The sequence below is a fragment of the Wenzhouxiangella sp. XN79A genome, from assembly GCF_012272825.1.
Taxonomy (GTDB): domain Bacteria; phylum Pseudomonadota; class Gammaproteobacteria; order Xanthomonadales; family Wenzhouxiangellaceae.
Genome location: NZ_JAAWWS010000145.1, coordinates 111260 through 224954 on the forward strand (window position 1 = coordinate 111260; position 113695 = coordinate 224954).

Annotated in this window: 98 protein-coding genes, 1 tRNA gene and 1 pseudogene (2 of these 100 cut by a window edge); 47 read left to right on the forward strand and 53 right to left on the reverse strand. The window is 69.0% G+C overall.

Features of this window, described 5'->3' with window-relative positions:
- Positions 1-1380: the 5' portion of a sodium:proton antiporter gene (locus HFP89_RS07265; protein ID WP_168716978.1), read on the reverse strand. It extends 462 nt beyond the left edge of the window; only the first 1380 of its 1842 coding nucleotides appear in the window; its start codon is at positions 1378-1380; its stop codon lies beyond the left edge, outside the window.
- An 80-nt stretch (positions 1381-1460) separates the two neighbouring features.
- Between HFP89_RS07265 and HFP89_RS07270 the strand changes: the two genes are divergently transcribed.
- Both HFP89_RS07270 and HFP89_RS16300 read left to right on the forward strand, forming a co-directional pair.
- A complete protein-coding gene (locus tag HFP89_RS07270) occupies positions 1461-3176 on the forward strand; it encodes a Zn-dependent hydrolase (RefSeq protein WP_168716979.1) in 1716 nt (571 codons plus the stop codon).
- Positions 3177-3206: 30 nt separating this feature from the next.
- Positions 3207-6083, forward strand: a complete 2877-nt coding sequence (locus HFP89_RS16300) for a diguanylate cyclase (RefSeq protein WP_168716980.1) — start codon at positions 3207-3209, stop codon at positions 6081-6083.
- A 16-nt stretch (positions 6084-6099) separates the two neighbouring features.
- Here the strand turns inward: HFP89_RS16300 and HFP89_RS07280 are convergent, their stop codons facing one another.
- Positions 6100-6957 (reverse strand): alpha/beta hydrolase, encoded by an 858-nt coding sequence (locus tag HFP89_RS07280; RefSeq protein WP_168716981.1) that lies wholly within the window; start codon positions 6955-6957, stop codon positions 6100-6102.
- A 17-nt stretch (positions 6958-6974) separates the two neighbouring features.
- Positions 6975-8063 carry a phospholipase A gene (locus tag HFP89_RS07285; RefSeq protein WP_168716982.1) on the reverse strand — a complete coding sequence of 363 codons (1089 nt, stop codon included), beginning with the start codon at positions 8061-8063 and terminating at the stop codon, positions 6975-6977.
- A gap of 96 nt (positions 8064-8159) precedes the next feature.
- Here HFP89_RS07285 and HFP89_RS07290 point away from each other — a divergent pair, with 96 nt between their 5' ends.
- Positions 8160-9032, forward strand: a complete 873-nt coding sequence (locus tag HFP89_RS07290) for a hypothetical protein (RefSeq protein ID WP_168716983.1) — start codon at positions 8160-8162, stop codon at positions 9030-9032.
- A gap of 80 nt (positions 9033-9112) precedes the next feature.
- Here the strand turns inward: HFP89_RS07290 and HFP89_RS07295 are convergent.
- Positions 9113-9187, reverse strand: a tRNA-Val gene (locus tag HFP89_RS07295).
- A gap of 1124 nt (positions 9188-10311) precedes the next feature.
- Between HFP89_RS07295 and HFP89_RS07300 the strand changes: the two genes are divergently transcribed.
- Positions 10312-10590 carry a hypothetical protein gene (locus tag HFP89_RS07300; protein ID WP_168716984.1) on the forward strand — a complete coding sequence of 93 codons (279 nt, stop codon included), beginning with the start codon at positions 10312-10314 and terminating at the stop codon, positions 10588-10590.
- 172 nt (positions 10591-10762) lie between these two features.
- On the opposite strand, the gene HFP89_RS07305 is transcribed toward HFP89_RS07300, so the two are convergent.
- The 3 genes from HFP89_RS07305 to HFP89_RS07315 form a co-directional block, all read right to left on the reverse strand.
- The gene (locus HFP89_RS07305) at positions 10763-13786 is read right to left on the reverse strand and encodes an efflux RND transporter permease subunit (RefSeq protein WP_168716985.1); all 3024 of its coding nucleotides are present in this window, start codon (positions 13784-13786) and stop codon (positions 10763-10765) included.
- Positions 13783-14850: an efflux RND transporter periplasmic adaptor subunit gene (locus HFP89_RS07310; protein ID WP_168716986.1), complete on the reverse strand. Its 1068-nt coding sequence runs from the start codon at positions 14848-14850 to the stop codon at positions 13783-13785. The genes HFP89_RS07305 and HFP89_RS07310 overlap by 4 nt, the downstream gene beginning before the upstream one ends.
- 116 nt (positions 14851-14966) lie before the next feature.
- A complete protein-coding gene (locus tag HFP89_RS07315) occupies positions 14967-15578 on the reverse strand; it encodes a TetR/AcrR family transcriptional regulator (protein WP_168716987.1) in 612 nt (203 codons plus the stop codon).
- Between the two features lie 115 nt (positions 15579-15693).
- On the opposite strand from HFP89_RS07315, the gene HFP89_RS07320 reads away from it, so the two are divergent.
- Positions 15694-16584 (forward strand): vitamin K epoxide reductase family protein, encoded by an 891-nt coding sequence (locus HFP89_RS07320; RefSeq protein WP_168716988.1) that lies wholly within the window; start codon positions 15694-15696, stop codon positions 16582-16584.
- Positions 16581-18362, forward strand: coding sequence for a DUF885 domain-containing protein (locus HFP89_RS07325; RefSeq protein ID WP_168716989.1), 1782 nt, complete (start codon positions 16581-16583; stop codon positions 18360-18362). The genes HFP89_RS07320 and HFP89_RS07325 overlap by 4 nt, the downstream gene beginning before the upstream one ends.
- A gap of 21 nt (positions 18363-18383) precedes the next feature.
- On the opposite strand, the gene HFP89_RS07330 is transcribed toward HFP89_RS07325, so the two are convergent.
- Positions 18384-19697: a GntP family permease gene (locus HFP89_RS07330; RefSeq protein WP_168716990.1), complete on the reverse strand. Its 1314-nt coding sequence runs from the start codon at positions 19695-19697 to the stop codon at positions 18384-18386.
- Between the two features lie 247 nt (positions 19698-19944).
- Here HFP89_RS07330 and HFP89_RS07335 point away from each other — a divergent pair, with 247 nt between their 5' ends.
- From HFP89_RS07335 to HFP89_RS07345, 3 genes are all read left to right on the forward strand, one after another.
- Positions 19945-22362 (forward strand): TonB-dependent receptor, encoded by a 2418-nt coding sequence (locus tag HFP89_RS07335; protein ID WP_168716991.1) that lies wholly within the window; start codon positions 19945-19947, stop codon positions 22360-22362.
- 185 nt (positions 22363-22547) lie between these two features.
- Complete coding sequence (locus HFP89_RS07340; protein WP_168716992.1) at positions 22548-25979, forward strand: PAS-domain containing protein; 3432 nt, start codon at positions 22548-22550, stop codon at positions 25977-25979.
- A 30-nt stretch (positions 25980-26009) separates the two neighbouring features.
- Positions 26010-27155, forward strand: coding sequence for a M14-type cytosolic carboxypeptidase (locus tag HFP89_RS07345; protein ID WP_206212256.1), 1146 nt, complete (start codon positions 26010-26012; stop codon positions 27153-27155).
- A 696-nt stretch (positions 27156-27851) separates the two neighbouring features.
- Here the strand turns inward: HFP89_RS07345 and tatC are convergent.
- From tatC to HFP89_RS07365, 4 genes are read right to left on the reverse strand one after another with little or no spacing between them, the layout of a single operon-like run.
- Positions 27852-28622 (reverse strand): twin-arginine translocase subunit TatC, encoded by a 771-nt coding sequence (tatC, locus tag HFP89_RS07350; protein ID WP_168716993.1) that lies wholly within the window; start codon positions 28620-28622, stop codon positions 27852-27854.
- Entirely contained in the window at positions 28606-29067 is a 462-nt protein-coding gene (gene tatB / locus HFP89_RS07355) for a Sec-independent protein translocase protein TatB (protein ID WP_168716994.1), read from the reverse strand. The genes tatC and tatB overlap by 17 nt, the downstream gene beginning before the upstream one ends.
- A gap of 2 nt (positions 29068-29069) precedes the next feature.
- Positions 29070-29291 carry a twin-arginine translocase TatA/TatE family subunit gene (tatA, locus tag HFP89_RS07360; RefSeq protein ID WP_168716995.1) on the reverse strand — a complete coding sequence of 74 codons (222 nt, stop codon included), beginning with the start codon at positions 29289-29291 and terminating at the stop codon, positions 29070-29072.
- Positions 29292-29332: 41 nt separating this feature from the next.
- Complete coding sequence (locus HFP89_RS07365) at positions 29333-30274, reverse strand: hypothetical protein (RefSeq protein ID WP_168716996.1); 942 nt, start codon at positions 30272-30274, stop codon at positions 29333-29335.
- A 167-nt stretch (positions 30275-30441) separates the two neighbouring features.
- On the opposite strand from HFP89_RS07365, the gene hemH reads away from it, so the two are divergent.
- The gene (gene hemH / locus HFP89_RS07370; RefSeq protein WP_168716997.1) at positions 30442-31575 is read left to right on the forward strand and encodes a ferrochelatase; all 1134 of its coding nucleotides are present in this window, start codon (positions 30442-30444) and stop codon (positions 31573-31575) included.
- Between the two features lie 2 nt (positions 31576-31577).
- Positions 31578-33425, forward strand: coding sequence for a DNA helicase RecQ (gene recQ, locus HFP89_RS07375; protein ID WP_168716998.1), 1848 nt, complete (start codon positions 31578-31580; stop codon positions 33423-33425).
- Here the strand turns inward: recQ and HFP89_RS07380 are convergent.
- Positions 33406-33735: a DUF6164 family protein gene (locus tag HFP89_RS07380; protein ID WP_168716999.1), complete on the reverse strand. Its 330-nt coding sequence runs from the start codon at positions 33733-33735 to the stop codon at positions 33406-33408. The two genes, recQ and HFP89_RS07380, sit on opposite strands and share 20 nt — an antisense overlap.
- A gap of 189 nt (positions 33736-33924) precedes the next feature.
- Between HFP89_RS07380 and HFP89_RS07385 the strand changes: the two genes are divergently transcribed.
- From HFP89_RS07385 to HFP89_RS07405, 5 genes are all read left to right on the forward strand, one after another.
- Positions 33925-34686 carry a bacteriorhodopsin-like gene (locus HFP89_RS07385; RefSeq protein WP_168717000.1) on the forward strand — a complete coding sequence of 254 codons (762 nt, stop codon included), beginning with the start codon at positions 33925-33927 and terminating at the stop codon, positions 34684-34686.
- A 61-nt stretch (positions 34687-34747) separates the two neighbouring features.
- Positions 34748-35746, forward strand: a complete 999-nt coding sequence (locus HFP89_RS07390) for a Brp/Blh family beta-carotene 15,15'-dioxygenase (protein WP_168717001.1) — start codon at positions 34748-34750, stop codon at positions 35744-35746.
- A 368-nt stretch (positions 35747-36114) separates the two neighbouring features.
- On the forward strand, positions 36115-36327 hold the full coding sequence (locus HFP89_RS07395) for a hypothetical protein (protein WP_168717002.1): 213 nt from the start codon (positions 36115-36117) through the stop codon (positions 36325-36327).
- Positions 36328-36347: 20 nt separating this feature from the next.
- The gene (locus HFP89_RS16305) at positions 36348-38117 is read left to right on the forward strand and encodes a diguanylate cyclase (protein WP_168717003.1); all 1770 of its coding nucleotides are present in this window, start codon (positions 36348-36350) and stop codon (positions 38115-38117) included.
- Positions 38114-38932, forward strand: a complete 819-nt coding sequence (locus tag HFP89_RS07405; protein ID WP_168717004.1) for an SAM-dependent methyltransferase — start codon at positions 38114-38116, stop codon at positions 38930-38932. Before HFP89_RS16305 ends, HFP89_RS07405 begins: the two co-directional genes overlap by 4 nt.
- Positions 38933-39198: 266 nt before the next feature.
- On the opposite strand, the gene HFP89_RS07410 is transcribed toward HFP89_RS07405, so the two are convergent.
- Both HFP89_RS07410 and HFP89_RS07415 read right to left on the reverse strand, forming a co-directional pair.
- Positions 39199-39627 carry a DUF3617 domain-containing protein gene (locus HFP89_RS07410; RefSeq protein ID WP_168717005.1) on the reverse strand — a complete coding sequence of 143 codons (429 nt, stop codon included), beginning with the start codon at positions 39625-39627 and terminating at the stop codon, positions 39199-39201.
- Between the two features lie 167 nt (positions 39628-39794).
- Positions 39795-40007, reverse strand: coding sequence for a hypothetical protein (locus HFP89_RS07415; protein ID WP_168717006.1), 213 nt, complete (start codon positions 40005-40007; stop codon positions 39795-39797).
- Positions 40008-40093: 86 nt separating this feature from the next.
- Between HFP89_RS07415 and HFP89_RS07420 the strand changes: the two genes are divergently transcribed.
- Entirely contained in the window at positions 40094-41566 is a 1473-nt protein-coding gene (locus HFP89_RS07420) for a phospholipase D-like domain-containing protein (RefSeq protein ID WP_168717007.1), read from the forward strand.
- 7 nt (positions 41567-41573) lie between these two features.
- Here HFP89_RS07420 and HFP89_RS07425 read toward each other — a convergent pair whose 3' ends face one another.
- The 4 genes from HFP89_RS07425 to arsC are packed head-to-tail and all read right to left on the reverse strand — an operon-like array spanning position 41574 to position 44557.
- A complete protein-coding gene (locus HFP89_RS07425; protein WP_168717008.1) occupies positions 41574-43223 on the reverse strand; it encodes an acyl-CoA dehydrogenase family protein in 1650 nt (549 codons plus the stop codon).
- Positions 43224-43254: 31 nt separating this feature from the next.
- Complete coding sequence (locus HFP89_RS07430) at positions 43255-43614, reverse strand: DUF2069 domain-containing protein (protein ID WP_168717009.1); 360 nt, start codon at positions 43612-43614, stop codon at positions 43255-43257.
- Positions 43611-44198 carry an NAD(P)H:quinone oxidoreductase gene (gene wrbA, locus HFP89_RS07435; RefSeq protein WP_168717010.1) on the reverse strand — a complete coding sequence of 196 codons (588 nt, stop codon included), beginning with the start codon at positions 44196-44198 and terminating at the stop codon, positions 43611-43613. Before wrbA ends, HFP89_RS07430 begins: the two co-directional genes overlap by 4 nt.
- A complete protein-coding gene (arsC, locus tag HFP89_RS07440) occupies positions 44195-44557 on the reverse strand; it encodes an arsenate reductase (glutaredoxin) (protein WP_168717011.1) in 363 nt (120 codons plus the stop codon). Before arsC ends, wrbA begins: the two co-directional genes overlap by 4 nt.
- Here arsC and HFP89_RS07445 point away from each other — a divergent pair.
- Genes HFP89_RS07445 through yccX form a run of 3 tightly spaced genes read left to right on the forward strand, consistent with a single transcriptional unit; the run spans position 44556 to position 46672 of the window.
- Positions 44556-45893 carry a virulence factor BrkB family protein gene (locus HFP89_RS07445; protein ID WP_240956168.1) on the forward strand — a complete coding sequence of 446 codons (1338 nt, stop codon included), beginning with the start codon at positions 44556-44558 and terminating at the stop codon, positions 45891-45893. The genes arsC and HFP89_RS07445 overlap by 2 nt on opposite strands.
- Positions 45894-45896: 3 nt before the next feature.
- Positions 45897-46400: a TlpA disulfide reductase family protein gene (locus HFP89_RS07450; protein WP_168717013.1), complete on the forward strand. Its 504-nt coding sequence runs from the start codon at positions 45897-45899 to the stop codon at positions 46398-46400.
- The gene (gene yccX, locus HFP89_RS07455) at positions 46397-46672 is read left to right on the forward strand and encodes an acylphosphatase (RefSeq protein WP_168717014.1); all 276 of its coding nucleotides are present in this window, start codon (positions 46397-46399) and stop codon (positions 46670-46672) included. Before HFP89_RS07450 ends, yccX begins: the two co-directional genes overlap by 4 nt.
- A gap of 424 nt (positions 46673-47096) precedes the next feature.
- On the opposite strand, the gene HFP89_RS07460 is transcribed toward yccX, so the two are convergent.
- The 16 genes and pseudogenes from HFP89_RS07460 to rpsB form a co-directional block, all read right to left on the reverse strand.
- Positions 47097-48386, reverse strand: a complete 1290-nt coding sequence (locus HFP89_RS07460; RefSeq protein ID WP_168717015.1) for a DUF4785 domain-containing protein — start codon at positions 48384-48386, stop codon at positions 47097-47099.
- Positions 48387-48397: 11 nt separating this feature from the next.
- On the reverse strand, positions 48398-49249 hold the full coding sequence (locus HFP89_RS07465) for a hypothetical protein (RefSeq protein WP_168717016.1): 852 nt from the start codon (positions 49247-49249) through the stop codon (positions 48398-48400).
- Between the two features lie 454 nt (positions 49250-49703).
- Positions 49704-50291: a ribonuclease HII gene (locus HFP89_RS07470; RefSeq protein WP_168717123.1), complete on the reverse strand. Its 588-nt coding sequence runs from the start codon at positions 50289-50291 to the stop codon at positions 49704-49706.
- A 2-nt stretch (positions 50292-50293) separates the two neighbouring features.
- Complete coding sequence (lpxB, locus tag HFP89_RS07475) at positions 50294-51436, reverse strand: lipid-A-disaccharide synthase (RefSeq protein WP_168717017.1); 1143 nt, start codon at positions 51434-51436, stop codon at positions 50294-50296.
- Positions 51436-52224, reverse strand: a complete 789-nt coding sequence (gene lpxA / locus HFP89_RS07480; protein WP_168717018.1) for an acyl-ACP--UDP-N-acetylglucosamine O-acyltransferase — start codon at positions 52222-52224, stop codon at positions 51436-51438. The genes lpxB and lpxA overlap by 1 nt, the downstream gene beginning before the upstream one ends.
- Positions 52221-52685: a 3-hydroxyacyl-ACP dehydratase FabZ gene (gene fabZ, locus HFP89_RS07485; RefSeq protein WP_168717019.1), complete on the reverse strand. Its 465-nt coding sequence runs from the start codon at positions 52683-52685 to the stop codon at positions 52221-52223. Before fabZ ends, lpxA begins: the two co-directional genes overlap by 4 nt.
- Positions 52686-52725: 40 nt before the next feature.
- Positions 52726-53739, reverse strand: coding sequence for a UDP-3-O-(3-hydroxymyristoyl)glucosamine N-acyltransferase (gene lpxD / locus HFP89_RS07490; protein WP_168717020.1), 1014 nt, complete (start codon positions 53737-53739; stop codon positions 52726-52728).
- Between the two features lie 47 nt (positions 53740-53786).
- On the reverse strand, positions 53787-54311 hold the full coding sequence (locus tag HFP89_RS07495) for an OmpH family outer membrane protein (protein ID WP_168717021.1): 525 nt from the start codon (positions 54309-54311) through the stop codon (positions 53787-53789).
- 92 nt (positions 54312-54403) lie between these two features.
- Positions 54404-56836: an outer membrane protein assembly factor BamA gene (gene bamA, locus HFP89_RS07500; protein ID WP_168717022.1), complete on the reverse strand. Its 2433-nt coding sequence runs from the start codon at positions 56834-56836 to the stop codon at positions 54404-54406.
- Between the two features lie 51 nt (positions 56837-56887).
- Positions 56888-58249, reverse strand: a complete 1362-nt coding sequence (gene rseP / locus HFP89_RS07505; RefSeq protein ID WP_168717023.1) for an RIP metalloprotease RseP — start codon at positions 58247-58249, stop codon at positions 56888-56890.
- A 61-nt stretch (positions 58250-58310) separates the two neighbouring features.
- The gene (locus HFP89_RS07510) at positions 58311-59132 is read right to left on the reverse strand and encodes a phosphatidate cytidylyltransferase (protein ID WP_168717024.1); all 822 of its coding nucleotides are present in this window, start codon (positions 59130-59132) and stop codon (positions 58311-58313) included.
- Entirely contained in the window at positions 59125-59856 is a 732-nt protein-coding gene (gene uppS / locus HFP89_RS07515) for a polyprenyl diphosphate synthase (RefSeq protein ID WP_346775205.1), read from the reverse strand. The genes HFP89_RS07510 and uppS overlap by 8 nt, the downstream gene beginning before the upstream one ends.
- 3 nt (positions 59857-59859) lie before the next feature.
- Complete coding sequence (gene frr / locus HFP89_RS07520; protein WP_168717025.1) at positions 59860-60417, reverse strand: ribosome recycling factor; 558 nt, start codon at positions 60415-60417, stop codon at positions 59860-59862.
- Positions 60418-60542: 125 nt separating this feature from the next.
- Entirely contained in the window at positions 60543-61259 is a 717-nt protein-coding gene (pyrH, locus tag HFP89_RS07525) for a UMP kinase (RefSeq protein ID WP_168717026.1), read from the reverse strand.
- A gap of 7 nt (positions 61260-61266) precedes the next feature.
- Positions 61267-62142 carry a translation elongation factor Ts gene (tsf, locus tag HFP89_RS07530; RefSeq protein WP_168717027.1) on the reverse strand — a complete coding sequence of 292 codons (876 nt, stop codon included), beginning with the start codon at positions 62140-62142 and terminating at the stop codon, positions 61267-61269.
- A 218-nt stretch (positions 62143-62360) separates the two neighbouring features.
- Positions 62361-63074, reverse strand: a pseudogene (gene rpsB, locus HFP89_RS07535) (30S ribosomal protein S2); the annotation flags it as partial.
- 568 nt (positions 63075-63642) lie between these two features.
- Here rpsB and tkt point away from each other — a divergent pair.
- The 3 genes from tkt to HFP89_RS07550 all read left to right on the forward strand — a co-directional run bounded on the left by tkt (position 63643) and on the right by HFP89_RS07550 (position 70163).
- Positions 63643-65658: a transketolase gene (gene tkt, locus HFP89_RS07540; protein ID WP_168717029.1), complete on the forward strand. Its 2016-nt coding sequence runs from the start codon at positions 63643-63645 to the stop codon at positions 65656-65658.
- A 260-nt stretch (positions 65659-65918) separates the two neighbouring features.
- On the forward strand, positions 65919-68576 hold the full coding sequence (locus HFP89_RS07545) for a TonB-dependent receptor (RefSeq protein ID WP_168717030.1): 2658 nt from the start codon (positions 65919-65921) through the stop codon (positions 68574-68576).
- A 618-nt stretch (positions 68577-69194) separates the two neighbouring features.
- The gene (locus HFP89_RS07550; RefSeq protein ID WP_168717031.1) at positions 69195-70163 is read left to right on the forward strand and encodes a class I SAM-dependent methyltransferase; all 969 of its coding nucleotides are present in this window, start codon (positions 69195-69197) and stop codon (positions 70161-70163) included.
- 110 nt (positions 70164-70273) lie between these two features.
- On the opposite strand, the gene HFP89_RS07555 is transcribed toward HFP89_RS07550, so the two are convergent.
- Positions 70274-70972 carry a putative 2OG-Fe(II) oxygenase gene (locus HFP89_RS07555; RefSeq protein WP_168717032.1) on the reverse strand — a complete coding sequence of 233 codons (699 nt, stop codon included), beginning with the start codon at positions 70970-70972 and terminating at the stop codon, positions 70274-70276.
- A 77-nt stretch (positions 70973-71049) separates the two neighbouring features.
- Between HFP89_RS07555 and HFP89_RS07560 the strand changes: the two genes are divergently transcribed.
- Complete coding sequence (locus HFP89_RS07560; RefSeq protein WP_168717033.1) at positions 71050-74994, forward strand: ATP-binding protein; 3945 nt, start codon at positions 71050-71052, stop codon at positions 74992-74994.
- Here the strand turns inward: HFP89_RS07560 and hemE are convergent.
- The 3 genes from hemE to HFP89_RS07575 are packed head-to-tail and all read right to left on the reverse strand — an operon-like array spanning position 74915 to position 77575.
- On the reverse strand, positions 74915-75988 hold the full coding sequence (hemE, locus tag HFP89_RS07565; RefSeq protein WP_168717034.1) for a uroporphyrinogen decarboxylase: 1074 nt from the start codon (positions 75986-75988) through the stop codon (positions 74915-74917). The two genes, HFP89_RS07560 and hemE, sit on opposite strands and share 80 nt — an antisense overlap.
- Positions 75985-77052, reverse strand: a complete 1068-nt coding sequence (gene aroB, locus HFP89_RS07570; RefSeq protein ID WP_168717035.1) for a 3-dehydroquinate synthase — start codon at positions 77050-77052, stop codon at positions 75985-75987. The genes hemE and aroB overlap by 4 nt, the downstream gene beginning before the upstream one ends.
- Positions 77039-77575, reverse strand: a complete 537-nt coding sequence (locus HFP89_RS07575) for a shikimate kinase (protein ID WP_168717036.1) — start codon at positions 77573-77575, stop codon at positions 77039-77041. Before HFP89_RS07575 ends, aroB begins: the two co-directional genes overlap by 14 nt.
- Positions 77576-77629: 54 nt before the next feature.
- On the opposite strand from HFP89_RS07575, the gene HFP89_RS07580 reads away from it, so the two are divergent.
- The 4 genes from HFP89_RS07580 to pdxH all read left to right on the forward strand — a co-directional run bounded on the left by HFP89_RS07580 (position 77630) and on the right by pdxH (position 80230).
- The gene (locus HFP89_RS07580) at positions 77630-78175 is read left to right on the forward strand and encodes a DNA-deoxyinosine glycosylase (RefSeq protein WP_168717037.1); all 546 of its coding nucleotides are present in this window, start codon (positions 77630-77632) and stop codon (positions 78173-78175) included.
- A gap of 66 nt (positions 78176-78241) precedes the next feature.
- On the forward strand, positions 78242-78778 hold the full coding sequence (gene xrtH / locus HFP89_RS07585) for an exosortase H (RefSeq protein WP_168717038.1): 537 nt from the start codon (positions 78242-78244) through the stop codon (positions 78776-78778).
- 1 nt (position 78779) lies between these two features.
- Positions 78780-79655, forward strand: a complete 876-nt coding sequence (locus HFP89_RS07590; protein WP_168717039.1) for an SDR family oxidoreductase — start codon at positions 78780-78782, stop codon at positions 79653-79655.
- Entirely contained in the window at positions 79646-80230 is a 585-nt protein-coding gene (gene pdxH / locus HFP89_RS07595) for a pyridoxamine 5'-phosphate oxidase (RefSeq protein WP_168717040.1), read from the forward strand. The genes HFP89_RS07590 and pdxH overlap by 10 nt, the downstream gene beginning before the upstream one ends.
- A 69-nt stretch (positions 80231-80299) precedes the next feature.
- Here pdxH and trmH read toward each other — a convergent pair whose 3' ends face one another.
- A complete protein-coding gene (gene trmH / locus HFP89_RS07600) occupies positions 80300-80929 on the reverse strand; it encodes a tRNA (guanosine(18)-2'-O)-methyltransferase TrmH (RefSeq protein ID WP_168717041.1) in 630 nt (209 codons plus the stop codon).
- Between the two features lie 84 nt (positions 80930-81013).
- Between trmH and HFP89_RS07605 the strand changes: the two genes are divergently transcribed.
- A complete protein-coding gene (locus HFP89_RS07605) occupies positions 81014-81457 on the forward strand; it encodes a TerB family tellurite resistance protein (RefSeq protein ID WP_168717042.1) in 444 nt (147 codons plus the stop codon).
- 16 nt (positions 81458-81473) lie between these two features.
- Here the strand turns inward: HFP89_RS07605 and HFP89_RS07610 are convergent, their stop codons facing one another.
- The 4 genes from HFP89_RS07610 to HFP89_RS07625 all read right to left on the reverse strand — a co-directional run bounded on the left by HFP89_RS07610 (position 81474) and on the right by HFP89_RS07625 (position 84175).
- Entirely contained in the window at positions 81474-81938 is a 465-nt protein-coding gene (locus tag HFP89_RS07610; protein ID WP_168717043.1) for a DUF4426 domain-containing protein, read from the reverse strand.
- Positions 81939-82059: 121 nt separating this feature from the next.
- A complete protein-coding gene (locus tag HFP89_RS07615; protein WP_168717044.1) occupies positions 82060-82605 on the reverse strand; it encodes a YggT family protein in 546 nt (181 codons plus the stop codon).
- Positions 82605-83441: a pyrroline-5-carboxylate reductase gene (gene proC / locus HFP89_RS07620; protein WP_168717045.1), complete on the reverse strand. Its 837-nt coding sequence runs from the start codon at positions 83439-83441 to the stop codon at positions 82605-82607. Before proC ends, HFP89_RS07615 begins: the two co-directional genes overlap by 1 nt.
- Positions 83438-84175 carry a YggS family pyridoxal phosphate-dependent enzyme gene (locus HFP89_RS07625; RefSeq protein ID WP_168717046.1) on the reverse strand — a complete coding sequence of 246 codons (738 nt, stop codon included), beginning with the start codon at positions 84173-84175 and terminating at the stop codon, positions 83438-83440. Before HFP89_RS07625 ends, proC begins: the two co-directional genes overlap by 4 nt.
- Positions 84176-84275: 100 nt before the next feature.
- Here HFP89_RS07625 and HFP89_RS07630 point away from each other — a divergent pair, with 100 nt between their 5' ends.
- The 5 genes from HFP89_RS07630 to HFP89_RS07650 all read left to right on the forward strand — a co-directional run bounded on the left by HFP89_RS07630 (position 84276) and on the right by HFP89_RS07650 (position 89051).
- Complete coding sequence (locus HFP89_RS07630) at positions 84276-85313, forward strand: type IV pilus twitching motility protein PilT (protein WP_168717125.1); 1038 nt, start codon at positions 84276-84278, stop codon at positions 85311-85313.
- A gap of 33 nt (positions 85314-85346) precedes the next feature.
- Positions 85347-86471: a PilT/PilU family type 4a pilus ATPase gene (locus tag HFP89_RS07635; protein ID WP_168717047.1), complete on the forward strand. Its 1125-nt coding sequence runs from the start codon at positions 85347-85349 to the stop codon at positions 86469-86471.
- A gap of 203 nt (positions 86472-86674) precedes the next feature.
- Positions 86675-87361 (forward strand): response regulator transcription factor, encoded by a 687-nt coding sequence (locus HFP89_RS07640; RefSeq protein WP_168717048.1) that lies wholly within the window; start codon positions 86675-86677, stop codon positions 87359-87361.
- Positions 87345-88667: a HAMP domain-containing sensor histidine kinase gene (locus HFP89_RS07645; RefSeq protein ID WP_168717049.1), complete on the forward strand. Its 1323-nt coding sequence runs from the start codon at positions 87345-87347 to the stop codon at positions 88665-88667. Before HFP89_RS07640 ends, HFP89_RS07645 begins: the two co-directional genes overlap by 17 nt.
- A 30-nt stretch (positions 88668-88697) precedes the next feature.
- Entirely contained in the window at positions 88698-89051 is a 354-nt protein-coding gene (locus tag HFP89_RS07650) for a hypothetical protein (RefSeq protein WP_168717050.1), read from the forward strand.
- A 45-nt stretch (positions 89052-89096) separates the two neighbouring features.
- On the opposite strand, the gene HFP89_RS07655 is transcribed toward HFP89_RS07650, so the two are convergent.
- Positions 89097-89597: a hypothetical protein gene (locus HFP89_RS07655; protein ID WP_168717051.1), complete on the reverse strand. Its 501-nt coding sequence runs from the start codon at positions 89595-89597 to the stop codon at positions 89097-89099.
- A 42-nt stretch (positions 89598-89639) separates the two neighbouring features.
- A complete protein-coding gene (locus HFP89_RS07660; RefSeq protein WP_168717052.1) occupies positions 89640-90686 on the reverse strand; it encodes a TonB-dependent receptor in 1047 nt (348 codons plus the stop codon).
- A gap of 217 nt (positions 90687-90903) precedes the next feature.
- Here HFP89_RS07660 and HFP89_RS07665 point away from each other — a divergent pair, with 217 nt between their 5' ends.
- The 4 genes from HFP89_RS07665 (at position 90904) to HFP89_RS07680 (ending at position 95066) form a co-directional block, all read left to right on the forward strand.
- Complete coding sequence (locus HFP89_RS07665) at positions 90904-91335, forward strand: universal stress protein (RefSeq protein WP_168717053.1); 432 nt, start codon at positions 90904-90906, stop codon at positions 91333-91335.
- Between the two features lie 55 nt (positions 91336-91390).
- Positions 91391-92914 carry an alanine/glycine:cation symporter family protein gene (locus HFP89_RS07670; RefSeq protein ID WP_168717054.1) on the forward strand — a complete coding sequence of 508 codons (1524 nt, stop codon included), beginning with the start codon at positions 91391-91393 and terminating at the stop codon, positions 92912-92914.
- An 89-nt stretch (positions 92915-93003) separates the two neighbouring features.
- Positions 93004-93957: a rhodanese-like domain-containing protein gene (locus HFP89_RS07675; RefSeq protein ID WP_168717055.1), complete on the forward strand. Its 954-nt coding sequence runs from the start codon at positions 93004-93006 to the stop codon at positions 93955-93957.
- A complete protein-coding gene (locus HFP89_RS07680) occupies positions 93954-95066 on the forward strand; it encodes a mechanosensitive ion channel domain-containing protein (protein ID WP_168717056.1) in 1113 nt (370 codons plus the stop codon). Before HFP89_RS07675 ends, HFP89_RS07680 begins: the two co-directional genes overlap by 4 nt.
- A gap of 273 nt (positions 95067-95339) precedes the next feature.
- Here the strand turns inward: HFP89_RS07680 and HFP89_RS07685 are convergent, their stop codons facing one another.
- Both HFP89_RS07685 and HFP89_RS07690 read right to left on the reverse strand, forming a co-directional pair.
- A complete protein-coding gene (locus HFP89_RS07685) occupies positions 95340-97055 on the reverse strand; it encodes a proline--tRNA ligase (protein WP_168717057.1) in 1716 nt (571 codons plus the stop codon).
- A 76-nt stretch (positions 97056-97131) separates the two neighbouring features.
- On the reverse strand, positions 97132-97596 hold the full coding sequence (locus HFP89_RS07690) for a DUF4124 domain-containing protein (protein WP_168717058.1): 465 nt from the start codon (positions 97594-97596) through the stop codon (positions 97132-97134).
- Between the two features lie 150 nt (positions 97597-97746).
- Between HFP89_RS07690 and pssA the strand changes: the two genes are divergently transcribed.
- The 4 genes from pssA to HFP89_RS07710 are packed head-to-tail and all read left to right on the forward strand — an operon-like array spanning position 97747 to position 100455.
- The gene (pssA, locus tag HFP89_RS07695; protein ID WP_346775208.1) at positions 97747-98535 is read left to right on the forward strand and encodes a CDP-diacylglycerol--serine O-phosphatidyltransferase; all 789 of its coding nucleotides are present in this window, start codon (positions 97747-97749) and stop codon (positions 98533-98535) included.
- Positions 98532-99002 (forward strand): hypothetical protein, encoded by a 471-nt coding sequence (locus HFP89_RS07700; protein ID WP_168717059.1) that lies wholly within the window; start codon positions 98532-98534, stop codon positions 99000-99002. The genes pssA and HFP89_RS07700 overlap by 4 nt, the downstream gene beginning before the upstream one ends.
- The gene (gene rimI / locus HFP89_RS07705) at positions 99002-99493 is read left to right on the forward strand and encodes a ribosomal protein S18-alanine N-acetyltransferase (protein ID WP_168717060.1); all 492 of its coding nucleotides are present in this window, start codon (positions 99002-99004) and stop codon (positions 99491-99493) included. The genes HFP89_RS07700 and rimI overlap by 1 nt, the downstream gene beginning before the upstream one ends.
- Positions 99490-100455, forward strand: a complete 966-nt coding sequence (locus tag HFP89_RS07710; protein ID WP_168717061.1) for a carbon-nitrogen hydrolase family protein — start codon at positions 99490-99492, stop codon at positions 100453-100455. Before rimI ends, HFP89_RS07710 begins: the two co-directional genes overlap by 4 nt.
- 217 nt (positions 100456-100672) lie before the next feature.
- Here HFP89_RS07710 and HFP89_RS07715 read toward each other — a convergent pair whose 3' ends face one another.
- From HFP89_RS07715 to HFP89_RS07730, 4 genes are all read right to left on the reverse strand, one after another.
- On the reverse strand, positions 100673-103540 hold the full coding sequence (locus tag HFP89_RS07715; protein ID WP_168717062.1) for a protein kinase: 2868 nt from the start codon (positions 103538-103540) through the stop codon (positions 100673-100675).
- 46 nt (positions 103541-103586) lie between these two features.
- Positions 103587-106349: a valine--tRNA ligase gene (locus HFP89_RS07720; protein WP_168717063.1), complete on the reverse strand. Its 2763-nt coding sequence runs from the start codon at positions 106347-106349 to the stop codon at positions 103587-103589.
- 107 nt (positions 106350-106456) lie between these two features.
- A complete protein-coding gene (locus HFP89_RS07725) occupies positions 106457-106858 on the reverse strand; it encodes a DNA polymerase III subunit chi (RefSeq protein WP_168717064.1) in 402 nt (133 codons plus the stop codon).
- A gap of 16 nt (positions 106859-106874) precedes the next feature.
- Positions 106875-108362: a leucyl aminopeptidase gene (locus tag HFP89_RS07730; protein ID WP_168717065.1), complete on the reverse strand. Its 1488-nt coding sequence runs from the start codon at positions 108360-108362 to the stop codon at positions 106875-106877.
- 210 nt (positions 108363-108572) lie between these two features.
- Between HFP89_RS07730 and lptF the strand changes: the two genes are divergently transcribed.
- Both lptF and lptG read left to right on the forward strand, forming a co-directional pair.
- Positions 108573-109637: an LPS export ABC transporter permease LptF gene (lptF, locus tag HFP89_RS07735; protein WP_168717066.1), complete on the forward strand. Its 1065-nt coding sequence runs from the start codon at positions 108573-108575 to the stop codon at positions 109635-109637.
- The gene (gene lptG, locus HFP89_RS07740) at positions 109637-110704 is read left to right on the forward strand and encodes an LPS export ABC transporter permease LptG (RefSeq protein WP_168717067.1); all 1068 of its coding nucleotides are present in this window, start codon (positions 109637-109639) and stop codon (positions 110702-110704) included. The genes lptF and lptG overlap by 1 nt, the downstream gene beginning before the upstream one ends.
- Here lptG and HFP89_RS07745 read toward each other — a convergent pair.
- On the reverse strand, positions 110680-111120 hold the full coding sequence (locus tag HFP89_RS07745; RefSeq protein WP_168717068.1) for an RDD family protein: 441 nt from the start codon (positions 111118-111120) through the stop codon (positions 110680-110682). The two genes, lptG and HFP89_RS07745, sit on opposite strands and share 25 nt — an antisense overlap.
- Before the next feature lie 313 nt (positions 111121-111433).
- Here HFP89_RS07745 and HFP89_RS07750 point away from each other — a divergent pair, with 313 nt between their 5' ends.
- The 3 genes in view from HFP89_RS07750 to HFP89_RS07760 are tightly spaced (each overlapping or abutting the next) and all read left to right on the forward strand, a layout consistent with a single transcriptional unit that may run on beyond the window.
- Positions 111434-112207, forward strand: a complete 774-nt coding sequence (locus HFP89_RS07750; protein WP_168717069.1) for a DUF3450 domain-containing protein — start codon at positions 111434-111436, stop codon at positions 112205-112207.
- A complete protein-coding gene (locus HFP89_RS15990; RefSeq protein WP_168717070.1) occupies positions 112207-113562 on the forward strand; it encodes a MotA/TolQ/ExbB proton channel family protein in 1356 nt (451 codons plus the stop codon). The genes HFP89_RS07750 and HFP89_RS15990 overlap by 1 nt, the downstream gene beginning before the upstream one ends.
- Positions 113546-113695, forward strand: partial view of a MotA/TolQ/ExbB proton channel family protein gene (locus tag HFP89_RS07760; RefSeq protein WP_168717071.1) — the 5' end (the start) only. 375 nt of this gene lie beyond the right edge of the window; the window shows 150 of its 525 coding nt (coding positions 1-150); its start codon is at positions 113546-113548; its stop codon lies beyond the right edge, outside the window. The genes HFP89_RS15990 and HFP89_RS07760 overlap by 17 nt, the downstream gene beginning before the upstream one ends.

The following is a 113695-nucleotide window of genomic DNA, read 5'->3' on the forward strand; positions in this document are numbered from 1 at the left end:
GCCGAGGTGCTGGTCCTCGAGCTCCAGTTCGGCGTGTTCGGACAGGATCTCGCCGTAGTAGGTCTCGATGCCTTCCATCCGCGCTTCGCGCAGTCGACGGAACGACCCGTCGACGATCATTGCCTCGTACTCGTGCTGTTTCAGCGTCGATGCCAGCGCCACCGACCAGCGCGATGCGCCGACGATCAGCAGGCCGTTGGCGTGCTTCGCGGCCAGGTCGAGCTTCTGCCCCAGCCAGCCGAGGGTCAGCCCATGGGCCAGCACGGTGATGAGGATCACCGCGAACACCACCGGCAGCAGCAGTTCGGCGTCGGCGTGGCCGGCGGCGACCAGGTCGGGCCCGAAGATGCCCGCGGTGGCCGCCGCGACGATCCCGCGCGGCGCAATCCATGCCAGCAGCCAGCGATCGTTGCGCTGGATCGGCGCCCCGATCGTGCTCAGCAGGATGGTCACGGGTCGCAGCACGAACAGCACCACCAGCAGCAACAGCACGATGCGGAGATCGATCATCGCCAGCGAGTCCAGGGTCAGCTGGCTGGGAATGACGATGAACAGCACCGACAGCAGGATGATCGTGAGGTTTTCCTTGAACCGCTGAAGCTCGGCCCGCTCGCCCAGCGGCAGGTTGCCGAGCACCACCCCCATCACCGTGACCGACAGCAGGCCGGCCTCGTACTGGTAGGCGTTGCCGGCCTCGAACACCACCAGCACCAGGACCATCAGCAGCGGCGGCTTGAGGTGCTCGGGGACCCAGCCGCGCTGGAACGCCAGGCCGGTGATCCAGCCGGCGGCTGCGCCGAGACCGCCGGCGACAACCAGCGCCGAGCCCAGCGCGAAGGCGGTTTCGGCCAGCGTTTCGCCTTCGACCGTGAAGTACTGGAACGCCAGCACCGCCAGCAGCACGCCGACCGGGTCGTTGACGATGCCTTCCCACTTGAGCAGCGATGCGCTGCGGTTGTTCAGCCGAGCCTGGCGCAGCAGCGGCGCGATCACGGTCGGGCCGGTCACGACCAGGATCGCGCCCAGCACCCAGGCCACCGGCCAGCTGATGCCGCCGACGTAGTGCGCGGCGAGCGCCCCGAGAATCATCGCGATCGGCGGTGCGATCAGGGTCAGCCGGCCGATGCCGTGGCCGACCCGGCGGAACTCGCCGAGCTTCAGGTCCATGCCGCCTTCGAACAGGATGATCGCCACGCCCAGGCCGATCATGCTGGTCAATTCGTCGCCCGTCATCGAGAACTCGACGATCCCCAGCGCCGGGCCGAGTACCAGGCCGGCGGCGATCAGGACCACGATCGCCGGCAGCCGCAGCCGCCAGGCCAGCCATTGGCTGGCCAGTCCGGCCGCCAGGATCACGAGCGTCAGCGTGGCAGTCTCCATCGTGCGGCTCGGGGCGCTCGATTGGCGCGTGCGGGGGGATGACTTAGAATCGCACGATCGCCGCGATGGATGCAAAACCGATGACGTTCCTGCGCACGCTGCCTGTTTCGCTGCTCGCCCTGGGCCTGGTCGCCTGTTCCGAGCCTGCCGAGCCGCCGGTTCCGCCGGCCGCCGAGCCGACCACCGAGTCGACCACCGATGCATCGACCCGCCCGCCGGATGCACTGGCCGGCAACGGTCCCGAGCTGCTCGTCGACCGCGACCGCCTGGGCATCTATCACCCGGTCGAACTGACCGCCGACCTGTCCGGTCTGAGCGACGATCAGCGCGAGATGCTCCGACGTCTGATCGAGGCCGGTTTGCTGATGGAGCGCCTGTTCTGGCGCCAGGCCTTCGGTGACCCGACGCCGCTGCGCGAGGCCATCGACGATCCGGAGCTGCTTCGCTTCGTCGATCTGAACTTCGGCCCCTGGGATCGGCTGAACGGCAACGCGCCGTTCCTGGCCGGGTACGGCCCGAAACCACCGGGCGCGCGGTTCTATCCCGACGACATGACGCGCGAGGAATACGCGGCGTGGAACGAGCCGAACAAGGACGATCCGTACAGCCTGGTTCGCCGCGACGAAGCCGGCGAGCTGGTGCTCGTGCCCTACCATCAGGCGTTTCCGGTCGAACTCGGCCGGGCCGCGGTATTGCTGCGGCAGGCCGCCGCGCTGGCCGAGTCCGAGGCCTTCGCGACCTACCTGGCGCTGCGCGCCGATGCGCTGCTGACCGGGGACTACCGGCCGAGCGACATGGCCTGGATGGACGTGCGCGACAACGACATCGAGCTGGTCTTCGGTCCGATCGAGAACTACGAGGACCAGTTGTTCGGCATTCGCACGGCCTTCGAGGCCTTCGTGCTGATCAAGGACCGCGCCTGGTCGGAGCGCCTGTCGCGCTATGCCGAACTGCTGCCTGCGCTGCAGCGCGGCCTGCCGGTCGACGAGGCCTACAAGGCCGAGCAGCCGGGCACCGATGCCGACCTGAACGCCTACGACGCGATCTTCTACGCCGGCGACGCCAACGCCGGTGCCAAGACCATCGCGATCAACCTGCCGAACGACGAAGCCGTCCAGCTGGAGAAGGGCACCCGTCGGCTGCAGCTGAAGAACACCATGCGGGCCAAGTTCGATCACATCCTGGTGCCGATCGCCGAGCTGCTGATCGACGAGCGGCAACTGCCCAACATCACCTTCGACGCGTTCTTCGCCAACGTGATGTTCCACGAGGTCGCGCACGGGCTCGGCATCAAGTTCACCATCGACGACGGTCGCCCCGTGCGCGCGGCGCTGGCCGAGCATCAGTCGGCGATCGAGGAAGGCAAGGCCGACATCCTCGGCCTCGACATGATCGAGCAGCTGGTCGCGATGGAGGAATGGGACGGCGAGCTGATGGACCACTACGTGACCTTCCTGGCCGGGATCTTCCGTTCGGTCCGGTTCGGGGCCTCGTCGGCGCACGGCCGGGCGAACATGGTGGCGTTCAACTGGTTCCGCGAAGCCGGCGCGTTCCGCCGCGATGCCGACACCGGCCGCTACACGGTCGACCGCGCGGCCTTCGAACAGGCGGTCAACGGCCTGTCGAACCGCATCCTGACCCTGCAGGGCGACGGCGATTACGAGGCGACCGGTGCATTTCTCGAACGCTACGCGGTGATGCCGGAGCAGCTTGCCGCCGACCTGGCCCGGGCCGAAGCCTCGGGCATCCCGGTCGATATCCGGTTGATCCAGGGACCGGACCTTGTCGGTCTCTGAGTCGATGTCGCAGGTCGCCCGTCGTTCGCCGTGGTCGTCGCGCCGTTGATCCGCGGCCTGCTTCTCGCCGCGGCGCTCTGGACCGGCGCCGCGCCGGCCTCGACGCTGACCGGACAGCCGGTCATCCAGCGCTTCACGCCGGATCTCGACGTCTATCCGTCGTCGTTCGCGGTCGCCCAGGACGAAGCCGGCATCGTCTACGTCGGGGGCGTGGACGGCCTGCTGTCGTTCGACGGCAGTCACTGGTATGCGCACACCCGGCAGTACGACGATTTCGTCCGCTCGCTGGCCCTGGACCCGGCGGCACGGCGTCTCTACGTGGGCGGCTACGATGCCTTCGGCTATTTCGAAACGCCAGTGGCGCCGAACGCCGAGTTCGTCGACCTGACCGAACGGGTGGCCCCGGAGGATGCCGAGTTCGCCGATGTCTGGGCCGTGCTGGTCGCGCCGGAAGGCATCTTCTTCCAGGCGCTCAACCACCTGTTCCGCTACGATCCGGTCGCCGACACGCTGGAGACGTTTCGCCATCCCGGACGATTCGGCGCGATCGCCCGCTTCGACGGCGAGGTGGTCGTGCAATACCGCGGCGAAGGCCTGCGGCGCTGGACCGGGGCCGGCTTCGAGCCGATCCCGGGAACCGGATCGCTGAGCGAGCAGATCTTTCAGCTGGTACCGCTGGACGACGGCGGGGCCCTGACCTTTTCGCGCGACGGGCGTTGGCTGCGGGTCGGTGCCGACGGTGTGACGCCGTTTCCGGTGCCGCCCGGCCTGCCGGCATCGAGCGAGTTCAGCACCGCGATGCCGACGCCCGAGGGGCGGATCGCGATGGGCAACCGCTTCGGCGAGGTCTGGTTCCTCGATCCGGGCACCGGCGCAAGCGAGGCGGTGCGGGTGTCGACCGACTGGATCTCGGGCCTGGCGGCGTCGCCGGAAGGCGGCCTGGTCATCCAGACCGATCACGAGACGCTGCACCTTCGCTGGCCGTCGCGCTGGACCCGGCTGGGACCGGCCGATGGGCTGAGCGGCATGATCCACGAGGTGCTGGAATGGAACGGTCGCTGGATCGCGATCACCAACGCCGGCGCGCTTGCCCGTTCCGCCGACGGCGCGGGCTTCGAACCGCTGGGCTGGACCGATTTCGAGGCCTGGGACCTGCTTCCGCTGGGCGACGGCACGGCGCTGTTCGCCGAATCCTACGTGCTCAAGCACGTCGACGCCGACGGCGTGCTGCGTGCTTTCGACACGATCCAGTATCCGCGCATCGTGCTGGCCAGCCGGGCCGAACCGGGCCTGTACTACGTCGGCACCGAGTTCGGGCTGGCGGTGCTGCGTCGCGACGGCGAAGCGTGGTCGGTGCTGAAGGGCAACGACGACGAGGCCGAACTGGTGGTCTCGTTGTACGAGCTCGGGCCGGGCGAGGTGCTGGCCGGTACCGATACCGACGGCCTGCAGCGGCTCCGGCTCGATGCCACCCGAACGGCCTATGCCGAACGGGCGGTGTACGCTGAGGACCGCATCGACTACGGCCCGTATTCGAGCGCCGAACTGGTCACGATCGACGACGAGCCGCACGTCGTCACGATGGGGGGAGTCTGGCGCTACCGGGATGGCGACCTGGTTGCGCGCGATCTCCCGGGCTTCAATGAACTGCGGCGCGACTCGTTCCTGTCGCTGAACCAGTCGCCGGACGGCACCCTGTACGCGTGGGACGAGCGTCGACTGTTCCGGTTGCGGCCGCCGAACGTCTGGCAGGAGTTCGATATCGCCCCGGTGATGCGGGGCGCGCTGGGCTCGCTGACGCACGATTCGGAGGGTCGGTTGCTGATCGGGATGCTGGGCAGCCTGGTGCTGCACGACCCCAGCGCTCCGGTTTCGCCCCACCCCGGGCTGGCCTCGATGCTGCGCAGCGTGACCTATCGCGACGGCGAGACGCCGGAGCGTTTCCTGGATCTGGAGCAACATCACGCACTGGAGCCGGCGGGTCGGTTCGCGCTTCGGTTCGAGTTCACGCTGCCGGGCCTGGACGGTCGCGACGATATTGCCTACCAGGCGCGATTGACCGGCTTCGAAACCGGCTATTCCGGCTGGTCCAGCACCGACCACTGGACGTATTACGACCTCGAGCCCGGGGTCTACGCGTTCGAAGCCCGCGCCCGCGACGCACTCGGACGGATCACCGTGATCGACCCGTTCGAGTTCGAGATCGTCCCGCCCTGGACCCGCAGTGCCTGGGCCGAGGGTCTGAAGGTGGCCGGCCTGGGCGTGGTGCTGGCGCTGCTGGTCTGGCTGCTGATGCGGGCCCGGCTGTGGCGACTGGAGGCCGAGCGCCAGCGCCTGAGCGCGATGGTCGATGAGCGCACCCGGGCGCTGGAGGCGGCGAATCGGCAGCTGAAGGTGCTGGCCGAAGTGGACGACCTGACCGGCGTGGCCAACCGCCGCCGGCTCGACGCCTTCCTGCGACAGGCGCTGGATCGCTGCCGCCGCCGGCACCGGCCGCTGGCCGTCGCGCTGGTCGACCTCGACCGCTTCAAGCCGTTCAACGATCGGCACGGCCACCTGGCCGGCGATCGCGCGCTGCGCAGCGTCGCCGAATCCCTGGATCGCGTGTTCGGCGACGACGAGCGACTGGTCGCGCGCTTCGGCGGCGACGAGTTCGTGATCGTGATGCCCGGGGTCGATCGCGACGAGGCCGTGGCGCTGGCCGAGCAGGCGCGTTCGGCGCTGAAATCGCTCGGGGTGGACCTGAAGTTCTCGATCGGCATCGCGGTGGCCGGCATCGGCAGCCGGCCGGAGCCGGCCGAACTGGTCGAGGCGGCCGACCGGCAGATGTACGTGGCCAAGAAGGCCGGGCGCGACGGGGTGTCGGTGACCACGCTCGAGCGAGCGCCGGGCGATTCGGCCGACTGACCGGGTCGGGTCGGCCTCACCGATCGAGCGGAGCGACCACCCGGCGGGCGATGGCCCGCGCCGTGGCGTCGGGGTGCTGCATCCAGGTGAAGTGGTCGATCCGCTGGTGCTTGTCGCCGGCGGTGATCGTCTGGCGAGTGACGGTGCAGCGCGGCAGCTTGGCCAGCAGCCAGTCGGTCGATGCGGCCGGGACGAAGCCGTCGTGTTCCATGGCGATGACATGCACCGGCTTTTCGAGCGCGGCCAGCGTCGGGTCCTCGTTGCGTTCGGGGCGGCCCCAGGCGTAGCGCCCGCTGCGGCCGGTCCGGGCCCAGTCGATCATCAGCTGCCGGGCTTCGGTGCCGGCGAAGCCGAGCCGGCGCCCCGGGTAGTAACCGAACACCCGCGCGATGGCCGGCAGCAGGTGCAGCATGCCGAGCAGGCCAAGACCGGTGAACCGCGGGAAGCAGCGCCAGTACGGTGATCCGCCGGCAATGACCAGCAACCCGGCGATGCCCTCGGGGTGCCGGGCAGCCGCCAGGCAGGCCAGTTGCGAGCCGAGGCTGTGGCCGGCCAGCCACAGCGGTGCGCCGGCCGCCGCGCTGCGCGCGGTGGCCAGCGCGGCGGCCAGGTCGAGGTCGAGCAGTTCGTCGTAGCCCCAGTCCACGCCGCGTCGGGCACGCCACGACGAGGCCCCGTTGCCGCGCCACTCGTGGATCAGCAGCCTGAGGCCGCGGCGCTCGAGCGCGTGACCGAGCGGGATCAGGTTGCGTGCACTGATGCCCATGCCGGGCAACAGCAGCACGGTCGGCCGGCCGGCCGGGCCGATCTCGATGACTTCGAACCGGTGACCGTCCGCGGCTTCGACGGGTAGGGCGCGCTGATCGTGGGCCATGCGACTCCCCGTGCGAGCTACTGGACCAGCGAGATGCCGAGGCCCACCGTGGTCTGTCGGTGGTTGTAGTCGATCAGGGTTTCGCCGTAGCCGCTGAACACCTGCAGGTAGGCCTTGAGATCGCCGTACAGCGGGTAGTGCCAGTCGAACTGCATCGCGCCGCGGCGCTCGCCGGGCGCCCAGCGGCCCATGATGCCGAAGTCGTGCCGGCCGCGCGACCAGTCCAGCCGGATGTCGCCCCAGCCCATGTAGTCCTCGATGTCGGGATTGTCTTCGCTGCTCTTTCGGATCTCCCACCACGGCCGGACCACCAGTCGCAGGTCATCGCGCTCGAAGCCGAACGCGGCATAGACCCGGTTCCAGCTGCGCGACAGCGGGTCGGCGCGGCCGTTGGACTGGTGGACGAAGCCGAGGTTGACCATCTGCCAGCGCCAGCCCAGCAGGTCCAGTCCGGTCCGGACGCTGGCAAACAGTTCCGGTGCGTAGTTGGTCTCGCGGAACGGTTCGGACTCGATCGAGTTGTAGGCCTGCCAGTTGGATTGCTGGGTGTAGGCGGCCCACAGGTCGACGTTGTCGCCGATCAGGTTGTCGGCAAGCTTGGTCTTCAGGCTGAGCTGGAACTTGATCTCGACCGGGTCGAGGTTGCGTCGCTCCGGCGGGAGCGCGCCGGGCAGATCGACGAACGGTCGCTCGTTCGGGCGGGACGACCAGCGGCCCGGCAGCAGATAGACCGGCTCGTGCCGCCGGACGTGGAGCAGGCCGCCGTGCGTTGCATCGTCGAGTTCGTGTTGGCGGACCATCCGGCTGCGCGATAGCGGCGTGTCCTCGATCGCCGCGAACGACCGGGCGTTCGCGGAGACAATTTCACGGCGGTCCGACTCGGAGGGCTCGGACTGCGACGTGGCCCGCTGCGGCGTCCGGGTCACGCTGGCGCCGGGCAGGGCGTCGTAGCATGCCAGGCGTCGCTCGGGGTCGTCCAGCGCGCGGCAGGCGTCGACGGCTTCGTGCAACGAGGGCCGGGTCGAGGCCTCCCCGGTGACGGTGCACAGCGCGAGGAAAACGACCAGCGCCGGGATGACAGGCCTGTTGCAAAACGGGCGGTGCATGGAATACCCTCGAAGAGCAAGCCCCATATTCTGCATGATCACTGGGAACCATTCGCCAAAAACCATTCGAGTGCGAACCACCCGAGGGAGAACACCATGATTCGCAAGGGACTTATCGTTGCCGCAGTGGCCGCTGCCGCTACCGTGGCCTGGGCACAGGAAGCCAAGGAACCGCCGCCGTCCGGCAACAGCGTCGGCCCTGACCGTGGCGTGATTTCGGACAACTTCGGCTACACGTTCACCGATTCCGCGTCGGGCGACTGCGCATTCGATTTCATCGACATCGCCTCGACCGGGGCCAGCGTCGTTGCACCGGGGGTCGACGACGGTGCGTCCGCGCCGGTCCCGATCCCGACCGATTTCGATTTCTATGGCACCCAGGTCACCGACCTGGTGATGGCGTCGAACGGCTACCTGTCGACCGACCCGACCGATACCGGACCGGACCTGTCCAATGACTGCCCGCTGCCGGCAGCGCCCAGTTCGGGAGGCGGCGCCCGCATCTACCCCCTGAACGACGACCTGGTCGCTACGGGCGGGGGCTTCTACGAGTATTTCGCCTCCTGCCCGCGCGCTTCGGACCAGTTTCCGCTCAACGGCCTGGGCTGCCACGTGTTCCAGTGGGAAGGCGCGACGCACTTCGGCGGCGGCGGTCCGTTCACCTTCCAGGTCGTGCTGTACGACGAAAGCTACGAGATCGTCTTCCAGCACCTGGGGGGCAACTCCGAGGAAGGCAGCGGATCGACGACCGGCATCCAGAACGCCGCAGCCGACGATGGCCTGACCTACGCCTGCGACACGGCGGCGACGATCGTGGCCGATTCGGCCCAGTGCTTCATCCACCCGGCCCCGTCCGCCGTCGGCATCGGCGAGCAGGCCATTCCGACGATGAGCCGGACCGGCCTGATCGCCATGGTCCTGGTGCTGATGGCGCTGGGCGGGATCGTGCTGGTGCGCCGCGCCGGCTGATCCGCCGGGCCGCATCGCCGCTCGATCCGATCGAGCACGAAAAAAGCCCCGACCGCCGCGGTCGGGGCTTTTTCGTTGTCTGGTGGGCGATGCTGGGTTCGAACCAGCGACCCCTGCCGTGTGAAGACAGTGCTCTCCCGCTGAGCTAATCGCCCGAGCCGCGTAGTGTACCCGAACCCGCCGCGCCGGGAAACACCCTCGATCGCCGGGCGCGCCGGTCAGCCGGCCCGCATCACGGCCCGGTAGGCGGCCGGAATCACCAGCAGGGTCAGCGCCGTCGAGGCGATCAGGCCGGAGATGATCGCCCAGGCCATCGGTGGCCAGAGGGTGGGACCGTACCTGGTCCAAGAAAGCCAGCTATTCGCCTCGCTGGGGGCTATTGAAGGAGCCGCGTGGACTTTATTGATCGACTCCCATATGAAAGTGTAGCGTCCATTTGGGGTGTTGATTAGTGTTGCCATTTGGAGTAGGAGGATCAAAACTGACGGTTAGTGCCTATAACGATTTGGACTCAGTCAGTGTTTTCGCGGGTGCTGAATGGTTCGCCATGCAGTGCTCGGTCGCGATGTGCTTGATTGTCGCGCTTCCAACAATTTCGCTTGGTCAGTGCATTCCAGCTACCCACCCGACGGAACCGACTGGGAACTCTACAGCCAGTACTGCAGTTTGGACGGAAACGAACTGGGAGTCCTGGTATCAGTCGATGGCCACCCTCGTGAATTCAGGTGTCGATCCGGAAGGGGTCTATTGGCTTCTGCGGCACGACGTCGATCTGCTCTCTACCGCGGAGCCGCTGCTTGCCACCATTGACTTTCCGCCCCCGCCCGGTGGCGTAAACCCCGGGCCCGGCGGGGGCGGTCTTATCGTCAACGGGGAATTGGACGCTCCAGGAGCGAATCAGCTTCGCTTCACCTCGGGGGGACCAGACGATCGAAAGCTGTTACATGCCCGCTCAACGAGAAAGCTTGATCCGTCTACACGGAATCGATCCAGCCACCTTTCCTCAGGGCATATCAGTTGGTGTCCCACCTGGATGGCTTGGCCCCGGCTTGGTCGCATTGGGTAGAAGCCTTCGACGTGTTCCTCATCCGTATGCTCGAGCAGCTGCCGGCGCACTTGAAGATGCTGGAGCAGTGCTGTCTCTCTGGTGGGCGATCTTTCACGGAGAGGATGACGAGGAACAAGACGATGAGTAAACCCGCGTGCTGCTTGATGCGAAGCCTGGGGCGTGAGGGCAGCATTTGACCACTGGCGGCTTACGAGGCGGAGGTCGACTTCGATGAACCTGAGAAAACTCGCGAAGCAGTGGGCTCTTTTACAAGTGAAAGGAGGCGCACGGAGTCCGGGTCGGGCCGTCAGCTCGATCGTCAAGGGTCTGATTTTCGTGGGGCTTCAGTTCGTGATCGACGCGCCAGGGTTTTTGCTGGGCTTCATCGGATTGCTTTTCCTGGTTGATGGCGTGTGCGAATTCGAACGAGCGGGCTTTCTTCTTCTTCTGGACGAAGTCGACGACGATTCAAACGGTCGATCGGCGTCGGACGAGGTTCGAGAACAATGATGAACGCCGCCGAATGGATCGGAGCGGCCTCTGCAGGCCGCAGAATCGACTGCGGCCAGCCCCATCTCCCGCATCGCGGCCAGTCGCGCAATGCGGGCGGATTCTTCGGTTGGGCGGCGTGATGTGCTTGTTCGCGGGCCGGTAGAGACTGCGGATCGGAAGCCGGTCGAGATCATTCCTGCCCAGGGATTCGGTACACCAGCCGATACAGCGCCGGAATCACCAGCAGGGTCAGCGCCGTCGAGGCGATCAGTCCCGAGATGATCGCCCAGGCCATCGGCGGCCACAGCGTCGATTCGGTCAGGGTCAGCGGCAAGAGGCCGAGCACGGTGGTGGTCGTGGTCATGACGATCGGCCGGGTCCGGCGCTCGATGGCCGCGCGGATCGCTTCGTCGATCGTCCGTCGATGCTCGGTCCGTTCCTGCTGGGCGCGGTCGAGCAGAACGATCGCATTGTTGACCACGATGCCGACCAGCGCGACCACGCCGAGCATCGCGGTAAATCCGAACGGCTGGCCGGCCAGCAGCAGCCCCGGCACCACGCCGACGGCGGCCAGCGGCACCGAGACCAGCACCAGTGCGGTCAGGCGGAAGGAATTGAACTGCCAGAGCAGGAAGGCCAGCAGCAGCACGATACCGACCGGCAGGGCCGAGAACAGCGCGGTGTTCGCGTCGCCGGCTTCGGCCGCTGCGCCGCCGATCACCAGTTCGACCGTGTCCGGCAGCGACGCCTCGCGCATCCGCGCCTCGAAGGCCTCGAGCACGGTGTAGACGGTTGCGCCCTCGGCGGTCTCGGCCAGCACCGCGGTCAGCCGGCGCAGGTTGCGGTGTTCGATGACGGCCGGCTGGAAGGCCAGCGTCGGGCGTACGAACTGGGCCAGCGGAATGCGCCGGCCGTCGGCGGCCTGAACTTCCAGGCCGGCCAACGCCTCGGCCGCGAAGCGCTCGCCCTCCGGGGCGCGGATGCGCATGTCGATCGGTTCGCGGCCGTCGCGCCAGACCGAGAACGAGCGGCCCAGCGTGGCGTCGGCCAGCAGTCGCGAAATCTCGGCGCGCGAGACGCCGAAACGGGCCGTCTCGGCGGTGTCGATCGCGAAATCCAGCGTCGGCATGCCGGTGCCGAGCCGATGGCGGACGTCCTCGGCGCCGGGCACCGAGCGCAGCACCCGCATGACGGTCAGGGCGGCCTCGTAGAGTGCATCGGGGTCGTTGCCGAACAGCCGGATCTCGATCGGCGCCTCGATCGGTGGGCCCTGGCCCAGTCGATGGGCGATGACCTGCGCTTCGGGGATCGCCAGCGGCGCATCGCGGCGCAGCTCGTCCATCAGCGCGGGCAGGTCGCGCTGGTCGCGCGAGATCACCACGAGCCGGGCCCGGTGGGGCACCGCCGGGACCTCCATCAGGTTGTAGAAGAAGCGCGGGCCGCTGGCGCCGGCGAACACGTGGACCGCCTCGACGTCGTCGCGCGCGCGCAGCGTCGCGGCCAGGCCGGCGGCCTGCAGCGCCGAGTGTTCGGTCCGCGTGCCCTCCGGGAAGTGCAGGTCGACGATCAGCTGGTTGCGGTCGGTCGACGGAAAGAAATCACGCGGCAGCAACTGGGTCAGCAGCCCCGAGCCGATGACCAGTGCCAGCGCCACGGCCAGGATCGTGCCCGGCCGCCGGGTGGCCAGGTCGCCGAGCCGCCGGCCCAGCGCGGCGAACGCGTGCGAGCGCCGATCGGCGTCGGTCCTGGCCTTCAGGACCATCGAGCCGGACAGCGGCGTGACGATCAACGCGTAGACCAGGCTGACCGTGAGCACCAGCATGACCATGATCGGAATGCCGCGGGTGAAATCGGCGGTGTCGCCGCGCGACAGCAGCAGCGGGGTGAAGGCCGCCAGCGTAGTGCCGGTCGCGGCGGTCAGTGGCCCGGCCAGCTCGCGCACCGCGGCGGCCGAGGCCGCGGCCCGGCGCAGCCCGCGGTCGAGGTGGTACTGCAGGTTCTCGGCCATCACGATGGCGTTGTCGACCAGCATGCCCAGCGCGATGACCATGCCGGCGATCGCCATCTGGTGCAGTACCCCGCCGCCCATGGCGAACAGCGCCAGTGCGCTGAACGTGACCAGCGGCAGCAGGCTGGCGACCAGCAGGCCCAGCCGAAATCCCATGAACAGCAGCAGCACCAGGGCGACGGTGGCCACACCGATGCCCAGCGAACGGCCCAGTTCGGACAGCCGCTGCTCGACCCAGCGCGGTTGGTAGAACATTTCCTCGATCGCCAGCGGCGCATAGCTCGGCCGGAGTTCGTCGACGAGCGCGCGGACCTGGCGACCGAAGTGGACCGCGTTGACCGTGTCGTCCGGGATCACGATGCCGAGGCCGACCGCGGCGCGGCCGTCCATCCACATCCGCTCGGTGGCCGGTTCGCTCGGCACGACCCGGACCGAGGCCAGCTCCGACAGCGGCACCAGGCTGCCGTCGGCAAGCCGGATCGGCGTGCCGGTCAGCTCGCTCAGCGATTCGAAGTCGCTGGCCGGATTGATCAGCAGCGAGCGGCCATCGACATCGAGACTGCCGCCGGCGACGGTCTCGTTGCGCTCGGCCAGTTGCTCGATCAGTGCGCCGGGCGACAGCTCGGCGGCGCTGGCCCGGGCCGGGTCGATGCGGACCAGCAGCTGTTCGCCGGGGTCGGCCAGCAGCTCGATGCGAGCGATGTCGGTGATCCGGAACAGGTCGCGCCGGAGCTGGCGCGCGGCCTCGAGCAGCTCGAGCAGGTCATCGGAACCGGTGATCGCCAGCACGATGCCGTGGGCGTCCATCGAGCGGTCGTCGAGCCGGGTCTCGCCGGCGTCGGGCGGAAAGCGCGCCTCGGCGCGGTCCAGCGCCACCCGGACCCGGTCCCATGCTGTATCGGTGTCGTAGACCGACTGGTCGAGCCCGACGGTGAGGACCGCCACGCCGAGCCGCGCGGCACCGATGATCTCGACCACGTGCTCGACCTGGGCCAGCTCTTCCTCGAGCGGATCGAGGATCAGGCGCTCGACCTCGGCCGGCTCGGCGCCCGGCCACTGGACGACGACCTGGGCATAGCGGTACGGGAAGAACGGGTCCTCCTGGCGGTCCATCGTGAACCAGGCCAGCGCGCCGAGCAGGGACAGCAACAGCACGGTGGCCAGGACCAGCCGGCGCCGATCCAGCGCAGCGCGGATCCAGCTCACTCGGTGCGCCCGGCGTCGAGCAGCCGCACCGGCTCGCCGTCGAGCAGCTGGGCGTGGCCGCTGACGATGACCGGATCGTCGACGGCCAGGTCGCCGAACACCGTCGCGTACCGGCCCTGCAGACGGCCGACGTCGACGGCGACGTGCTCGGCCCGGCCGTCCCGCACACGGACCACCCGACTGACCCGGGTGCCGGGGTTGAGGACGGCCGCCAGCGGCACGCCAACGCCGGCCGGCGCAGCGAAGGCCAGCTCGACGTCGACCGCATCACCGGGAACGAGCTCGGCATCGGCGTCCAGCGCCAGCACCGCCGGCGCGGTCCGGCCCGGCGCGGCCTGGCCCAGGCCGGTCAGCCGCGCGCCGAAACGGCGGCCATCGTCGATCCGACGCACCGGGCGGTCGAGTGGATCGCGCAGGGTCGCTGCGCGGTGCGCGGGTAGCCGGATCTCGACTTCCAGGGCATCGGCATCGGCCAGGTCCAGCACCGGCTGGCCGGCCGCGGCGAAGTCGCCGGGCTCGAGGTGCAGCTCGCTGACCCGGCCGGCGAACGGCGCGCGCAGGCCGGCCTCCTCCAGCTGGGCCACCGCTTCGTCGAGCCGCGCGCGGGCCTGGTCCAGCGCCGCGGCGGCGGCGTCACGCTGGGCCCGGACCTGCTCCAGTTCGTCCGGTGCGATCAGCTCGCGTTCGACCAGTCGCCCGAGTCGTTCGGTATCGCGCTCCAGCTGATCACGTCGCGTCTCGGCTTCGGCCACCGCGGCGCTCGCAGCGGCCACGCCCGGCTGCAGCGCGGGATTGTGCAGCACCGCCAGCAGCTGGCCGGCGGCAACCCGTTCGCCGCGCTCGACGCGGCGTTCGGCCAGGTAGCCGGACTGCAGGAAGGCCAGCGAGGCACGCTCGGTGGCCCGGACCACGCCGGGAAAGCGAACGATGTCCACGGCCGGCAGTTCGATCGCCGGTTCGACCCGAACCGGGCGGGGCGGAGGCGGGTCCGCCTCATCGTTCGGCGGTCCACTGTCGCAGCCGGTCGCCAGCAGCGCGATCGAAAGGGCGACGAGACCGTTCACTAGCAGTCCGCGGAGCGGGCCTGGCAACAAACTGGCCGGCCGGTCAGTAGCCGGTCGTCGGGAAACGGGGTGGAGGCGTCTGCTCATCGGGGTCGGGTCTCGCTGCGAGCGGCGGGTCAGTCGGCGGGGGGCGGCGCCAGACCATCCATGTAGATCGCGAGGAAATCGCTGAGGAATTCCTCGTCGCTGCCCATGCCCGGCCACTGGGCATGGTGGCTGCGGGCCTGGAACCACTGGGTGCAGACCAGCACGAACATCGTCACCACGTGCATCGGGTTGACGTCGCTTCGGAACACGCCGCCCTGCTGGGCCTGGCGGACGCGCTCGGCGCCGAGCCGGGCCAGCGCGGCGTCCATTTCGCCGCAGGTCGCGTCGCCTTCCATATGCGTCCAGGCCAGCAGCCGGACGACCTGCGGGTTGTCCTGCAGGAACCGGAAGTACTTGATCACGCCGTCGCGCAACAGCGAGCCGTCGACGGTGGTGGCCTGCTCGAGTTCCTGCATCTGGTCGGCCACGTAGCGCGACAGCGCCGCTTCCTTGGTCGCTTCCCACAGCGCGTCCTTGGAGCCGAAGTGATGGTGGATCAGGCTCTTGGTCACGCCGCTTTTTTCGGCGATCTGGCGCATCGAGACGTCGGCGAAGCCCTGGTCGACGAACAGCTCCAGCGCGGCGGCCAGGATCTGGCGCCGGGTCAGTTCCGGATCGCGCGTAGTCGCAGCGGTATTCATGCGCGGAGTTTCGCATGAACTGGCCGGCCGGTCAATTGCCGCACATCGCATCGCGACAGCCGCGCGCGGCTTGAGTAGACTGGCCAGCCTTTCCGGATCACGAGAGACTGCATCCATGAGCCGCAAGCGCAAGACGGCCGCATCGGCCCGCTCGTCCCGTCCCGCCTCGAAACCGGCGTCGAGCCCGTCGCCGAAACTGCAGCCCGACCGCGTGGTCGCAGTGCTGGCCGGCCTGGGCGTGCTGATCACCGCCTTCCTGACGTTCACCGGCCTGACCGCGCAGGCGCCGCTGTTCTGCGGCCCCGATTCCGGCTGCGACCTGGTCCAGAACAGTCGCTATGCCACGCTGCTCGGCCTGCCGGTCGCGCTGTGGGGCCTGCTGATGTACCTGGCGATCCTGTGGTCGGCGGTGCTGCTGCCGCCGCGTCTGAAGCGCTGGCGCCGACTGGCCTGGCTGACGACCATCGGCCTGGCCATCAGCGTCTATTTCACCCTGACCGGTTGGTTGGCCCTCGACGCCTGGTGCGGCTGGTGCCTGGCATCGCAGGTAGTGATGCTGGCGCTGCTGATCGTGGTCTTCGCCCGCCGGCCCGAGTCGGCCCCGGGTGAGCCGTGGCCGCGTTTTGCCGGGGCACTGGTGCTGGTGGCCGTATTCGCCGCCGGCGGCCTGCACGCCTGGCAGAACGGCTGGCTGCTGCCGCCGGAGGATCCGCAGCTGCGGGGCCTGGCCGAGCACCTGGAGGCGCGTGGAGCGAAGTACTACGGTGCGTTCTGGTGCCCGAACTGCCAGGACCAGCGCCAGATGTTCGGCCGTTCGGCCGACCGTCTGCCCTACGTCGAGTGTTCGCCGAACGGTCGCCGCGGTTCGGTTGCGGTCGAGTGCGTGATCAACGACATCGACAGCTACCCGACCTGGGTCATCGATGGTCGCCAGCATCAGCGCGTGCTGTCGCTGGACGAGCTGGCCCGCCTGTCGGGCTACCGGGAATGGAACCGGGAACCATGACCTCCGTGCTGCGCGGCCTGGTCCTGGCGCTGCTGTTGTCGTCCGGGAGTGCGGCCGCCGATCGCCAGGTCTCGGCCGAGGCCGTGCGGGCCTTCGACCGGCTGGTCGCCGACTACGAGTCCTGGCGGCTGGCCGAGAACCCGATCGAGGCCGGTCGGCGCGGTGACCTCGAGGCGCTGGCGCGCTGGCCCGAGGCCGGTCCGACGGCGGTCGATCGGCGCCGCGCGCGATCCCGCCAGTTCCTGGCCCGGCTCGATGCGATCGATCCGGCCGAGTTGCCGGCCGGCGACCGGACCAGCCATGCGGTGCTGGCCTACCTGCTGGGCTCGGCGGTGGCGCGTGCTTCGTTCGACGAGGAGCGGATGCCGTTCGTCAACGACTCCGGCTTTTTCACCATGCCGCTCTATGTCGCCGCCTCGACCCGGCCGAAGAGCCGGGCCGAAGCCGAGGCCTGGATCGCCCGGCTCGACGCGCTGCCGGCCTGGCTGGACACGCACGTAGCGTGGATGCAGCGCGGCGTGGCGGCCGGCTTCGTGCAGCCGGCGCTGGTCGTCGAAGCGGTGCTGGCCCAGCTCGATACGGTAATCGCCACGGCGCCGGAAGACAGTCCGCTGCTGGCCCCGATCGAGGCGCTGCCGCCGCGCGTGGCCGCGGTCCATGGCGAGACGCTGCGGGCCGAGACACTGGCGCGGATCGAGTCCGGCGTGCTGCCGGCCTACCGGCGTATCGCGGCGTTCTTCCGCACCGACTATCTGGCCGAGCCGCGCCGCTCGATCGGCATTTCCGAGGTGCCGGACGGCCGCGCCTACTACCGTGCGCTGGTCCGCCACCACACCACCCGCGACACCACGCCGCAGGCGGTCCACGAGCAGGGCCTGGCCGAAGTTGCGCGCATCCGCGCCGAAATGGAAGCGATCGTCGCCGAACTGGAATTCGACGGCAGCTTCGCCGACTTCCTGCACTTCCTGCGCACCGATCCGCGGTTCTACGCCGAAACGCCCGATGAGCTGATCATGCACGCGTCATGGATCGCCAAGCGCGCCGACGACGCGATGCCGAGATTCTTCGGTCGCCTGCCGCGCCTGCCCTACGGCGTGCGGCCGGTGCCGGACCACCTGGCGCCGACCTACACCACCGGACGCTACTGGCCCGGCGATCTGGAAAACGGCGTGGCCGGGGGCTACATGGTCAACACGCACGCCCTGAACCAGCGTCCGCTCTACGCGTTGCCGGCGCTGACCCTGCACGAGGCGGTGCCCGGTCACCACCACCAGGGCGCGCTGGCCCAGGAACTCGAGGACGTGCCGGACTTCCGCCGCACGACCTACATCACGGCCTTCGGCGAAGGGTGGGCGTTGTACACCGAGCATCTCGGCATCGAGATGGGCATCTACCGCACGCCCTACGAGCACTTCGGCCGCCTGACCTACGAGATGTGGCGGGCCTGTCGGCTGGTCGTCGACACCGGCATCCACTACTTCGGCTGGAGCCGCGAGCAGGCCGAGGCCTGCCTGCTCGAGAACTCGGCGCTTGCGCCGCACAATGTCCGGACCGAGGTCACCCGCTACATCGCCTGGCCCGGCCAGGCGCTGGCCTACAAGACCGGCGAGCTCCTGATCCGGCAGCTGCGCGCCGATGCCGAGGCCCGACTCGGCGACGGCTTCGACCTGCGCGCCTTTCACGATCACCTGCTGGGCCAGGGCGCGATGCCGCTGGACGCGCTGGAATCGAGAATGCGCGACTGGATCGAGTTGCAGCACATCGCCGCCGGGCCCTGAGACGGCCCGGTCCGCGCGCGATCAGAGCCCGATCGCGAACAGTCCGAGGCACAGGATCAGGCCGGCCAGCGGCACCAGCACGGTCAGCGCGGCCATCGCCGGATAGGCCGCGGCGTGGGTCTCGCCGCAGATCGCCCGGATCGTGGTGACCACGTAGCCGTTGTGCGGCAGCGAGTCCAGCGCGCCGGACGAAATCGCGACCACGCGATGCAGCTGGTCGGGGTCGACGCCCTGGTCGATGTAGTGCGGCCCGAGGATCGGCAGCGCGATGGCCTGGCCGCCCGACGCCGAACCGGTCATGGCCGCGATCGCCGAGACGGCCACGGCGGCACTGACCAGTCCGCTGCCCGGCAGGTGGGTCACCCAGTCGACCGCGACTTCGAAGGCCGGCGCGGCCTTGGCCACGGTGCCGAAGCCGACCACCGCGGCGGTATTGCCGATCGCGATCAACGCGCCGGTGCCGCCCTCGGCCAGCGCTTCGCCGGGCGCATGGAGATGACGCAGGTTGATCGCCGCGGCCGCCAGGCAGCCGGCCAGCAGCGCGACGATCAGCGCCGAGGTTCCGAGCGCATCGTGCGTCGTGAACGAGATGCCCAGCACGACCAGGAGCGGGATCGTGGCCAGCGCCGGATGCGGAAGGTCGCCGCGCCCGGTCTCCGGATCGAACGGCCGTCCCTCGAAGGATTCGCCGCGCGCCACGGCGCGGTCGAGCATCCATTTCAGCCAGACGTAGCCGACCACGGCCATGAACACCGCGACGACCAGGCTGGCCTGCCACGCCGCCAGCGGGCTGGTGCCGAGAAACTCGACCGGAATCCAGTTCTGGATCTCCGGTGAGCCGGCCGAGGTCATCGTGAAGGTCACCGAGCCGAACGCCATCGTGGCCGGGATGAACCGGCGCGGCAGGTCGGCGTCGCGGAACAGCGCCAGCGCCATCGGGTAGACCGAGAAGGCGACCACGAACAGGCTGACCCCGCCGTAGGTCAGCACCGCGCAGGCCAGCACCACGGCCAGCGCGGCACGCGCGCTGCCGAGCCGGCCGATGATCCAGTGCGCCACGCTCTCGGCGCCGCCGGACGATTCCATCAGCTTGCCGAACAGCGAGCCGAGCAGGAAGATGAAGAACCACGAGGCGATGAAGCCGGTGAAGCCGCTCATGTACTGGCCGACCAGGTCGACCCCGCCGTCCTCGGCCAGCGGCGGCAGCAGCGCGATGTCGCTGGTCAGCGCGACCAGCAGCGCGCACAACGGGGTGGCGACGAACAGGCTCATCCCGCGCATGGTCAGCACGATCAGCAGGGCAAGGCCGCCGAGCAGCCCGATCAGACTCAACATGTGGCGCGTCCGCTCCGAGGATGGGTCGAGGCCGGCGCGCGGATCGGCGGCCGGCGACCTCATGGTGCGCAGGTCCGGCATCGCCAGCCACTGTACCAAGGTCCAAGCCGCTCGCCCTGCGGCCCTGTACCTTGGTCCAATTCCCCTGCGGCGGTCGGTTCGTAGACTGCGATGAAGCCCGTCGCACCGCGACCCCTCTGCGCTTGCGGTGCGCACCCACCACAAGAACATCGATCCCGAGGTCGCCATGAAGCCTTCCGTTACCGAATCGCCGTACCGCCGCCGCGCGTTGGACCGGGCCATCCGGCTGGCGCTGATCACCGGCCTGAGCCTGGGCTTGGGCCTGGCCCAGGCGCAGGACACCGACAACGAAGACGAGACCGCGAATGCCGAAGAGGCTGCCGATCTCGGTGCCGTCGAAGTCACCGCCCGGCGACGGGCCGAAACGCTGCGCGACGTGCCGATCTCGGTGACCGCGATCAGCGGCGAGGATCTCGAAGACCGCGGCGCGCAGGACATCACCTACCTGAACCAGGTCGTGCCGAACGCGACCATCGAGATCTCGCGCGGGACGACCAACACGCTGACCACGTTCATCCGCGGCGTCGGCCAGCAGGACCCGGTCGCCGGCTTCGAGAACGGCGTCGGCATCTACCTCGACGATGTCTACCTGAACCGTCCGCAGGGGGTGGTGCTCGACATCTACGATGTCCAGCGGGTCGAAGTGCTCCGAGGCCCGCAGGGCACGCTGTACGGACGCAACACCATCGGCGGGGCGATCAAGTACGTGACCAGGCGGCTGGGCCGCGAGGCCACCGCGTCGCTGGAAGGATCGATCGGCAGCTTCTCGCAGACCGACTTCATCGCCTCCGGCGAGCTTCCGATCGGCGATACCTTCGCGGTCGGCGCCAGCGTCGCCTCGTTCGAGCGCGACGGTTTCGGCGACAACCTGACCACCGGCAAGGACAACTACGACAAGGACCTGCTGGCCTTCCGCGCCAGCGCCGAGTGGACGCCGACCTACAATCTCTTCGTCCGCCTGGCCGCGGACTACACCGACGACCAGTCCAGCCCGACCGGCGGACATCGCCTGATTCCGGGCCTGTTTTCCGGGGCGCCGGTGCTCGACGACGTCTACGATTCGCGCGGTGGCCTGATCGGCCGCCAGGAGGCCGAGCAGATGGGGGTCGCGCTGACCGTCGAATACGACATCAACCCGAACTGGCTGTTCAAGAGCATCACCGCCTACCGCGAGGACGAGAACTGGAACCAGATCGACTTCGACGCGCTGCCGGCCGCCGACGTCGACGTGCCGGCCAACTACGAAAACGAGCAGTTCAGTCAGGAGTTCCAGCTGAACTTCACCAGCGAGCGCGTCGCCGGCGTGGCCGGCTTCTACTACCTCGACGCCAACGCCTTCAACCAGTTCGACGTGCTGCTGGCCACGACCGGGGAGCTGATCGGCATCCCCGGTCTGGCCGCCAACACGGTGGGCGATGTCGATACCTCGTCGTGGTCGCTGTTCGCCGACGTCAGTTTCGACCTCGACGAGTACTTCGGCCTCGACACGGGCCTCGAACTGTCCATCGGCGGCCGGTACACCAGCGACGAACGCTCCTCGCGCGTGCTGCGCCAGAACTTCGCCGGCGGGATTTCCCCGGGACTCGGCGGTGAGGGGGTTCCGTTCGCGGTGACCTCCGATTTCCGCGGCGAAGAAGAATTCACCGAGTTCACGCCGCGGCTCAGCCTGGCCTGGCAGCCGAACGAGTTCCACAACCTCTATGTCAGCTACAGCCAGGGTTTCAAGGGCGGCGGCTTCGACCCGCGCGGTCTGACCACCGCGGCACCGGACTTCAACGGTGACGGCACGGTCAGCGACGACGAAGTCTTCGAGTTCATGAAGTTCGATCCCGAGATCGTCGACACCTACGAGGCCGGGATCAAGTCCAGCCTGTTCGACCGCCGCGTCTCGACCAGCCTGGCGGTGTTCTACAGCGACTACACCGACATCCAGGTGCCCGGTTCGATCGGTGTGGACACCGATGGCGACGGCGTGTCCGATACCTTCGCCGGGGTCACGACCAACGCCGGTGAGGCCGTGGTCAAGGGCATCGAGTTCGAGGGCTCGGCGCTGCTGGGCCGCAACATGATGACCGCCGGCGACTCGTTCACCGCGCGCACCGCGATCGGCTACATCGATGCCGACTACAAGGAGTTCATCGCCCTGGTCACCGACCCGGCCACCGGCGGCCAGGCGCTGCAGGACGTGTCGGACCAGCGGGTGTTCCAGAATACCCCGGACTGGACCGCTCACCTGGGCCTGCAGTACGACGTACCGGTGAACTGGTTCAACACGCCGGGTTCGTTCTCCGTGCTCGGTGCCTGGTCCTACCGCGGCGACACCAACCAGTTCGAGACGCCTTCGCAGTTCCTCGACCAGGACGCCTATTCGCTCTACGACCTGAGCCTGGTCTGGAAGCGACTGGACGGGAAATACGAGATCGGCCTGTACGGTCGCAACCTGGCCGACGAAGAGTACAAGGTCTCGGGCTACCTGTTCGCCACGCCCGACGGCAGTGCCTCGACGCTGGGCCTGGAAGGTATCGCCAACGCGTTCTACGGCCCGCCGCGGACGATCACGCTGACCGGTCGGGTCAACTTCTGACCCGGCGCTCCGCGCCGTTCGCTTCATCGGGATTCTCCCAACGACCCCCGATTCCGGGCCGGTTCTGCCGGCCCGTCTTTTTTCGCCGGGGCGGCGTCGGGTGCGCCTGCATCGATTCGGTCGCGCCCGAGTACACTCCTCCAGTGCTTTCCTGAACGAGTGGCCACTGGCGCGATGACGCTGCGATGCCCACCGAACTGTCGGTGACCAAGGACCTGTCGCTCGGGCTGCTCGTCCTGGCCGGACTGGCCTGGCTGGGCCTGCTGTTCGCCGTGGCGCTGTGGGGCGAGAAAGCCAAAGCGCGTCCGCGACGCGCCTGGCCGGTGGTCTATGCGCTGTCGCTGGCCGTCTACTGCACCGCCTGGACGTTCTACGGCGTGACCACCCAGGCGGTGCGCTCGGGCTGGGCAGTGCCGCCGACCTTCATCGGCACCATCGTGCTGTTCGTGCTGTTCACGCCGTTCCTGGTCCGGCTGGTCCGCTTGGCCAAGCAGCACAACACCACCAGCATCGCCGATTTCATCGCCAGCCGGTTCGGCAAGTCCTCGGCGCTGGCGGCCGTGGTGACGGCCGTGGCGGTGCTCGGGATGGTGCCGTACATCGCGCTGCAGCTCAAAGCCGTGGCGATGAGCTTCGGCGCGGTGGCCGGGCTGCCCGATCGGGCCGACGGCCCGGCCACCTGGCAGGACCTGGCCTTCTACGTGGCGATCTTCATGGCGCTGTTCGCGGTGCTGTTCGGGACGCGGCGCGCGGCGGCCACCGAGCACAACCGCGGGCTGGTGCTGGCGATGGGCTTCGAGAGCCTGTTCAAGCTGGTCGCGATGCTGGCGCTCGGCGCCTTCGTGGTGTTCGGACTCTACGCCGGCCCCGCCGATCTCCAGGCGCGGACCCCGTCGCTGGAGTTCCGCGAACCCGCCTCGTTCGTCACCCTGGCGCTGCTCGGCGCGCTGGCCATGTTCACCCTGCCGCACCAGTTCCACATCGGCGTGGTCGAGTGCCGCGACGAACGCCACCTGGCCACCGCGCGCTGGCTGTTCCCGCTGTTCCTGCTGCTGATCGCGCTGCCGGTGCTGCCGCTGGCCCGGGCCGGCGTGGCGCTGCTCGGCGAGGCCGGGGTCGCGCCCGACCTCTACGTGCTGATGCTGCCGCTGGCCCACGAGCAGTCCGGCCTGGCGCTGTTCGCGTTCCTCGGCGGCCTGAGCGCGGCGACCGGCATGGTGATCCTGGCCAGCCTGACCTTGTCGATCATGCTCGGCAATCACTGGATCACGCCGCTGCTGCTCCAGCGTCGCTGGTCGCCGGGCCGCGAGCTGGCTGTGCCGGTGCGGGTCCAGCGGCGCGTCGGCATCGTGCTGGTGCTGCTGCTGGCCTATGCCTACGGCCGCCTGGCCGGCACCGCCGAGGCGCTGGCCGACATCGGCGCACTGTCGTTCTCGGGACTGGCCCAGCTGGCCCCGGCAGTCGTGCTGGCGGTCTACCGGCCGAACCTTCCGGCGCGCGCGATCCTGGCCGGGCTGCTGGCGGGGGTCGCGGTCTGGGCCTACGTGCTGCTGCTGCCGCTGGTCGTCGCGTTCGATGGGCGGGTCGCGCTGCCGGTCTGGCTCAGTCCCGACGGACTGTTCGGCCTCGGCGGCATCGACGCGCTGCCGCGTGCGGTGGCCGCCAGCCTGCTGGCCAACGGCCTGGCGATCGTGCTGACCGCGCTGGGCAGCGCGCGCCGTGGCGGCGTGCCGAGCGGCGATCCGGAAGGCAGTCCGCTGCCCGATGCGGTGCTGCACCGACTGGCCGAGCGCTTCCTGCCGCCGGACCGTCGCTCGGCGGTGCTCGGTTCGTCCGATGCCCTCGAGCGTGAACGTGCCCTGGAGCACGAGCTGGCCGCCGTGGTCGGAGCCGCGTCGGCGCGGCTGCTGCTCGATGCCGCGCGCCGGCGCGCACCGGCCCCGCTGGACACCGTGGCCGAGCTGGTCGGCCAGGCGGCCGAGCAGGCGCAGTTCAGCCAGGCGGTGCTGTCCGGCGCGCTGGAGAACATGAGCCAGGGCGTCTGCGTGGTCGATGCCGAACTCAGGCTGGTGGCCTGGAATCGGCCCTATCTCGACCTGTTCGATTACCCGCCGTCGCTGATCCGGGTCGGCCGACCGGTCGCCGACCTGCTTCGCCACAACGCCGTCCGGGGGCTGGTCGAGGCCGCCGATGTCGAGGCCGCCGTCCAGCGCCGGCTCGACCACAAGCGGGCCGGTTCACCGCATCGCATCGAGCGAAGCTGGCCGGACGGCCGGATCATCGAGATCCGCGGCAACCCGATGCCGGGCGGCGGTTTCGTTGCCACGTTCAGCGACGTCACCGCGTTTCGCCGCGCCGAACAGGAACTCAAGCGCAGCAACGAGACGCTGGAACAGCGCGTGGCGGCGCGCACCGTCGAGCTCGAGCAGGCCAAGATCGAGGCCGAGCGGGCCAGCGCGGCCAAGAGCCGGTTCCTGGCCGCGGTCAGCCACGATCTGGTCCAGCCGCTGAACGCGGCCCAGCTGATGACCCACTCGCTGGCCGCGCGGATCGAAACGCCTGCCGCGCAGCGCTCGCTGAAGCAGATCAGCGGCGCGCTCGGCGCGACCGAGGACCTGCTCGAGGCGCTGCTCGACATCTCGCGTCTCGACGCCGGCGGGCTGGAGCCGCGGGTGACCCGGTTCGCGCTCGACGAGTTGTTCGAGCAGCTGTCCGGCGAGTTCGCGATGCTGGCCGAGGCGCGCGGGCTTCAACTGCGCTGGCGACGCAGCGGCGCGTGGGTCGAGACCGATCCGCAGCTGCTGCGCCGGATCCTGCAGAACTTCCTGTCCAACGCCGTGCGCTATACCCGGAAGGGCGGCATCCTGCTGGCCGCCCGGCGGCGTGGCCACCGCGTGCTGGCCGGCGTCTGGGATACCGGGCCCGGCATCCCGGACGCCGCTCGCTCGGTGGTGTTCGAGGAGTTCCGCCGGCTCGATCCGGAAGACGCTGCGCCCGGCCTGGGCCTGGGGCTGGCGATCGCCGAGCGGATGGCCCGGCTGCTGGACCACCGTCTGCTGCTCGACTCCCGCGAACGGCATGGAACGCTGTTCGGCGTCGAGCTGCCGGTGGTCGAGGTGGACGCGAGCCGGTCGGCCGACGGCATCCAGGGCGTTGCGCGGACCGCAACGACGGACGACGAACCGGCGCGGGTCCTGGTGGTCGATAACGAACCGGCCATGCTCGATTCACTGGCCGCGCTGCTCGGCGACTGGGGGCTGGCGGTGGTCGCACGGTCCGACGAGGCCGCGGCCCTGGCCGCGCTCGAGGTCGATGGCTCCTTCGACCTGCTGCTGCTCGACTATCATCTCGACGGCGGTCGGACCGGGCTGGAACTGCTGCGATCATTGCGCGCGGCCGGTTGCCACGCACCGGCGGTGCTGGTCAGCGCCGATCACGCCGCCGAGCTGCGCGGCGCGGCCCGTGCGGCCGGTTGCGCGCTGCTGCACAAGCCGATCCGCCCGCTGGCGCTCAAGAGCGTGCTGCGCCACCTCCGCGCTGCCGCGACGGCCGCCGGGCCGACGCCGGCACCGGGCGGTGATTCGCCCCGCGCATCGAGCGCCGATCCGCTACCCTGAGGCGCATTCACGAGGCCTCGCGAGGACACCATGATCACGATTTCCAGCCGCTTCGACGGCGGTAACATCGAGGTGGTCGATGCCACCGATCCCGCTGACCTGCGCCTGAAGATCCGCCGCGATGTCGGCGGTCGACACGCCCAGTGGTTCTACTTCCAGCTCGGCAACGCCCGCGGCCGTGCCTGCCGGATGGTCATCGAGAACGCCGGCGAGATGTCCTATCCCGACGGGTTCGAGGGCTACCAGGCGGTCGCCTCCTCCGACGGCACGACCTGGTTTCGCGTGCCGACGAGTTTCGACGGCGAGCAGCTGGTCATCGAACACACCCCGGAATCCAACCAGCTGTTCTTCGCCTATTTCGCGCCCTACAGCTACGAGCGTCACCAGTGGCTGATCGCCACCGCCGCAGAGTCGCCGCAGGTCGCCGACGAGGTGCTGTGCCTGACGCCTGACGGACACGCGCTGACGCTGCTGACCATCGGCGATCCCGGGTCGCCGGCCGCGGATGGTTCGGCCAGGGTGCCGGTGTGGATCACCGCCCGCCAGCACCCCGGCGAGACGATGGCCGAGTGGTGGGTCGAGGGCTTTCTCGACCGCCTGCTCGACGTCGAGGACGGCGCGGCGCGCGAGTTGCTCGATCGGGCGGTGATCTACCTGGTGCCGAACATGAACCCGGACGGCAGCGTGCGCGGTCATTTGCGGGTCAATGCGCGGGGCGTGAACCTGAACCGGGCCTGGCGCGATCCGGACGAGACCGATTCGCCCGAGGTGTATCACGTCCGCGCAAGGATGCACGAGACCGGTGTCGGTTTCGCGCTCGACGTGCACGGCGACGAGGGGCTGCCGTACAACTTCATCGCCGGCGGCGAGGGTGTGCCGCGCTGGAACGACGCGATGCAGGCCGAGCTGGACGCCTTCAAACGGCTGCTGGCCGACCTGACGCCGGACTTCCAGACCGAGTTCGGCTACGCCGTCGACCCACCGGGTTCGGCCGACCTGCGCAAGTGCACCGACTACATCGCCGAGACCTTCGGCTGCCTGGCGATGACCCTGGAAATGCCGTTCAAGGATGCCGCCAACCATCCGCTGCCGGAGCTCGGCTGGTCGCCCGGGCGGGCGGTCAAGCTCGGGGCGGTGTGTGTGGATGCGATCCGGATGGCGATTCGGCAGGGGTGATGGTCGTACCGGCGTTCCGGGGGTCGAGCGTTCGGCCCTCGGGGGGTGTTGTTTTCTGTTGCGGTTGGTGCTGCAGTTTCCGCTTCGACTTCGAATTCGACTTCAAAGGCGTTTCGCCGCCTGCTTCGCAGGCTGATGCGACCTGCTTTTGTCGCAAATAGAAGTAGGCAAACGTGCTTCCTGATTACGCACGTTGCTCAGCCGGTAGTACAGCCCTCCGGAGGCGTGCAGGAAACTCGAGAACAGCAAGCAAGGACCCTTCGAAAGCGCTTTTTTGCCCGGCTTTGCCTGTTGGAGGGCGCTTGCGCGCGAAGGGTGGCCGCTTCCGAAGTCGTTCGCGCGCAAGCGCCCTCCACCAGGCGGTCTTTCTGCCAGTCCGGCGTCGGGCTGGAATCTCGCTTGGGATGGAAACCCGTCCTTCGAATCCGATCGGACGATCCAACGGCTCGCCTGTATCGCCTGCCGCGACGCTCCGATGGCGGGACGCTACCCGACCGTGGCCGAGATTCATGCGTAATCAGGAACGCCTTTGAAGTTGAACCCGAATCCTCGAGACCGTCGGCTGCATCAGTCCGCGAGGCAAGCGGAGAAACGCTTTCGATCCCGGATGTGGATCCGGAATCCGCCCGTAAGGCCGGCCGGACGACCACGCTCGGGCAAGGGCCACCTCGAAGCCCACGCCGACCGCGCTGCGGCTCAGTCGTCCGACGCCTCCGCGTCTTCGCGAGCGTCCCGGTCGCGAACCACCATCCGCGAGAACACGATCCCCAGCTCGTAGAGCATCCAGACCGGGATCGCCAGCAGGGTCTGCGAGATCACGTCCGGCGGCGTGATCAGCATGGCCACGAAGAACACGCCGACCACCACGTAGCCGCGGGCCTTCGCGAGCTGCTCCGGCGTCACCAGGCCGATCGCGACCAGGACCACGGTGACCACCGGCACTTCGAAGGCGAAGCCGAAGGCCAGGAACAGCACCATGACGAAGTCGAGGTAGCGGGTGATGTCGGTCATCACCGCCACGCCCTCGGGTGCGATCTTGGTGATGAAGGCGAAGATCAGCGGCAGGACCAGGAAATAGGCGAACAGGCAGCCGATGTAGAACAGTGCGGTGGCCGCGAACAGCAGCGGCCGGGCGATGCGCTTTTCGTGCTGGTACAGCCCCGGCGCGACGAAGGCCCAGAGCTGGTAGATGATGTAGGGCATGGCCAGCAGCAGGGCCAGCACCATGACCAGCTTGAACGGCGCGAAGACCGGCGAGGCGACGTCGATCGCGATCATGCTGGCGCCTTCCGGCAGGCGCGAGACCAGCGGCTCGGAGACCGCCGAGTACAGCGTGCGCGCGAACGGCACCAGCGCCAGCATGCAGACCACGACCGCCAGCACCGCGCGAATCAGTCGAGTGCGCAGTTCCAGCAGGTGGTCGATCAGGCTCAGTTCCTGGTCGGTGTCGTCAGCCGGCGTCGTCATCGCGTTTCGGTCCGCGTTCGCGGTCGGTCACTGGGTCGTCGGACGCGGCATCGTCCGATCCGGCCGCTGATGGAAGCTCGTCCGATCGCATATCCGATCGCGTAGCCGGTGCGGAGCCGGGTTGCTTGCCGGGTTGCTTGCCGGGCGGGGCGGTTTCGGAGTCGCCCGATGCGTCGGACCGATCGGAGGCCGCGTCGGACTCGCGCGCGCCAGTCTCCTCCGGCCCGGGCTCGACGTCGCGGCCGGCCGTCGCTTCCATGATCCTGCGGTTGTGGTCGGCGTCGAGTTCGGACTGAAGCTCCGACTGCAGGCTCTGCCACGCGCGGCGGGCCTGGCGGGTCAGTCGGCCGGCGGTGCGGGCCATGGGCGGCAGCCGCTCCGGCCCGAGCACGATCAGCGCGACGACCGCCAGCAGCAGCAGCTCGGTGAAGCCGACGCCGCCCACGGTCAGTGCCGGGTCGAGCCGGAATCGCTGTCGTCGGAGGAGGTCTTCTTCGAGGACGTGTCCTTGTCGCTCTCGCCGTCGGCATCGCCGTCGCTGAGTCCCTTGCGGAAATCCTTCATCGCACCACCGAGGTCGCCACCGATGTTGCGCAGCTTCTTGGTGCCGAAGATCAGCAGGACGATCAGCAGGATGATCAGCAACTGCCAGGGGCTGATGTTGGCCATGGGCGGTTCGCTCCGGGGGCAGGGCGGAAAGGACCGCTAGTCTACCGCCGCTGCGTCAGCAGCGTCCAGCCGATCGCCAGCAGCAGCAGGGCCAGTACCCCCAGCCCCGTCCGGTCGAGGGTGGGCACGACCACGGCCGGGGGGGCGCCGCGATCGCAGCCGCCGGGCGGCGCGATGGCCAGCGATTCGAAGCCGACCACGTCGGCGTCGGCAACCTTGGTGGCCGCGCCGGTGTCGAGGTCGATCCGGAGGATTTCCGACGGCAGGTCGGGGCTGCCGTTGTCGCGCCGGTCGGTCAGCGCCCAGAGCACGCCATCGGCGTCGAAGGCCAGTCCGGCGTTGGCGTACGGTGCGACCGCGCTGCCCAGGGGGCCGATCACCTCGGCGGTGCCTGCCTCGGCGTCGATCGCGTACAGGAACGGACTGTCGCTGTTGCCGCTGCCGTCCAGGCCCTGGCCGATGCCGTAGACGGCCTCGCCCCAGGCCGCGATATCGGTGATCGGCGCACCCAGACCGCCCTCGTCGCCGATCCGGGTCAGCATGCCGTCGGTCGGGTCGGCGGTGAACAGGGTTTCCCGCTGGTCGGAGCTGACCAGCAATTCACCGTCGCAGGTAAACGTCATGCCCAGGTCGAGCACCTCGGCGATCGGCACACCGAAGTTGGCGCGCTGGTTGGCGATCGCCACCGCCAGCCCGGATTCGGTGCTGACGGTGACCAGCGTCTTGCTTTCGTCGTCGGCGCCGTAGAGCGTTCCCTCCGCGTCCAGCGCGAGGCCTTCCATATCGAGGAACGAGGTCCAGCCCACGTAGTCGGACTCGCCCGTGGCCAGGTCGATGCGCCAGAGCGCGTGGACCTGCTGGTCGTCGGGCAGGTTGCCGCGCGAATTCACGCCCCAGGCGAACGGTTCCGCATGCAGCACGCCGTGGCCGGCCAGAAGGGCCAGCAGCAGGCCGTGCACAGCGCTGCGGAATGCGGAGTTCATGGCGTCGGCGGACTCTCTTCAAGATGCGAACACAGGTCGGCAAGAGCATAGCAGAAAGTGGATGTTGGACAAACTCCTACAGGAATCCGGGTTGTTTGCCGACGCGACGCGCCTGCCGCGGACGGTACACTCCGGCCCTGCATCGAAGAAAACAACGGAGACCCAGCATGGCCAGGGATCGCATCGACGGACGGGCCCGCGTCCGCAAGATCAACGCACACGCCGAGCCGCCGCGGGCCGGCGTGCTGCTGGCCAATCTGGGCACGCCGGATCGGCCCGACGCCAAGGCGTTGCGCCGCTACCTGCGCGAGTTCCTGTGGGACCCGCGCGTGGTCGAAGTGCCGCGGCCGATCTGGTGGATGATCCTGAATTTCGTCATCGTGCCGTTCCGGGCGCCGAAATCGGCCGAGGCGTATCGCCGGGTCTGGACCGAGCGCGGCTCGCCGCTGCTGTATCACACCCGCGACCTGGCCGAGGCGATGGAACGGGAGTTCGAGCGCAACCATCCCGCGGTCAGGGTCTACCCGGCGATGCGCTACGGCAGGCCCTCGATCGCCGAGGCGCTGGAGAAGATGCGCGAGGACAACGTCCAGCGGCTGATCGTGCTACCGATGTACCCCCAGTACTCGGCGACGACCACGGCCAGCGTGTTCGACGGCCTGGCCAGGGCCCTCGAGCGCGTGCGCTGGATCCCCGAGCTGCGCCTGATCACCCACTATCACTACGACGAGGCGTGGGTCGAGGCGGTCGCCGACCGGATCCGCGCCCACCAGGATGCCTTCGGCCGGCCGGAGAAGCTGGTGTTCTCGTTCCACGGCATTCCGAAGACCTACCTGCTCGACGGCGATCCGTACTATTGCGAGTGCCAGTCCTCGGCGCGACGGATCGCGGCCCGGCTCAAGCTCGAGCCCGACGACTGGCTGGTGACCTTCCAGTCGCGGCTCGGCAAGGCCGAATGGCTGAAGCCCTACACCGACCAGACCCTGCAGGGCCTGGCGCGCGACGGCATCAAGCATGTCCAGGTGGTCTGCCCCGGCTTCGCGGTGGACTGCCTGGAGACGATCGACGAGATCGGTCTGGAGAACCGCGAAGAATTCGAGGAAGCCGGTGGCGAGACGCTGGAGTACATCCCGGCCCTGAATGCCGAGCCCGACCACGCCCGGGTGCTGGCCGAGCTGTGCTGGCGCCACGGCCAGGGCTGGCCGGAGTTCGGCGGCGGCGACGGTCCCGACGAGGCCCAGCTGGCCGAGCGGGTCAAGCGCGCCGACGCCGCGGCGGCCCGACTCGGCCTGCCGGACTGACGATGTCGTCCGAGCCGATCCGGTCTGCCGGTCGGAGCGATGCGGCCCGCCGCGTCCTGCGCGAGGTCTTCGGCTTCGAACAGTTCCGTGGCGAACAGGCCGGGGTCATCGATACCGTCATCGACGGCGGCAACGCGCTGGTGCTGATGCCGACCGGCGGCGGCAAGTCGCTGTGCTACCAGGTCCCGGCGCTGGTGCGGGACGGCACGGCGCTGATCGTCTCGCCGCTGATCGCACTGATGCACGACCAGGTCGAGGCGCTCAAGAACCTCGGCGTGCGCGCCGAGGTGCTGAACTCCAGCCTGGCGCCGGACGAGCGCATGCGGGTCCTGCGCGATCTGCACGACGGTGCGCTGGACCTGCTCTACGTCGCCCCCGAGGGCCTGATGCAGCCACACATGCTCGATCGGCTTGCGTCCGTCCCGATCGCGTTGCTGGCGATCGACGAGGCGCACTGCGTGTCGCAGTGGGGCCACGACTTCCGGCCCGAATACCTGGCCCTGGGCGCGCTGGCCGAGCGCTTTCCCGGCGTGCCCCGCATCGCCCTGACGGCCACCGCCGACCTGCGCACACGAGACGAGATCGAGCGCGCGCTGTTCGCCGATGGCTGCCGCCGCTTCACCGCCAGCTTCGACCGCCCGAACATCCACTACCAGGTCGCGCCCCGGACCAACGCCCGCCGCCAGCTGGTCGATTTCATCGGTCGCGAGCACGCCGGCGACGCCGGCATCGTCTACTGTCTCAGCCGCAGGCGTTGCGAGCAGGTGGCCGGCTGGCTGGTCGAAGAAGGCCTGGACGCGCTGCCGTACCATGCCGGGCTCGAACCGGAGGCCCGCCGGCGCGCACAGGATCGATTCATTCGCGAGGAGGGCGTGATCGTGGTCGCCACGATCGCCTTCGGCATGGGCATCGACAAGCCCGACGTGCGCTTCGTCGCTCACCTCGACCTGCCGCGCTCGATCGAGGCCTACTACCAGGAAACCGGCCGCGCCGGTCGCGATGGCCTGCCGTCGAATGCCTGGATGGTCTACGGCCTCGACGACGTCTACCGGCTGCGCCAGATGCTGGCCGAGTCCGAACTGTCCGACGACCGCCAGCGGATCGAGCGTCAGCGGCTGGAGGCGCTGCTCGGCTACTGCGAGCAGGTCGGCTGTCGGCGTCCGCCGCTGCTCGGCTACTTCGGCGAGGCGCACCCGGGCGACTGCGGCCACTGCGACAACTGCCAGTCGCCGCCGAAGCTCGGCGATGCGACCGAACCGGCCCGGATGGCCCTGTCCTGCGTCTATCGCACCGGCCAGCGCTTCGGCGCCGGCCACGTCATCGATGTGCTGGTCGGACGGCGCACCGAGCGGGTCGAGCGGCTCGGCCACGACCGCCTGAGCACCTTCGGCATCGGCGAAGAACACGCACGCGGCTATTGGCAGGCGCTGCTGCGCCAGCTGCTGGCCGGTGGCCTGCTGGCCACCGATCCGGACGGTCACGGCGGACTCCGGCTCGACCCATCGGCGCGTGCGCTGCTGCGCGGCGAGCTGCGCTGGAAGATGCGCGAGCCGGCGCGAGTGCCGAAGACCGGCCGCGCGCGAACCTCGTCGCGGTCCGGTGCACCGGTGGCGCCGGAGCACGCGCCGGTGTTCGATCAGCTGCGCGCGCTGCGGCTCGAGCTGGCCCGGGCCGAAGGCGTGCCGCCCTACGTGGTCTTCCACGACGCCACGCTTGCCGCGATGGCCGAAGCCCGGCCGCAGACGCTGGCCGCGCTCGGCGACCTGCACGGCGTGGGCCGGCACAAGCTGGACAAGTACGGCGAGAAGTTCCTCGAGCGTCTGCAGGCGCTCAACGCATCAGCTGGATGATCGGCCAGGCCATCACGGCCAGGATCGCACCGGCCGCCAGCAGCGCACCGAGCAGCTGAAGCGTGGCCAGCGGCGGGCGCGGTTCGGTCGACCGCCGGGCCCGTTCGGTCCACTCGGCCTGGAACCGATCGTAGGCCTCGCGCACCCGTGCGTAGTCGGCGTCGTTGCGGATCCAGATCCCGCCGGCGCTGAGGCCGAACGCGGTCGGCGGCGTCTCGTACCAGGCAACGTCGAGCTCTGCGAGCAATGCACGAACGGCATCGGCCTCGTCAGCCGGTACGTTGCGCAGGTTCATGATGCGTCGGGCCATGACCGGATTCTACCGGCCCGCCCGGTGCGCCATGGCTTCACGCGGTTCCTACCTGGGTGAATTCACGTCGGTCAAGACGCTGTTGATCTTGTTCAACAGCCCGTTCATTGGGGGAGCGTAGCCTGCCGTCTCTGCCCCGTGACCGACTCACGGCGGAATCCCACACTGACTCGAAACGAGGGTTCGAATATGGATCTGCCAACGCTCACCATGGGCCAGTACAGCCTGGTCTTCAATGTCTTTTCGCTGACGCTGGCCACGTTCCTGGCCGCAACGATCTTCTTCTGGATGCAGCGCGGGCGGGTTGCGCCCGAGTACCGTACCGCGCTGACGATCACAGGGCTGGTCACCTTCATCGCCGCATACCACTATCTGCAGATCCTGTTCGACTGGAAAGCTGCATTCACGCTGGTCGACGGCGCCTACGTCTCCTCGGGCACCCCGTTCAACGACGCCTATCGCTACGTCGACTGGCTGCTTACCGTGCCGTTGCTGTTGATCGAGCTGCTGCTGGTCATGCGCCTGTCGCGCGGTGAAACCGTCAGCAAGGGCTGGCTGCTCGGCGGCCTCGCGGCGCTGATGGTGCTGCTCGGCTACCCGGGCGAGATCTCCGACGACCCCGGTACGCGCTGGCTGTGGTGGAGCCTGTCGATGATCCCGTTCCTGATCATCCTGTACCAGCTGTTCATCGGTCTCGGCGACGCCATCGCGCGGCAGCCGGAGAGCGCGCGCGGCCTGGTCAGCATGGCCCGGTACCTGACCATCGCCGCCTGGCTGTTCTACCCGGTGGTGTTCATCTTCCCGATGATCGGGCTGGACGGTGCCGGGGCCGAAACGGCCGTGCAGGTCGGCTATTCGATCGCCGACATCGTGGCCAAGGCCGTGTTCGGTCTGCTGATCTACACGATCGCGGTCCGCAAGTCGGACGCCGAGGCCGGGCAGGCGGCCTGATCCGGCCGGCCCCGATCGACCATCGACCCGGGCCGGCCCGGGTCGAGCGCCCGATGGAACCATGAGTCGCACGACCGCTTCGCTCGCCGTCGATCCGTCGCTGTCGTCCGGTCGGCGCAGCTGGCAACGGCTGCACGGTCGGATCGCACTGATCCTGATGGCCGCCATGCTGCCGCTTGCCGAGCCGCTTGCCGCGGCGTCGATCGTCGACCAGCTCTACCTGGTGCTGGTTCCGATCGCGCTGCTCGGCATTCTGCACGGCGGTGCCGATCCCTGGGTCGGGCGGGCGCTGACCCGGGCACTGGGTGTGCCGCGCCCGCGCGCTTCGTTCTACGCGACCTACATCGCCCTGATGGCCACGGTGCTGCTGGCCTGGTGGTGGTTTCCGCTGACCACACTGACGGTGTTCCTGCTGATCTCGATCGTTCATTTCGGCGACCAGGACGCCACCACCTTCGGCCTGCCGACGCGGCCGTTGGACGTCATGGTGCTGGGCAGCCTGCCGGTTCTGGGGCCCGCGGTCGGGCATTCCGGCGATGTGGCGACGCTGTTCGGATGGCTCACGGGGACATCGGCCGATTCGCTCGAGTCCTGGCTGCAGGCGGTGCTGGCGCCGTTGGTCTGCCTCTGGCTGATCGGCATCGGGATGGTCGTCGGTCGAGTGGCGCTGGAGCGCGGTCGGCGACGGGCCCGTCGACTGGCGCTGGCAGTGGCGGTGATCGCACTGGTGGTCACTCGGCTCCCGCCACTGGTGGCCTTTGCGGTCTACTTCTGTCTGCTGCACAGCGTCGGCCACCTGCTCGACATGGCCACCGCACGCGATGGACCCTGGACGCGCTGGACGCTCGGCCAGTGGGCTCGTCGGCTGTGGCCGGCGACGCTGGGCGCGATCCTGTTCGGTGTGCTCGGCGCCGGGGTGCTCGGGCTGCTGCAGCCCGACGCCGCGCCGCCCGGTGCCGACGCCGTGCGCGTTCTGTTCTGGGGCCTGGCTGCGCTGACCGTGCCGCATGTCCTGCTGCACGCTGCCTGGCACCGCGCGCGCCGCCGCGGCGCCGCTTGAGCGCGGCGTGCCGTGATCCGGACAGCGCCCGAAAGGGCAGTGCGTCGTGCCCGCCCCCGGCTCGGTCGCTCTCTCGACCCTTCCTGCGAGGGGGTGGCGCGAAGCCGGTGCAGCCGGGCCTGCAGCACGCGCCGACAACACCGTCGACGGCGGCCGAGAGGCAGGTCCTGCAGGGGCTCCGGACGGATCCGCCTGCGGTGCGCGAGCGGCTTGACGTAAAATGTCGATGCCTTCGCCTGTCTGCCGTGGGGGGCAAATCCGTCCGGAGTCCTGAATGCATCGAGATCGAGGGTGTTCGAAGCCAGGGATGCGGACCCGAACCGGGTCCGGCGTCGCCGGACGTTCACCGTCAATCCGGGAGTCAATCGATGGGCAAGCTCAAGAACCTCCTGTTCGACCTGGGCGCCGATGCCGAACTGGCCAGGAACTTCGAAACGGATCCCGATGCGGTCCTGGCGAAGTACTCGATCGACGAAAAGGCCGCCGAGGCGATCAAGGCCGGAGATCTCGATGCCCTGCGTCGGTTCAGCGGGCTCGACGAGCTGCACCTGACCAAGAGCACGATCAAGGCCTATCGCTGATCCGGGCGGACCGCGCCCTCGTGCTTCGGCTCCGGGCAGGGTGGCTGGGCCTGGTCCTCGCGGTCCTGCCGGCCGCGGGCATGGCCGACGAGACGGCCGAGCCCACCCTCGACGATCGCATCGACGCGATCGTACGACTGAACGCCGAGCAGCCGTGGCCGGTGTCGCAGGGCGCTCTGGAGGCCCTGCGACAGGCACCTGAATTCCGGGCGGCCACGCTCGATCAGCGCAGCCGGCTGGACCTGGTCGAGGCGCGTAACCGGATCATCGACGGTCGCCACGAGGCGGCGCTCGACCAGCTCGAACAGGTGCTGGCTCGCCCGATCTCGATCGACCGGCGGTTGCGTGCGCTGGAGCTGGCGGCCAACCTGTCGGGCATCGAGCAGGACTACGCGCCGGCCTTCAGCTACCTCTACGAAGGCCTGAAGCTGCTGCCGCAGTCGCGCAACGTCGCTCGTCGTGCCGATCTGCTGGTGCTGGCGTCGCGGTTCCACGCCATGGCCGGCGAGCAGGCGCTGGCGATGAAATACATCTCCGAGGCGCTCGACGCGGCGCGCGATGGCGATGACGTGCGCACGCGCTGCAACGCCGAGCAGGACCTGGTCTTCCTGCAGTTCCGGGCCGGGCTGGACGGACTGGCGCTGCAGACCGCCGATGCAATGTGGACCACCTGCCAGCAGCGCGCCGATCCGGTGCTGAACGGGACCGGGATGATGACGATGGGCGCGGCGCTGCTCAACGCCGGTCGCTATTCCGAAGCCGCGGGGTGGCTGGAACGGGCAATTGCCCAGCACGGCGAAAACGGCTTCGCGATCGGCGTGGCCGAATCGCGCTACTACCTGGGCCAGGCGCTGCTGCGCGGTGGCGACGCGCAACGCGGAATTCCACTGCTGCTCGACTCGGTCGAGCATTTCGAGCAACGCGAAGGCTGGCAGACGCTGATCGACCTCCATGCAGAGCTGGCCGAGGCCTTCGAGGACCGCGGCGATCACGAGCGTGCGCTGGCCCAGCTGCGCGCGCTGCTCAGCGCCGATGCGCGCTTCAACGATGTCCAGCGCAGCCTGCGGGTGGCCTACCAGCAGGCCGAGTTCGAGAATCAGCGCCAGCAGCAGGAACTGGCGCTGCTGCGTCAGCGCAACCAGCTCTACGAGCTCGAGCGTGAAGCCCAATCGTCGCGGCAGTTCGCGCGGACCGTGGCCACGGCCATGGCCGGGCTGATCGCGCTGCTGCTGATCGGCCTGCTGATCCGCTTCCGGGCCGATCGTCGTCGCTTCCGGCGGCTTTCCGAACGCGACGGGCTGACCGGACTGCTCAATCACAGTCGCTTCCATCGGCGCGCCGATCTCGCGCTCCAGGACGCGCGGCGGGCGGGCCGGCCGTGCACCCTGGTCGCGGCCGATGTCGATTTGTTCAAGCAGGTCAACGACCGACACGGCCACCAGGCCGGCGACGCGGTCCTGCGCTACCTCGGCGAGTTGCTGACCGACGTGTTCTCGCCGCCGTGCATCGTCGGTCGGGTCGGCGGCGAGGAGTTCGCGGTGTTCCTGCCCGGCGAGAATCGCCTGCAGGCCCGCCAGCGGGTCGAAACCCTGCGCGGACGGCTCGAGCCGGTCGTCGTCGGCGCCGAGCGTATCCGGATCACGCTGAGTTTCGGCATCGCCGAGGCTCGCCGCGAGGGCCGCCTGGAGCGCTTGCGATTGCGTGCCGACGATGCGTTGTATCGGGCCAAGCGATCCGGGCGCGACCAGTTGATCGACGCCTCGGAACTGTTCGGGGAGGCGCCGGAGTGAATGCCTCGGGCGGGTCGCTGGTCGTGGTCGGCAGCGGCATCCAGCTCGGCCGCGACCTGACCCGGCGCGCGGAGTCCGAACTGCGCGCTGCCGATCGCGTCTTCGTGCTGGCCGATGCCTTCGCCGTCGACTGGGTGGAATCGGTCCGGCCCGACAGCACTCGGCTGTCCCGGCATTACCGCGCAGGGCGGGATCGGCGCGAGACCTATCGGGCAATGGAGGCCGAGCTGGTCGACGCGGTGCGCGCAGGACAGGCCGTCTGCGCGGTGTTCTACGGTCACCCCGGCGTGTTCGCCGACGTGCCGCACGGCGCGATTGCCGCGGTCCGGGCGCTGGGCCTTCCGGCGCGGATGGAACCGGGCATTTCCGCCGAGGCCTGCCTGTATGCCGATCTCGGACTGGACCCGGGCCGCAGCGGGGTCCAGTCCTGGGAAGCGACCCAGTTCCTGATCGAACGTCGCTGCCCCGATCCGACGGCACTGCTGATCCTGTGGCAGGTCGCGCTGACCGGCGACCTGGCGCTGGACCGGTTCCATGCCGAGCCCGAGCCGCTGGCGCTGCTGGTCGAGAAACTCCGGCGCTGGTATCCGGCCGACACCGAGGTGGTGCTCTACGAAGCCGCGCAGCTACCGATCGAGCGCGCTCGGGTCGAGCGCTTGCGGCTGGACGCATTGCCGCGGGCGACCTACCGCGAGCACAGCACGCTGGTGGTCCCGCCGATCCGGCCGGCGAGCGAGGACGGTGAATGGCTGGAGCGGCTTCGGCGGCTCGACGCGAGCGGCCGGGTCCAGGGGGGCAGGCGGACGACCGGGTAACCCCGGGCGATTGCGTTGTCGATCGATCGCCGCTGGGGCCGTCGGACGAGTCCGGGCCCTGCCCGGGCACGGATCGTCACCCGCTTGCCGGCCCACGGGCGTTCGGGGCCCGCGACCCGAACGCGAGGGTGATGACGACGGCCAGGGCGTGCCGGAACGAACGCCGGAGAATCCGCATCGCGCGCGAGTGGCACCGCGCGATCCGCGGATCCTCCGACGGGAACGTGCTCCGGGCCGCGCCGTTCAGCGCGTGGCCCGGCGCAGGATCAGCAGTCGCCGGTGCGCTTGCCGGAGATTTCGACCTTCATGGTCATCTCGCCCATGGCCGATTGCATCTGGCCATCGACGGTGCCCGACATGGACTCGCCGTCGAACGACATTTCGGCGTCCATGGTCATGGTGCTGCCGTCCGGGTTGCTGCAGCGCATCGAGTAGTTCATGCCGTCGTTGCGGATGTCCTTGTTGGTGATTTCGCATTCCTCGTTGTCATCGAGAAAGGCATCGCCCTGGGCGACGTCTTCGGCCGTGACGCAGTCCGAGCTGGACTGGGTCTGCGGCGGCAGCGAGAACTGGGGCGAATCCAGCGTGACCGTGCTGGTGGTCTCCCACATCCCCGGCTCGATGTTCGGGTCGTCGGCGAGTGCGGTGGTCGACAGGCCGGCGATGGCCAGGGCGGTCAGGCAGTGCTTGATCATTGGAGGTCTCCTTGGGCGATCGAGTCGCCTGGGCGATCGAGTCGCGCCGGACTCGGCCCGGCGCAGCGAGTACGGTGGTCTACCGTGTCCGACCAGAATACGCGAAACGGCGCTGGACCTGGACAGCGATCCGATCGCCGCGCCCCGATCGGGACCCCGCGGGCGGCTCAGCCCTCGTCGTCCTCGATCCGCTCGCGCTGGCGTTCGACGGCCTCGGCGAGGTCGTCCTCGACCCCGCGTGCGCGCTCGATGGCCTGGCGCTGCGGCTCGAGTACCCCGGCGCCCTCGGGCGGCGCGTCGCCGCTGTCGTCGTCGGCGCAGCCGGTCAGCACGGCGGCCAGCAGGAAAATCGGCAGGAAACGGACAGGACGGAGTGTCATCGGCAAGGCTCCCGGAGGGTTCGTGAACCACTCTACGCCGGCGCCGATCGCATGACCAGCCCCGCGGCGCGCACTACACTCGGGCGATGAACGAAATCGCCACAGCACATCCGAATCGTCGTGCACGCGGGCGCCGGGCGCTTCGCCTGGCCCTGCTTGCGCTGCTGGTCGCCTGGATCGGCACGGCGACCGTGCATCGCTACAAGCCGCTGCCGCCCGGGATCAGCGTCGCGATGCCCGCCCGGTCGGCCGAAGCGGTGGTCTTCCTGGCCGACCTGACCTGGATCGACGAGCGTGGGGCGCGCCGGCTCGATCACCGCATCTTCGAGCGCGCACTGGCCCGGATCGGGCAGGCACGTCGCCTGGTCGTGCTGGACATGTTCCTGTTCAATGACTTCGCCGGCAGCGCCGACGGCGACGGCATGCGGCCGTTGTCGGACCAGCTCGAGCAGGCGCTGGTCGCCCGCAAGCGCGCGGTGCCGGGCCTGCGCGCCGTGCTGATCACCGATCCGATCAACGGTCTCTACGGCGGTGTCGAATCCGACCGGCTCGACCGGCTGCGCGCGGCCGGGATCGACGTGGTGGTCACCGCGCTGCCGCGCCTGCGCGATTCCAATCCGGCCTGGTCGGGCCTGTGGCGATTGTGCTGCCGGTGGGCCGGCAACGACGACGACGGTGGCTGGTTGCCCAATCCGGTCGGTCCGGGCGAGGTGACCCTGCGCACCTGGCTGCGGCTGGTCAATTTCAAGGCCAACCACCGCAAGACGCTGGTGGTCGATTCGCCCGAGGGCTGGATCGGCCTGGTCACCTCGGCCAATCCACACGATGCCTCCAGCGCGCACGGCAACGTGGCGCTGGAGTTCCGCGGGCCGGCGGCGCTGGACCTGCTGGCCACCGAGGCGGCCGTGGCGGCCTTCTCGGGCGCGCCGCTGGACGGGCTGCCGGCGCCGCCGCCGGCCCGGCCGGTGAACGGTGCTGTGCTGCAGGTCCTGACCGAATCGGCGATCCGCGACGCGGCAATCGACGCGATCGATGCGGCCGGCCTCGGCGACCGGGTCGACCTGGCGATCTTCTACCTGTCGCACCGCGGCGTGATCGTCGCGCTGAAGCGGGCGGCGGCGCGTGGGGCGACGGTGCGCGTGCTGATGGATCCCAACCGCGATGCCTTCGGGGCCGAGAAGGACGGCATCCCCAATCGGCCGGTCGGTCGCGAACTGGTCGATGCCGGCGTTACGGTGCGCTGGTGCGCGACCTCCGGCGAGCAGTGTCACAGCAAGTCGCTGCAGGTCATCCGGGCCGATGGCTCGTCGGAATGGATCGGCGGCTCGGCCAATTTCACCCGGCGCAATCTCGATGATCTGAACCTGGAAACCAACGCGCGCCTGGCCGGGCCGGCCGGGCATCCGGCCCTGAGCGAGGCCGCGGCCTGGTTCGAGCAGCGCTGGAGCAACCGGGCAGGGCGCCTTCATTCGCTGCCCTATGACGAGTTCGCCGAGGACAGCCGATTGCGCTACTGGCGCTACCGGGTGATGGAGTTCACCGGCCTGTCGACGTTCTGAGCGGCGTTCAGCCGCCGCGCAGCGGCTCGAGCCGGAAGCGGAGGTCCTGGTAGTGGCGGGCCACGGCCAGCGGTCGATCGTCGCCCCTGCCCAGCCAGTGATCGGCCAGTGCCAGCAGCTCGACCAGGCCGGTCAGTCGGTACAGGTTCAGGGCCAGTCGTCGGGCCTGCGGCTCCAGCGCCTGCGGGTCGCCGGCCAGCCAGTGCGGGACGGCACCGAGCTGCTCGCGCGCCTGCTTTACGCGGGCGTTCAGCGCCGGCTGACGGCAGCCGTCCAGGCGGCCGTTCATGCGTGCCAGCCACGGCTCGATGCCGACCGCGGCCAGCGCGCGCAGCGTGTCGAGCGACAGCACGTTGGTCGTGCCTTCCCAGATCGACAGCACCTGCACGTCGCGCAGCAGCTGGGGAATGCCGGTGTCCTCGATGTAGCCGGCGCCGCCGAAGGCCTCCAGCGCCTCCGACACGCCGGCCACCGCGTCGCGTGCCGTGCCGAGCTTGATCAGCGGTGTCAGCAGCCGCAGCGCGGCGGTATCGGCATCGTCGGGTTCGCCCTGTTCGACCGTGCCGAGCAGGTCGACGGTGGCCAGCAGCGCCGACGAGGCCGCGGCATGGTCGGCTTCGAGGTCGGCCAGCGTTTCACGGTGCAGCGGCAGCTCGGCCAGCGGGCGGCCGAAGGCGATGCGCTTGCGCGCGTAGTCGCCGGCCAGGGCCAGCGCGCGCTGCATCAGGGCGCAGGCGGTGACCGCATTCCAGGTCCGGGTGATGTTGAGCATCGGGGCGATCGCCGCCACGCCGCGCTCCAGGCCGTTTACCGGGGTGGCCGGTGCGCCGTCCAGCCACAGCTCGGCGGTGGGCAGTTTGCGGGTGCCCAGTTTGTCCTTCAGGCGGAGGACCTCGATGTTCTGCAATCGGCCGGCCTCGTCGCGCGGCTCGAGGTAGAACAGGGCCAGGCCGCGTGATCCGTCCGGATTGCCGTCCGGTCGGGCCAGGGTCAGCGCGATCTCCGAGGTCGCCGCCGAGGTGAACCACTTGCGGCCGGTCAGCCGCCAGCGACCGTGCTCATCCCGTCGGGCGATGGTTTCGGTGCGACCGACGTCGGAGCCGCCGACCGTTTCGGTCATCCACTGGCCCGAGGTCCAGAACGCGCCGGGGTCGGTGCTCAGCAGATGCGGCAGGGCGCGCCCGGCCAGTTCGTCGTTGCCGGCATCGGACAGGATCCGGGCCGCGCCGTCGGTCATCGCCAGCGGGCAGCCGTAGAAGTCGGTCGAGGGGATGTACATCCAGGCCCGTGCGAACTGCAGCAGTCGGGCATGCCGGCCCAGCGAGGCGTCGTAGCCGGTCGCGACCAGGCCGTATTCGGCGGCCCAGCGGTGGGCCCGTCGCCACAGCGGGGTCAGCTCGATCTCGTCGATCCGCTCGCCCCAGGCGCTCCAGGAGGTCAGCCGCGGTTCGTTCAGGCGGTCCTCCAGCTGCATGCGATACCAATCCCCGCCGGACAGCCTGCCGAGTTCGGCCAGCACCGGGCGATGCTGCGCCAGCAGGTCCTCGGGTACGCTGCGGGCCAGCCAGGCCCGGAGCAGCCAGTTGCCCGGATGGTCCCAGCCGTCACCGGGCTCGGGCGGCGTCTGCAGCGTGGAAAGCGGTTCGTGTGCACTCATCGTCGACCGGATCGAGGGAGAGCGTCCCAGTCTACTGTGCCCCGTCCGACGTCTTGCGACGACGCCCGGGACGCGGCAGGGCGAGAAAATACAGCACCACCAGTACGATCTGCACCCAGGCGATCACGCGCACCGTCGGGTTGGCCCAGGCCTCGCCGACGGCAAAGCTGAAGTGCAGCAACAGCACCGTGCCGCCGATCACCAGGCCGTTCGGTTTCAGCGCCAGCACCCAGGGCGCGGGAAGCAGCAGCGGAACGGTGGCGATGACCAGGGCCGGCCAGTAGCCGAGGATGGCGGCGGGATACAGCCAGCCGAACCAGACCAGCTGCAGGACGATCAGCGCCAGCCAGGTCCAGCGCGCGACCGCGACCGGCAGCAGCAGCCCGGTCACAATTTCACCGCCAGCGACGCCACCCGCCGTCCCAGCGCCCGGGCCAGGGCGATCTCGTGCGAATCGGCGGTGCGGTCGCTGTCGGGGCCCGACCAGTGGCTGGCCCCGTACGGGGTGCCGCCGGCGGCCGTCTGGCCGAGCGCCTTCTCGGTGTAGGGCAGGCCGACGATCAGCATGCCGTGATGGAGCAGCGGGATCATCATCGACAGCAGCGTGCTCTCCTGCCCGCCGTGCAGGCTCGAGGTCGAAGTGAACACGCCGGCCGGTTTGCCGGCCAGCGTGCCGGAGAACCATTCACTGCCGGTGCCGTCGAGGAAGAACTTGAGCGCCGAGGCCATGTTGCCGAAACGGGTCGGACTGCCGAGGATCAATCCGTCGCACTCGGCGAGGTCGCGATTCTCGGCCAGCGCGGGCCCGTCGTCGGGCCATTCGACCGGCTTCGGGTCCAGGGCCGAGGTGATCGGCGCGACACCGCGCAGCCGCGCCGCGGCGCCGTCGACCGATTCCACGCCGCGCGCGATCTCGCGGGCCAGTTTCAGGGTGTTGCCGTGGACCGAGTGGACCAGGATCAGGATCTCGCTCACGGCAGGATGGCCTCGACGTCTTCGGGCGGGCGGCCGATCCGGGCGCGGGTGAGCGCGCCGTCGTCGACCACCACGATCGGCCGCTGGAGCAGGATGGGTTCGGCGGCGATGGCGTCGAACAGCTCGGCATCATCGGCCGCGTCGATGTCCAGCCCGGTTCGTGCCCACTCCGCCTGACCGGTCCGCACCAGATCGCGCGCCGGCCGGTCCAGCGCTTCGGCGAGTTTCTCCAGCGTGGCGCTGTTCGGCGGCGTCCTGAGGTAGTCGACGATCGTCGGCTCGAGGCCTCGCTCGGCGAGCAGCTTCAGAGTGGCCCTGCTTTTTGAGCAACGGGGATTGTGGTACACAGTGACCTGCATGGCAGATTCAGACTCCAATTCGAAACCGTCGATCGTCGATTCTGACCGATCCGCGTCAAAACGGCCAATCCCGACCGCGCTGCAGGCGCTGACCGATCCTCGCTGGCTGAAGGCCTTCGGTCGTCACCTCGTGTCGCATTTCCGTCACGACCGCAGCTTCGAAACCGCCGGTGCGCTCAGCTACACCACGCTGCTGGCGCTGGTGCCGCTGCTCGCAGTGGTGATCGGCGTGATCTCGGCCTTTCCGGTGTTCGATGCCCGGGTCGAGCAGCTGCAGGACTTCATCTTCAAGAATTTCGTGCCGGCCGCCGGCGATGTCGTGCAGCAGTACATCGACCAGTTCATCGAACGCTCGGCCGGCCTGACCGGCGCCGGCAGCCTGTTCCTGGTCGTGGCCGCGCTGCTGCTGATGGGCACGATCGAGAAGAGTCTGAACCGGATCTGGCGGGTCGATCGACCGCGCAGCCCGGCCAGCCGCCTGATGGTCTACTGGGCCGTGCTCACGCTGGGTCCGTTGCTGATCGGGGCCTCGGTCGGCATCACCTCGTACCTGGCCACGCTGCAGGCGTTTGCGCCGGAGTTCGTCCGCGGCTGGGTGCAATCGGCGCTGCTGGCGCTGACCCCGTTCGTGGTCGCGCTGCTGGCGTTCACGCTGCTGTTCAGCGTCGTGCCGAACCGACGGGTCAGGCTGCGGCACGCCCTGGCCGGCGCGACCTTCTCTGCGGTCGCCTTCGAAGTCTCGAAGCACGCTTTCGTGGTGTACCTGTCGAACGTTCCGACCTACGAGAAACTCTACGGTGCGCTGGCGACCATCCCGATCTTCCTGGTCTGGATCTTCGTGACCTGGGTGGTGATCCTGCTCGGCGCCAGCGTGTCGGCATCGCTGACCACGTTCAACTATCGCCGTGCCGACTGGCGCTGGAACCCGCGCCACCACCTGCTGCTGGTCATGCGCTTGATCGACCACCTCGCCGCGGCCCAGCGCGAGGGGCGCGGACGGTCGTCGGCCGAACTGCTGGCTCTGGAAGAGGCCATGACCGACGACGAACTGCAGGCCCTGTTCGATCGCCTCGACCGGGCCGGCTGGATCCAGCGCGACGAAAGCGGCGACTGGTTCCTGACCGCCGACCTGGCCGACGTGACGCTGGGCGATCTCTATCGCGACGTGCCGCTGGTGCTGCCCGTGGCAGAATCGGAGGACCTGCCGGAGCGAACGGCCGGCGATCGTCGGCTGCGCGATGCGCTGAATGAAATCGCCGCCGCCTCCGGTCCCGTTCTCGACCGCTCGCTGAAGTCCCTGCTCGGCGACCGTTCATCGACCCACAACGGATCCTGACCCATGTATCGATTCCTGTTGTCCCTTGCCCTGCCGGCCCTGCTGCTCGCCGCACCGGCGCCGATCCGCGCCGATAGCGCTGCCTCGTCGGCCAGCTACCCGGAGTTCGAACTGCCCGACCTCGACGGCGTTCGGCACCGGCTCAGCGACTGGCGGGGCGACTGGGTGGTCGTCAACTACTGGGCGACCTGGTGCGCTCCGTGCCGCAAGGAGATCCCCGATCTGTCGGAGCTTCACGACGAGCGCGACGACATCACGGTGCTGGGCCTGGCCTTCGAGGATACCGACGTGGCCACGTTCCGGACCTTTCTGCAGGACTACCCGGCCAGCTACCCGATCCTGCGGGTCGACGTCTACGCGCCGCCGGAGGCCTTCGGTGCCCCGCGCGCGCTGCCGACCACCTACCTGATCGCGCCCGACGGCCGGCTGGCCGAGACCTGGATCGGGCCGATCACCGGCGATACCGTGCGCGAGCGCGTCGACCGCGAGACCGAGCCGACCTCGTGAGCTGCGCGCGCTTTCGCGTCACCGGCCGCGTCCAGGGCGTGTTCTTCCGCGCCTCGACCCAGCGCGTGGCCAAGCGTCTCGGCCTGACCGGCCATGCGATCAACCTCGATGACGGCAGTGTCGAGGTGCTGGCCTGCGGCGCGGCCGACGCACTGGACGATCTCCACGACTGGCTGCAGCGCGGCTCGCCGACCGCGCGCGTCGACCGCGTCGATCGCGAAGCGGTTTCTGCTGCGGATCAGAATCCTCCCGCCGACTTCACTACCGGCTGACCGTGCAGAACGCGGGGAAGGTTCGCGTTGGATGTGGAAAGGCGTTCTCGTCCGCAGATGAACGCCGATGAACGCGGACAAAAGGCAGAGGCGGATGCTGACCGCAGATGAACAGGAAGACGGAAGAACGAGCGGTGCGTCGCGATCGGGCCCTGGCGGCGGAAATACGCCCCGGCGCGATTGCAGTTTGCGGGTCAGGCGAGCGCCATGATCGCGGAAACCACGGGACATGGAACCCCCGGATCCCCGCCACTCATTGTGTAACGTATAGCGAGCCGGAGAGCGTTTGGCTGCGGACAAGAAAATCGCCTTGCGCTTTTCGCCTTCCTCCTGCGCCCGCCAAGAAAAACGGCCCGCCGGGGGCGAGCCGTTTTCGGAGTCGAGCGTGGGGTGCTCGGGCCGAGGTGCTTCGGATTCGCCGAACTCAGCGGACGAGTCGCAGGGCCTGCTGCTGGCGCTGCTGCTGGAACATCCGACCCTGGTCGAACAGCTCCAGCCCGCGCACCTCGAACGGCGCGCCGAGGCCGCTTCCGGCCACAAGGTCGGCACCCACCGTCAGCTGCAGCATGCCGCCGCCGACCGGAAGGGTGGCCGCGCCCTGGGTCATGGCCAGCGGGCGGAGTTCACCGTCCGGAGCGGTGCCGAAGACCTGGGCGTTGACCTGGAATCGTCCGGCCACCGCGGTGTCGACGCCGATGTCGATGGCCAGGCCCTTGTCCAGGCGGGCCCGCGCGGTGCCGTCGAAGCGCGCCAGCGGCGGCGTGACCGCGAACGGAATCTTCAGGTCGCGGCGAACGGTCAGGCCTTCGGGCGTGCTGGTCTCGACCCAGGCATGGGCTTCGAACAGGCCGTCCTGACCGGTGACGCGCACCGCCTTCGGCAGCGTGCCGCGCAGCACGCCGGTGGCCGGATCGAGGCTCAGGTCGAACTGCTCGCCGGCGCTCGGATCGGTGATCAGCGCGCGCACCGTGCCGAGTGGCAGCTGCGACTTGCCGTTGCCGACGCCGACGCCCAGCGAGATGGCCTCACCGGTGAACAGCGTGTGCTGCGGCAGCGTCAGCTGCCCGACCCAGGCGCTTTCGGGTTCGAACACGTGGACGACCATGTGCCGCTCGGGCGGCAGCTCGGTCACGCCGAGCTTCAGCTGGCCGGCCCGGACATCGGGGCCGAGCTCGAACGCCAGCGAAGACTCGGGTACGTCCAGCCCGGCCGCCTTCAGCGACACTCCGTCGGCGAGGCGGGCGATGGCCGAGGCGCCCAGCGCGGCGCCGTCCAGCGCCAGCGCGATGTTCGCAGGGTCGATGCGGACCTTGGCGTCCGGTTCCAGCGGCGAGACGCGGATCACCGCGCCCGGCGCGGTCAGCGGCAGCTCGATGCCCTTGGCCAGCTCGGCGCCGGTGGCGTCGACCCAGTACTGGCGGCTGTCGACGCGCGGAATGTCCAGCGAAGCCGCCGGTGCCTCGGTCAGCGGCCAGGCGAACTGCACCGGGGCCGACTCCTGGTGGCGGCTGGCCGGCACCGCGGCCGGGTCGGCCGTGAGCTTGGCCGCGCCGAAATCGCCCGGGCCGGCGTCGAGCCAGGTCGCGTCGAGCACGTAGGCGGTGCCGAAGTCTGCGATGCCGAGACCGGGCTCGACGTCCTGGGCGTTCAGGGTCTGGACCGCGAGGGGCCCGGCCGCCAGTACGGCGGCGATGGTCAGAATACGAGTCTTCATTCCGGGGCTCCTCACAGGTCGTTGCGCAGGATGACGTCCAGGCCGTGGCAATCACGGCGGCTCTGGGCGTGCGAGAGACGGTCGCTGGAGACCTGATGGTCATAGAACCACAGGCTGCCGGCGCCGTTCTGGCTCGAGCAGTCGAGGAAGCCGTCGGAACAGCTGTCCAGCCAGTTCTGGGTGATCTCCAGGCCGACCTGGTTGAAGTACCCGCCGCAGTAGGCCGCACCGTCCCAGAACGCCGAGCGCACGTCGGTGCCGACCACGTTCCAGAAGCCCTTCGGCAGGCTCGGGCGGCCCGGGGTGCCGAGCAGCCAGGCCGAGTTGTAGAAGGCCATCCAGCTCGGCTGCTGCATGCGCACCGCGTTGTTCTGGTAGCCCAGCAGCCAGCCCAGCGCGGCCTCGAACACGTTGCCCTGCATCACTGCCTCGGCCAGCGGCGTGCCGGTCGAGGACGCGGCCAGCGCGTTGACCCAGCGCGTACGCTGGATGATCGTCGGATAGCGGCTGTCCCAGGTCGGGTTCGACAGGATCCAGCGCATCACGTTGCCGCCGTTGGAATGGGTCAGCACGACCAGGTCGGTGATGCCGCGGGCGTTGATGAACGTGGTCAGCTGGTCGGCCAGGCAACCGGCCGCGCGGCTGTCCCACATGTATTGCTCGAAGTCGCAGTTGATGACCGTGTAGTTGGCGCTGTTGGCGAGGCCCTGGCGGACCGAGTCGACCATGTCGGTGGTCCAGTAGTCGTTCAGCGCGTCGGTCTGCTTGCCGGTGCCGTGGACGAAGGCCACGCCGGTGGCCGCGAGCGCGGCGCTGCTCCAGAACAACAGCGCGGCGCCCAGAAGGGCGATCCTGAATCTCATGGTGTCTCCTCTCTTTTCTTGTGGAACGGGATGGGCTCCCATGGATCGATGTGCCGATCGCCCCATCCCGGCCGTCTACCCGTGACAGCGTTTGCAGTATAGGCGGCCGGGCGCCGGGATTCAAACGGGTGTTTGAGGGTCAGGGGAAAAGGGGCGAGGGGCGAGTCGGGTGACTGGGGTCGGCGGGGGTCGGCGGGGGAGGGGGGCGGTTTCAGGGTTGAGGTTTTCAGTTGTCAGTTGTCAGTTGTCAGTTCTCAGTTCTCAGTTCTCAGTTGTCAGTTGTCAGTTGTCAGTTCTCAGTTCTCGGTTTCCAGTTCTCGGTTGTTCATTGCGGTCTTTGCCGCTTTGCGTTTTTTTCGTCCATCCTCTGCGGATCGAAGCCGCGGAGCAGCGGCGCCCGGGGAGCCGTCAGGACGCGCACGATGCTTGTCCCTGTCCCCTCTTGCCTGGCCCCTCAGCAACCGAACAGCTCGTGCTGCCGGATCGGGCGGAAGCTCCTGCGGTGGATCGGGCAGGGGCCGAGGCGGTCGAGGGCGGCGAGGTGGGCGGGGGTGGGGTAGCCCTTGTGGCGGTCGAAGCCGTAGTCGGGCCAGCGTTCGTGGCAGGCGAGCATCAGGCGGTCGCGGTGGACCTTGGCCAGGATGCTGGCCGCGCCGATCGCCGTGCACAGGCCGTCGCCGCCGATCAGCGCCTCGCAGGACAGGCCGCCGAGGTCGGGTAGCCGATTGCCGTCGATGCGCACGTGGTCCGGCGCCGGGTCCAGTTGGCCGACCGCGCGGGCCATGGCGGTCATCGTGGCCTGCAGGATGTTGAGCCGGTCGATGTCCTCCGGACCGACCTCGACGATGGCGAAGCCGGCGGCGCGTTCGCGGATCAGGTCGAACAGGACGTCGCGGCGCTCGGCGGTCAGCTTCTTCGAATCGTCCAGGCCGTCGATCGCGCGGTCGGGGTGGAGGATGACGGCGGCGGCGACGACCGGCCCGGCCAGCGGGCCGCGGCCGGCTTCGTCGACCCCGGCGATCCGGCGGACGGTGACGGACAGACTCACCGCTGCGCTCCGAACCGCTCGATCAGCGCTTCGGCGGCCCGGTCGGCCGCGCCGCGCGCCAGCGTGGCATGGAGTTCGTCGGCGGTGGCGTGGAAGGCGTCGCGCCGCTGGTCGTCGTCGAGCCAGTCGGCGATGTCGCGGGCCAGCCGCCCGGGCGTGGCCTCGGCCTGGATCCGCTCCGGCACCAGCGCGCGTCCGGCCAGGACGTTCGGCAGGCCGACGTGCGCGGTGCGGACCAGGCGCAGGGCGCGGGCGGTGGCATAGGTCATCGCCGGCAGCCGGTAGTAGACGACCATCGGCGTGCGGGTCAGCAGGGCTTCCAGCGTGACCGTGCCCGAGGCGGCCAGCGCCACGTCGGCGGCGGTCAGGCCGGTCCGGGTGTGGTCGGCGACGATCCGAAGACCGTCGAGGTCGCCCTCGCCGGCGGCGGCGAGGAAGGCCGCGCGCTGGTCGTCGCGGGCCAGCAGCACGACCCGTTCGACGTCGGGCCGGTCGCGGCCGATGCGGGCCGCGGTCGCCGCCAGCAGCGCGGCGTGGCGGGCGATCTCGCCGCCGCGGCTGCCCGGCAGCAGGGCGACGATCGGCCGATCGGCGGGCAGGTCGAGCGCCCGCCGCGCCGCCGCGCGGTCGGGCGAGCGAGGCAGCGCATCGGCCAGCGGGTGGCCGACGAAGCGGCAGTCCAGGCCGGTCCCGGCGAAGCAGTCCGGTTCGAACGGGAACAGCGTCAGCATCAGGTCCAGCGAGCGCGCGATCTTCGGAATCCGGTAGCCGCGCCAGGCCCAGACCGAGGGGCAGACGAACTGGGCCGTCGGCAGGCCGGCGCGCCGCAGCTGTCGGGCCAGCCCGAGGTTGAAGTCGGGCGCATCGATGCCGACGAAGGCGCTCGGCGCGCGATCGAGGATGGTCCGTTTCAGCATGCGCCGGAATCGAATCAGCCGGGGCAGGTGGCCGAGCACTTCGAACAGGCCCATGACGTCGAGGCGGTCGATGCCGGCCAGGGCGTCGACGCCGGCCGAGCGCATCGCCGGTCCGGTCACCCCGGCCAGTCCGATCGTCGGATCGAGGCCGCGCAGGGACCGCGCCAGCGCCGCCCCGAGCTGGTCGCCGGAGGTTTCGCCGGCGCCGAGCACCAGCTGCATCAGCGCAGCAGGCCCCGCTGGCCGGCCTCGATGCTGGCGACGAACTCGGCCAGTTCCGGCACCTTCGCGCTCTGCTGGCGCAGTTCGGCGAGCGCGTCCTCGAGCGGCCGGCCCAGCCGGTACACGGTCCGGTAGGCCTCGCGGATGGCGCGGATGGTGTCGGCATCGAAGCCGCGTCGCTTCAGGCCCTCGGCGTTGATGCCCCGCGGGCGCGGCGGACGGCCGGAGACCATGACGTAGGCGGGCACGTCCTGGCCGACGCCGCCGTACATGCCGAGGAAGGCGTGGCTTCCGATGGTCACGAACTGGTGAGCGCCGGAGAAGCCGGCGAAGGTCACGAAGTCGCCGACCGTGACGTGGCCGGCCAGCGTGGCGCCGTTGGCGAACACGCAGTCGGAGCCGACCCGGCAGTCGTGGGCGATGTGGCTGTAGGCCATCAGCCAGTTGCGGTCGCCGAGCTCGGTCACGCCGCCGCCGTCGGCGGTGCCGCGATTGATGGTCACGTACTCGCGAATCGTGTTGTCGCGGCCGATGACCAGCGCAGAGTCCTCGCCGCCGAACTTCTTGTCCTGCGGCTCCTCGCCGATCGAGGCGAACTGGAAGATCCGGGTGCCGTCGCCGATCCGGGTCCGGCCGGTGATCACCGCGTGCGGACCGACCCGGCAGCCGAGGCCGAGTTCGACCCGGGCGCCGACGATTGCATACGGGCCGATCTCGCAGCCGGCCCCGATCCTCGCGCCGTCCTCGACGATGGCAGTCGGGTGGATGGTGGCGTCGGGTGAGCTCACTTGCCTTCGGGGCGCGCAGCGCAGAGCATTTCGCAGCCGGCAACCCGCTTGCCGTCGACGTGGGTTTCGGCCTCGTACAGGCCCATGCCTCGGACCATCCGCTTCTGGGTGACGTGGAAGTGCAGCTGGTCGCCGGGGACCACGGTCTTGCTGAATCGGGCCTTGTCGATCTTGACCAGATAGAACAGCTGGTCCTCGGCCCCCTGCTCCTCGCGTGCCAGGTGGGCCAGGCAGCCGGCGGCCTGCGCCATGGCCTCGAGGATCAGCACGCCGGGCATGACCGGGTGGCCCGGGAAGTGGCCCTGGAAGAACGGTTCGTTGATGGTCACGTTCTTCAGCGCATGGATGCGCGGCGCGTCGCCGAGCTCCCACTCCAGCACCCGATCGACGAGCAGGAACGGGTAGCGGTGGGGCAGCAGCGACAGGATGCGTTCGATGTCGACGGGTCGGGAGTCGGTCATGCCGGGGTCTCGTGTCGTGGTTTTGGAAAGCAGGGGGCGGTCAGTTCGTGCCGCGACGGCGCAACAGCCGGTCGAGCTGACCCAGGCGCACCAGGATGCGCTGCCAGGCGCGCATCGGTCGCGCCGGAATGCCCGAGCCGTAGGCGCCGGGCCGGTCGATCGAGTCCAGCACCGTGCTCATCGCGGTGATCACGACATGATCGCAGATTTCGAGGTGGCCGCCGATGCCGGAGGCGCCGGCGATCATGCAGTAGCGGCCGATCCGGGTCGAGCCGGCGATACCGACGCAGCCGGCGATCGCGCTGTGGTCGCCGATCACCACGTTGTGGGCCACCTGCACCTGGTTGTCCAGCCGCACGTCGTCGCCGAGCACGGTGTCGTCGATCGCGCCGCGGTCGATGGTGGTGTTCGCGCCGATTTCGCAGTCGGCCCCGATTCGCACCGAGCCGAGCTGGGCGACCTTGCGCCAGTGGCCTCGTCGCTTGTCCATCGCCAGCCCGAAGCCGTCGGCCCCGATCACCACGCCCGGGTGGACCAGCGTGCGCCGGCCCAGCACGACCGCCGGTCCGAGCGTCACGTTGGCAACCAGCCGGACGTCCTCGGCCAGCTGCGCACCGGCACCGACCACGCAGCCGGGCCCGACCACGGCGCCGGCCGCGATCACGGCCTCGGCCTCGACGACCGCCATCGGCCCGATCTCGGCCCCGGGATCGACGTCGGCGGCCGGATCGACGAACGCGCGCGGATGAATGCCGGGCCGCGCCCGTGGGCTCGGCGCGAAACGATCCAGCGCGAGGCTCCAGGCCAGGTAAGGGTCGTCGACGACCAGCGCGGTGCACGGGCAGTCGGCAACGGCGTCGTCGGAAACGATTACCGCCGATGCGCCGGTCGTGCGCAGCTGGGAGCGGTACGCGGAATTGGCCAGAAAACCGAGCGCGCCGGGGCCGGCCGCGGCCAGCGTGGCCGGATGATTCAGTTCGACACCGCCGTCGCCGACCAGCCGGGCATCGAGGTGGCGCGCGAGCGCTTCAGCGCAGAGCGGTGTACGGGGCATTCCGGAATCCGGAGTCTGCCGGGCCGGCCCGGGGGGCGAGGTCGCGGTCATTGCCGCTCGCGCCGGCTCCGCAGTTCGAAGTCGACTTCGAGGAACTCGAGCACCTGGTCGGTGATGTCGATCCGGTCGGAGGCGAAGGCGACCGGACTGGACAGCACCAGGTCGTAGCCCTCGCGCCGGGCCACGGTCTGGACGGCCAGTTCGATTTCTTCGCCCAGCGACTTGATTTCGGCGTTGCGGCGGAAGTTCAGTTCGTCGGCCAGGTCTTCGCGGCGGCGGTCGATCGAGCGGCGCAGGTTGCGGATCTCGCGCTCGCGGGCCAGCAGCTGTTCGTTGCTGAGTCCGCTGGAATCGGCCAGCGCCTGCTCCATGTCGACCAGCCGTTGCTCGTCGGCCAGCAGGGCCTCGTTGCGGGGTCGGAACTCGATGTCCAGTTCGGCGCGGCCGGCAAGCACCTGGGGCGCATTGTCCAGCAGGCGCTTCATGTCGACGTACCCGATGCGCACGTCGGCCTGTCCCCAGGCGGGGCCGGCCAGCATCAACGCAAGCAGCAATGTCAGGGCACGGGCCATGGGCGGCGTCTTCTCCGAACGCTCAGGTACCCGAGTATAGGCCTTCACGCGCGAAATTTCCTCCCCCGCCGGCGGTCGGATCGCCGCCCGCGTCAGAACTGGGCGCCGAACGAGAACTGGATCTCCTGCACATCGTCGCCGGGACGATCCTTCAGCGGCGTGGAGAGGTTGATGATGATCGGACCGACCGGGGCTTCCCAGGTCAGCGACAGTCCGGTCGAGGCGCGCAGCAGGTTCTGGTCGAAGGTGTCGACGCCCTCGAACACGTTGCCGACGTCGACGAACCAGGCCATCCGGGTGCCGCTGATCTCGGCGAACGGCAGCGGAAACGCGATCTCGACCCCACCGGTCACCTTGAAGTCGCCGCCGACCGAGCGGCAGAACTGGTCCTTCGGACCCAGCGAGTTGTCGTCGAAACCGCGCACGTCGGATACACCGCCGGCGAAGAAATGTTCCCAGAACGGCAGACCGAAATCGGCGGTCACGATCTCGTCGAGCTGGCAGTTTCCGGCCAGGCGTTCCGGCTCGATCTGCTCGATGTCGAGTTCCTCGTCGTCGTAGACGTCGCCGTAGGACACGTCGGCGCGCACGGCGAAGGCCAGGTTCTCGCCCAGAGGCCAGTACTTCCGACCGCGATAGGCGACGGTGTAGTACTCGCGCGTGCTGCCCGGCGTGGCCAGGCTCAGCGACAGCCGGTTCAGCGAGCCGCGGGTCGGGGTCAGGAAGTGGTTGCGCGTGTCGCGGCCCCAGCTGCCGTTGAGCACGAAGGTCTCCACGTCGCGCTCGTCGCCGGACAGGAACCCGTCGCCGTTGCGATCCAGCGTGATGGCCAGCGGACGCGTGGCGGACAGTTCGATGGTCGATGGGCCGTCCGGGTCGTCGGGGTCGACCGGTACCGTCACGAAGCTGCCGATGTTGATGTCCAGGGCCTGGTAGCTGGCGCCGAGCCGGACGAAGTCGACCTCGGTCAGCGGGAAGCCGAAGTTGACGCCGGCCGCCGCCTGGCTGGTCGAGAACGCCGAAATGTTCGCGCGCGCCTGGTTGAATTCCGAGTAGTTCAGGAAGAACCCGCGCGATATGCCGTCGTCGGTCCAGTACGGATTGGTGTAGGACAGGTTGACCTGCCGGTTGATCCGGCTGCGGCTGACCGCGAAGCCGACCGTGCGACCGGAGCCGAGGAAGTTCTCCTGCTGCACCGAGATCGACGCGATCAGGCCCTGGAGCTGCGAAAAGCCGAGGCCGACCTGGAAGCTGCCGGTCGAGCGTTCCTCGACGCTGACGATGATGTCGACCTGGTCGTCCGATCCCTCGACGGCCGGGGTCTCGACGTTGACGTCCTCGAAGTAGCCGATCCGCCGCAGGCGCTGGCGCGAGCGGTCCACGGCGGCCTGCGAGAACCAGGCCCCCTCGAACTGGCGCATCTCGCGGCGCAGCACTTCGTCCTTGCTGACGGTGTTGCCCCGGAACTCGACGCGGCGCACGTAGACCCGCTTGCCCGGATCGACGAAGAAGGTCAGATCGACGCTCTTGGATTCCCGGTCGATCCGCGGCACGGGGTTGACGTTGGCGAAGGCATAGCCGAAGTTGGCCAGCAGCGCGGTGATGTTGTCGACCGTCTGCTCGACCTTTTCGCGCGAGAAGGTCGCGCCGGGCTCCAGCGCGACGAAATTCTCCAGCGTTTCCTGTTCGAACACCAGGTCACCGGTCAGCTGCACGTCGGAGACGCTGTAGACCTCGCCCTCGCGGACATTGGCGGTGATGTAGATGCCGGTGCGGTCGGGGCTGACCGAGACCTGGGTCGACTCGATCGCGAAATCCACATAGCCCCGGTCGAGATAGAAGGCGCGCAGGCGTTCGAGATCGCCGGACAGCTTCTCGCGGGTGTAGTTCGGTCGGCCCTGCCAGAAGAACAGGCCGCCCCAGGCGTTCTTCGTGTCCGATTCGAAGTCCTCGCGCAGTTCGTCCTCGTCGAAGCTTTCGTTGCCGACCAGGTTGATGTGGCGAATCCGGGCGACCTTGCCTTCCTCGATCACGATGCCGATGTCGACGCGGTTGCGGTCGAGTCGGGTCAGCCGGGTATCGACTTCGACGTTGTAGTGGCCCTGTGCGTAGTACTGGCGGATGAGCTCCTGGGAGACCTGGTCCAGCGCCAGCCGGTCGAACACCTCGCCTTCGACGATGCCGATGTCCTCCAGCGCGGGCATCAAGGCCTCGTCGGGGATCTTCTTGTTGCCGGTGATGATGACCGTCGAGATGGCCGGGCGCTCGCTGACCTCGATGATCAGGATGTTGCCTTCGCGGGCCAGTTCGACATTCTCGAAGAAGCCGCTGCGGTACAGGTCGCGGATGCTCGCGCGGGCCGCGGCCGGTGTCAGCCGGTCGCCGACTTCCAGCGGCAGGAAACTGAACACCGTGCCCTCGGAAATCCGCTGCAGGCCGTCGACCCGGATCTCCTCGACAACGAAGTTCTGGGCGTACACCGGGGCGCACGCGAACAGCGCCAGCAGAAGAATGAGTTTTCTCATGAAACGAAGAGGTCCACGGTGGATGTCAGCGCCGCTGGCGCCGAGCCGAGTTTACTGGAAGAACCGTACTATATCGTTAAATACGGCCAGGCTCATGAGTCCGACCACGGCGACCAGGCCGAGGGTCTGGCCGATCACCTGGCCGCGCTCCGAGACCGGGCTGCCCTTGATCGCCTCGATCAGGTTGTAGAGCAGGTGGCCGCCGTCGAGCACCGGGATCGGAAGCAGGTTGATGATTGCCAGCGACAGACTGATCAGGCCGAGGAAGAACAGGAATCGGGAAATTCCGAGCCGGGCCGAGTCCTGGGCCATCTGTGCGATCGTGATCGGACCGGAAAGGTTGGCCAGCGAGGCCTGGCCGGTGATCATCCGACCGAGGATGCCGAGCGTCCCGGCGGTCAGCCGCCAGGTCTCGTTGAAGGCCCGGCCCAGGCCTTCCAGCGGACCGAAGCGCAGGATCGCGAACGCACGCTCCATGTCGGCCTGCAGCGCGGCGTCGGGTGGCGGCGGGGTGATGCCGATGATCGGCCGCCCGTCCTGCATCGTCGGCTGCAGCTGGACCTCGAGTTCGCGGCCGTCGCGCTCGATCCGCAGCTCGATCGGCGCGCCGGTTCCGGCGGCGGCCGGGATGGCTGCGCTCAGCGCGTTCCAGCCGTCGATGGTCGTGTCACCCACCGCAAGCACGCGGTCGCCGGCGGACAGACCGGCCCGCGCGGCCGGGCCGTCGTCGGTGACTCCATCGATCACCGGGGGCAGGTCGGGGCGCCAGATCGACAGGCCGATCGATTCGAGCGTCCGGTCCTCGCGGAAGTCGGGACCCAGCCGGTCCAGCGCCAGCTCGGTCGTCTGCCGGAAGCCACCGGCGTCCTCGACCTCGACGGTGACTGCGCGGCGGTCCAGCGCCGGCGGAATCAGGGCCAGCAGTGCATGGGTCCAGGTCTGGACCTTCGCCTCGTCGATCCGGACGATCAGGTCCTGCTCCTCGAGGCCGGCTTCGGCGGCCAGTCCGGTGGTCGGTCCCAGCAGCGGGCGGGAATCGGCGATGCCGATCATGAACATCAGCCAGAACGCGGCCACCGCGAAGATCAGGTTGAATACCGGCCCGGCCGCGACGATTGCCGAACGCTGGCCGAGCGACTTGTGATTGAAGGCCTGATCGCGTTCGGCGGTCGGCACCGGCGTCTCGCGGTCGTCGAGCATCTTCACGTAGCCGCCGAGCGGCACGGCGGCAACGACGAATTCGGTGTCCTCCTTGTTGCGCCAGCGCAGCAGCGGACGGCCGAAGCCGATCGAGAAGCGCAGCACGCGAACGCCGCAGCGCCGGGCCACCCAGTAATGGCCGTATTCGTGGAAGGTCACCAGCAGTCCGAGCGCCACCACCAGCCAGAAGATCGCCGAAAGCACGTCGATCATGATGTCCTGCTCCACATCGCCGAAGGTCGGGGTACGGGTATGGGGGCGGCCGCGGCGAGTTTCATCCCGCCCCGGCGGTGGACAGCCAGACCAGCAGCGCGTAGGCCGGCGCGGCAGCCCCGAGGCTGTCGATGCGATCGAGGATGCCGCCGTGGCCCGGCAGCAGGCGGGAGGTGTCCTTCAGGCCCCGGTGGCGCTTCATCAGGCTGATCGTCAGGTCGCCGCCGATCGACAGCAGGGCCAGCGCGAGGCCGGCCAGAACACCGACCGCCGGTCCGTAGGGTGCGTCCGGCAGCAGGCTGCCGCCCAGCCCGGCGAGCCCGGCCGCGGCAATCCCGCCGAGCGCGCCGGAACGGGTCTTGCCGGGACTGATCCGGGGTGCGAGCCTGGTCCCGCCGATCGCGTGGCCGGTGAAGTAGGCGCCGATGTCGGCCGCCGCGATGATCAGCAGCAGCGCCAGCAGCAGCCAGGGGTTGACCACGTGCAGCCAGGCGAAGGCGATGAACGCGAACAGCAGGATCGCGCCGATCGCCGCCAGCTTGGTCGGCTGCAGTTCATCGCCGTGCGGTCGGCCGCGTTCGGGCACCGCCAGCCAGCCGCACAGCGCCACCCAGAACAGCGTGCCGAGCGCGAACAGCGCGCCGCTGGCCGCGCGCTCATGGGTCAGCAGCACCAGGCCGGCGCCGCCGGCCAGCAGCACCAGGATCCAGGCCACCCGGGCCACTGGACCCTGCAGGCCGGCCAGGCCGGCGCCCTCCCAGCCGCCGAGCACCAGCACCAGCAGCGCCAGCAGCAGGGTCAGCGGAACCGTCGAGAGTCCGAAGATCGCGCCGAGCAGGACAGCAGCGAGGACCAGCGAGGTCAGTACGCGCGATCTAAGCATGTTTCAGGGCCGGTTCGCCCAGCCCGCCGAACCGGCGCTCGCGCCGAGCGAAGTCCTCAAGGGCGCGATCGAGATCGGCCTCGGAGAAATCCGGCCAGAGCGTATCGCAGAAGTACAGCTCGGTATAGGCCAGGTCCCAGGGCAGGAAGTTCGACAGGCGCTGCTCGCCGCCGGTCCGTATGAACAGATCGGGGGGCGGCTGGCCGGCCAGCGCGACCTGTTCGGCGAGCCGGTCCTCGTTGACCTCCTCGGGCCGCAGTTCGCCGCGCTGGACCCGCTCGGCCAGACCGCGCGCGGCGTCGGCCAGGTCGGCGCGACCGCCGTAGTTGGCCGCCACGTTGAGCTGCAGCCGCTGATTGTTGCGGGTCAGTTCCTCGGCTCGGGTCATGCCGCGCTGCAGCGATGGGGCGAAGGCCTCACGTCGGCCGATGAAGCTCAGCCGGACGCCGTTGTCGTGCAGCTTGCGCACCTCGCGGTCGAGCGCGTGCCGGAACAGCGACATCAGTCGAGTGACCTCGTGCCGGGGACGCGACCAGTTCTCGCTGGAAAAGGCGTAGACGGTCAGGACCGGGATCCCGCGTTCGGCCACCGCGCGGACGATCCGGCGGGCCGCTTCGGTGCCGGCCTGGTGACCGTAGGTGCGCGGTTTGCCGCGACGGGCGGCCCAGCGGCCGTTTCCGTCCATGATGATCGCCAGGTGGCGGGGGGGCGCAGGATGGCCCACCGCTCAGATCTCCATCAGCTCGTTTTCCTTGACCGCGACCATCTCGTCGACGCGGGCTACGTGCTGGTCGGTGAGTTGCTGGATCTCGGTCTCGCCGCGGCGCTGGTCGTCCTCGGAAATCTGCTTGTCCTTGACCAGGTCCTTGATGTGGCTGTTGGCGTCGCGCCGGATGTTGCGGATCGCCACCTTCGCCTGCTCGCCCTCGGCGTGGACGATCTTGGTCAGGTCCGCGCGTCGTTCTTCGGTCAGCGGCGGCAGCGGCACCCGGATCACGGTGCCGGCGGTGGCCGGGTTCAGGCCCAGGTCGGAGGTCATGATGGCCTTCTCGATCTTCGAGACCATGCCCTTGTCCCACGCGGTCACGGCCAGGGTGCGTGAATCCTCGACGGTGACGTTGGCCGCCTGGCTGATCGGTACGTCCGAGCCGTAGTATTCGACCGTGACGTGCTCGAGCAGGCTGGGGTGGGCGCGCCCGGTTCGGATCTTGGACAATTCGGCCTTCAGCGAATCGAGGCTCTTGTCCATGCGGGTAGCGGCATCCTTCTTGATGTCGGCAAGCATGTGCGTCTCACTCGGGAGGTGGTTGTGCGGAAGCGGCCATTCTAGCAGCCTCGATCGCACCGGATCGGGCATGAATGTGGCGTGAATCGGGCAGTGCGGGGGTCGGCGGTGAGCGCCGGCGGTGATCAGTCGACCAGGGTGCCGACGTCCTTGCCGTCGAGCAGGTCGGCGAGCGCTCCGGGGACGTTGAGGTCGATGACCCGGATCGGCATCGACTGGTCGCGGCACAGCACCATGGCGTTGGTGTCCATGACGTTGAGCTTGTGCTCGATGACCTCGTCGTAGGTGATCCGGTCGTAGCGCGTTGCATCGGGGTGGGTCATCGGGTCGGCGGTGTAGACGCCGTCGACCTTGGTCGCCTTGATCATCAGGTCGGCGCCGATCTCGATGGCCCGCAGGCTGGCCGCGGTGTCGGTGGTGAAGAACGGGTTGCCGGTGCCGGCAGCGAAGATCACCGCGCGGCCCTTTTCCAGGTGGCGCACGGCCCGCCGGCGGATGTAGTCCTCGCAGACCTCGCGGATCGAGATCGCCGACATCACCCGGGTGGTCACGCCGGCACGCTCCAGCGCGTCCTGCAGCGCGAGACTGTTCATGACCGTGGCCAGCATGCCCATGTGATCGCCGGTGATCCGGTCCATGCCGGCCGAGGCGAGGCCGGCGCCGCGGAAGATGTTGCCGCCGCCCACGACGATGCCCACCTGGACACCGTCGTTGGCCACTTCAGCCACTTCGCGGGCGATCCGCGAACTGACCTCGGGGTCGATGCCGTAGTCCTGCGAACCCAGCAGCGCCTCACCGCTGAGCTTGAGCAGGATCCTGCCGTATCGAGCGGGGTCGGCCATCGTCGGATCAGCCGCCGCGCGCCTGTTCCATGACTTCGGCCGCGAAGTCGGACTCTTCCTTCTCGATGCCTTCGCCGACCTCGACACGAACCATGCCGACCACTTCGGCGCCGGCGCTCTTGAGCAGCTGGCCGACGGTCTGGTCGCCGTCCTTGACGAACGGCTGGCCGACCAGCGTGATCTCGGCCAGGTGCTTGCGCAGGCGGCCCACGATCATCTTCTCGATGATCTCGGCCGGCTTGCCGGAATCCTCGGCCTGGGCCTTGAGAATGTTCTTTTCCTGCTCCAGCACATCGGCCGGAACGGCGTTCTCGTCGATGTATTGCGGGTTCAGGGCCGCCACGTGCATGGCGATGTCGCGGGCCAGGTCCTGCTCGCCGCCGGTCAGACCGACCAGCACGCCGATCCGGCCGCCGTGGATGTAGTGGCCGATGGTGCCGCCGTCGATGCGCATGTGCGCGATCCGGCGGACCTGGATGTTCTCGCCGAGCTTGGCGACCAGCTGCTGACGGCGGTCCTCGACCGTGTCGCCGTCGCCGAACTCGGTGCCGCTCAGCGACTCGACGCTGTCATGGCCGCTTTCCAGGGCCAGCTCCGCGACGCGGTGGGCGAAGCCGAGGAAGTTGTCGTCCTTGGCCACGAAGTCCGTTTCGCAGTTGATTTCGACCAGCACCGCGTTGCCTTCGTTGCCGGCCGCGATGACCACGCCTTCTGCCGCGACCCGGCCGGCCTTCTTGTCGGCCTTCGCCAGCCCGCTCTTGCGCAGGTGCTCGATGGCCGCTTCCAGGTCGCCGTCGGTTTCGACCAGGGCCTTCTTGCACTCCATCATGCCCGCGCCGGTGCGCTCGCGGAGTTCCTTGACCAGGGATGCAGTAATGCTCATGACTCGTCCTTGCTTTCCGTTTCGTTGCCGGCAGCGTCATCGGCTGCCTTCTCTTCGACCGCTGCGGTGGCTTCCGGCGCGTCGTCGGCGCTGGCTTCGGTCTTCGCGGCGGCCTTCTTCGCGACCTTCCTGGCCGTCTTCTTGGCGGTCTTCTTCTTGGCGGTCTTCCTGGCCGGGGCGGCCGACTCGACCGGGTTGCCTTCGGCGTCGAGCTCGACGAACTCGTCGTCGTTACCGCCCACCTGCGGCACCGAGGCCTTGCCTTCGAGCACGGCGTCGGCGGCCAGCTGGGCATACAGGCGGACCGAGCGGATCGCGTCGTCGTTGCCCGGAATCACGTAGTCGACCAGTTCCGGGTTGTGGTTGGTATCGACCACGGCGACGACCGGAATGCCGAGCTTGCGGGCCTCGGCGATGGCGATGTCCTCGTGGCCGATATCGATGACGAACATCGCATCGGGCAGGGCGTTCATGTTCTTGATGCCGCCGAGGCTCTGCTCGAGCCGATCGCGCTCGCGGGTCAGCTCCAGCACTTCCTTCTTGACCAGCTTGTCGAAGCTGCCGTCGGTTTCCATCGCCTCGAGTTCCTTCAGGCGGTTGATGGATTGGCGGATCGTGCGGAAGTTGGTCAGCATGCCGCCGAGCCAGCGGTGCGAGACATAGGGCATGCCGCAGCGGGCGGCTTCCTCGGCGACGGCCTGGCCGGCGGCGCGCTTGGTGCCGACGAACAGGATCGTGCCGCGCTTGCTGGCCATCCGGCTCAGGAAGTCCAGCGACTCCTTGAGCATCGGCAGCGTGCGCTCGAGGTTGATGATGTGGATCTTGCCCCGGGCGCCGAAGATGTAGGGTTCCATCTTCGGGTTCCAGTAGCGGGTCTGGTGACCGAAATGCACGCCGGCTTCGAGCATCTGGCGCATGGTGACGTTGGGCATGTCGTTTTCCTCGTTGTCCGGACGGCCGGGCACGTCGGTGCGTGCGGCGAAGGTCGCGTCCGTTCGGTTTGGGCCTCCGCACCCCCCATCCGGCGACCGGTCGGGGCGCTCCTGACGAGCGACGTGCCGAACCGGCAACCCCGCCGGATGTGACGGAATGCGTGTGTCGTTTTCCGGCAGGACCGACGTCCCTCCGGTTGATTTTCCTTGGAACTTCGACCGGCCGAGCAGGCCAGGGCCGCTCGACTGATCCGGTCAAGTATAACCTGTTCCTCGTGCCTCGGACAAGATCGGTCGGGGTTTCCGGTTCGCCGGACGGTGGCGTCCGCGAGTGGCGGAGTACACTCGCCCGCAGTGTTCATGAATCGCCGCGATGATTGCGCCGGGAATTGTTCGCACAGGGGATTTTCCGACCGGGCGGAATACCATGCTGTATTTCCGAGCGAGTGAAGATTCGCTGTGCGGACGAGGACCAAGCAAGGGCGCGAGCTCATTCACCAATAATGCGGGCTAGAATGCGCAGGATGCGGCGCCCGTCCGCACCGCCCCACTTCAGCCAGGAAGATCGATGACTGCAGCCCGTCCCTCGCGTCGCACCCTTGCCAACGCCATCCGCGCCCTTGCCATGGACGCCGTCCAGCGCGCCGAATCCGGCCACCCCGGCATGCCGATGGGCATGGCCGATATCGCCGAGGCGCTCTACAACGACACGCTCCGGCACAACCCGGCCAACCCGGGCTGGTGGGATCGCGATCGCTTCGTGGTCTCCAACGGGCACGGCTCGATGCTGTTGTACTCGGTGCTGCACCTGAGCGGCTACGGCCTGAGCCTCGAAGACCTGAAGAACTTCCGGCAGCTGCACTCGCCGACGCCGGGCCATCCGGAGTACGGCGAGGCGCCGGGCGTGGAAACGACCACCGGACCGCTGGGCCAGGGCCTGGCCAACGCGGTCGGCATGGCGCTGGCCGAGAAGCTGCTGGCCGCGCGGTTCAACCGTGACGATTTCGACCTGGTCGACCATTTCACCTGGGTGTTCGCCGGCGACGGCTGCCTGATGGAAGGGATCTCGCACGAAGTCTGCTCGCTGGCCGGCACCTGGCAGCTGGGCAAGCTGGTGGTGTTCTACGATGACAACGGCATCTCGATCGACGGCGAGACCCGCGGCTGGTTCACCGACAACACGCCGGAGCGCTTCCGTGCCTACGGCTGGCAGGTGATCGAGGCGGTCGATGGCCACGATGCCGAGGCGGTCCGGGCCGCGATCGACGAGGCGCGTGCTGATCTCGACCGACCCACCCTGATCTGCTGCCGCACCACGATCGGCTTCGGCGCACCGAACAAGCAGGGCACCGCCGACACCCACGGCGCGCCCCTGGGCGACGAGGAGATCGCGGCCACCCGCGAGGCGCTGGGCTGGAACCACGCCCCGTTCGAGATTCCCGACGAGGTGCGCGCGGCCTGGGACGCGCGCGAGCGGGGCGCGGCGCTGGAAGCCGAGTGGAACGCGCTGCTCGACCGCTACCGCGAAGCCCACCCGGACGCCGCTGCCGAGTTCGAGCGCCGGATGCGCGGCGAACTTCCGGAGGACTTCGACGCCCGGGCCGCCGAGATCGTCGCCCGGATGCAGGCCGACGACGGCAAGGTCGCCACCCGGAAGGCCTCGGGAATGAGCCTCGAGGCTTTCGGCCCGCTGCTGCCGGAGCTGCTCGGCGGCTCGGCCGACCTGACCGGCTCCAACAATACGAACTGGTCGGGCAGCGTCGACATCATGGAGCGCCCGGCCGAAGGCAACTACATCTACTACGGTGTGCGCGAGTTCGGCATGACCGCGATCGCCAACGGCCTGCACCTGCACGGCGGGTTCATTCCTTATACAGGCACGTTCCTGGTGTTTTCCGACTATGCCCGCAACGCGGTGCGGATGTCGGCCCTGGTCCCGACCGGCGCGGTCCACGTCTACACCCACGATTCGATCGGTCTGGGCGAGGACGGCCCGACCCACCAGCCGGTCGAACACGTCGCCAGCCTGAGGATGATCCCGAATCTCGAGGTCTGGCGGCCCTGCGACAAGGCCGAGACCGCGGTGGCCTGGCGCGAGGCGCTGAAGCGGCGCCACGCGCCGACCGCGCTGGTGCTGACCCGCCAGGGGCTGGAGCACCAGCCGCGCAGCGACGAGCAGCTCGAGGCGATCGCCCGCGGCGGCTACGTGCTGCGCGACGGCGGCGAAGCACCGCAGGCGGCGATCCTGGCCACCGGATCGGAGGTGGCGCTCGCGGTGGCGGCGGCCGGGATGCTCGCCGGCGAGGGGATCGCGGTGCGCGTGGTCTCGATGCCCAACCCCGAACGCTTTGCCGAACAGCCCGCCGACTGGCGCGAGCGTGTTTTGCCCGGCTCGCTGCGCGCGCGGGTCGCGGTCGAGGCCGGGGTCAGCGCCTACTGGCGCGGCCTGGTCGGGGATCGCGGTCGCGTGGTCGGCATCGACACCTTCGGCGCCTCGGCCCCGGCCGGGGAACTGTTCCGGCACTTCGATCTGACCGCCGAGCGGGTCGCGCGGGAGATCCGGGCCGTGATCGGGGCCGACTGACCCCGAGGTCCGCCGTCCCGGGGTTCGAAAAAACCCTTTCCCGTCAGCCGTCTGGGTTCCCGGGCGTGTGGCGAAATCCGAGCATTCACCGATTCTTAACGAAACCTTTTCATTCCAAAACAACGGTGCTATGCTCGCGACTGGACGATCTGCAGCCGTCCTGATCCGCCGGGGTCGGGGGCGGCCGTAGTGCAGTCCATCGACATGCCGTCGATACTAGTATCGAAAGCGATAAATCAAGACAAAATGGAGAGTCTTAGATGAAAGACATTCGTAATCCACTTGCTGCGGCAATCCACTACGCGCTCGGCGCGGGCGTGGTTGCCGGCCTGGCAGTGACGGCCGCCCCGGCTTTCGCCCAGGACGAAGAAGCAGCAGACCTCGATCGCGTTGAGGTGACGGGTTCGCGCATCAAGCGCACCGACATCGAAGGCGCGCTGCCGGTCACGGTCATCGACCGCGAGCAGATCGAGTTCTCGGGCAAGACCTCGGTCGCCGACCTGCTTCGTGACACCCCGTTCAACAGCGCCGGTTCGTTCCGTCCGCAGTCCGGCTCGTCCGCTCAGTCGTTCGCCGGCGTTTCGCTGCGTGCCCTGGGCTCGGGTCGTACGCTGGTCCTGATCGACGGCAAGCGCGCACCGGTCGCGCCGAACGTCGGCGCAGGCCAGGACCTGAACTCCATCCCGCTGGCCGCCGTCGAGCGCATCGAAATCCTGTCCGACGGTGCATCGGCCATCTACGGTTCCGACGCCATCGGTGGTGTGATCAACATCATCACCCGCAAGGACTTCACCGGCGTCGAGCTGACCTGGGGCACTTCGGATCCGAAGCGTCCGGGCGGTGACCGCGAAGAAGCCTCGGCCATCTTCGGCGTGTCCGGCGACCGCGGCCAGATCATGGTCGGTGTCTCCTACGACGAACGCGACATCGTGTTCGCTCGCGACAGGCCCTGGTCGCAGGGCGGCGCGTCGATCTTCTCGAACAACTTCCTGACCTCGGGCTTCAGCTTCCTCGGCGGCCAGGGACCGAACGGCGGTCCGGGCAACGTTGCCGGCTGTAACGGTCCGGGCTTCGTGCTCGACGGTGGCTTCTGCTTCTACGACTTCACGCTGCAGTCCGCCGACGAAGCCGCGACCCGCAACGAGTCGCTGTTCACCCGTTCGCGCTACGACATCAACGCCGACTGGAGCGTGTTCATGAACGCTCAGGTCAACCGCGTGAAGACCTTCGGCCGTTATGCGCCGGTGCCGTCCTCGCCGTGGCTGGTCGGTGGCTTCGGTGCCATCGTTCTCGAGCCGGGCACGCCGAACCATCCGGCCACCCCGCCGAGCGCTGGCGGTCTGAACCCGTTCTTCGACACCTACCAGGGTGTGGCCGACGACATCGTCCTGCTGACCCACCGCTTCGCGGCCAACGGTCCGCGCGACACGTCGACCGACGCACAGCTGTATGACGTCGACCTGGGTGCCCAGGGCCGTATCGGCAACTTCGACGTCGAGTTCGGCATGCGCCGCACCGAGTCGCAGTACACCGAAATCGGCCGGAACTACATCGTGTCCGCGCTGGCGCAGCCGCAGATCACGAACGGTAACTACAACATCTACGACCCGTTCAACGTTCCGCAGGACATTCTGCAGTCGTTCACCTCGACCATCGGTCGTGACGCGAACTACCTGGCCAAGGAGTTCTACGCGAACGCCGCCACCGACCTGTTCGACGTGCCGGCCGGCACGGTCGGCCTCGCGTTCGGTGCCGAGTATCGCGAAGAAGACTACCGCGACATCTACGACGACCTGCAGGCCAACGGCAACATCACCGGTTCGGCCGGTAACTCCGCCTCCGGCGGTCGTGACCTGACGGCGGTCTTCGCCGAGGTCCTGGTGCCGATCCTGGACAACCTGGAGCTGTCCGGTGCGCTGCGTTACGACGATTACAGCGACTTCGGCGATGCCACGTCCCCGAAACTGGCCCTGCGCTACCAGCCGCTGGACATCCTGACGCTGCGCGCGTCGTGGGGTGAGGGCTTCCGTGCCCCGACCCTGGACATCCTGTCGGCCCGTCCGTCGTTCTCCGCTGATTCGGTCATCGACGATCCGACCTGTGTGGCCTTCGGCCAGCAGCCGGGTTGCGAAACCCAGATCACCGCGTTCGTCATCTCGAACCCGAATCTGGACGCCGAAGACTCCGAGCAGTTCAACATCGGTGCGGCCTTCGAGCCGTTCGACTGGCTGTCCGGTTCCGTGGACTGGTGGAAGATCGAGGTCACCAACCGCGTTGCGGCCATCGGTGCCCAGCAGATCATCAACTGCCTGAACGGCACGTCGCAGAACTGCCCGCCGGGCCTGTCCAACCTGGATCCGAGCCTGTCGCCGCCGAACGAAACCGTCGGCCAGGGCCTGGGTGTCGCGCGTAACCCGGACACCGGCCAGATCGTCTACCTGCAGCGCGGTTTCGCGTCGCTGGGTACGATCGACACCGAAGGTTTCGACGTGAACCTGCGTGGTAACTGGAACTTCGGCGAGCTGGGCAGCCTGCGCGTCGATGCTCAGGGTACCTACACGGCCACGTTCGAAGTCGACAGCGGTGCCAACGTCGCCGGTGATGCCGGTCTGCCGCGCTGGCGTGCAGCCCTGAACACCGAGTACCGGATCGGTGACTTCGCGTTCGCCTGGGTCATGAACTACATCGATGACCAGAACGACGCGCTGGATCCGAACCTGGACGGTCTGCCGAGCTGGACCACGCACGACCTCCAGGCCAACTGGTACACGCCGTGGAACGGTCAGATCACCGTTGGTGTCGACAACGTCGCCAACAAGGATCCGGTCCTGGATCCGGGTGAAGGCCGCGGCTTCAACTTCAGCCTGTACGACGGCTACGGCCGTATCCCGTACGTGCGGTACAAGCAGAGCTTCTAAGCCCCGCTTGGCCGTTTGACACGGCTTGAAGCAGCACCATGAAACGGCCCGGCCTTCCGGGCCGTTTCTTTTTCTGGACAAGGGCGAGGGAAGAGGGGACAGGGGCGGGTGAAGTCCCGATCCCGAAACCGGCAACCGGAAAAGCGTTTCTCGCAGATCCTCAGCCCACTACGCTCGATCGATGGCCTGTTGGAGGCAGCGTGCAGGCCAAGGGCGGCCCGCCCGGTTCGCGCGGAATCCGCCCTCCCACAGTCGAACCCATCGCCGAGAAAAGCAGGAAAAGGGGAGCGGTGAACGGTGAACGGTGAACAGTGAACAGTGAACAGCAACCAACAACCAACAACCAACAACTGAAACCTGAAACCTGAAACCTGAAACCTGAAACCTTCAACCCGAAACCTCTTTCGTTCACAGACAAACGCGGATGAAGGTCAACCCCTGCAGACCCGAGGGAGAAGAACCGCACTCCATCTGCAGCCCTCGACCCTGGCCGCCGAACGCCGAGCACGGACGCCTGAAACGCCGCACCCGTGAACTAAAAAACCGAAAACTGGACCTCCCCTCGCCCCACCTTGCTATCCTCACCAACCGCCCGCTCTTGACGATGACACCGATTCCATGCACGCCCCCGACGACGATTTTCGCCGCCGCAGCTGGAGCCGGTACTGGGCCAGCGGCGCGCTGACGTCGCTGCCGGAGGATTTCCGTGCCAACTACGATGGGGAGATCCGATCGTTCTGGCATGGCCGCTGTGCAGACGTTCCCGATGGAGGGCGGGTGCTCGATGTGTGCACCGGTAATGGGGCGGTGGCGCTGCTGGTGGCCGAAGGCCTGGCGGCCATGGGGCAGACCGCGACGATCACGGCCGTCGATCTGGCCGACATCCAGCCGCAGCGGATCCGACAGCGCTTTCCCGCCCTGGCCAAGTACATCGACACGATTGGTTTCGTCGGCAATCAGCCGTTCGAGGCCGTTGCGCTGGATGATGCCAGCCAGGACCTGATCGTCAGCCAGTACGGCATCGAATACTGCGAGCCCGAGCCGGCGGCCCGGCAGTGCGCGCGGCTGCTGAAGCCCGGCGGGCGAATGGCGTTGGTGACCCACGCCACCGACAGCGCGATGCGGGCGACCATGCAGCAGGAGCTGGAGCAGTACGAAGTGCTGGCCGACAGCGGCCTGTTCCAGCGCGCTCGCGAATGGCGGTCCGGCTCTCTGGGTGCCGAAGGCTTCGTCCGGGCCCTGGCCCGGATCGACGCCGTGATTCGTGGCCGTCCGGACGCTTCGGGCTCGCCCCTGTTCGGCTACGTTCTGGGCCTGACCGGCCAGGTCGCTCGCTGGCAGGCTGCCCGGCTCCAGGCCCAGCGCGCTGCAGTCATCGACGCCGTAGTGCAGCTCGAGGACGGCCGCTCCCGGCTCGATCAGATGCTCGGCGTGCACCGCCTGCTCGAATCACCGGAGCGCTTTGCCGGACACTTCGAGCAGGCCGGCCTGGCGCTCGACGAACACGGCCCGCTGACCTATCGCGGTACCCACGCCGTCGGGCATCGGCTGCTGTTCTCGAAGCCCGACGACCCCGGTCGCGATTGATCCACGACCGATTCGCGCGCAAGCGCCCTCCAACACGCGATTCTCACGCGGTGCTCGAACGAGGGCCTGTTGGAGGCTGCTTGCAGGCGAAGGGTGGCCGGGTCGGGACCTCAGGCGTGCGGCACCTGCGCCGGCTGGGCGCCGGCCAGCTTGAAGCGGGCATTGAAGGCCACGGTGATCCGCTGCGTGTTGCCCTCGTAGGGCATGACTTCGTGCAGCAGCCAGGACGGGAACAGCACCAGCTGGCCCGGCACCAGGCGATAGCGCCGCATGCCGTAGCTGTAGGGCGGCTTGAGCTTGGCGATCGCGGTGTCGATGAAGGTCGTCGCCGTGGCCAGCGGGTTGATGAAGGTCAGTCGGCCGCTGTTGCTTTCCGGGTCGTCGCCGTCGTGCTGGACGCAGTACACGCCCGACCAGGAGTGCATCGGGTGGTTGTGCGCGCCGAAGAAACCGCCCTGGCGCGTGGTGTGGAACCATGATTCGGTCGCGATGTGCATCCGCTGCAGCATCGCGGTGTCGTAGCCGTTCAGCTCGCCGATCGCCCGGTACAGGTTCTGCAGACAGAACTGCCGCAGCTGCTGCACGCAGGGCTGTTGCCATTCGAACAGTGTGAAATTGCTTTCGTACAGCGCCTCGTTGCGGGCGACGAACGGATCCGGGTTGCGGAACCGGTCGCCTTCGGCCTCGACCCGCGCGAACAACGCCTTGAGCTCGTCGTGCATCGCCTGGTGGTCCTTCAGGTGGCAGAACACCAGCGGGACGGCGAAGGCGGGGGCAATCTGGAATTCGGGAAGATCGTGCTCGGACATGGTCGGGTGACGGCCGCTCTCTGGAATGCGCGCTGGCGTTTGGGTATCCTCGGACACAGGCGTTGGGAATGGGAACCATGCGAAGTATACGCGTCTGGCTTGTGGCCGCCGCGCTGGTCGGCTGCGTCTCGTCGGTGCACGCGCTTGATACCGATGGCGCCGAGGCCGTCGTCGCGCAACCGGCGGTGTCGTTTCTGAACGCGGCCGACGGTCTGCCGAGCGAGTCGGTCGAGGCGATCGTCCAGGACCGCTACGGGTATCTGTGGATCGGAACCCGCGGTGGGCTGGTTCGACACGAGGGACAGCGCCTGCGGGTATTCCGGCACGATCCCGAGCAGCCGGACTCGCTGCCGGGCAACAACATCATGAGCCTGCTCGCGGCCGACGACGGCAGCCTCTGGGCCGGCATTTCGGACCAGGGCCTGGTCCGGATCGATGATCTCGAAGTGACCCGACACTGGGCCACGAGCGCGGCCGGCGGGCCGCTCGAGGGCCGGTACATCTGGTCGATCGCTCAAGGCTGCGACGGCGCGATCTGGCTGGCCTTCGCGCGCGGCGGTGTGGCCCGGGTCGACCCGGGGAGCGGCGCGGTCGAGTCGTTTCCGGCCGGACGGGCCGGCATCCCCGATGACGAATTCAACCTCGAGATTCGCGTCGGTCCCGGCTGCGGACTCTGGTTGCTGACGGTCGGGTCGCTCTACCGGGCCGAGCCGGATTCGGCCATGCGCTTCGAGCCGGTCACCGCGGCCGACGGCTCGCCCGTGCCGCCGCGCCCGGCGCTGGCCTTCGACTGGCTCGGCGACAGCGGGCTGGTGACGGCCGGCATCCACGGGGTGCATCGCTTCGAGCGCGGCCCGCAGGGCTGGATGCCGACCGCATGGGCCGAGACCCGCAAGACGGTTACCGCGCTGGCGGTCGCCGAAGACGGCAGCCAGTGGCTGGCCGAGGCCGACCGCATTTCGCGCTGGGCGCCGGACGCGCCGGCGCCGGACGTCGTGCTGCATGCGCGGAGCGAGTCGGTCCGGGGCGATTTCATCCGCGGCCTGATGGTGCCTGCGCTCCGCGTGGATTCCGAAGGCGGCGTCTGGATCGGCACCAACGGCCGGGGAATCGCCCGCCTCTCGCCGGGCTGGCGCGGCTTCCGCAACCTCCCGCTCGGCACCGGCGAGGACCGTCTGCTGCACCTCAGCGCCATCGAGCCGGACGGCGCCGGTGGGCTCTGGCTGCTCGACCCGAAGCGCGGCCTGCGCAGGCTGGCCGAAGACGGCAGCCTCGGGCAGCTGCATGCACGCAACGACCTCACCGACGAAGGGGATCTGCGCGATGTCGTTGTCGGACCGGACGGACTGCGTGTTCTGACCGACTACGAGCTGCTGCGCTATGAACCCGACCTTGGCCGGGTCGAGCGTCAGCAGATCGTGCCTCCGCCACAGCGCAGCGCGATGTTCCGGTTCATTCGGCCGGCGGGGGAGGGGCAGTACTGGTTGGGCACCCAGGACGAACTGCTTCGTATCGATGCCGACGGCCGGGTTCGCCAGCGCTGGGCGGTCGGTTCGGGCCGGCGCTCCGACGGGATTGACGGCATCGTCGAAGCGCGGGCCCTTGAATCACGGCTGCTCGACGTACAGCGTGGTCCGGACGGTCGCTGGTGGTGGCTGGGGACGCGGACGATCGCCCGGCTGGCAGCTTCGGGGGATTTCGAGTTCATTCAGGTTCGCGACCGGGCTTCGAACCACAGCTGGCTGTTCCACGCCGGCGAACTCTGGCTGGCCAGCGACTCGGAACTGCAGCGCTTCGTGCTGCGGGGCGAGGCACCGGAGGTCGGGCAGCGCTTCGTGGCGGGCAACGGTCTACCGCCCGGCCGGATCCAGCGTCTGCTGCCCGGCGACGAATCGATCTGGCTGTTGATCACCACGGGTCTGGCGCGACTGGATCCGCATGCCGGGGCGTTTCGGGTGTTTTCCGAGCGCGAGGGCCTTCCGGCCATGCGCTTCGTGTCGGATGCGGCCGCGCCGCTGGCCGGTGGGCGTTTCGCGGCGGCCAGCCAGGACGGAGTGCTGATCGTCGATCCTTCGCGCATCGACCGTGCGCTGCGGCCGCCTCCGGTGCATCTGACTACCGTGCGCGCCGGCGATCGTCGGTGGCAGCTTCGCCCCGAGCAGCCGCATCGGATCGAGCTGGACTGGACCGAAACCTCGATCGAATTCGGCTTTGCCACGCTGTCGTTTCTCAACCCGGCGCGCAACCGCGTCCGGATGCGGCTGCACGGATGGGATCCGGAATGGTCCGAGGTCGAAGCCACCGATCGGCGCTATTACGGCAACCTGGCGCCCGGACGATACCGCTTCGAGATCCAGGCGGCCAACGCAGCCGGTCTCTGGAACGGCACCGGCGATGCCGTGGACGTGGTGATCGCGCCGCCGCCGTGGCGCAGTCGCATGGCCTGGCTCGGCTATGCCGTTGCCGCGCTGGGCCTGTTCGCGATCGGCCTGGCCGGCGTTCGCCGTCGCCGGGAGCGTCTGCAGCTTCGAGAGCGATCGCGCAACCAGCGTGAACTCGTCGATGCCCAGCGTCGCGCGCTCGGTCGCCTGACGCGAAGCCTGGAGCCGCGCGCGCTGGGCGAAGCCGTGGTCGACCTGGTCGCTCAGCTGACCCGCGCGCGCTGGGTCGAACTGAGGTTTCGCCATCCGACGCTGGCCGGGCTGCCGCCGGTCGTGCACGGCATGCCCGACGCCGGACCGGCGCGGGTCGCTTTGCTGTGCGGCGACGCCGGTGAACTGGCCGAGCTCCGGCTCGTCGAGCCCGATCCACCGATGCCGCCGAACGTCCGGGCCCGGCTGGGGCTGCTCCGCGCCACGGCCGGCCAGCTGCTCGAACACTCCATGCTGCTGGTCCAGGGCCGTCAACTGGCCGAGGAGGCGGCCGATGCCAGCGCCGCCAAGTCGGAGTTCATCGCCACCGTCAGCCACGAGATCCGCACGCCCCTGCACGCCCTCGGCGGCATGCTCTCGCTGCTTCGGGAAACCGACCTGGCGCCCGAGCAGGCCGAGATCGTCCAGACCCTGACGCGATCGACCGACCAGCTGCGGCAACTGCTCGACGACTCACTGGACCTGTCCCGGATCGAGGCGGGTGCGTTGAGCCCCGAGCAGGTGCCGTTCGAGCTGGTGCCGATGCTCGAGCGGGTCGTCGACCTGCACGCGCCGAATGCGCATTCCAAGGGCGTCGCGCTGCGGCTGCGCCTGCATCCGGAACTCCCCGCCGCTGGCGTCGGCGACGAGGGCCGGATGGCCCAGGTGCTGGGCAACCTGCTGAGCAATGCGATCAAGTTCACCGACTCCGGCGGGATCGACCTCGAGGCCCGGCGCGGCCGGGACGGCTGGCTGGTCTGCTCGGTGTCCGATACCGGGCCCGGCATTCCGCTCGAGGAGCGCGACCGGTTGTTCCGCCCGTTCGAACAACTCGAGTCGGCGCTGACCCGCCGGGTCGGCGGCGCCGGTCTGGGGCTTGCGATCTGCCGGCGCCTGGTGGCGGTGACCGGCGGTGAGCTGCGCGTCGAGACCCGCCGCTTCGGCGGGACGCGCTTCATCGTCGAATGGCCCGTTCTGCCGCCGCGCGCCGAGCCGCGCACCGGGATTGCCGCACTGGCCGGTCTGCGGGTGGCCGCCGATCTGCCGGCGCCCGAGCTTCGTGTGCTGGGCTGGTTGGCGCGTTGCTGGGGCTTCTGCCTGGTCGACCTGCCGGACTCGCCGCCCGACTGGCGCTGTATCGATGTTCTGATCCACGGGCCGGCCGGAGTGGCCGATCCGGCGCCGATCGCCGCGGCCCGCCGGGCCGGATGCGCGCGACTGTGCCTGTCGGCCGAGCCCGAGGCCGAGGAGGCGTGGCTGCGTGCGCCGCTGAACGAGTCGCGCCTGATCGGCGCGCTGCTCGCGTTGCGCTTCAGGCGGTCGGGCGTTCGCTTGCCCGACGCACCGTGTCGACCAGCACCTGCACATGCTCCGGATCGACGTCCGGCGTGATGCCGTGGCCCAGGTTGAACACGTGGCCGGGGCCGTCGCCGAAGTCGGCCAGCACCTTCTCGGTCTCCGCGGCGATCACGTCGGGCCGGGTGGTCAGCACGGTGGGGTCGAGATTGCCCTGGAGCGCGACCCGGTCGCCGACCCGCGCCCGGGCGTCGGCCAGCGAGGTCGTCCAGTCCACGCCCAGGGCGGTGCAGCCGGTGTCGGCCAGCGCTTCGAGCTGGCTGCCGCAGCCCTTGGCGAACAGGATGATCGGCGTGGCCGGGCACTCGGCCCGAACCCGCTCGACGATCCGCGCCATGCTGTTCAGCGAGAAGCGCCGGAACAGCTCCGGCGACAGCGCGCCGCCCCAGCTGTCGAACACCATCAAGGCATCGGCGCCGGCGGCGACCTGGGCGACCAGGTAGTCGGCGGTGGATTCGGCCAGGTGGGTCATCAGTCGCTCGGCGGCCTCCGGGTGCTGCAGCAGCAGCCGCTTGGCCCGGGAAAAGGTCTTGCTGCTGCCGCCCTCGATCATGTAGGTGGCCACGGTCCACGGGCTGCCGGCGAAGCCGATCAGCGGCGTGCTGGCCGGCAGTTCGCGACGGATCATCCGGACCGCGTCCATGACGTAGCCGGTGGCGTCGTTCGGGTCCGGGCGCGGCAGCTTGTCGATCGCGGCCACCGAGTCCAGCGGCCGGTGGAAGCGCGGCCCTTCGCCGGTGACGAAGTGCAGCCCCAGGCCCATTTCGTGCGGCAGGATCAGAATGTCGGAAAACAGGATCGCGGCATCGAAATCGTAGCGGCGGATCGGCTGCAGGGTGACTTCGCAGGCCAGCTCCGGGGTGCCGGCCAGGGTCAGGAAGTCGCCGGCCCTGGCGCGCACGGCGCGGTACTCGGGCAGGTAGCGCCCGGCCTGGCGCATCAGCCAGATCGGGGTGCGGTCGACCGGTTCGCGGCGCAGGGCCTTCAGGAACCGGCTGTCGTGGCGGGGCGAGTGGGTCGATTCGGTCATGCGTGAAGGACCTCCAGGATCCGTTCGGGGGCAACGTCGTCGCGCACCCGGGCCTGGCCGAGCGCGTCGAGCAGGACCAGGCGCACCCGGCCGTCGCGGTTCTTCTTGTCCAGCCGCATCCGGGCCGCCAGCGCCTCGGGCGCGACGTCGTCGGGGCGCCGGGTCGGGAGCTCCAACCGCTGGAGCAGCGCAATCAGTCGCTCGGCATCGGCTTCGGCGAGATCGCCGAGCCGGGCGCCGAGGCGGACCGCCTGGGCCATGCCGACGGCCACCGCCTCGCCGTGCAGGAAGCGGGTGTAGCCGGTTTCGGCCTCCAGCGCATGGCCGAAGGTGTGGCCGAAGTTCAGCAGCGCGCGCTGGCCGGCCTCGCGTTCGTCGGCGGCCACGACCTCGACCTTGTGCCGGGCCGCGCGCAGGATCGCCCGGGTCAGCGGCTCGGCCTGGCGATCGAGCAGTGCCGGTGCTTCGGCCTCGAGCGCATCGAGGAAGTCGGCATCGCGGATCGCGCCGTACTTGACCACCTCGGCCAGCCCGGCGCGGAATTCGCGGCCGTCGAGCGTGGCCAGCGTGGTCGGATCGATCAGCACCCGCGCCGGCTGGTGGAAGGCGCCGACCAGGTTCTTGCCGGCCGGCAGGTTGACCCCGGTCTTGCCGCCGATCGAGGCGTCGACCTGGGCCAGCAGCGTGGTCGGTACCTGGACGACCCGGATGCCGCGCATGTAGCTGGCCGCGGCAAAGCCGGCCAGGTCACCGATCACCCCGCCGCCGAGCGCGATCACGGTCGCGTCGCGCTGGGCGCCGCGTTCGACCAGCGCGTCGATCACCCGCTGCCAGTTCGCCAGCGTCTTGGCCGGCTCGCCCGGCGGCAGGATCAGTGTGCCGGGGCGGTGGGCGGCCAGCGTGCGTTCGACGCGTTCGAGGTAGTGCGCCGCGACGTGTCGATCGGTGACGATCAGTACCTCGCCGCCGACCGCGCCGGCGAAGGCCTCGCGATCGTCCAGCAGGCCGGGCCGGCATTCGATGGTGCAGGTGCCGCCGGCGTGGTCGAGTTCAAGAGTGGACATCGTTTTCCGCCCAGTGGTCCTTCAGGGTCTGTTCCAGTGCCTTGGCCATGCGTGGCAGCGGCAGGTTGCGCGATTCGAACACGACATCGGCCAGCCCGGCGTAGATCGGGTTGCGCTGTTCGGCCATTCGCTCCAGGCGCTCGCGGCGGTCCGGCGTGGCCAGCAGCGGTCGCCGGCGATCGCGTTCCAGCCGCTTGATCTGCTGGGCCACGCTGGCATCGAGCCAGACCACGAGCCCGTGGGCGCGCAGCAGTTTCCGGTTGTCCTCGCGCAGCACCGAACCGCCGCCGGTGGCCACGACCCGACCGCGGCCTTCGGCCACCTCGGCCAGCAGCGCGTGCTCGCGCTCGCGGAAGCCGGCTTCGCCTTCGATCTCGAAGATCATGGCCACCTCGACGCCGCAGCGCCGTTCGAGTTCCTCGTCGAGATCGATGAACTCGCGGTCGAGCGCGGCCGCCAGGCGCCGGCCCAGCGTTGTCTTGCCCGAGCCCATCGGACCGATCAGGAAGATGTTGTCGGGCATGGGACGGGTAAGGAAAAGGAATGGGCCGGATGATCGGAATGCTACAGTACTTCGATGCCCGGCACGCCGACGCTCGCCGATGACCTGCTGCAGGGCCTGGCCCCGGTGGCCGGCCCCGACGCGCGTGTGCTGATCCTCGGCAGCATGCCCGGCGTCCGGTCGCTGGACGAGGCCCGCTACTACGCCCATCCGCGCAACGCGTTCTGGACGATCCTCGGCGCATGGACCGGCGTTGCGCCGGAGGCGGCCTATGCCGAACGGATCGACGCGCTGCGCGCTCACGGTATCGCGCTGTGGGACGTGATCGGCCGCTGTCGTCGCTCCGGCAGCCTCGACAGCCGGATCGACCCGGCTTCGATCGAAGCCAACGACCTGGCCGGCCTGTTGCTTGCCTGCCCGCGGATCGAGCGGGTGCTGCTCAACGGCGGGCGCGCCGCGCAGGACTACCAGCGCCGGGTGCTGCCGACGCTGGACGCGGCGGCGCGCGCGCTGCCGCGATTCCGCCTGCCGTCGACCTCGCCGGCCCACGCCTCGGTGTCGCTGGCGGCCAAGCGCAGCGCCTGGGACGAGGCGCTGCGGCCGGTGCTGGGGGCGGGCTGAGGACGTCGGCACGGGCACGCGGTTGCGGGTACCATATCGGTCCCGTTTTCGACCGGAAGGCCGCTCATGGTCCGCTTCTTCATCCTGTTCATCGTGCTGCTGGTCTCGCTGTTCACCATCGAGGTCCTGCAGCCCGTCCAGGAACACGTGATCCTGCCGTTCACCGCAGGCCTGGCCTGGATTTCGGTCAACCTGATCGAACTGTTCGACTCCGGCGTGGCCTCGATGGGCAAGGTCATCCGCGACCTCGAGACCGGCTTCGCGGTCAGCATCGAGCCGGGCTGCAACGGCGTCGAGGCGCTGATCATCCTGTTCGCCGCGATCTTCGCGTTTCCGGCGCCGCTGAAGAACAAGCTGATCGGGTTCGCGATCGGTTTCGTCGCCATCCAGGGGCTGAACCTGGTCCGCATCATCAGCCTGTTCTACATGGGCCAGTGGAACATGACCTGGTTCAACTGGTTCCACCTCTACCTCTGGCAGGCGCTGATCATCCTCGATGCGCTGGTGGTCTGGCTGATCTGGCTGCGCATGCTGCCGCCGCCGGACAAGGGCGGGCCGCCGTCGGCGAAGGACGGACCCGACGCCGACCCCGCCACGGCCTGACGTGGGCGGTCGCCTGCTGATCGCCGGTTGCGGCGATCTCGGGGTCCGGCTGGCCGGCCGGCTCGGCGCGGGCTGGCAGGTCACCGGCCTGCGCCGGTCGGTCGATCGGCTGCCCGGCACGCTGGTGCCGTTCGCGGCCGACCTTGCCGAGCCGGCCACGCTGGACCGGCTGCCGCGCGACTGGAACGCGGTGATCTACACCGCCACGCCCGGTGCGCGGGACGAGGCGGCCTACCGCCGGACCTACCTCGATGGCTTCCGTCACCTGGTCGATCACGTACGCGCCGACCGGCTCATCTTCGTCTCCAGTACCGCGGTCTACGGCCAGGATGGCGGCGAGTGGGTCGACGAGGACGCCGAGACCGCGCCGCAACGATTCAACGGGCAGGTGCTGCTCCAGGCCGAATCGCTGGCCCGCGCGGCCGGCGGCTGCGTGCTGCGGTTTTCCGGCATCTACGGACCGGGGCGCGATGCGCTGATCCGGCGGGTTCGCTCCGGGCGGGTGGCCTGCCGCCGCGAACCACCGATCTGGACCAACCGGATCCACGCCGACGACTGCGCGGCTGCGCTCGATCACCTGTTGCACCTAGCCCAGCCCGACCCGGTCTACCTGGCCAGCGACGACGCGCCGACGCCGCGCTGGGACGTGCTGAGCTGGCTGGCCGAGCGACTGGGCGCGCCGGGGCCGACGCCCGATCCGTCTTCCGATCCGGCTTCCGATCCGTCTTCCGATCCGTCTTCCGATCCGTCTTCCGATCCCGGCGCGCCGGGCGGGCAGGGCAAGCGCGTCTCGGCCGCGCGCCTGAAGGCGACGGGCTTTGCGGTACAGTACCCGGACTTCCGCGCCGGCTACGAGGCCCTGTTGGCATGCGACTGAATGACCGGATCCTGAAGCGCTTCGATGACGGCTTCGGCCGCGCCCGCGAGGCCGGCCTGCTCGAACCGAATGCGATGACCCTGGCCACGGCCGATGCCGAGGGCCGGCCGGCCGCGCGCACGGTACTGCTCAAAGGTCATGACCAGGACGGCTTCGTGTTCTACACCAACCGCGGCAGCCGCAAGGGCCGGATGCTGGCCGAGAACCCGAACGTCAGCCTGGTGATCTGGTGGCGCGAACACGAAGAGCAGGTCCTGATCGACGGCGTCGCCCACCCGGTGTCCGACGCCGAGGCCGACGACTACTTCGCCTCGCGCCCGCGCGGCAGCCGGATCGGCGCCTGGGCCTCGCTCCAGTCCAGCGAACTCGAATCGCGCCAGCAGCTGCTCGACCGCGTCGCCGCGATCGAGGCCGAATACGAAGGGCACGATATCCCTCGCCCGCCGCACTGGTCGGGCTTCCGCGTCGATCCCCACCGCGTCGAATTCTGGTACGGCCGCGAATACCGCCTGCACGAGCGCATCTGCTTCACCGCCACCGACGGCGAATGGCGGGAGACGTTGCTGTATCCCTAGGCGCGAGGGGATAGGGGCGAGGGGCGAGTGTGTTCGTGCCCCGACCGCGCCGGCTCGAGTGGCCTCGTCCTAGTCCCTCGTCCCTGATTCCTCGCCTTCGACCGGCGTCTTGCGGCGGGCGAGGTCGCGGACGACCCAGCGTTCGATCAGCTCCTTCTGCGGGGAGGCCTTCGGGTCGCGCGGGGCGTACAGGCCGGCGACTTCGCGCTGGCGCTGGGCTTCGTAGAGGATGACGGCGGCGGCCACCGAGACGTTCAGCGACTGCGTCATGCCGGCCATCGGGACGATGACCTCGCCGTCGCACAGGGCCAGCGCCTCGTCGCTGACGCCGAACTTCTCGGTGCCGAGGACCAGCGCCGTGGGCCGGGTGTAGTCGACCGACCGGAAGTCCACCGCGCGCTCGGAGAAGTGGGCCGCGTAGCAGGCGAATCCCGCGGCCTTGAGCGCGCCCAGTGCGGTCGCCGTGTCCGGGTGGCGCTCGAGGTCGATCCAGCGCTGGGCGCCCTGGCTGGTGGTATTGATCGACGGCAGGCCGTGGCTGCCGGGCACGGCATGGGCACGCTGGATGCCGACCGCGTCGCAGGTCCGGAGCACCGCGGCGAGATTGTGCGGCTTGTGGACCCGCTCCATGAACACCGTCAGGTCGTGCTGGCGGCTGCAGGCGGTGGCCTCGATGCGTTGTCTTCGTTCAGGCGTCATGCCCGAATGGTAGCCTTGTCGGGTGATCCACGGGCCCTTGCCGGGTTTGCCCGTCCTCGTTGCTGCCTCGAACGGACCTCGACCATGGCCGATTTTCTCCAGACCCTGCGCGATATCCTGCACAGCCGGGAGCCGGACGATGCCCCCCAGGCGCTGCCGCGCGCCGCGGCAGTGCTGCTGCTGGAGATGGCGGTGACCGACGAGGGTGGCGACGCCGCAGAGCGCGCGATCATCGAACGCGCGATCGCCAAGCATTTCGAATTGCCCGACGGCGAACTGACCGACCTGATCGCCGAGGCCGAGCGGCTGCGCGACGACGCGGTCTCGCTGCACGAGTTCACCCATCAGCTGCGCGCGGCGCTGGACGCCGAGCGGCGCGCCGACCTGGTCGAATGGCTGTGGCGGGTGGCCTTTGCCGACGGTCGGCTCGGCCATCACGAGGAGCACCTGGTGCGGAGACTGGCCGACCTGCTCGGCGTGCCGCACCGCGAGTTCATCCGGCGCAAGCACGCCGCGTCGCCGGAGTGAGCGCGGCGCGGCGGTTTCAGTCGGTGTAGAACTGCTGCCGGAACGAGAAGGTGAACGGCGGGCCGACCCGGCCCTCGGGCTGGACCTCGATCGAGAAATTCATCCATTCCTCGTCGGTCACCCGGAAGGTGCCGAGGTAGTAGATCGCCTCCTGGTCGCGGACTTCGCGCAGCTCGATGCTGCGGCGCTGATTGGTCAGGTTGGTCGCGCTGGCGGTGACCGTGGCCGGCACGGCCCGGTTGTCCTCGGTGTGCAGGACCGTGACGTTGAGCATCGCCCGGGTGCCCGCACGCTGGATGCCGTAGGCCCGGGCGACCTCCGGGGTCAGCAGGTTGGTGTTCAGCGCGTTGTAGTGGACTTCGTAGGGGCCGAAGCGCTCGGCCTGCTGGGCCGGTGCGGCACCGGCGGCCAGCAGCAATGCCGCGGCGACGGCCCGCAGCAGTGCGCGGACGGGGGCTCGTGGAACGTACAGGCTGTGCATGACGGACTCCTCGAATGTGAAACCGGTCGTGGGCGTCGCGGCGCACCGGCCGGGGTCGGTCCGACGCGGCGCCGGGCGTCGTTCGATGCTACTCCCCGGGCCGGCCGCGAAGCAAGGCGGTTCAGCGCAGGCCGATCAGGATCATCAGGAACTGGATGCCGATCAGCGCGACCAGCGGCGACAGGTCCAGGCCGCCCAGCGACGGCAGCACCCGGCGGATCGGCGCGAGAACCGGGCGGGTCAGCTGGTAGATCAGCGGAATGATCGGGTGACGCAGGCCGCCGCCGACCCAGGACAGGATGACCTCGGCCAGGATCAGCACCAGGTACATGGTCAGCAGCAGCCGGATCAGCCGCAGGACCGAGACGACCAGCAGCTCGGGAACCGGCAGCGAATAGCCGTTCAGGGTCAGCACCAGGAAGACCGCCAGGGCCTGCAGGACCAGCATCCAGATCACCGCGGCGGTGTTGAAGCGGCCGAAGCGTGGAACCACGCGGCTCAGCGGCCCGACCAGCGGCTCGGTGACCTTCAGCAGGACCTGGCTGATCGGATTGTAGTAGTCGGCACCGACCGCCTCGAGCAGCACGCGCAGCAGCAGGGCAGCCAGGTACAGGCTGAACAGCGTCTCGACGAGAAACGCGAAGGCATTGTTGACCGAACCGCCCATCAGGAGTCCTTTCCGAGTTCCCGGCCGCGCCGGATGGCCGCATCGACCGCATTGAAGACCAGCCGGTCCAGCCCGTCGGCGGCGAACCGGTCCAGCGCCGCGGCGGTGGTTCCGCCCGGTGAGGTGACCCGTTCGCGCAGCGTCGCGGCATCGTCGGTGCCCGTTGCCATCATCGCACCGGCCCCGGCGGCCGTGTGGTCGGCCAGCGTCCGGGCCGCACGGCGCGGAAGCCCGGCCGCTTCGCCAGCCTCGGCCAGCGCCTCGGCCAGCGCGAAGAAATAGGCCGGTCCCGAGCCCGAAACGGCGGTGACGACGTCCATCAGCGCTTCGTCCTCGACCTCGACGACCACACCGACCGCCTCGAAGATCGATCGGCCCGTCGCGCGCTGGGCGTCGCTGCAGGCCGGCACCGCGTACAGCCCGGTGGCACCGCGACCGAGCAGCGCCGGCGTGTTCGGCATCGCCCGGACCACCGGACGGGGCGCGCCCAGTTCACGCTGCAGGCGTGCCGTCGGGATGCCGGCGGCGACGCTGACGACCAGCGCGTGATCGGCCAGCAGGCCGGCCAGCTCGCGCAGCACCGGATCGATGACCTGCGGCTTGACCGCGAGCACCACCACGTCGGCGCCGGCCACCACGTCGGCATTGTCTTCGGCCACCTCGAGCGGGCCCAGCGAGCGCACCCGGTCGCGGGCCTCGTGGCCGGGGTCGGCCGCGCGCAGGCGTTCGGCCGGGTGCCCGCCGTCGAGCAGGCCGCCGATCAGCGCCCGGGCCATGTTGCCGGCGCCGATGAATGCGATGACGGGGTGGGGTCCGGAGGAAGCGCGCGCGGTCATGACGTCGATTCTACGGCACCGTCGGCAGCGGGCCGTGGTGGGCGCGGACCGAACAGCGCGGTGCCGACCCGGACCAGTGTGGCGCCCTCGGCGATCGCCGCCTCCAGATCGTCCGACATGCCCATCGACAGGGTGTCGAGGCGAGGATGGTGCCGGGCCAACGCCTCGAAGCACTCGCGCAAGCAGGCAAAGGCCGGCCGCATGGCCTCGGCATCGTCGCGCGGCGCGGGAATCGCCATCAGTCCGCGCAGCACCAGCGCATCGTGTCCGGCCACCCGGTCGGCCAGCGCGTCCAGCTCGTCGGGGCGGCAGCCGGCTTTCTGCGCCTCTGCGTCGACATTGACCTGGATCAGCACGTTCAGCGGGCCGCGCTCGGACGGGCGCTGGTCGGCCAGCCGGCGAGCGATCTTCGCCCGGTCGATGCTGTGCACCCAGTCGAAGCGTTCGGCGATCCGACGGGTCTTGTTCGACTGGATCGGGCCGATGAAATGCCACGCCGGGGCCGGCTCGAGCGCGGCCAGCGCAGCCTGTTTGGCGCAGGCTTCATCGACGTAGTTCTCGCCGAAGGCGCGCTGGCCCAGCGCGTGCAGCGCGGCGACCTCGTCGGCGCCGCGGGTCTTGCTGACCGCCAGCAGGGCGACCTCGCCGGGGTCGCGTCCGGCCGTCGCGCAGGCCGACGCCAGGCGTTCGCGGAGCGCGTCGTATCGGGTCTGGATGAGGGAATGTTCGGGCATTTGGTCGTGGCGTAAGGCTGGGGTATGATCGGGAGCCTGTGCAATCGTGTACCACCGGACGGGCAGCGGCCCACCGGCCAACGACAACCCGGGGCTTGTCATGGATATTACCGAACTGCTCGCTTTCACCGTCAAGAACAACGCCTCCGACCTGCACCTTTCGGCCGGCCTGCCGCCGATGATCCGGGTCGACGGCGATATCCACCGGATCAACGTTCCGGCGATCGAGGCCAAGGAAATGGCCGACCTGATCTATTCGGTCATGAACGATCATCAGCGGCGCGATTTCGAAGCCGAGCTGGAAGTCGACTTTTCCTACAAGGTGCCGGGCCTGGCGCGTTTCCGCGTCAACGCCTACCACCAGGACCGCGGCACCGGCGCGGCCTTCCGCGTGATCCCCAACGAGATCTGGACGCTGGAAGACCTGCAGGCGCCGTCGTCGTTCCGCGACATCATCGACGTTCCGCGCGGGCTGATCCTGGTCACCGGCCCGACCGGGTCGGGCAAGTCGACCACGCTGGCGGCAATGGTCGATCACCTGAACAAGAACGTGGCCGGCCACATCCTGACCATCGAGGACCCGATCGAATTCGTCCATTCCTCGAAGAAGTGCCTGATCAACCAGCGCGAAGTGCACAAGGACACCAAGGGCTTCAACCAGGCCCTTCGATCGGCGCTGCGTGAGGATCCCGACATCATCCTCGTCGGCGAGTTGCGCGACACCGAAACCGTCCGCCTGGCGCTGACCGCCGCCGAGACCGGCCACCTGGTCTTCGGCACCCTGCATACCTCGTCGGCGGCCAAGACCATCGACCGCATCATCGACGTGTTCCCCGGCGATGAAAAGGAGATGGTGCGCTCGATGCTGTCGGAATCGCTGCGCGCGGTGATTTCGCAGACCCTGCTCAAGCGGGTCGGCGGCGGCCGGGTGGCCGCGCACGAGATCATGATCGCCACGCCGGCCATCCGCAACCTGATCCGCGAAGACAAGGTCGCCCAGATGTATTCGGCCATCCAGACCGGCCAGAACGTCGGCATGGCCACGCTCGACCAGAGCCTCACCGAACTGGTCCAGCGCGGCCTGGTGGCCAAGCCCGAGGCACGCCGCAAGGCGGTCGACAAGCAGGCGTTCGCCTGAGCGGCGGCGCCGCCCCCAACGACGGAGTTCACCATGAGCGTGATCGACACCTGGCTGAAGACGCTCCACGAGGAAAAGGGGTCCGACCTCTTCGTCACCGTGGGTGCCCCGCCGTGCATCAAGGTGCACGGCAAGATCAAACCGGTCACCCGCGAGCCCTTGAGCAAGGAAGCGGCCACCAGCATCGTGCTCGGCACGATGAACGAAGACCAGGTCGAGGAGTTCAAGCGCGAGCGAGAGCTGCAGTACGCGATCTCGATCGAAGGCTTCGCGCGGTTCCGGATGAGCGCGTTCTACCAGCGCGGATCGATCGGCGTGGTCTGCCGCCGGATCGAGACCCGCATCCCCAGCTTCGAGGAACTGGACCTGCCGCCCAGCCTGGCTGACGTGGCCATGACCAAGCGCGGCATCATCGTCATGGTCGGCGCGACCGGGACCGGCAAGTCGACCACGCTGGCGGCGATGATCGGTCATCGCAACGAGAACTCCAGCGGTCACATCATCTCGATCGAGGATCCGATCGAGTACGTCCATCGCCACCGGCGCTGTATCGTGACCCAGCGCGAGGTGGGCATCGATACCGACTCGTTCGAGGTGGCGCTGCGCAACACCCTGCGCCAGGCACCGGACGTGATCCTGATCGGCGAGGTCCGGACCCGCGAGGCGATGGAGCACGCCATCACCTTCGCCGAGACGGGCCATCTCTGCCTGACCACGCTGCATGCCAACAACGCCAACCAGGCGATGGATCGCATCCTGCACTTCTTCCCGGAAGATCGCCACCAGCAGGTGTTGCTCGACCTGAGCTTCAACCTCAAGGCGGTCATCGCGCAGCAGCTGATTCCGTCGATCGACGGCAGTCGCCGCCACGTCGCGCTGGAGATCCTGCTCAACAGCCCGCTGGTCCAGGAAAAGATCCGCAAGGGCAAGATCGACGAACTCAAGCAACTGATGAAGGATTCCACGCACCACGGCATGGTGACCTTCGACCAGAGCCTGCTGAGCCTGTACCAGGAAGGCCTGATCTCCTACGACGAGGCGGTGCGCCATGCCGATTCGGCCAATGAAGTGCGGTTGGCCGTCAAGCTCAGCGAGGGTGGCGATGCCGAGTCGCTGTCCCATCGCCTGCGCGACGTGGACCTGCTCGACCATGATTGACGGGGCGGAAAACGGGCGCCGGTTCCTTAACGACGGCTTAACCGGGCCTGGCCTATTCTTCCGCTGTAGTCGTCGAAGCATTCCTGTCGCACGACGGGTCTGACGCTGCTAGTGATTACGGAAACGGGGCATTCTTCGGCCCGGGCTGTCTGCCCGGGCTTTTTTATGCGGGCACGACCCGTGCGTCTCCAGGAGCGCCTGCCATGCGGATTCTGATCATCGAGGACAATCGCGATATCGCCGCCAACCTCGGCGATTACCTCAGCGATCGCGGTCACGAAGTCGATTACGCCTTCGACGGCGTCACCGGGCTCCGGCTGGCGCTGTCCCATGAATTCGACGCCATGGTGCTCGACCTGCAGCTTCCGGGCATGGACGGCATCGAGTTGTGTCGTCGCCTGCGCGAGGAAGGCCGCAAGGAAACCCCGGTGCTGATGCTGACCGCACGAGATCAGCTCGACGACAAGCTGGCCGGGTTCGAGTCGGGCGCCGACGATTACCTGGTCAAGCCGTTCGAGCTGCGCGAGGTCGAGGCCCGGCTCGAGGTGCTGGCCCGGCGCGGCCAGCGGATCGCGCCGCGCGAACTCGATGTCGGCGACCTGCATTTCGACCTGCAGACCCTCACGGTGTCGCGCGCCGGCGTCGGCATCGACCTGAACCCGATCGGCCTGAAGCTGCTGGAGAAGTTGATGACCGCCTCGCCGGCCGTGGTCACCCGGCGGGAGCTCGAGCATCATGTCTGGGGCGAGGAGCTGCCGGACAGCGACAGCCTGCGCGTGCACATCCACGGTCTGCGCGCGGCCATCGACAAGCCGTTCGACAAGCCGATGATTCGCACCCGGCACGGCATCGGATACAGCCTCGTCGACCCGGATGAACTACCGGCATAGGCTCAAGAGCCGGATCATCACGTCGTTCGTGCTGTTCGGCACGCTGCTCAGCGTGCTGTTCGCCGCCGCCGTGCTGCTGATGCAGAGCCAGCTCGAGGACGCGCTGATCGCGCGCACCCTGGAGCAGGAGCTGGACCAGTACCTCACCGAATTCCGCGAGGACCCGTCCCTGGTCGAGCCGTTCTATTCGCGCATCCAGGGCTACGTCACCCGTCCCGGGCGAGCCGAGATCGTGCCCGGGGCGTTCCGCGACCTGCCGACCGGCGTCCATGACGTGCGCGACGAAGGACAGGTGTACAAGGCGGCCGTTCGCAAGGATCCGGACGTCTGGGCCTTCCTGACCTACGACGTGTCCGAGAATCGCGAGCTGGCCCGCCGCCTGCTGTGGGCACTGGGTGGGGCGGTGGTGCTGTTCTCGCTGCTGTCGCTCGCGCTCGGCATGTGGTCGGCCGGGCGGGTGATGGCGCCGGTGTCGAACCTGGCCCGTCGGCTCGAGGCGCTCGAGGGCACCGAGGGCGCGCTCGACCTGGCCCGGCACTTCCCGGACGACGAGGTGGGTCAGCTGGCCGCCGTGGTCGACGAGTACGCGCTGAAGCTGCACGACCTGGTCGAGCGCGACAAGGCCTTCAACGCCGACGTGTCGCACGAGCTGCGCACGCCGCTGGCCGTGATCTCAGGGGCCACCGAGCTGTTGCTCGGCCAGCCGGACCTCCCGGAACGAACCCGCCAGCGCCTGCTGCGGATCGCCCGCGCTGCCCGCCAGTCGACCGATATCACCACTGCGCTGCTGCACCTGGTCCGGGCCGAGCGCGGCTCGGGCGACGAGGCAACCAAGCAGGATGTCGGCGAAGTGGCCGACCAGCTCGTCGAGAACTACCGGCCGCTGATCGAAGGTCGCCCGGTCGAACTCGAGGCCGTGCACGAGACCCGGCTCAGCGTGATTGCCCCCGAGGCCGTGCTGGCGGTCGTGCTCGGCAACCTGCTCGGGAATGCGCTTCGCTATACGCACGAAGGGCGGGTCGAGATCCGGGTCGCCGCGGGGCTGGTCCGGATCGTCGATACCGGTCCGGGCATTCCCGACGAGGAGCTCCCGCACGTCTTCGATCGCCACTTCCGCGGCAGCGGCGCCGGTGGCAAGGGCTCCGGGCTGGGGTTGTCGATCGTCAAGCGACTCTGCGACCTGTACGACTGGACGATCGAATTCCGGAATCGCGAGGATCGGTCCGGCCTGATCGTCGAGGTGGCCTTCTATCCGGATCTCGATGCGATGGAGCGCGACGCGGAGGACCCGGCCGGTCGGGTATGATCGTTCGCCGATTCCCACTACGGACGTTGCATGGCCATCATTCGTTGCCCCGCCTGCTCGGCACGCATGTCCTCCAAGGCCAGGGCCTGTCCCGCGTGCCACGCCGCGGTCGGCGAGCTGACCGTCGAGGAGCGCGATCGGCTGGCGATTCGCCGCTGGCGCGCGCGCGCCTACCGGGCGCGCAATTTCACCTATCTCGCGATGACGCTGGTGGTCGCCGGCATGCTGTGGTGGTGGTTCGCCGCGCCCCAGGGCCTGGGGCTGCCTGCGCCGCTGCCGGCGGCGCTGCTGCTCGGTGTCGGCCTGGTCGCCTACCTGGCGTCCTGGGCCTGGCTGGTCTGGCTGAAGTTCTTCGGCCGCCCGGAATCGGGCGGCGGTGCCTGAGGCGCGGCCCGGCCGTGCATCGGCCGGGTCCGGACGGGTGGTTGCTCAGCGGATCCGTTCGACGTTGGTCCGCTTGTTGTAGCCCTCGATCTGCAACGTCCAGCCGCCGAACAGGCCCGGCCGGATCAGTACCTTGGGACTTTCCATCGGCGCCATGGGGTAGCGGTCGTTGCCGGTCTGCTGCCAGACCATGCCGTTGTCGAGCACGAACTCGGTCTTGCCGCTCCAGCCGTCGAACGGTCCGACGAGGTTGGCCTCGAACGGCTCTTCCGGCATGTCCTCGATCGGCACCGGTCCGCTGCGCTGTTGCTGCTGCTCGGCCAGCGCCAGCGCTTCCTGTTCGGCCAGCGAGCGCATCCGGATCCACTCGTTGAGCGCCGCCAGCTCCTGGTCGGAGAGCTTGTCCAGACCGGTTGCGCGGAACTCCGCGGCGGTCATCCGCTCTTCCAGCGAGGAGAACCCGATGTTGTCCTGGGCCACGACCGGGACGGAAGCCAGCGACGCGACCAGTGCTGCGATCTTTGCGAGGGGAAAGAAGCGTTTCACGATGGGATTCCGGACTCTCGATGCCTGCGACGAACCGGCATTCTACAGGTCGTGCTTGTACCGGACGTAGGGAATTCGGCCGTAGATGCGATCGATCGATGCATCCAGCGCGGTGTCGCTGCCGTCGGCGGCGTCGGGCCGCTGGTCGAGCAGGTTGGTGACGCCGACACTGATCGATGCGTTGGCCGGCGCGCGCCACGACAGTTCGATGTCGAACGAGGAGAAGCCTTCGCCGCGGACCTGCTCGCCGAGCCAGTACGGCAGTTCGCGATACTGGCCGGTCAGGTCGGCGCGGAAGCGATTGAGCTGCCAGCCGATGCCGAGGCGGCCGGCGGTTTCGACGTCGCTGTCCAGACCGCTGGCGGGCAGTTGGCCATCGATCAGCGGCGTGAAGCCCAGACCGGCAGTGTAGTCGGCCTGGGAGCGGCGATAGCGCTCCAGCTGCAGGTCGAGCAGCAGGTCGCCGATGCGGCGGGTCTGCAGCCCGAAGCTGATGTTCATGTTGACGCCCTCGACGGTCTCGCTGACCGGAATCCGGGGGTCGAGCGCGGCCTCGACCGCGTCGATTGCCAGCGGCTGGAACCCCTGGCCCGGCAGGTCGCGTCCGGCGAAGGCGCCGGCGCCGATCTGCAGGCCCGGCGCGGCCACCCACTGCCCGCGCAACTGCACCAGGCTCCCGGCATCGGCCGGCAGCGGCTGGTCGATGATCCGGCAGTCCTCGACAAGGAACGATTCCAGTCGTCGGGTCGCCCGGCTGCAGCGGACGTGGGCGAGGCTGGCGGTGTTCAGTTCCCACGCGTTCAGCGACCACGAGAATGCCGGGCCCGGCTCGGTTGCTGCCAGCGCAGCGTCGTCGGCCGGGTTGGCCAGCATGACGCTGAGGCGGGGCCGCGGGTCCCGGGCAACGACGGGATCGAAGGCCGCCGATTCGCCACCCGCTGCCGCCGCAAGCGGCCGGGCCTCGGCGCCGGGAACGGTGAACGGCCCGGTCGAATGCGCGGCCAGCGGCGAAACGACCGTCACGGCCAGCAGCAGCGCGACTGCGGCGCAGCGAAGCGTGGTCGATCTGTGCGGTGGACGTCCCATCATCTGGTGTAGGACCGCCGAACCCGGCGGAAGTTTGGTCGATCCGCTCCCCGGTGCGTCGCCTATATTGCGCTCGATCGATTGTAAAAATCAATCGTTTACGCCGATTTTGCGAGGCGGTGTGGCAATACCTGCGTTCAAGTGACGGACATTCGAGTTGCAAATCGCGGAAGGCGCGGTTAGTTTTGGCGGCTTGCGTCCCGTTTCCCAAGGAAGAACCATGAGCCGTTTCCTCGTCGGAATCGACGGCAGCGACTGTGGTGAGCGAGCGCTGGATATCGCGCGCGAGCACGCCCGTGCTGCCGGTGCCGAACTGCTGGTCTGCTACGTGATCAACTGGTCCCCGTTCACCTTCTCCACGCCGCAGGAGAACGCCGAACGGCACCGTCGTCGGGAAGAAGAACTGTCCGTGGCGCGCACGAAGCTGCTCGAGCCGCGCGTGAAGTCGCTGATCGACGAAGGAATCCGCGCCGAGGGCGTGGCCCGACACGGACACCCGGCGCGCACGCTGGTGCAGCTGGCCGAAGAGCACGATGCCAGCATGATCGTGATCGGCCGGGCCGGCGATACGCCGATGAAGACGCGGATCTTCGGCGGCACCGCCGCGGCGCTGGTCCAGTCGGCACCGTGCCCGGTGCTGGTGGTGCCGTGAGCCGCACCGGCTCGATCTCCGCTCCGTCCCGTCCCGTCCTGCAAGGAACCCGATCATGAATCCATTTCGCTGCAGCCTCGCGCTGTTCGCGTTGCTGGCCTCGATGCCTGCATTCGCCCAGGAGGGCGTCGACAGCCTCATCGATCGCATCGTCACGCCGCTGTCCGACGGCCTCTCGGCCATGATCTTCTGGGAAATCCCGCTGCCGGGCGTCGAGCAGGGCATTCCGTTCATCGTCGCCTGGCTGGTCGTCGCCGCGCTGGTGTTCACGTTCTACTTCGGCTTCATCAACCTGCGTGCGATGAAGCACGCATTCCGGCTGGTGCGCGGCGACTACACGCCGCCCGACGCCGCCGGTGAGGTCACCCATTTCCAGGCCCTGGCGACCGCGCTGTCCGGCACGGTCGGGCTCGGCAACATCGCCGGCGTGGCGCTGGCCGTGTCGATCGGTGGCCCCGGCGCGACGTTCTGGATGGTCCTGGCCGGGCTGTTCAGCATGAGCACCAAGTTCGTCGAGTGCACCCTGGGCGTGAAGTACCGCAACGAATACGCCGACGGCACGGTTTCCGGCGGCCCGATGTACTACCTCAGCAAGGGCCTGGCCGCCGAGTACCCCCGTCTGAAGGTCTTCGGCAGGGTGCTGGCCGTGATCTTCGCGGTGTTCTGCATCGGCGGCGCACTCGGTGCCGGTGCGATGTTCCAGACCAACCAGGCGTTCAGTCAGCTGGTCAATGTCACCGGTGGCGAGAACAGCGTACTGAACGGTTTCGGCTGGCTGTTCGGGTTGGTCATCGCGGTGCTGGTCGGCCTGGTGATCATCGGCGGCATCAAGTCGATCGCCCGGGTCACCGAGAAGGTCGTGCCGTTGATGGCGGTCCTGTACGTGTCCTCCGGCCTGCTGATCATCGGCATGAACGTCGAGCAGCTGCCGGCGGCCTTCGCGGCCATCATCCACGGCGCGTTCGACCCCGAAGGCATCTACGGCGGCTTCATCGGCGTACTGATCCTCGGCTTTCGGCGCGCGGCCTTTTCCAACGAGGCCGGGGTCGGTTCCGCGGCGATCGCTCACTCGGCCGTGCGCACCGACAAGCCGGTCACCGAAGGCCTGGTCGCGCTGTACGAGCCGTTCATCGACACCGTCGTGGTCTGCACCATCACCGCACTGGTGATCATCATCACCGGCTCGCTGGCCGAGGGCAGCAACATCGAGGGCGTGGCGCTGACCTCGCGCGCCTTCGCCGAGGCCTTCGACTGGTTCCCGATCGTGCTGCTGGTGGCGGTGCTGATGTTCGCGTTCTCGACCACGATCTCGTGGTCGTACTACGGGCTGAAGTCGTTCACCTACCTGTTCGGCGAAGGCCAGAGCAAGGAAGTGGTCTTCAAGCTCATCGTGCTCGGGGCGGTGGTCGTCGGTTCGTCGATCAACCTCGCCTCGGTGATGAACTTCGCCGACGCGATGATCCTGGCCATGGCGCTGCCGAACCTGATCGGGGTCTACCTGCTGGCACCGGTGGTCAAACGCGAGCTGAAGGTCTACTGGGACGACTACAAGGCCGGGCGCCTCAAGACCTACCGCTGATCGCGAGCGGCATCGCTGCCATCGGACCGTCCGGGCCCCGGCCCGGGCGGTTTGCGGGTACGTTCGGTTGTACGAGTACAATCTCTTCCATGATCGCATCGCCCATCGACCCCGCGGAATCACAGCGTGAACCGGCGCTGCAGTTGATCGCCGGCTATGAGTTCCGTCCGCTGGACAAGCTCCAGCTGACGCGCGAGCGGGTCCGCAAGGCCTGCCAGCGATTCGACCTGCTCGGCACCGTGCTGCTGGCCCCCGAGGGCATCAACTTCAGCCTGTCGGGTTCACCGGCGGCGCTGGATCGCTGGCTGGGCTGGCTGGCCGGGCGCCTGGGCGTCGATGCGCCGCTGGTCAACCGGCAGGCGGTGGACGCGCGCCCGTTTCGCCGGCTCAAGGTGCGGGTCAAACCCGAGATCGTCACCTTCGATCCCGCCACCCGGCCGACGCTCGAGGCCCGCGGCCGGGCCCTGGATCCGCTCGCCTTCAACGAGCTGCTGGCGCGTGACGATGTCCAGCTGGTCGACACCCGCAATCATTACGAGTACGCGATCGGCAGCTTCGACGGTGCCATCGATCCGGGCACGGCCAGCTTCACCGAGTTCAAGGACTGGGCGCGCGAACACCTCGACCGCGCGCGACCGGTGGCGATGTTCTGCACCGGCGGCATCCGCTGCGAGAAGGCCAGCCTGTGGATGGCCCGGGAGGGGTTCGACCAGGTGTTCCAGCTGCACGGCGGCATCCTGGGCTACCTGGCGAAGGTGCCGGCCGACCAGTCGCGCTGGCGCGGCGAGTGTTTCGTGTTCGACGACCGGGTCAGCGTCGATGCCGAAATGAAGCCGACCGGCCGCATCGTCTGCATCGGCTGCAGGCGGCCGGCCGAAGGCCTGGACCCGGTCGGCCTGCCGCCGATCGAGAACGGCCGGTGCGCCGCCTGCGGCGATGGCTTCGACGCCGCCCGGCTGGCCAGCCTGCGTGAACGCGCCCGCCAGGTCGCACTGGCCGCCGAGCGCGGCGCTTCCCATCTCGGGCCGGACGCCCAGCCATGAACGACGAGTCGGGCGCGCTGGCCGCGATCGACATTCCGGGCTGGGTCCCGGCCCAGCTGCACCCGGGCTGGGAGTTCCTGGCCGCCTATCCGCTGGCGCTGGCCGCGGTCATCGCCCTGGTCGGGATCACCGTCGCGGTCGTCGTCCGGCTGATCCTGCTGCACAGCGTCGGTCGCCTGGTCCGTCCGCTGCCGGGGGAGCTGGCCGAACGGATGCTGCGCGTCATCGCCAACGTCGGTGCATTCCTGATCGGCTACCTGGCGCTGGTCGCCGCGATCCAGGTGCTCGGCCTGCCCGAGCGGATCGAAGCGATCGTGACCCGGATTCTCGTCACGCTGCTGATCCTGCACCTGATGCGCAGCGGCATGCGGGCGGCGCACATCGGGCTGAAGGTGCTGGCCGCGCTCCGGGATCGCTACCAGATCGTCGAAGAGCGCACCATGCCGCTGTTCGACCTGCTGGCCAACGTGCTGGTCATCGGCGCGGCGGCCTACGCGCTGTTGATGGTCTGGAACATCGACCCGACCGCCTGGCTGGCCTCGGCCGGGGTGATCGGTATCGCGGTCGGGTTCGCCGCGCGCGAGACGCTGGCCAACCTGTTCGCCGGCTTCTTCATCATCGCCGACACCCCCTACAAGGTCGGCGATTACATCGTGTTCGACACCGGCGAGCGCGGCGAGGTGACCAAGGTCGGCATGCGCTCCACTCGCATCCTGACCCGCGACGACGTCGAGATCATCATGCCGAACTCGGCCATGGCCAACGCCAAGGTCGTCAACGAGTCCGGTGGTCGCTGGGAGCGCTTCCGGATCCGGATCAAGGTCGGCGTGGCCTACGGGTCGGATGTCGACGAGGTCGTCGAGCTGCTCGAGAAGATCGCGTTCGAACACGATACCGTCGTCCAGGAGCCGAAACCCCGGGTCCGGATGCGCGGCTTCGGCGATTCCTCGCTGGACTTCGAACTGCTGTGCTGGGTCAAGCAACCGGCGCTTCGCGGCCTGGTCAGCCACCAGCTGTACATGAAGATCTACAAGGAACTGAACAAGGCCGGCATCGAGATCCCGTTCCCGCAGCGCGACGTGTGGATGCGCTCGGCCGACGACGCCTGAGGTCGCGGTCGACCAAGGAAAGTCAGGAACCGCGGAGTACGCGGATCGACGCAGATGACGTTCGAAGAAGAGGGGTCGCTACGCGGCGATGGCCTGACTCGAGTTGCCGATATGAGGCCCTTGGCGCTCGCCGGCGGTCGGCCGGGGGTTGTTCGCGATCTTCCCGAGTGACGCGGAGGCTGACTCGCAACTCGGATCCGCGGTCAAGCTCGCTCTTTCGATCAGCGTCATCTGCGTCATCTGCGTCATCTGCGGTAAAAGGCCGTTCGCCGCTTATCCCTTGCCGGCGAGCTTCAGCGCGAAGGCCTCGACCTCGTCCAGCTTCACCTCGCCGCCTTCGCCGCCGCGCCGGCGGTATTCGACGATGCCGGCGTCCAGTCCCTTGTCGCCGATGACCAGCGTATGCGGAATGCCGAGGAGCTCGACGTCGCCGAACATCACCCCGGGACGCAGCGGGCGGTCGTCCATCAGGACCTCGACGCCGGCGGAGGTCAGCGCCTGGTACAGCGCGTCGGCGAACTCCTTCACCCGGGCTGACTTCTGGTGGTTCAGCGGCAGGATCGCGACGGTGAACGGCGCCAGCGGCTCGGGCCAGATGATCCCGCGGTCGTCGTGGTTCTGTTCGATCGCGGCGGCGACGATGCGCGAGACGCCGATGCCGTAGCAGCCCATCCATGGGTGCTGGCCGCGGCCGTTCTCGTCCATGACCACGGCGTTCATGGCCTCGGAGTACTTCGTGCCGAGCTGGAAGATGTGGCCGACCTCGATGCCGCGGATCAGCGACAGCGTGCCCGAGCCGTCGGGCGCCGGGTCGCCGGCCCGGACGTTGCGCAGGTCGGCGACGTCGGGCAGTGCGACGTCGCGCTGCCAGTTGATGCCGAAGTGGTGCTTGCCGTCTTCGTTGGCGCCGGCCGAGAAATCGCTCATCGCGGCGACCGTGCGATCGGCGACCACCGGAATCGGCAGGCCGACCGGACCCAGGCTGCCGGGGCCGGCGCCGATGGCCGAGCGGATCGCGGCTTCATCGGCCATGACCAGCGGGCTGGCGACCTGCGGCAGTTTTTCGGCCTTGACCGCGTTCAGTTCATGATCGCCGCGCACCAGCAGGGCGACGAGGTCGAAGTCCTGGTCTTCGGCGGCTTCGACGACCAGGGTCTTGACGGTCTTCTCGATCGGGACCTCGAACTGCTCGACCAGGTCGTCGATGGTGCGCGCGTTCGGCGTATCGACGATGCGCAGCTCTTCGCTCGGCGCGGCGCGCTGGTCGTCGCACAACGCTTCGGCCCGTTCGACGTTGGCCGCGTAGGCGCCGCCTTCGACATGGGCGATGACGTCCTCGCCCGAATCGGCCAGCACGTGGAACTCGTGGCTGGTCGCCCCGCCGATGTTGCCCGAGTCGGCCGTGACTGCCTTGAAGGTCAGGCCGAGCCGTTCGAAGATCCGGGAGTAGGTCCTGTACATGACCTGGTAGAACGCGTCGAGATCGGCTTCGTCCATGTGGAAGGAATAGCCGTCCTTCATCAGGAACTCGCGCGCGCGCATCACGCCGAAGCGCGGGCGGATCTCGTCGCGGAACTTGGTCTGGACCTGGTAGAAGCAGATCGGCAGCTGCTTGTACGAGCGCAGCTCGGCGCGCGCGAACTCGGTGATCACCTCTTCATGGGTCGGGCCGAAGGCGTACTCGCGGCCGGCCCGGTCGGTCATCTTCAGCAGAAGCGGCCCGAAGGTGTCCCAGCGGTCGGTCTCCTTCCACAGCTCCGAGGGCTGGACCGAAGGCATCAGCAGCTCGAGGCAGCCCGAGGCATCCATTTCCTCGCGGACCACCTGCTCGACCCGGCGCAGCACCTTCAGGCCCAGCGGGGTCCAGGTGTAGATTCCTGAAGTCAGCTTGCGGATCATGCCGGTCCGGAGCATCAGCTGGTGACTGACGACTTCGGCGTCGGCGGGAACTTCGCGCAGCGTGGCGAGGTGGAACGCGCTGGTCTTCATGGGTACGGTTCAACGGCACGGACAAGCGCGCAAGTCTACCAGTTAGCCGCAGCGGTTCGAGCGGCCCGGTGCGGCCTCAGCCGTTGTCTTCGCACCACTCCTCGAGGAAGGCGCGGGTTTCGGCGATCTGGGCCTCGCGGGCTTCGCCCTCGACCACTTCGACCGTGCCGTCGGCGCGCTCGACCTCGATCCGGCGTCGGTTCTCGAGCCAGAACAGGTTCTCCCGGGCCTGGGTGCAGCGCGCCGCAACGACTTCGGGATCGGGCTCGGCGCGCCGAGGCATCTGCGCCTCGTCGCCGGCCTCGTCGCCGGCGTCCTCGGCTTCGCTCCGCGCGTCGGCATCGGCGTCGGCCGCGGGAGCGGACGACGGGGTGATCACGCTGATCGAGGTGTCGACCGTCTCGTACGGGCGGTCCGGCGGCGGACTGGCGGTGAAATGCGTCGTGCCCTCATCGTCGGTCCACTTGTAGTAGGTCTGCCCCCATCCAGACGTCGCTGCGGCCAGCAGCAGGGCCAGGCCGGCAATCTTCAGGATGTTCATCTCGTACCGCCCAAGGTTGGTCAGGATATGAGTCGACAGAGTAGCGAGGTTGCGGCAGCGGATGCAAGCCGCGGCGGGTCGGTTTAGGATACCCGTCCGGGACGCGAGCTCCGCGTCCTTCGAAGCATCGACGCGAGGCCAGACTCAGGCGTGACTCCACCCCCGACCGACGACCCGCCCGGCGCGCCCGGCCCCCTGGCCCGCGGCGCCTACCTGCTGCCCAACGCACTGACCACGGCTGCGCTGATGGCGGGCTTCTACGCGATCATCGCCGGCATCCAGGGCCAGATCGTGCCGGCCTGCGTCGCGGTGGTCATCGCCGGCGTGCTCGACGGGCTCGATGGCCGGGTCGCGAGGCTGACCGGCACCCAGTCGGACTTCGGGGTCCAGTACGACAGTCTGTCCGACCTGGTCTCGTTCGGACTGGCGCCGTCGCTGCTGGTCTGGAGCTGGTCGCTGAGCACGCTGCAGCTGTCGGGTCCGCTGGGCGAGAAGCTCGGCTGGCTGGTGGCGTTCTTCTACACCGCCTGCGGCGCGCTGCGGCTGGCCCGGTTCAACAGCCAGGCCGGGGTCGCCGACAAGCGGTTCTTCCAGGGCCTGGCCAGTCCGGCCGCGGCCGGCACGCTGGTCTCGACGATCTGGTTCCTGGAAAGCCGCGGCGTGGCGGCCGACGCGGTGGCCTGGCCGATGCTCGTGCTGACCGTGATGCTCGGCACCCTGATGGTCTCGCGGGTGCGCTACGCCAGCTTCAAGGGCGGCGGGACGCGCGAGAAGCGGGTGCCGATCGCCTGGATCTTCCTGCTGCTGGTGCTGATCGTGCTGCTGGCGATCGACGTACCGGCGGTGCTGTTCACCATCGGCGTGCTGTATGTGGCGTCCGGCGTGGCGCTGACGCTGCACGGACGCTACCAGCAGCGCAAGCGGAGGCTGCGCCGATGAGCGCGGCGCGGACCGACGCGGAGCGTCTGCGCCGCCTGCGCGCGCTGGGCGTGGAGGTCTGGCTGCGGCGCGACCGGCCGGCTCCGGACGCAGCGCTGCCGGCCGAGGACGAGTCGCATCGGGCCGCCGCCGACGTGCCGCGGATCCGGCTTGCGCCCGGCCGCGGTCGTTGGCTGCTGCTCGGCGAGGGCACCGAGCGGCCCGACTGCCGCGCGCTGCTCGACGACCTGCGCGGCCTGCTCGGCGCCGAGGCATGCCGCTTCGGCCAGTGGTCCGACTCGCCCGAATCCGGCGTCGCGGCCGAGGACTGGGCCGAGCGGGGCATCGAATGGGTGCTGGACTTCGGCGGGCCCGGTGCGGCCCACCCGGCGGTGCTGAACCTGCCCCGGCTCGACGAACTGACCGCGTCGGCCGAGGCGCGCAAGCGCCTCTGGCAGGCGCTCCGGCCGCTGCTGGAGACGGACTGATGGTGGCCGTGCTGCAGCCCCGGGTGGAACTTCGCCCGATGCGGCGCGACGACCTGGACGCGGTCCACGAAGTCGAGGCGGCGTCCTACCCGTTCCCCTGGACGCGCGGGGTGTTCGCCGACTGCCTGAGGATGGGCTACTGCTGCCGGGTGGCCGCGGTCGATGGCGATCTGGCCGGCTACATGATTCTCTCGGCCGGTGCCGGTGAGGCCCACCTGTTGAACCTGTGCGTGGCCCCGGCCATGCGCGGCGCCGGCATCGCCCGGGTGCTGCTCGACGGTGCGCTGGTCGAGGCGCGGCTGCTGCGCACCGGGCGGCTGTTTCTCGAAGTCCGGCCGTCGAACGCCCGCGCCGTGGAGCTCTACCGCAGGAACGGGTTCCGCACCATCGGCAAGCGGCCCGGTTACTACCCGGCCGAGGGCGGCCGCGAGGACGCGCTGGTCATGGTCCGGCACCTCGACGCCGCCCGGTCCGGCGCGCCTGCCCGATGAGTGGCCCGCTGCGCGTGGCCGCGGCGCAGATCGCGCCGGTCTGGCTGGACCGCGAGGCCACGCTGGCCCGTGTCGTCGAGGCGATCGACGAGGCTGCCGGGCTGGGCGCTGGCCTGGTGGCCTTCGGCGAGTGCCTGGTGCCCGGCTACCCGTTCTGGGTCGACCGCACCGACGGCGCCCGGTTCGAATCGCCGGTGCAGACCGAGCTGTGGGCGCACTACGTCGACCAGGCGGTCGACCTCGACGCCGGCCAGCTCGAGCCGGTCTTCGAGGCCGCCCGACGCGGCCGGATCGGGGTGGTGCTCGGGGTGCTCGAACGACCGGCCGAGCGCGGCGAGAGCGTCTACGCCACGGCCGTTTCGATCGACTCCCGGGGCGCGCTGCGGGCTGCCCACCGCAAGCTGATGCCGACCTACGAGGAACGGCTGGTCTGGGCCACCGGCGACGGACACGGCCTGCGCACCTGGCCGCTGGACGACTTCACCGTCGGCGCCCTGAACTGCTGGGAGAACTGGATGCCGCTGGCCCGCGCCAGCCTGCAGGCCCAGGGCGAGGACCTGCACGTGGCGATCTGGCCCGGCAATCCGCGCAACACGCTCGATATCACCCGGCACATGGCGCGCGAAGGGCGAAGCTACGTGCTCTCGGTATCGGGCCTGCTGCGGCCCGAGGACCTGACCGAGGAGGTGATCGACCGGTTGCCGCAGGCCGACGCGCTGCGGTCGGCGGCCGCCGACCTTCCGTGGGCGCGCGGCGGGTCGTGTCTTGCCGGGCCCGACGGTGAATGGGTGATCGAGCCGGTCCTCGACGAAGCCGGGCTGTTCGTCGCCGAGATCGACGCCGCGGCCGTGCGCCGCGCTCGCCAGACCTTCGATCCGGCCGGCCATTACTCCCGGCCCGACGTGTTCGAACTGCACGTCGATCGTCGCCGCCAGCGGCTGGGCCGGTTCGAGGACGAGTAAGCACGGCACCGGCCCCGGTCGCTCGCCGTCGTTGCCTTGCCGGCCGGCCCGTGCCTGCCGGCGACTGTCCGGCGGTTGATCGAGGTTCCGTCGGATATCGCGTGCTGCCGCCGCTCGAAGGCCGCATGGCGTCCGACCGATCGACCGCGGCTCGCGATGGGTGCCTCGAACGTCGGTGCCTCGAACTATCGGGAACCCTTCGCGACCCGTCCGGTGATCACGGCGGCGACGTTCCGGTCGAAGCCGGCCCGCCGTTTCGACCCGGGTCTTCGGCGACCGACCGACAGGCCGCGTCGCGCTGTCCTTCCTGCGACAGCGTCGCGGTGCGGATCAGCGCATCCAGCCGCTGCCGCGCCGCGGTGGCGCTTTCCCGGCCCGTGAAACGGCTCGCGATACTGCAAAGTGCATAAGCGCGTGCATCATCGGCGGCGGCCGGCTCGGCCAGCGCTTCTTCGATGCGCTCGATCAGGGCCGAACCGGTCGCATCGTGGTCGGCCAGCCGGAGTTGCAGGCCGAGCAAGCGCAGGGTGGTCGATGGGTGACCGACGACCTCGGCCGGGGCCCGGGCAGATTCGTCCATCCACGCCGCGGCCGTGACCCGATCGCCGCGCTCGAAGGCGATCCTGGCGATTCGCCAGCGCAGGGCCTGGGGCAGCGACTGCCAGCGCGCCGGGGATTCCATGCGGTCGAGCCGTTCGGCGGCAAGCGCGGTCGCCGCGTCCAGTGCGGCATCGTCGGCCCCGGCGAGCGCAAGGCCGGCGAGTTCGACGTCGAACATCTGGATGGCCGCCGGCGTGGTCGCGCCCCAGGCCTGCTCGAGGACTTCGCGGGCGAGGACGGCCGTTTCGGCCGCCCGCGCGCCGCGACCGAGGGCCAGCAGCGTGCGCGCCCGGGTCAGGTTGGTCAGGGCCTGTTCGATTTCGAGGCCCGGGCGCTGCTGGGCCGCGGCGGCCTCGTCGAGCAGCGCCAGTGCTTCGTCGAAGCGACCGCGCTGACGCAGCGTGTCGCCCAGCGAATAGCGGGTCCGGGCAATCGCGGGATGGCCTTCGGGGTAGGTCTCGAGCGCCAGCTCCAGCGCGCTGCGATCGTGCTCCAGGGCTTCGTCGAGCCGACCGAGCTGGGCAGCGACCGCGGCCAGGTTCGACAGGGTGTTGACCATGTTGGCGGCTTCTTCATTGCCCATCCGGCGCTGGATCTCGAGGCTTGCCAGCGCGGCGGCGTATGCGGCTTCGAGATCGCCCTGGTTGAAGCCCAGGATCACCCGGGCGCCCTGCAGTTCGCGCTGTGCATCGAGGGGCGGGTCGGGCATGTCGGCCAGCAGCGCTTCGGCGCGTCGGATCGCATCGTCCATGGCCTCGGGCCGGTTCAGGTTGGCATGGACGCTGGCATAGCCCGACCACAGCCGCAGGTGGAGGGCCCGAGCTTCGGGGCGGTCCGGCGGTGGCAGCAGCTCGCGCATCCGGTCCAGCGCGGCGGCCTGGGCGCGGTAGTCCTTGCGGGTGCCTTCCAGCACCGCACGCTCCAGCCACAGCCGTGCCCGCAGCAGCGGAGACAGGTCCGGGTGCGCGTCGATCAGCGCCTCGGCGCGGTCGAACTCGGCGGCGGCGTCGTCGTGCCAGCCGAGCGCGACCTGGACATCGCCCAGCGTGATCAACAGCTCCGCGCGGGTCGCCGGGTCCAGCGCCTGGTCGGTCTCGGCCTGCAGGCTGCCCTGGCGCAGCACGTCACGCATGTCCAGTTCGTTGCCGCCGGCCTGCCAGGGATCGGCGGCCACCAGCATCGTCAGCAGGAACTCCTTGATGGTTTCGGCCCGGTCCGCCTCACGGATAGCGGCGGCGGCCTCGTGCTGCGCGCGAACTGCCTGCCAGGTCGCGATCGTTGCGCCGGCGGTCAGCGACACGATCGCCAGCCCGCCGGCCAGCGCCAGCCCGCGATTGCGACGCAGCCACTTGGCGACGCGGTCGGCGGTTCCGGCCGGCCGTGCGCGGACCGGGCGCTGGGCCTGCCAGGCGTCGAGGTCGCGCTCGAAGGCTTCGGCCGAGTGATAGCGCTGCTCGGGATCTTCGGCAGTGGCGGTGATGCAGATCGCGTCGAGGTCGCCGCGCAGACGGCGTGCCGGGCAGTGCCGGTCGGGGTGCTCCGAGGGTCGGCCCGGTGACGGCTCGAGCGGCTGGCCGAGCAGGGCTCGGGTCGCGGCGCTGGCCGAGCGCGGCGGCCGGCCGGTCAGCAGTCGGTACATCAGCATGCCGAGACCGTGGATGTCGGTGGCCACGGACGGCGACACGCCGGCCAGCTGTTCCGGCGCGGCCCAGCCCGGCGAACAGTGCAGGCGGGCGCGGGTGCGGTCGGCCTCGTCGCGATCGAGCAGTCGGGCGATGCCGAAGTCGACCAGCCGCGCCCGGCCGTCGGTATCGACCAGGACGTTGCTTGGCTTCAGGTCGGCATGGACGATCAGCCGGGCGTGGGCATGGGCGACGGCGGCGGCGACCTGGCGCAGCAGCTCGATGCGCAGCTCGAGCGAGGCGGCGTTGCGGTCGCACCAGACATCGATCGGCTCACCATCGACGTACTCCATGACCAGGTAGGGCCAGCCTTCGTCGCTGACCCCGCCGTCGAGCAGGTGCACGATTCCCGGATGGGCCAGGCCGGCCAGCAGGCGCAGCTCGTGTTCCAGCGACCGGCGGTTTCTGCGGCCCGACTCGGCAGTGCCGAGGGCCGCATGGAGCACCTTCAGTGCGACCCGGCGCTGGTACTGGCCGTCGTTGCGTTCGGCGAGCACCACGGTGGCCATGCCGCCGCGCTGAAGTTCGCGGGTCACGCGCCAGTGACCGATCCGGATCCCGGTCCAGTCGGCCGGTGGCGGCGTGGCATCGTCGGCAAGCAGTTCGCCGGCCAGCATATGGCCCACGGTGCGGTCGATGAACGAGGGTTCCGGCGCGTCGTGCGCGCGCAGCAACCGATCGAGCAGGCGGCCGGCCTCCGGGCTGAGCTGCTCGCCGTCCAGGATCCGTGCCCGCTCGGCGGCGGGCCGCTCGGCGAGGCGGTCGAACCACTCGGCCGCTTCGCGCCATGTCGCTTCGGTCAAGGCCATTCGGGACGCTCTCCGAAGAATCGGTCGTGTGCTCGGACGATCAGACCAGGGCGCGCAGTTTCTCCACCTGGGCCTCCAGCTCGGCGGCGTTCGCCGAATGCTCGGCCAGCCGCTGGCGTTCCTTGTCGACCACCTCGGCCGGTGCGTTGTCGACGAAACGCGGATTGGCCAGCTTCTTCTCGGCGACCTGCCGGCCGTTGCGCTCGCGCTCGAGCTGTTTTTCCAGCCGGGCGATTTCCTCGCCGAGATCGACCAGGCCGGCCAGCGGGATCAGCAGCCGCATTTCGCCGGCCAGCTGCACCGCGCAGTCGGCGGTATCGCGCTCGGCGGCCACGCGCTCGATCGACTCGAGCCGGGCCAGCCGCCGGATCAGGCCGTCGAAGCGGTCCAGTCGTTCGAGGTCGGCATCGGTCGCGTTCTGGACCATCAGCGGCATCGGCTTGCCCGGCGCCAGGCCCAGTTCGGTCCGCGCCGAGCGAATCCCGGACACGACCTGCTTGAGCCACTCGGCGTCGGCTTCGGCGGCGGCGTCGGTCGGGCCGGGTTCGGGCCAGGCGGCGCCGACCAGGAACGGCGTGTCGATCGCCAGCGGCTGCTTGAGCTTCTGCCAGATTTCCTCGGTGACGAACGGCACGAAGGGGTGCAGCAGCCGGAGCAGGGCGTCGAGCACTTCGGCCAGCGTCCGCCGGGTGCCGGCGGCGACGGCCGGGTCGGCGTCCCCGGCCAGCGCCGGCTTGGCCAACTCCAGGTACCAGTCGCAGAACTGGTGCCAGGTGAATTCGTACAGGGCCTGGGCGGCCAGGTCGAAGCGGTAGTCGGCCAGCGCCCGATCGACGGCCTCGATCGTGCGCGCCAGCGACGAGCGGATCCAGCGTGAAATCACGTCGTCGGCCGGCGCCTGGTGCAGCGTCTCCTCGCCGATGTTCATGAACACGAAGCGCGAGGCGTTCCAGAGCTTGTTGATGAAGTTGCGGTAGCCCTCGCACCTGGACAGATCGAACTTGATGTCGCGGCCGTGGCCGGCCAGCGCGGTGAAGGTGAACCGCAGGGCATCGGCGCCGAAGGCCGGGATGCCGTCCGGAAACTCCTCGCGGGTGTGTTTCTCGATCGCGGCCTTCATCTGCGGCTGCATCAGTGCGGCGGTGCGCTTGGCCACCAGGTCGTCGAGCGCGATGCCGTCGATCAGGTCGATCGGGTCGAGCACGTTGCCCCTGGACTTCGACATCTTCTGGCCGTCGCGATCGCGGATCAGGCCGGTGATGTAGACCTGCTCGAACGGCACCTTGCCGGTGAAATGGCCGGTCATCATGATCATCCGGGCGACCCAGAAGAAGATGATGTCGAAGCCGGTGACCAGGACCGAGCTCGGCAGATAGCGGTCGTAGCCTTCCGACTTCATCCGCTCGGTGTCCGGCCAGCCCAGCGTGGAGTGTGCCCACAGCGCCGAGGAGAACCAGGTCTCGAGCACGTCCGGATCCTGCTGCAGCGGCGTGCCGTCGGCGATGCCGTGCTTTTCGCGGACCTCCGTTTCGCTGCGGCCGACGTAGACGTTGCCGGCTTCGTCGTGCCAGGCCGGAATCCGGTGGCCCCACCACAGCTGGCGGCTGATGCACCAGTCCTGCAGGTTCTCCATCCAGTGCCGGTAGGTGTTGATCCAGTTGCCGGGCACGAACTCGACGTCGCCGTTCTCGACGGTCTCGAGCCCGAGCTTGCCCAGCGAATCCATCTTCACGAACCACTGGTCGGTCAGGTAGGGCTCGATGACCTGGCCGGAGCGATCGCCGCGCGGCACGACCATCGCGTGGGGTTTCTCTTCGACCAGCAGGCCGTCGGTCTTGAGATCGTCGACGATGCGCTTGCGCGCGGCAAAGCGATCCAGGCCGCGATAGGCCTCCGGCGCGTTGTCGTTGATCCGGGCCTCGGGCGTGAAGATGTTGATCGGCTCGAAGCCGTGCCGGGCGCCGACCTCCCAGTCGTTGAAGTCGTGGGCCGGCGTGATCTTGACGCAGCCGGTGCCGAACTCGGGGTCGACGTAGTCGTCGGCCACGACCGGGATCTCGCGGTCGGTCAGCGGCAGCCTGACCGTCCTGCCGACCAGGTCGGTGTAGCGCTCGTCGTCGGGGTGGACCGCCACGCAGACGTCGCCGAGCAGCGTCTCGGGCCGGGTGGTCGCGACCACCACGTCGCCGTTGCCGTCGCTGCGCGGATAGCGGATCGACCACAGTCGGCCCTGTTCGTCGCTGTTGACGACCTCGAGGTCGGAGATCGCGGTCCTGAGCACCGGGTCCCAGTTGACCAGCCGCGGGCCGCGGTAGATCAGGCCTTCATCGTGCAGCCGAACGAAGGTCTCGACGACCGCTTCGGACAGGTCGTCGTCCATCGTGAAGCGCTCGCGCGACCAGTCGGCCGACGCGCCGAGCCGGCGCATCTGGCGGGTGATCGTCGAGCCCGATTCCTGCTTCCATTGCCAGACCCGGTCGATGAACTGCTGCCGGGTGTAGTCGTCGCGTTTGCCGCCTTCGGCTTCGATCTGGCGAGTGACGACCATTTCGGTCGCGATGCCGGCGTGGTCGACGCCGACCTGCCACAGCGTGTCGAAGCCCTTCATCCGGTGGGCGCGGACCAGGCAGTCCATCAGGGTGTGCTGGAACGCATGCCCCATGTGCAGCGTGCCGGTGACGTTCGGTGGCGGCAGCAGGATGGTGTAGGGCGTGCCCTTGCCTGCGGGCCGGAAACAATCGGCGTCCTCCCAGGCGGGATACCAGCGGGATTCGATGCGGTCGGGGTCGTAGGTCTTGTCCATGGCGTAGGGTGGGTCGCGCGCGCGGCCTGTCCGGTTCGGTAGCGGGAGAACCACAATGGTACTGCGAGCGGCCGTCCGTCGGGCCGTCGGGCCGATGTCGATCGAGATCAGCTCAGGACATGGTGGTGCAGGTCGGCGCCGGCGGCCTTCCAGTCCTTCCAGCGCTGGCGCAGGCGCGGGCGCGCGTCCTCGTCGGCCGGGACCAGTTCGAGCACCCGGTCGTAGCGGCCCTGCGGCAGCGGGGCGGTCGGATCGAGGTTGATCAGCAGCGCGGCGGCATCGGGGGCGCGTTCGACCAGCCGGATCGGCGCGGCCCGGTCGTCGATGCCGTGCGGCAGGAAACGACCGGCCGGCTTGCGCCAGAGCCGGTCGTCGAGTTCGGCCAGCGCGCCGCGGGGCGCGACCAGCACGATGTCGGTCAGTGTCGGCCAGGCCTTGCCGACCAGGACAGCGGCCACCTCCAGCGGGTCCTGGAAGCGGCCGGCCAGCTCGTAGAAGTCGACGCGCATCGAGCCGCCGTGCCGATCAGCCGGCGCGGTCGATCAGCCAGCGAACCAGCAGTCCGACCGGGCGGCCGGTCGCGCTTTCCGGCTTGCCCCATTGCCAGGCCGAGCCGGCGATGTCGATGTGCGCCCAGCGGGTGTCCTCGACGAAGCGCGACAGGAAACAGCCGGCAGTGATCGAGCCGGCCGGCATGCCGCCGATGTTCTTCATGTCGGCGAACGGTGTTTCGATCTGCTTCTGGTACTCGTCCCACAGCGGCAGGCGCCAGCCGCGGTCCGAGGCCTCGAGGCCGGCGGTGAGCAATTCTTCGGCCAGTTCGTCGTCCCGGGTCATGATGCCGCTGGCGTGATGGCCCAGCGCGACCACGCAGGCGCCGGTCAGAGTCGCGATGTCGACCATCGCTGCCGGCTTGCTGTTGCGCTCGGTCCAGGTCAGCGCGTCGGCCAGGATCATCCGGCCCTCGGCGTCGGTGTTGTGGACTTCGATGGTCTTGCCCGCCATCGAGGTGATCACGTCGCCGGGACGATAGGCGCCGGCATCGGGCATGTTCTCGACCGCCGCGACCACGCCGTCGACGTTCAGCGGCAGCTTCATCCGGGCCACGGCCTCGAGCGCGCCGATCGTGGCCGCCGCGCCGCCCATGTCGAACTTCATCTGTTCCATCAGCTCGCGCGGCTTCAGCGAGATGCCGCCGGTGTCGAAGGTCACGCCCTTGCCGACCAGCGCATACGGCGCGCCGCTGCCGCCGGTCCAGCGCAGCCGGATCAGCCGCGGCCGGTTGACGCTGCCCTTGCCGACGGCCATCAATGCGTTCATGCCCAGCTCGATCATCGCGTCTTCTTCGAGCACTTCGACCTCGAGCCCGTCGATCTCCTCGGCCAGCTGCGTGGCGCGCTCGGCCAGGTAGGCCGGAGTGCAGATGTTCGGCGGCAGGTCGGCCAGGTCGCGCGCGGTCCGGACGCCGGCGTTGACCGCGTCGGCCCGGGTCAGCAGGGCATCGATGCCGTCGATGGCCGGCAGGGTCACCGATTCGGTCGGCGGTGCGTCGTCGTCGCGCGGGGTCCGGGTCGCGGTATAGACGTAATCGCCGTGGTCCATGCCGATCGCGGCCTGGAAGGTCTTCCAGGCATCGTCGCGGCCGGGCACCTCGAGCAGCGGCAGCAGGCAGTGGGCGCTGCGCGCCCGACTGGCCCGGACCGCCTGACCGGCCGCACGGGTGATCGCGGCATAGACATGCTCCGTCCACTTGCCGGGCTTGCCGAGGCCGACGATCAGCAGGCGCCGTGCGCGCAGCCCGTCCGGTTCGTGCAGCATCAGGCTGCGGCCGGCGGAGGTCGGCAGCTCGCCGGCTTCGCGCAGGCGTTCGAGCAGCCCGCCGGTGGCCTCGTTCAGGGAACCGGCCCAGCCGGGCAGCGCCGCGGCGTGCATCAGGCCGATCACCAGGCAGTCGGTGTCGACGGAAACCGGATCGGCATCGATCGGGGAAAGCGAAATACGGGACTGAGTCATACAGAACTTCCTTGTGGCGTCAGGGGCGCGCGGGCGGGCCGGCCGGCATGGGGCCGCGGTCCGGCATCGGTCTGTACCGGTGTCGCGCGATCGGGCATCGGTGCATTGTACCCTTGAGGCTGCATTCCGCAGCCGGTCGCCGAGGCCGCATCCGATGTCTCCGAGGTTTTCCAATCCTGCTGGCGCCGCGCAGCGGCCGGACGCGGTCCCATGAACGGCGCGGTGCTGACCCGGTATCTCGTCCGGCAGACGGCCGGCGCGGCGCTGGCCACGCTGCTGGTGCTGCTCGGCGTGACGCTGGCGCTGTTCCTGGCCGAACTGCTCGGCGAGGTGGCCGATGGCCGGGCCGCGTCGCGTTCGGTGTTCCTGCTGCTGGCGCTTCGGGTTCCGGAGGCCGTTCATCTGGTCGCGCCGCTGGCGCTGATGCTCGGCGTGCTGATGACGCTGGGCCAGCTGGCCTCGGGCGGCGAGCTGAGCGTGATGCGCGCGGCCGGGCTCGCGCCGCTGCGGCTGGCCCTGCCGCTGCTCGGTCTGGCCGTGCTGTGGTCGGCGGCGGTGCTTGCGGTGAGCGGCTGGATTGCGCCGTGGACGGCGCGCGAAAGTGCCGCGCTCGATGCCCGCCTGGCCGAGGACATCCTGCTGTCGGGGCTGCGTCCGGGCCAGTTCCAGCGGCTCGGTGGTGGTGCATTGAACGTATTCGTCGGCGAGATCGACAGCGAAACGGCAACGCTGCGTGATGTCTTCATCCAGCGCAGCGACGATGAGCGAACCGAGATCCTGCGCGCGCCGCGCGGCGCGTTGAGCGTGGACCCGGAACGCGGGTTGCGCCTGCTGACGCTGTTCGACGGCGTCCACATCAGCCATGCCGACGACGGCGCCGGCCTGCCGCTGCGGGTGGTCCGCTTCGCGCGCAACGAATTCGACGTGCCGGTGCCGGTGGACCCCGACGCGACCGATCCGGTTCGTTCGCGCGAGTCGGCGGCCCTGCTGCGCGGCGGCTCGATCGAGGAACGTCGCGAACTGCACTGGCGCGCCGCCCCGGCGCTGGCCGGCCTGCTGCTGACCCTGCTGGTGCTGCCGGCCGCGTTGGCATCACCACGCGGCGGGCGCTTCGGCGTGATCGTGCCGGCGCTGGTGGTCTACCTCGTCTACACCAATGGATTGAACCTGGTGCTCGGTCGCGACGACCTCGATCCGGCCGGCGCCTGGGTGGTCCATGGCCTGGTCGCATTGCCGGCCGTGCTGGCCCTGATCGCCTGGCAGAGGCGCTGGTGATGCCGGGCCGGCTGACGCGCTACCTGCTGGCCCGAACCGTGCTCGGCGTGCTCGGCGTTTCGCTGTTGCTGGTCGGCTTGTACGCCGGCATCGACGTGGTCCGCGAGGCCGGCGATCTGCAGCGCGATTACGACGTGCCGGAAATGCTGGTGTTCGTCGCGCGGACTCTTCCGACGCGGGTCTACGACATCTTCCCGTTCGCGGCGCTGATCGGCGTGCTGGTCGGGCTCGGTCAACTGGCGGCGCAGCGCGAGCTGGTGGCGATGCGCGCGGCCGGCATGGACCGGGCCGGCATCGCGCTGCGCGCCGCCGGCGCGGCCCTGGCGCTGGCGCTGGCGGTGATGGCAATGGCCGAATTCATGGTGCCCAGGCTCGATGCGGTGGCGCGGATCGACCGGGAGCAGGCCCGCACCGGCAGTGTCGGCAGCACCGAAGGCGCCGGGCTCTGGCTGCGGGACGGTTCACGGATGATCCACGTCGGCCTGCTGCTCTGGACGCCGGAGGCCCGCGCCGATTTCGCCGACCTGAACGTCTACATCGCCGCGGCCGACGGTCGTCCGGTCACGCTGGTCCGGGCCGAGGGCGGCACCCACGACGGTCGCTCGTGGCGGCTGGAGCGCGGTACCCGGCTGGACCTGGATACGGGCCGGGTCGAGCCGTTCGAGCAGACTGTGTTGCCATCGGCGCTGAATCCCGACGTGTTCGACGCACTGGCGACCCGCCCGCGACTGCTGCCGATCGACGACATCCTTCGCATCCGCAGCTACCTTGAGGCCAATGCGCTCGACGCCGGCGCCTATGAAGAAGCGTTCTGGCGGCGCGTGCTCTACCCGATCAACCTGCTTGCAATGGTGCTGATCGGCTTGCCGCTGCTGTTCCGACCGGGCCGCCAGGCCTCGACCGCGGTCAACGTGTTCGTCGGCGTTGCGCTGGGGGTCGGGTTCGTCGTCGTTCAGCGGATCAGCCTCGGACTGGCACCGGTGCTGCCGGTTCCGCTCGGTGTGACGCACGCCCTGCCGGCGCTGCTGTTCGGCGGTGCGGCTTACGCGCTGCTGCGGCGCGGTTGATCGGTGATCAACACCAGCCGGGTGCCGCTGGCGCGATCGTGCCAGGTGGCGCCATCGGCGCGAAACAGCGCGCTCCAGAAACCGGCGCCGAGCGCGGCGATGGACACCATGCCGACCGCGAAGCGCGTTGCCAGCGCAGCGAACGCCGGCGGTGAGGTCGGCGCGTCGAGACGGATCTTCCACGCCCGCATGCCGACGGTCTGGCGGCCCATGCGCCAGCATCCGCCGAAGTAGGCGAAGGCCACCAGCACCAGGAAGAGCTGGAAGCCGAGCTGCCCGCTATCGACCGCGTCACCGGTCGGAATCACCACCAGGGCGGCTGCGATCATCCACAGTCCGGCCAGGATGAGGCCGTCGTAGATCAACGCGAACAGGCGTCGTGACAGTGGACAGGGTCGGGGGTCGAACTCGGACATGACGATCGGCATGCGGTTTGGAACAACCAATCGATTGTGGCATAGTAGACGATTGGCCTGTCATGACAGGTCATCCCGAACCCGGGTCGAATCACAGCGTCGGCTTTGCAAAGCGCCGGCGGCACGGTATTCTTGAACCCGAGGCGCTTGAACCGGCAACGGCTCTCGCTGCAGACAAGGGTCGGCTCGAGCCCCGGAGGGCGCGGGTCCCGACACGAAAACGAAGGGGTCGTGTTGAAACCATGACCCGAGGCGGGGCATGATGCGCGCCGCCCTCCGACGAATCCGAACCATGAAAAGCGGAAAATCCACTATGTCGAAACATCAACTTCTCCGTCGCGCGCTGCCCGCGGCGCTGGCCGGCGGCGTCGCGCTGACGCTGGGTCTGACGGCCAACGCCCAGGTGCTCGAACGCAGCATCGATACCGAGAACCAGATCACTCGCAACGCGGCTCAGGTGCAGGCCCAGATCAATCAGGTGGCCGACCAGACCGACGATATCGTTGCCGAGTACCGCGGCCTGCTCAACGAGATCGAGAGCCTGCGGATCTACAACGATCAGCTGCAACGGGTCGTCAACAACCAGGAAGAGGAGATCGTCCAGATCAACGACGACCTGGCCAACCTCGAGGCGACCAACCGCGACGTCGTGCCGTTGATGATCGAAATGGCCGAAACGCTGCCGCGCCTGATCCAGGCCGATGTGCCGTTCCGGCTCGATGAGCGCCTCGGGCGTGCCGAGTTCCTGGTCGATGCGCTGGATCTTGCCGACGTGACCACCTCGGAGAAGTATCGCCGCATCCTCGAGGCCTATCTCGACGAAATCGAGCTGGGTCGGACAACCGAAGGCTACAGTGGCCAGCTGCCGAGCGGCCAGGAAGTCAACTTCCTGCGCGTCGGTCGAACGCTGTTGTTCTACCAGTCGCTCGACGGGACCCTGACCGGCTGGTGGAATCCGAACAGCCGCGAGTTCGAACAGCTCGGCGACCAGTACCGCCTGCCCGTCAGCGACGGCCTGGCGATCGCGCAGAACCAGGTTGCACCGGATCTGGTGCGTCTGCCCGTGCCCGCACCGGAGAGTGAATGATGAATCGTCTGATCCTTGTTATCGCCAGCGCCTGGCTGCTGGTTCCGGGTAGCGGATTCGCGCAGGAAACCCTCGACGACCTGCTGCGCGAGGTCGAACAGGCGGCTTCGCAGGAAGCCCGAATCGATCAGCAGCGCCTGCAGGAATTCCGCTCGGAGCGGAATCGCCAGCAGCAGCTGCTGGAAGAAGCGCGCGCCGAACTGCGTGCCCAGCAGCAGCGTTCGGATCGGCTGAACGCGGAGTTCGACGACAACGAACGTGAGCTGGCCGATCTCGAAACCACGCTGGCCGAACGTCAGGGCAACCTCGGCGAGCTGTTCGGCGTGGTCCGGCAGGTCGCCGGCGATTTCGCCTCGACACTGGACGACTCGATGACCTCGGCCCAGTACCCGGGCCGCTCGCAGTTCCTGTCCGACCTCGCGCAGCGCGATCGCCTGCCGCGGGTCGAGGAGTTGCGCGAGATGTGGCTTGCGATCGCTCGCGAAATCCGCAACTCCGGACAGACCGTCGAGTTCACGGCCGATGTCGTCAACGCCGACGGCGACCTGGAATCGGGCCGCTCGGTGGCTCGTCTCGGCGTGTTCAACGCGGTGTCGAACGGCAGGTTCCTGCGCTGGGATTCGACCCGCGAGGCGCTGATCGAGCTGCCGCGCCAGCCGGCCGGTCGCTTCCAGGCGATGGCCGCGGACTTCCAGAACGCCGCGCCCGGCACGGTCGAGGAAATGGCCGTCGACTTCACCCGCGGTACCATCCTGGCCTCGGTGGTTCGTGCGCCGAACCTTCGTGAACGCGTACGTCAGGGTGGCACCGTCGGCATGGTCATCATCGTGATGGGTGTCTTCGGTGTGCTGTTCGCGCTGTGGAAGGGCACCATGCTGTTCCTCCGCGGGAATGCGATCAAGCGCCAGGCCAAGCGCTCCAGCGCCGACAAGGGCAATGCCCTGGGCCGGGTGCTGGCCGTCTACGAAGACAACCCGGACGCCGATGTCGAAACCCTGGAACTCAAGCTCGACGAAGCCATCCTGCGCGAAACCGCGCCGCTGGAATCGGGGCTGCCGCTGATCAAGGTGCTGTACGTCGTCGCGCCGCTGGTCGGTCTGCTCGGTACCGTGGTCGGCATGATCGTGACCTTCCAGCAGATCACGCTGTTCGGTACCGGCGATCCGAGGATGATGGCCAGCGGTATTTCGATGGCACTGATCACCACCGTGCTCGGCCTGGTCGTGGCGATTCCGCTGACCCTGATCCACAGCGTCCTGCAGTCGCGCGCACGGCAGCTGATCCAGATTCTCGAAGAACAGGCCGCCGGCATCATCGCGCGGACCGCGGAAGAGCGCCATGGTCACTCTGTATAACCTTCTCGAATCGATCCGCGGCTTCATCGAGATCGGCGGGAACGTCCTGTGGGCGATCATGGCCGTTCTGCTGGTGATGTGGACGCTGATCATCGAGCGCTACTGGTACCTCTTCCGGGTGCTGCCGGCCGAG

Excerpts from the sequence above, each read along its gene's own strand:
- HFP89_RS07270 (WP_168716979.1), top strand. The coding sequence starts at position 1,461 with ATGACGTTCCTGCGCACGCTGCCTGTTTCGCTGCTCGCCCTGGGCCTG.
- HFP89_RS07280 (WP_168716981.1), bottom strand. The coding sequence starts at position 6,957 with ATGGCCCACGATCAGCGCGCCCTACCCGTCGAAGCCGCGGACGGTCAC.
- HFP89_RS07285 (WP_168716982.1), bottom strand. The coding sequence starts at position 8,063 with ATGCACCGCCCGTTTTGCAACAGGCCTGTCATCCCGGCGCTGGTCGTT.
- HFP89_RS07290 (WP_168716983.1), top strand. The coding sequence starts at position 8,160 with ATGATTCGCAAGGGACTTATCGTTGCCGCAGTGGCCGCTGCCGCTACC.
- HFP89_RS07300 (WP_168716984.1), top strand. The coding sequence starts at position 10,312 with ATGAACCTGAGAAAACTCGCGAAGCAGTGGGCTCTTTTACAAGTGAAA.
- HFP89_RS07315 (WP_168716987.1), bottom strand. The coding sequence starts at position 15,578 with ATGAATACCGCTGCGACTACGCGCGATCCGGAACTGACCCGGCGCCAG.
- HFP89_RS07320 (WP_168716988.1), top strand. The coding sequence starts at position 15,694 with ATGAGCCGCAAGCGCAAGACGGCCGCATCGGCCCGCTCGTCCCGTCCC.
- HFP89_RS07325 (WP_168716989.1), top strand. The coding sequence starts at position 16,581 with ATGACCTCCGTGCTGCGCGGCCTGGTCCTGGCGCTGCTGTTGTCGTCC.
- HFP89_RS07330 (WP_168716990.1), bottom strand. The coding sequence starts at position 19,697 with ATGTTGAGTCTGATCGGGCTGCTCGGCGGCCTTGCCCTGCTGATCGTG.
- HFP89_RS07335 (WP_168716991.1), top strand. The coding sequence starts at position 19,945 with ATGAAGCCTTCCGTTACCGAATCGCCGTACCGCCGCCGCGCGTTGGAC.
- HFP89_RS07340 (WP_168716992.1), top strand. The coding sequence starts at position 22,548 with ATGCCCACCGAACTGTCGGTGACCAAGGACCTGTCGCTCGGGCTGCTC.
- HFP89_RS07345 (WP_206212256.1), top strand. The coding sequence starts at position 26,010 with ATGATCACGATTTCCAGCCGCTTCGACGGCGGTAACATCGAGGTGGTC.
- tatC (WP_168716993.1), bottom strand. The coding sequence starts at position 28,622 with ATGACGACGCCGGCTGACGACACCGACCAGGAACTGAGCCTGATCGAC.
- tatA (WP_168716995.1), bottom strand. The coding sequence starts at position 29,291 with ATGGCCAACATCAGCCCCTGGCAGTTGCTGATCATCCTGCTGATCGTC.
- HFP89_RS07365 (WP_168716996.1), bottom strand. The coding sequence starts at position 30,274 with ATGAACTCCGCATTCCGCAGCGCTGTGCACGGCCTGCTGCTGGCCCTT.
- hemH (WP_168716997.1), top strand. The coding sequence starts at position 30,442 with ATGGCCAGGGATCGCATCGACGGACGGGCCCGCGTCCGCAAGATCAAC.
- recQ (WP_168716998.1), top strand. The coding sequence starts at position 31,578 with ATGTCGTCCGAGCCGATCCGGTCTGCCGGTCGGAGCGATGCGGCCCGC.
- HFP89_RS07380 (WP_168716999.1), bottom strand. The coding sequence starts at position 33,735 with ATGGCCCGACGCATCATGAACCTGCGCAACGTACCGGCTGACGAGGCC.
- HFP89_RS07385 (WP_168717000.1), top strand. The coding sequence starts at position 33,925 with ATGGATCTGCCAACGCTCACCATGGGCCAGTACAGCCTGGTCTTCAAT.
- HFP89_RS07390 (WP_168717001.1), top strand. The coding sequence starts at position 34,748 with ATGAGTCGCACGACCGCTTCGCTCGCCGTCGATCCGTCGCTGTCGTCC.
- HFP89_RS07395 (WP_168717002.1), top strand. The coding sequence starts at position 36,115 with ATGGGCAAGCTCAAGAACCTCCTGTTCGACCTGGGCGCCGATGCCGAA.
- HFP89_RS07410 (WP_168717005.1), bottom strand. The coding sequence starts at position 39,627 with ATGATCAAGCACTGCCTGACCGCCCTGGCCATCGCCGGCCTGTCGACC.
- HFP89_RS07415 (WP_168717006.1), bottom strand. The coding sequence starts at position 40,007 with ATGACACTCCGTCCTGTCCGTTTCCTGCCGATTTTCCTGCTGGCCGCC.
- HFP89_RS07420 (WP_168717007.1), top strand. The coding sequence starts at position 40,094 with ATGAACGAAATCGCCACAGCACATCCGAATCGTCGTGCACGCGGGCGC.
- HFP89_RS07425 (WP_168717008.1), bottom strand. The coding sequence starts at position 43,223 with ATGAGTGCACACGAACCGCTTTCCACGCTGCAGACGCCGCCCGAGCCC.
- HFP89_RS07445 (WP_240956168.1), top strand. The coding sequence starts at position 44,556 with ATGGCAGATTCAGACTCCAATTCGAAACCGTCGATCGTCGATTCTGAC.
- arsC (WP_168717011.1), bottom strand. The coding sequence starts at position 44,557 with ATGCAGGTCACTGTGTACCACAATCCCCGTTGCTCAAAAAGCAGGGCC.
- HFP89_RS07450 (WP_168717013.1), top strand. The coding sequence starts at position 45,897 with ATGTATCGATTCCTGTTGTCCCTTGCCCTGCCGGCCCTGCTGCTCGCC.
- HFP89_RS07460 (WP_168717015.1), bottom strand. The coding sequence starts at position 48,386 with ATGAAGACTCGTATTCTGACCATCGCCGCCGTACTGGCGGCCGGGCCC.
- HFP89_RS07465 (WP_168717016.1), bottom strand. The coding sequence starts at position 49,249 with ATGAGATTCAGGATCGCCCTTCTGGGCGCCGCGCTGTTGTTCTGGAGC.
- lpxB (WP_168717017.1), bottom strand. The coding sequence starts at position 51,436 with ATGCAGCTGGTGCTCGGCGCCGGCGAAACCTCCGGCGACCAGCTCGGG.
- fabZ (WP_168717019.1), bottom strand. The coding sequence starts at position 52,685 with ATGACCGACTCCCGACCCGTCGACATCGAACGCATCCTGTCGCTGCTG.
- lpxD (WP_168717020.1), bottom strand. The coding sequence starts at position 53,739 with ATGCCCCGTACACCGCTCTGCGCTGAAGCGCTCGCGCGCCACCTCGAT.
- HFP89_RS07495 (WP_168717021.1), bottom strand. The coding sequence starts at position 54,311 with ATGGCCCGTGCCCTGACATTGCTGCTTGCGTTGATGCTGGCCGGCCCC.
- bamA (WP_168717022.1), bottom strand. The coding sequence starts at position 56,836 with ATGAGAAAACTCATTCTTCTGCTGGCGCTGTTCGCGTGCGCCCCGGTG.
- rseP (WP_168717023.1), bottom strand. The coding sequence starts at position 58,249 with ATGATCGACGTGCTTTCGGCGATCTTCTGGCTGGTGGTGGCGCTCGGA.
- HFP89_RS07510 (WP_168717024.1), bottom strand. The coding sequence starts at position 59,132 with ATGCTTAGATCGCGCGTACTGACCTCGCTGGTCCTCGCTGCTGTCCTG.
- frr (WP_168717025.1), bottom strand. The coding sequence starts at position 60,417 with ATGCTTGCCGACATCAAGAAGGATGCCGCTACCCGCATGGACAAGAGC.
- pyrH (WP_168717026.1), bottom strand. The coding sequence starts at position 61,259 with ATGGCCGACCCCGCTCGATACGGCAGGATCCTGCTCAAGCTCAGCGGT.
- tsf (WP_168717027.1), bottom strand. The coding sequence starts at position 62,142 with ATGAGCATTACTGCATCCCTGGTCAAGGAACTCCGCGAGCGCACCGGC.
- tkt (WP_168717029.1), top strand. The coding sequence starts at position 63,643 with ATGACTGCAGCCCGTCCCTCGCGTCGCACCCTTGCCAACGCCATCCGC.
- HFP89_RS07545 (WP_168717030.1), top strand. The coding sequence starts at position 65,919 with ATGAAAGACATTCGTAATCCACTTGCTGCGGCAATCCACTACGCGCTC.
- HFP89_RS07550 (WP_168717031.1), top strand. The coding sequence starts at position 69,195 with ATGCACGCCCCCGACGACGATTTTCGCCGCCGCAGCTGGAGCCGGTAC.
- HFP89_RS07555 (WP_168717032.1), bottom strand. The coding sequence starts at position 70,972 with ATGTCCGAGCACGATCTTCCCGAATTCCAGATTGCCCCCGCCTTCGCC.
- HFP89_RS07560 (WP_168717033.1), top strand. The coding sequence starts at position 71,050 with ATGCGAAGTATACGCGTCTGGCTTGTGGCCGCCGCGCTGGTCGGCTGC.
- hemE (WP_168717034.1), bottom strand. The coding sequence starts at position 75,988 with ATGACCGAATCGACCCACTCGCCCCGCCACGACAGCCGGTTCCTGAAG.
- aroB (WP_168717035.1), bottom strand. The coding sequence starts at position 77,052 with ATGTCCACTCTTGAACTCGACCACGCCGGCGGCACCTGCACCATCGAA.
- HFP89_RS07575 (WP_168717036.1), bottom strand. The coding sequence starts at position 77,575 with ATGCCCGACAACATCTTCCTGATCGGTCCGATGGGCTCGGGCAAGACA.
- HFP89_RS07580 (WP_168717037.1), top strand. The coding sequence starts at position 77,630 with ATGCCCGGCACGCCGACGCTCGCCGATGACCTGCTGCAGGGCCTGGCC.
- xrtH (WP_168717038.1), top strand. The coding sequence starts at position 78,242 with ATGGTCCGCTTCTTCATCCTGTTCATCGTGCTGCTGGTCTCGCTGTTC.
- pdxH (WP_168717040.1), top strand. The coding sequence starts at position 79,646 with ATGCGACTGAATGACCGGATCCTGAAGCGCTTCGATGACGGCTTCGGC.
- trmH (WP_168717041.1), bottom strand. The coding sequence starts at position 80,929 with ATGACGCCTGAACGAAGACAACGCATCGAGGCCACCGCCTGCAGCCGC.
- HFP89_RS07605 (WP_168717042.1), top strand. The coding sequence starts at position 81,014 with ATGGCCGATTTTCTCCAGACCCTGCGCGATATCCTGCACAGCCGGGAG.
- HFP89_RS07610 (WP_168717043.1), bottom strand. The coding sequence starts at position 81,938 with ATGCACAGCCTGTACGTTCCACGAGCCCCCGTCCGCGCACTGCTGCGG.
- HFP89_RS07615 (WP_168717044.1), bottom strand. The coding sequence starts at position 82,605 with ATGGGCGGTTCGGTCAACAATGCCTTCGCGTTTCTCGTCGAGACGCTG.
- proC (WP_168717045.1), bottom strand. The coding sequence starts at position 83,441 with ATGACCGCGCGCGCTTCCTCCGGACCCCACCCCGTCATCGCATTCATC.
- HFP89_RS07625 (WP_168717046.1), bottom strand. The coding sequence starts at position 84,175 with ATGCCCGAACATTCCCTCATCCAGACCCGATACGACGCGCTCCGCGAA.
- HFP89_RS07630 (WP_168717125.1), top strand. The coding sequence starts at position 84,276 with ATGGATATTACCGAACTGCTCGCTTTCACCGTCAAGAACAACGCCTCC.
- HFP89_RS07635 (WP_168717047.1), top strand. The coding sequence starts at position 85,347 with ATGAGCGTGATCGACACCTGGCTGAAGACGCTCCACGAGGAAAAGGGG.
- HFP89_RS07640 (WP_168717048.1), top strand. The coding sequence starts at position 86,675 with ATGCGGATTCTGATCATCGAGGACAATCGCGATATCGCCGCCAACCTC.
- HFP89_RS07645 (WP_168717049.1), top strand. The coding sequence starts at position 87,345 with ATGAACTACCGGCATAGGCTCAAGAGCCGGATCATCACGTCGTTCGTG.
- HFP89_RS07650 (WP_168717050.1), top strand. The coding sequence starts at position 88,698 with ATGGCCATCATTCGTTGCCCCGCCTGCTCGGCACGCATGTCCTCCAAG.
- HFP89_RS07660 (WP_168717052.1), bottom strand. The coding sequence starts at position 90,686 with ATGATGGGACGTCCACCGCACAGATCGACCACGCTTCGCTGCGCCGCA.
- HFP89_RS07665 (WP_168717053.1), top strand. The coding sequence starts at position 90,904 with ATGAGCCGTTTCCTCGTCGGAATCGACGGCAGCGACTGTGGTGAGCGA.
- HFP89_RS07670 (WP_168717054.1), top strand. The coding sequence starts at position 91,391 with ATGAATCCATTTCGCTGCAGCCTCGCGCTGTTCGCGTTGCTGGCCTCG.
- HFP89_RS07675 (WP_168717055.1), top strand. The coding sequence starts at position 93,004 with ATGATCGCATCGCCCATCGACCCCGCGGAATCACAGCGTGAACCGGCG.
- HFP89_RS07680 (WP_168717056.1), top strand. The coding sequence starts at position 93,954 with ATGAACGACGAGTCGGGCGCGCTGGCCGCGATCGACATTCCGGGCTGG.
- HFP89_RS07685 (WP_168717057.1), bottom strand. The coding sequence starts at position 97,055 with ATGAAGACCAGCGCGTTCCACCTCGCCACGCTGCGCGAAGTTCCCGCC.
- HFP89_RS07690 (WP_168717058.1), bottom strand. The coding sequence starts at position 97,596 with ATGAACATCCTGAAGATTGCCGGCCTGGCCCTGCTGCTGGCCGCAGCG.
- HFP89_RS07700 (WP_168717059.1), top strand. The coding sequence starts at position 98,532 with ATGAGCGCGGCGCGGACCGACGCGGAGCGTCTGCGCCGCCTGCGCGCG.
- rimI (WP_168717060.1), top strand. The coding sequence starts at position 99,002 with ATGGTGGCCGTGCTGCAGCCCCGGGTGGAACTTCGCCCGATGCGGCGC.
- HFP89_RS07710 (WP_168717061.1), top strand. The coding sequence starts at position 99,490 with ATGAGTGGCCCGCTGCGCGTGGCCGCGGCGCAGATCGCGCCGGTCTGG.
- HFP89_RS07720 (WP_168717063.1), bottom strand. The coding sequence starts at position 106,349 with ATGGACAAGACCTACGACCCCGACCGCATCGAATCCCGCTGGTATCCC.
- HFP89_RS07725 (WP_168717064.1), bottom strand. The coding sequence starts at position 106,858 with ATGCGCGTCGACTTCTACGAGCTGGCCGGCCGCTTCCAGGACCCGCTG.
- HFP89_RS07730 (WP_168717065.1), bottom strand. The coding sequence starts at position 108,362 with ATGACTCAGTCCCGTATTTCGCTTTCCCCGATCGATGCCGATCCGGTT.
- lptF (WP_168717066.1), top strand. The coding sequence starts at position 108,573 with ATGAACGGCGCGGTGCTGACCCGGTATCTCGTCCGGCAGACGGCCGGC.
- lptG (WP_168717067.1), top strand. The coding sequence starts at position 109,637 with ATGCCGGGCCGGCTGACGCGCTACCTGCTGGCCCGAACCGTGCTCGGC.
- HFP89_RS07745 (WP_168717068.1), bottom strand. The coding sequence starts at position 111,120 with ATGTCCGAGTTCGACCCCCGACCCTGTCCACTGTCACGACGCCTGTTC.
- HFP89_RS07750 (WP_168717069.1), top strand. The coding sequence starts at position 111,434 with ATGTCGAAACATCAACTTCTCCGTCGCGCGCTGCCCGCGGCGCTGGCC.
- HFP89_RS15990 (WP_168717070.1), top strand. The coding sequence starts at position 112,207 with ATGAATCGTCTGATCCTTGTTATCGCCAGCGCCTGGCTGCTGGTTCCG.